This is a genomic window from Cesiribacter sp. SM1, from assembly GCF_020178975.1.
Taxonomy (GTDB): domain Bacteria; phylum Bacteroidota; class Bacteroidia; order Cytophagales; family Cyclobacteriaceae; genus Cesiribacter.
In genome coordinates, this window is record NZ_JAHXBU010000045.1 from 1 (window position 1) to 115,343 (window position 115,343).

Sequence of the window (115,343 nt, forward strand, 5' to 3'; positions counted from 1 at the left end):
CTGCTCTCTATGCTAAAGTTCCGGCTTTGGCTAAACTTTTTCAGATCTTCCTTAGAAGATAGAAGATATCAAAAACTAATATCTCTGCTGCTTCTAAGCTGAATCTGCCAAAACTCTCCTGCCGGTGTTGCTCTTTGCTTCACTCTTTCAATGCTTCAATCTTTTGCCCTTAGCTCTTTTGCCCGGGGCGCTTATCCATAACTGATCCAAGACTTCTGATAGTTCCTGGGAAATAGACATTTTCTTGTCTTTTCCTAAGGCCTTACACTGCTTTAGACTTCTTTCGGCCTGGTGTAGTATAACTATCTGAAGATGCTGTGAGTTCCCGGAGGTGGGAATTTCTTCTTGCTCTCCCGGCTTCCTACCCTCTCCTTTTAAGAGGAACGCAAGAGTCTTAACCATAATGGCTGTACTGCTGGTTCCCCTGTTCAGAGAAATTCTTCAGGATCTTTATAAAGCTTTCAATCTGGTCTTTCCCTCCTGCCTTTCGCTGAAGTGGAGTACAAAGGTAAAGGCTCCCGATCCTGATTTCCTAGTGCTGTTTCAGGTATTTATTTTTTGCCGTTTTGGCCATTCTCTATTGCTAGTTTGCCAAAGAGCTAATCTGCGAATTATTCTTCTGTACAAATTACTACCAACATCCACATTGTTTTATGCTTTTTCTCCTATGAGAGACAAAAGAAACTGAAATATTTTACTGTAACTTCTATTCCAAAGTTATGTAATCAGCCGCAGCTATCTAACTATGCAGCATTGTCGATTCCGTATCCCTGCCCGCTAACAAACAGAGGAGCTACTTTATCCTTCAGGCGTTGGGCTACAAAACCATGCTGCAAATGGGATGGCAGGCCGGATACCAACTCCTGGTACCTTTCCAGCCCTATGGCTTTAGCCACATAAGCTTCGTGTATACCATTGAGATAGCTTACAATGTCCAGCAGAGACTCGTGGAATAACTTGAAATCAATATCAGCCTCCACAAAACGTTCAATCTCCTTATGACTTGATGAGATCCGCAGGCGACCCAGCAGATCAAAGAACGTAGTATAGCCCAGCCGCCAGGTGATTTGCTCCCAATGACTGCTACTCCATTTATTCAGAACCTTACCGGTCTTCGGACTCCGCAATGCGGTTTGGCTGTTAGCTTGTAACTGCCTGCGAACAGCCTGAGCTTTCAGTTTGCGGGTGGTGCGCAGAAACTGGCCAATTTGTGCCTGGGCATCAATATCTTTTTCCGGGGTGTTTAAGCCCGGCTTATAGGTTGCCAGTGGTAAGCGGTGAATTTTAAAACTGTTGTAAGGACCGGCTGCATAATAACTTATTGCTTTCGGGTATGCCTGCCGTAAAACCAAACGGCCAGTCTCCCGGCTGATAACATCCTGGTTATTCGTTCTCACATTCAGGGTATACAGGAAGGCCTGCAAAATGGCAAAAACTGAATAATATGCCTGCGGGAACGTCCAGTGCAGTGCGTACCGCAGGTAATCATCATTACCTAACTCGGCCGTAGCCCTAAGTGCATACTCAGTGCTCCAGCCGCTTAACAGCATTTTACTGATGGCTTCTGTTTCCTGTTCGCTTAGCTCAGCTTTAAGCTCCTGAAAGAAAGAAAGGTTCTGCAAACCTGCATCACTGCTGTTTTTGATATGATAGTTTATAGCAAGGAAGTAATTCAGGAAGACCTGCGCCGGAATGGAATTCCGCCATACTTCATCCTGGAACTTTTGCTCTTCCACCGCCCCCTCATTTAGCTGCTCTTCAATCGCCTTTTTCATACTAAAAGAACAAAAAAACAGGGTGTTTTAGTTGCAGTTACTGATGGTATTCAGCACGTAAAACAACGCATAAATAGCTAAATACCAACAGATTAACAAGCAAGCACAGCTCAACAGCTATGCTTCCTGTACCTGTTAAAATCAAGCACTACATAGTAGGCACGATATAACAGGTAAAGCCCGGAACACTGGTCTTACTCCTAACTTTTAGCTCCAGTTCATCAGGTTTATGGGCTTGAATACCTGATCCCTGAAAATATTCTAAAAGTCAGGCACACAAACAGTAAACACGCTCCTGCCCTATCTGTCAATTATTGGCGGGGCAGGTTAGCAGACACTGCACCCTTTTCAATGCCCAGATGCTGTAGAATAATATCGTGTAATTCCGTGGGCAGTAGCTTTTGGTTTAACTGAATGGATTTATGCTGGCTGACCAGTAAAGGACGATCTGCCGGATCTTCGGCTATCCTACCGTGGGAGCCTTTCACCAGGCTGGCATCGAGCGGAATCACGTCCATGAGGTAGCGGAACCCCAGCTTCTTTTTCAGGAGCTTTAACCCAATCCTGGCTTTCAGCAGGCGGATGTTTGGATCCGCAAACATTTCTACAGGATCGTAGCCTGGCTTACGGTGAATATCAACCGTACGGGCAAAGTCAGGTGCTTTTTTGTCGTCCAGCCAGTAGTAGTAGGTAAACCAGGAGTCTTTATCGGCTACCACCACCAGGTCGCCAGCCCGCTCGTGCTGCAGATGGTATTTTGCTTTGCCTTCCCTATCCAGCACCAGTTCCACGCCTGGCAGCTGTTGCAACAGGGCTTTAATGCGGGGAATTTCGCCTGCTTCGTTTACATAAACATGTGCCAGCTGGTGGTCGGCCACGGCAAAGGCTTTACTGGCACCGGCATCCAGCAGTTCCAGCCCCAGTTCTTCTTTAACAGTAATATACCCCTGCTCCCGCAACATGCGGTTAATATGTACCGGATGCTTCACCGAAGTAATGGCATATTCCGATACCAGAAGCACCTGGGCTCCCTGCCCTTCGTAGTAGGTGATCAGATCCTTACATACTGCATCCACTTCCCGCAGGTCTTTGCCAATCTTGCTGAAGTCCAGCCCCTGGCGCTGCAGGTTATAGTCCAGGTGGGGCAGGTAAATAAGGGTAAGGGTGGGGTTATGCCACTGGTCTACCTTCTTGGATGCTTCGGCGATCCAGCGGGTTGAGTTAATATTAGCATTGGGACCCCAGAATTCAAAGAGCGGAAACTGTCCCAGCTCTTTTTGCAGGCGATCACGCAGGTCCATGGGCTGTGTATAGATGTCGGGTAGCTTGCGCCCGTCGGAAGGGTACATGGGCCTGGGGGTAACAGAATAATCTACAGAAGAGTACATATTATACCACCAGAACATATTGGCGCAGGTAAAGGAGGGATCGTGCTTCCGGGCTTCTTCCCACACCTTTTGGGCCTGCACCAGCTTGTTAGACTGCCGCCAGAATTTTATCTCGCACTCGTCTTTGAAGTACCAGCCATTGCCCACAATGCCATGCTCGGAGGGCCATTTACCGCTAAGGTAGGTTGCCTGTGCCGAACAGGTAACGGCAGGTAAAACAGGCTCAATGGAGGCCATTTTTCCTTTCGAAACCCAGGCTGATAGGAAAGGGGTATGTTCACCAAGGAGGCGTGGCGACAGGGCTACTACATCCAGAACAACAGTTTTTTTCATGTTAGGCCAGTTTTGTTCGGCAGTACTCATTTATTTAACAGGCTTTTGGGGCGCCTGCAGCACCTGCTGCACCCACTCCAGCTCCCGCACAATAGATTCTGTCAGGGGCAAGCGGCTTTCGGGCGGCAGCACTTCCCAGGTATAGGTTTCTACCTCCAGGTGACTGGTTACGGGTTTCTCCTGCTGTATTTCCAGCACCTGCCGGATGTCGTCCTGGGTAGACTGCAGACTGCCGTAGCTGCTCTCAAACACCGGCACATGAAAATGGGTGCGCCATTCCTGCAGGGCAGGATTCTGAATATCCTGCAGGGCCGCAGGCAAATCATTATACTGATGAAGGCTGCCATTGGCCTGGCGGGCTACCACCTGGTGCAGGTAGGTTGATTCGGCAAAGGGTTTGTAGCGTTCTGCCAGCTGCTGGCGCTCCTGCCTGGACTCGGGCAAAAGTGATTTCAGTGCTGCACTGATCTGAATTTTACCAATGCGGATGCCTTCGCTTTCCAGCTGCCTGAATACTTCACCGGGCTCTTCATAAGCCAGTGCAAAGTGGCATACATCGTAACACAACTGCAGGTGATCTTTGATGGCTGCCGTTGCCTGCTGTGGGGATAAGCCCAGCTGCCGCTGCAGATACGGAATGCCCATTGGCAGCAGCCACTCTCTAAAGTAGGTAATTACTTCCCTGGTATTCTCCAGCACGCCATCAGGTTCGGGCTCAATATCCAGGTGCAGCCATTTACCAGTGTTTTGGCGGAGCAGGTGCAGGTGCACCACTACCTGTAGCAGCTGCTCGGTGGCAGTTGTAAACACCCGCTGCTGTTCTGCCCCGGAACTGTGCCACAGCTTATAGGAAAGCGGGGAGGTTGAAATACCGCCCTCCACCCCTGCCGGGAGCAAAACTGCCAGTATATGAAAAAGCCTTAAAGTATAGTGCAGGCGCTCCGGTGTTGTCCAGTCGGGCTGGTGCACCCCATCTTTTACTACCCTGTGATGAAAGCCCCCATAAGGAAAGCCGTTAAGGGTAAAAACATACAGCCCTTCCCGATCAAGCCAGGCTTTGAATTCCTGTAATTTAGCACCTTCCAGCAGCTCAAGGCTTGCCTGGTGCGACAGCCTGAGGCCCAGGCCAAATGCTTTATGGGGAGATACCTGCTTCTTGACTTCAGGCACATACTGTTTAAGGCTTTGTTCAACCTCTGCCCAGCTTTCGCCGGGATGGATGTTGGTGCAGTAGCTTAGGTGGTAGCCCTGCTGCAGTAGGGTATTTTCGCTGGCAGAAGGTTCTGATCCAGGGGTAGCTGATGGCATCTTAATTCTTTTAAATCTTTTTAGGCAGGTTAGGCAGGCATTTGTGTTTCCTGAAATTCTTTAAGCATGCTTGCGGCAGCAGTAACTTTTGCGGCATCCATTTCGTGCACTTCAATGCCTCTGCCAATCTCGTTCAGCAGCATAATGGTAAGGCGCCCGCCCAGGTGCTCCTGAAACTCCCGAAGCCCCTGCAGTACTTCCTGGCTGCTTAATTCCGGCACATACAAATCAAAGCCCAGTCCCCTGATCAGGTTCAGGATGCGCAGGAGGTCTGCCTGCGGGATCATATGCTGCAGGTAGGAGTAAGTAACATCCAGGGCAATGCCAATGGCTACCGCCTCGCCGTGCCGCAAACGGAAGTTAGTTAATTGTTCCAGCTTGTGAGCTGCCCAGTGGCCAAAATCGAGCGGACGGGAAGAGCCCTGCTCGAACGGATCGCCCCCGTGGCCGATGTGCTCCAGGTGCAGCTGGGCACAGCGGTAAATTTGCTCCTCCATAGCTGGCATATGGCGCGCGACCAGCAGTGGAACATCCTTTTCTATCTGCTCGAAAAAAGCTTTATCCTTGATGAGTGCTACTTTAATGGCTTCGGCAATGCCTGCGCGCCAGTCACGCTCGTGCAGGGTAGTAAGAAAGCTGCTGTCGTTGATTACAGCAAAGGGAGGCGCAAAGGTGCCCAGGAAGTTTTTCTTACCGAAAGCATTAATGCTGTTCTTGACCCCTACGCCAGAATCGTTTTGTGCGAGCACCGTTGTTGGCACCCGAACAAAGCGGATGCCTCTGTGCGCCACAGCTGCTGCAAAGCCTGCCATATCCAGCACTGCGCCGCCCCCGATGCATATGATATAGGAATGGCGGTCAATGCCCCAGCGGTTCACTGCATCCAGAATAGCCTGTAAAGGCTTTGAATTATTTTTTACCTCCTCGCCTCCGGGCACCAGTAGTTGTGCTGCATGGAAAGCAAAACTATCAGTGTGATAAGCAGCATAAGCTTCTATCTGCTGCTGCAGATAAGGATGTGCCGCGGCCACACCATCGTCTATAACAAAGAGCACTTTTGCCGGGTTCTGGCCCTTCAGTAACCTGGCCAGCAGGGGATTATCTTCCTTAAAAAGGCCTTCGGTAAACAGCACCTGGTACTGGAAGGGAACGGAAAACGTTTGTTGGAGGACTCGTCTCATAAACTAATATAATAATAACCAGCGGCAGCTCCTAAGCTTCAGGCCTCCGGCAAAAACTTCAGTAAGATCAGGTAACGGCAAAGCTACGGGCCATTAATCGGGAAATGGGCAGCAACAAAAGTATGGCAAGGCCCCACATCCAGCCTGCAAAAGCTGTGGCCAGGGCAGCATTCAGCACAATTAACGAAAGTACACCTGCCTTTACGGCTTTCCCGATAAAGCGGGCATCCTGTTTGCGCAAAGCCTCCAGCAGGGGTGGAAAGATCAGGTAAGCAAACAGTGCCACAAAAGGTATTACCTGCCACCAGGCCGCTCCTGTAAAAAATGCCAGCACCAGAATGGTAACCACCACAGCAGCATACATGAACAGCCCACCCTGCAGGGCCTTTCGGTTACCACCATGCACTTCGCCACGGCTAATCATGGTGATGGCTGCAATATACACCACCGGTATTATCCCAAGATACCAGAGCTGCGGCAAAAGTGCCGGTACTGCACTTACACCCAGCAACAGGTTAAACCCACGGCACAGGCCCATATTCAGGGGGCCAAAGTAAAGCTGGTGTTTGCCCCAGGCATCATACAGCAGGGCCAGCAGTGCAATGGCAATGGCCAGCAAACCGCTAGTCTGCCCAACCTGCCAGGCTGCCACTATCCCCATCAACAGCAATAGCCCTCCTAAAAGGCTGGCGCTGGTAATGCTGGCCTGCCCGCTGGGAATGGCTCGTTCCGGCCGTTCTATTTTATCCAGTTCAGCATCGAACACATCATTGAATACCACGCCACCGCCATAAAGGCCAATAGTAGCCAGGCACAGCCAAAGCAGCAACGGCAGCTGGTCTTGCAATACCAGCCACTCCTGCAGTGCCTCATTATTTGCCAGGGCGATATTGCCCATAGCCATAGCGGCTGCAAAACCTGCTGCTATGTCGGCAAGGGCGGTTACTATATTAGCAGGCCTCATGAGGCGAAGGTGCGCCATGAGCCTGCTTTTGGGAGAATTTTGTAGTACTACTGACATTCTTTAATTAGGCACAATGTTGGAACCCCCATTTTCAACATTCGGTTCCTGGCCGCCCCTAAGCACTGAATTGCCTGAAAATTTGTGACGCTGGTCTACCGGCCCGGCCTGCAGCCAGTCACTTTCTTTCATCTGCCCGCTCTGCCCGTAGGCAGCCAGCGCATTATAGTAGCAGGTTTGCTCCACATGCTCCCGCGGAATGCCATGCTGCAGCATAAGGGCAGCTGTTTTGGGTACCGCCAGCGGATCGCTAACACCCCAATCGGCGGCGCTGTCTACAATAATGCGCTCCGGCCCATACTGCTTTACGATTTCCACCATGCGCTCGCTGCCCATTTTAGTATGTGGGTAAATGGTGAAGGCTGCCCAATAGCCCCTGTCCAGCACCTCTTTTACCGTTTCTTCATTATTATGGTCTACAATTACCATTTTGGGATCCAGGCCATGCTCCTCGCTCACATCCATGCTGCGGGTGGTTCCCTGCTTTTTATTCCGGTGGGGGGTGTGAATGAGCACCGGCAGCGCCACTTCCTTTGCCAGCTCCAGCTGAAGCCGGTAGTATTTATCTTCTGCTTCGGTCTGGTCGTCGTAGCCAATTTCGCCCACTGCCACTACTCCCTCCTTGCCTACAAATAGCGGCAGCAGCTCCATTACCTGCTCTGCCAGTGCTTCGTTATTGGCTTCTTTGGAATTAAGGCCAATGGTGCAGTAATGCTTAATACCAAACTGGCTGGCCCTGAAGCGCTCCCAGCCTACAAGGCTGCTAAAATAATCCTGGAAGCTGCCCACCTTGGTGCGGGGCTGCCCCAGCCAGAAAGCAGGTTCTATGATGGCTACCACACCGGCCTTCCGCATTGCTTCGTAATCGTCGGTAGTGCGGGAGGTAACGTGTATATGCGGATCGATAAACTTCATGTTGAGCTCTTGCATGAGAGTTGAGTTATGGCGTATGTGTTAGATTAAAATGTATTCTTATATCGTTAAACTGGTGGTTACTCCCCGGCATACTGCCGCCCCAGGCTAACCCAGTTAATTTCCCCGCTCCTGATCTGTTGTTCCTCTTCCGGGTACCCGGCCAGCAATTTTTCCGCTTCCGGAAGTTCGCTTCCGGCACAGGCAAGCAGCACTGCTTTTTTTTCAAGCGGAGTGCCCTGTTTGCTAAGCTGCTCAATTTCTCTGATATTTTCTTTCTGGAGATAAGGCCCTACAAAACGCCAGATTTCCGGTGTAACGGTTCTGTGTGCTGCCCAGCGTTCATGGGCAAAATCAAGCAGCATTTGTGCTAAGGCCGGGTTAGCGCGTTTATCAGCACCCCAGATCTGGTATAAGGGGCGGCTCAGAAAAACTGCTTTTAGCAGCATCTGATTCCAGGCTCCTTCTTCCAGGTAATCTGCAGGGTAAGGATTATGGAGGGCAATGGCATCGAAAACGCCGGTGATATTGGTACGGATGCCTTCGGCCGCTCTTTTACGGAGTGCCAGTGGGTAGGGCAAAACCGGCAGGGCACCATAGAGGGCAATTTGTTCTGCTACATCGGCAGTTTCGGCCAGGCGGGTCAGGCTGTGGATAAAGGTTTCTTCCTCCAGTTCGGAAAGCTCCAGGAGCAGGAGGGTTCTGGCCAGCTGCAGCTGTGTCCAGTACTGGGGCATAAAACCAATCCGAAGGGCTTCTGCCTCTGTAACTTGTTCAGGTGCCAGGTGCAGGCTTTCACTATCGAAGAAGCGGGAAGCCAGGCTAAAGGATAAAAACAGCTTGCTGCCATCTTCCTTTATTTTTTTTTGTTGCTGATGAAGCCACTCCATTGCTTTTGGCTGCACCTGCTGGTGTAAAACTTTTTCAAGAAAGGCACATGTTTCGGCCAAATTAAGCTGATAAGGCTGCAAACCTGTTTGATCTGGCTTCATATTTAATAAAAATTAGTCTTAGCAGCGTTGCAAACAATCCTTTGATACTCCAGGTTTTTTCCCCTTCCTATAAAAGAGCAACCTACTCCGGTATACCGGCAAATTTATCAACTGCCACTAAAAAGTAGTCATTTCTTTTGCTCTAATTCGCATAAATATGGCACTCTTAACCAATCTATGCTACCGGCGCATCTGTTTCAGGATCGCATATGGCACTTAATAGTTTAAGCATAATGCCAGCCCGCATACGCAAGGGAAATTTACAAAATTTAATGACTTAGTTAATATACCTGCTAAAGACTAATTTACTTTCATCTGCCTGATTACACCAGATTGAAGCAGGGCAGACCTAAAAAACATTGTTAAACTTAAAGTGCCCGGCCTCCGGTTCTAGCTCTTTAATTTTAGAAGTTTATATAGCGGCACAAGGGTAGCAAAGTTGATCAGCGCGCCTGTAACACAATAGATACATACCTTTTTTTGCACCGTCGCCATGTTGTAAAGGTAGTAAGCGCCTCCGGCAGCCTGCCCAATGGCATTGCCTGCAATCAGGTAATCGAATAGATTGCGCTTTTTCTTCTTTTTGATCGCTCCTGCCACCAGCAACACATTAGCGGCATACATCAGCAGGCTAACTGGCCCATCGGGCAGCCCTGCTATCTGGGCCTCTTTAGAAGCATTTACATAGTCAGAATCGAAGATCCTGCCGGGGAGATCGGGCATGTGGCGGATCACCCCTAGCTGATAAAGTGAAATAGGCACAAAATCCAACAGGCCTACGGCACTTAGTATGCCAATATTTCGCCGGTTTTCGCTTGCGCTGCCGGCTTGTTGTCTTACTTTCTGTACAGCAGATGGTTGAAGTTGATGCATAGGATCAGGAAAAAAATTAAAGAATATGCTGAAGGCTAAACAGTATGCGCCAAGTTTTTTATCCTCTGCCGGAAAACATTAGATCAGTGGTGCTGCTTTTAGCTTTCTTAAGCTTTACAACAAGATTCAGCATCTGCTGTTTGTATGCTAGTACAAACTAAAATCCAGAGCGCAGCATCCTGCTACCCAGGCAGCCTGTTAGCTGTACTCGTTAAACAGAGACATTGTTCAGGCAAACTGTGCAGAAGGATTATTGAAATCCGGTACAACACACAGCATAGGACTTCACCAGCAAAAAGGAATTCCTTAGCAATTATGCATAAAACGTGTAATCAATTGGTTATAAAATATTAAGAAAGCAATAAATTGTGAATTGATTGGAACCAGCATACGGGCAACAAACATTTTTATGGGATATGGCACTCCCTCAAGCTATGTAATTCATGAACAAGCATACATATAACAGCAATCCGGATATGCTCAAAGTGTTTGAGGCACTTCCGGATCTGTACCTGATTCTTTCTCCTGACCTGCACATTCTCACCGCCAGCGACGCTTACCTGGCTGCTACACTAGCCGTTCGTAACGAAATAAGGGGTAAACATGTGTTTGACATATTCCCCGACAATCCGAATATACCCCATGTTAATGCTGTTTCCAACCTTCATGCCTCTCTGCAGAAAGTACTGGCAACGGGTAGGCCTCATAAAATGTCTCTGCAACGCTACGACGTTCCCCGACCACAGCATGCAGGCGGAGGATTTGAAGAAAAATACTGGCAGCCACTTAATACGCCCGTGCTGGATGGTGATGGAAATGTGCTTTATATTATTCATAAGGTGAGTGATGTAAGTGATCAGGTAAGCGACCAGCAACAAATTGAAGCACTAACAAGCCGTGAGCTGCATGCAATACAGCAGGCAGACCTTCAGCAAAAGATGTTGTATGATTTGTTGATGCAGGCACCTGCCCTTATTGCTGTAGTACGTGGTCCGGACCATGTGTATGAACTGGTTAATCCGCTATACCAGAAGCTCTTTCCCGGCAGAATACTCCTAGGCAAGCCTCTGCTGAAAGCAGTGCCTGAAATAGAGGGAGATCCGATTGTTGAAGTACTGGACAGAATATACAAGACCGGGGAAACAGCTACAGGTTTTGAGGTACCCATTCCCTTAGACCACACCGGCAATGGCGAGCTCACCACTGGTTACTATAATTTTACGTACCAGGCCATGCGTGATTTCAGGGGGGAGATAAACGGCATCATTACTTTTGGCTATGAAGTAACGCAAGTGGTAACTAACCGTAAATCGCTTGAGCTGCTTAACCAGGAGCTGGAGTCCCGGGTAGAAACCCGGACCCGGGAATTAAGAAGGGCCCGTACAGAAGCAGAATCAGAACGTAAACGAATAGAGCAGTTGCTGATGCAGGCACCTGCCATGATCACAATTTTTAAAGGGCCGCAGCATGTCTTTCACATGGTAAATCCTCCCTACCAGCAACTGGTTGGTGAGCGTGAACTCCTGGGCAAGCCAATCCGTGAAGCCATGCCTGAACTGGAAGGACAGCCAATTTTTGGGCTGCTGGACAGGGTGTACCACACAGGGGAGCCCTTTTTTGCTAACGAAATGCTCGTACAGCTGGATCATACCAATTCCGGTACACTGGGAGAAAACTACTACAACTTTGTTTACCAGGCTACGCGCGACCTGAACGGAGAAATTGACGGTATCCTGGTGTTTGCCTACGAAGTAACTGCACAGGTGCGGGCACGCCAGCAGGTGGAACAAAGCCGCAGGAAAGTAGAGACATTAAATGAAGAGCTGGCCACAGCAAATAATGAACTTATAGCTTCCAATAAAGAACTGGCAGAGGCAAAAAAAGCTCTTGAGCAGTTAAACAGTGAGTTGGAGGAGCGCGTGGCGGCAAGAACCACCGACCTGAAACTTGCCCAGGAGGAAACCGAACGCCAGCGCCAGCTACTGCATACTATATTTATGGATGCACCCTCGCCCATCGTTATTCTGGATGGAGAAGCGCTGGTTTTTAAATTAGTGAACCCCGCTTACCAGCAAATATTTCCGGGAAGAGAGCTGTTGGGCAAAGCTGTGCTAGAGGCACTTCCGGAGCTGGAAGCCTCCCCCATTCCACATCTTCTGCAAGAGGTTTATAAAACAGGTGAAACCTTTGTTGCCCATGAACTACCTGTGCAACTGGCCCGCCACCAGGGAGCTCCGCTGGAAGAAATCTACTGGACCTTTACCTACCAGGCACACCGTAATCAGCTGGGAGAGATAGATGGGGTGCTGGTATTTGCTTACGAGGTTACAGAGCATGTAAAGGCCCGGCAGAAAATAGAAGAAAGCGAAAGACAGCTACGGTTAGTAACCGATGCGCTGCCGGTGCTGATTGGCTATCTCGACAAGGATGAGAAATATCGTTTTGCCAACCAGGCTTATGAGGCGTGGTTTAATCAAAAATCAACTGAACTGATTGGCCTCCCGGTACGTGAGGTAGTTGGAGAAAAAGCCTACAGTGTTGTAAAGCAGTATATTGATCGGGCTCTGGCAGGAGAACGCCTGAACTTTGAAGCCGAAATGCCTTACAGAAGCGATTTTACAAAGTACATCAGCACCACCTATGTACCCGACGTTCAGGATGGCGCAGTTGCCGGCTTTTTTACACTGGTAAGCGATATAACAGAACAGGTTGAAACCAGGAAAAAAATAGAAGAAAGGGAGCAGGAGGCACAAGCCCTGGCACGCAAATTAGCCGTTACCAATGAGGAGTTAAGAATGGCCAACCAGCAAATATTGGCCAGCAACGAAGAGCTGGCTAAAAGCAACCAGCAGCTTAGCTTCATTAATTCCGATATGGATAACTTTATCTATACGGCCTCCCATGATTTACGGGCACCCATTTCCAACATAGAAGGCCTCATGCATGCCATGCAACGAAGCCTTGCAGATGAGATCAAGGAAAAGCCCATCATAAACAAACTATCAGATCTGATCACCCATTCCATTGAGCGCTTCAAGAAAACACTTGACGAATTAACCCAAATCACGAAAATACAGCGTGAAGGAAGTGGAGAAGATGTTGCCCAGGTAGATCTTACACAGGTAATTAATGAAGTTAAGCTCGACCTGGCACCCCAGATAGAGCAGGCAGATGCACAGATTGTACTTGAATTGCAACAATGCACGCCCATACATTTCTCTGCAAAAAACGCACGTAGCATTGTTTACAATTTGATCTCCAATGCTGTTAAATACCGCTCCCCCCAGCGACAGCCCCTCATCAGGATAAGTTGTAAACAAGAAGATGATTTTCTGATTCTATCTGTGGAAGACAATGGATTGGGAATAGACCTTGCCGAAGAAAGTAAAATTTTTGCCATGTTTAAGCGTATGCACGACCACGTGGAGGGTTCCGGCATTGGCCTGTACATTGTGAAAAAGATAATTGAGAATGCCGGCGGAAAGATCCATGTGGAAAGTAAGCCAGGCCAGGGATCAACCTTTAGCGTTTATTTTAATAAGTCAGGCAGCGCACCAGACCAACAAAAGCATCATAGCAACAATGAAAAAAATAAAATGCATACTGCTGATTGATGATGATGAGACAACCAACATCATCAATGAAATGCTGATCATGGATATGGGCGTTACCAGTGAGTTACTGCAGGCCCGCAATGGTAAAGAGGGCATTGAACTGCTGCAAAAAAAGGCAGATCAAAACAACTTACCCGAACTGATCCTGCTCGACATTAACATGCCCGTAATGGATGGCTTTGCATTCCTGGAAGCCTACCAAAAGATGGATTTACCGGATAAAGATTCAGTCATCATCATTATGCTCACCACCTCCCTCAATCCTTCTGATGTTGAGAGGGCCAGAAGCGCCGGCGTTGCCGATTATATCAGTAAACCCCTGACAGAAAAATCGCTGCAGTCTATCCTGGAAAAGCATGTAAGGAATAACAGCACGCAATAATCCGATGACCGGTAGCCCGGAAGCCGACCTCAGGGAAGCCGGCAGCCAGGCAGGAACAATCCTTTAAGCTTTTGAGCATCCAGAAGTTAACAGTTTTATAAATCCTTAACATTCCACCTTCCATCCTTCACCTTTGTTTGATGTGGCCTTAAACATATAGTAACAAGCCAGCCCTAGTTTTGATGCAGATAAACTTATCAATCTAGCGCAACATGATTTTTAAAAATGTACTGCCACTGGCTCTTGGAGCCTTTTTTATCGTTTCATGTGAACAGCCGGAATCTCTGGACCTGGCACAGGATTCTCCAAGCAGCCCCGGCGCTGCCAACAAACTTCAAAAGAAGGAACTGAAAGCTTACTCCAAAACCCCTTCTTTCCTGGCTTTAACGCCGCAGTTCAAAAATGTAGAGATCTTTCCGCTACTATCATCTGAAGATCAATTGCCAGAATCTCCTGAATTTGTGTACGGTTCCATGGCCGATGGTATGGGCCTGATGAAGAATGGCGACGGCGGCTACACACTCATTAACAACATTGAGGCAGATTATGCCATAGCACGCATCTTCTTTGATGAGAACTTTAAGCCTGTTAAAGGCGAGCACATTCTTAACGCTACAGCCACTGCCAACACTGCCCAGTGCTCTGGCACACTTATTACGCCAGAAGAGCATGGCTTTGGTCCGCTCTACCTCTCTGGCGGCGAGTGGGGTGGTTCTTCCAAAGGTGTATTCCTCACCAACCCATTCAGAGAAGCCGGCAGTGCCGATGTGCCCGAAATGCTGACTGCCATGGGCCAGTGGTCTACTGAAAATGCCGTACCAATTGGCAAAGATGCCTACCCCGGCAAAACAGTTGTTTTTATTGGCGATGACCATTCCGATAACTCAGTGCCTTCCGGACAGCTTGGCATGTATGTTGGCGATGCCGGCGACCTGCACGGGGGCAAGCTGTACGGCCTTAAAGTAACAGCCGCAGGTGTAAATTACGAAATGGACATGCAGGAAGGTGTTGCCTACGATATGGAGTTTGTAGAGCTGAACGAAACCAACATTGACCTGCTGGATGCCGAAGCAAAAGCAAAAGGTGTAATGGGCTTTTCAAGGCTGGAAGATATTGACTGGAGAAGAGGCAATGCCAAAAACAATCGTGAGGTGTACATTGCCGTAACCGGCAGAAAAAACAATGCACTGGCAGGCAAAGGAACCACTTACGGCAGGGTATACAAACTGGAGCTGAACGATTCTGACCCTACAAAGGCCGGTAAAATTACCTGTGTGCTGGATGGTGACCTGCCAAACGGCAAAGCAAAATCTTTCCACAGCCCCGACAACATTGTGGTAACCAAGCACTACGCCTACATCCAGGAAGATCCGAACGGCTACTACGACAATGCTGATAAAGAGCACTTCGCCCGCCTGTACCAGTACAACCTTAACAATGGTGAGCTGAAAGTAGTACTGGAATGCGACCAGGCAACAGCTGCTGCCATGGGCTATGGTACAGAAAACAACGACTGGGAACTTACCGGCATGATCGATGTATCGGATGTACTGGGAGTAGAAGGTACTTTCCTGCTCATTACCCAAAACCATGGCTGGGTTAAAGCCGATGGCACACCTTTTACCGATCCTAAGGCTAACCCAAATGTAGCCGGCAGCGAAAAAGAAGGAAGCCAGTTATACCTGCTTAAGGGACTGAAAAGATAAGTGCGCTGCTTATTATGATGTATAGAAAATTACTAGTTATGTACAAAGAGGCTTATTTGATAATAAGCCTCTTTGTATTGTTTACCTCCTGCAGTGAGCAAAAGACCGCTGGCGATACCGCTGATGCTACCACCCTCGCCTTTCAGGAAATGCAGGCCCTGTACCACAGCGACCTGAACGCCTGCATTGCTGCGCTGGACAGCCTGCAAAAGAGCAAGACTGCAACAGAAATGCAGGAACATTACCACACCGCCAGAATGTATTTTAAGTATGCAGAACCTGTTCTTTCCTTTACCGACCAGGAGAACTTCCGCTACCTGAACCAGCCCAACATTCTAAAGGTAGAGGAGGAAGACTTTACTGATATCAAGATCAAAGAACCCTCCGGCTTTCAAGTACTGGAGGAGCTCATCTGGGCCGACAGCCTTAATGAGCAGGATGTTTTCCGGCATGCAGGGCTGGTAAGCAACAGGCTTAAGCTGATCAGGCAAAACAGCAGCCTTCTATCTTACAAGCCCTACCATTTTCTGTGGATGCTGCGGAACGAGATTAACCGGGTAGCACTCACTGGCATAACCGGTTTCGATTCTCCTGTGCTGGAGAACTCCCTGCAGGAAAATGCATGGGTATACAGCAGGTTAAAAAACTACCTCACATTCTTTAAGCAGGCATTTAGCGACCAGGAACTGTACCGGGCATGGCACGAGCAGCTGGACAAAACGCTGCTGGATTTAACAGGAGAGTTTGCCTCTTTTAACCGCTATGCCTTTATCAAAAACCACACACATGCCCAGCTGGCCTTGTGGGTAAAGACCAGGGAAGACTGGAATGTGATTTTCCCTTTTACGCTTGCCATTAACCATGAGGCTACTTCCTTATTCTCCAATAATACCTTTAACCTGAAATATTTCGATGATCTGCAGAGCGGTGAAACAACGGAAGAGAAAGTGCTGCTGGGCAAAAAGCTATTCAACGATCCCTCCCTCTCTGCCTCGGGAAAAGTAAGCTGTGCAAGCTGCCACCAGGAAGCGCTTGCTTTCACCGATGGAAAAAGGAAATCAGACGGACAGGACCGCAACAGCCCTACCCTCAGCTATGCCGCCTTGCAGCGGGGCTTCTTTTACGATAAGCGTTCTGGCAGCCTGGAGGGGCAGATTGTATCGGTGGTGAACAGCCAGACTGAATTTCACAGCAACCTGGAGGCCATGACAAAGGCCGTAATGCAGCAGCCCGACTACCAGCAGGCCTTTACGGCAATCTATGGTAAAGAAGTAAGCGATGCAGCCATACGCAACGCCATTGCCAGCTACATCAGAAGCCTGGCCCCCTTCAACTCCAAATTCGACCGCAACATAAACGGGCTGGAGCAAAGCCTGACGGATAGCGAAATAAGAGGTTTCAACCTCTTTACCGGAAAAGCTAAATGTGCCACCTGCCATTTTGCACCGGTATTCAATGGTACGGTACCACCGGAATTTTCCGAAACAGAGCTGGAGCTGCTGGGGGTACCCGCAGCAAATGATACCGCCAATGCACAGATAGACCCGGACCCGGGAAGGTATAATCTGTACCAGACAGCTGCGCGTAAGTACTTTTTCAAAACGCCCACAGTACGCAACAGTGCTCTAACAGCACCCTATATGCACAATGGCGTGTACAACAATCTTGAGGAAGTTATGGACTTTTATAACCGCGGCGGGGGTGCCGGCATAGGCATAGCGCTGGAACACCAGACCCTGCCACCCGATGCACTACTACTCAACAAGCAGGAGATTAAGGATATCATTGCTTTCCTGAACACCCTCAACGACCAGCAACCTGCTACCTTAAAATTTGCCTCATTGCAGCAAGATTAAGACAGCAGGAAGATAGATTCAGCCATTGCCCTGGAAGTAAAATTCCAGGGCTTTTTTTTTGCGTCTATACAAGAACTGCTGGCCTGAATATAAACCACCGCCTCTTCAGTATTTAACAGTACTACTACTGTTCCCGACTATAGAAGTGATGTAGAGCTAAAAGAGCCACATTTTTTTCAGAAGGGTTCAAAAGTCCGATTTTTACAATACTATTTTCACCGGAATAACAAACTTTATCCACACGAATTCAGCAATTCTATTGCTTCCATAACACCTAAGCTGCTTCTGTTTATGAAAGCAACACGCTTTTATTATTTCTACCTGGAACAAAGTTACAAAGCGGCAGTAACAGTATGCTCCGCTTCTAAAACAATTGATTTACATAAAACCAGCAATAACAGCTACCCATTTCCTGGTACACAAAAAATGCCGGATTCGGTGTATTGCAGGGGGTACCGGATAGCTTTTAATTTGTATTAAGAAGCATCAGTTCACCCCCCTGAATCTATAACATACAGCACTGGCTGAACTATTTTTTACCAGCTGCTTCAGGATGTGTAAGCTTTACCTACGCATTTAGTGCAGCTGTTAAAAGGGTAACTTTTATAAAACTCAATGGACTCAAACAAAACCCAATACTATGAAAGCGAACCAGATCATAAAACAATGGTGTTTCTTACTCTTGCTAAGCTTTTTCATTGCCTGCGATGATGACGATTCGGAACCTGCTCCGGTCTATACCCTGGAAGCAGTAGCGAGTGCAACTCCAACAGAGGTAGCGGTTGGCGAAACAGTTCAGCTGAATGGTGCATCAAGCAAAGACCCTGGCCAGATTGGTTACACCTCGCTCTGGACGGTGACCGCCAAACCAAATGGCAGCACGGCAAGCATACAAAACGCCAGTGCTGCTAATGCAAGCTTTGTACCTGATATGGCAGGTGCGTATGAGTTAACGCTTACCATCAGTAATGCTGACAAGAATGTTAGCTCCACGGCTAAGGTAAACATTACCGCCACCGCCAGCCTTGTAGTGCTTTCAGAAAACATAACTGCGGATTTGGTACTGGAGAATATTTTTACTGATCCTGATGTACCAGATTACCTGGTTACTGCTTTCATTGAAGTTAGGGCAAAACTTACCATCAGGCCGGGTGTAGTGATCCATTTTGAAAGGAACGCCGGACTACACATTACTGAAACCGGTACGCTGGTTGCCAATGGTACCGAAGCTGAAAAAATCATATTTACCGGTGAAAATGAGGAACAAGGTTACTGGCTTGGCATCAGAACAAGGAGCGAAACAGCAAACAACTCCATATCGCACGCAGAAATTCATTATGCCGGAAGCATGAATGCCGGGACTTTCTTGCAGAAGGCCGCGCTGTCTCCTGAATATACCACCATCAGCCTGGATAATATCCTGATTACCAATAGTGGAGGTTATGGCATTCAAACCAGGGAAGAGGAATCAATTCTTAACCTGAGCAATATTACTTTTGAAGATAATGCCGGCAGCCCCCTGTACATTCATCCGGAGCAAATAGCATTTATTGATGAAGACAGCGACTTTGGGGGTGGCTATGTGGAAGTTTATACTGGATCCACCCGTAACACCGGGGCTGCTATGAACTGGGTAAACCCCAAGAACGGCAAATACCTGATTTCAGCAGATCTTACAGTAAACAGAGCAGTAAGTATTGCACCTGGTACTGTGTTCGAAGCGGCAGATGGTGTGCTGATTACAATTTCTGACCATGCAGAATCAAGAATAGTTGCCAGTGGCACGGCCGACAACCCCATTGTATTTACCAGCAAAACCAAAGAGCAGGGTGCATGGAGAGGTATTTTGGTTAACTCTAGCGCTGACCAGAACCTGATGGAGTACGTTACAATTGAAAACGGGGGAAGCTCCAGGCAGGCTACCTTTGTGGAGCCCGCAAATCTTGGCATAGGCTGGGTAACGAAGTTAACACTCAATAATGTTCACATTGCTAACAGTGCCGGCTATGGTATATATGTGAGAGACAACCCTTCAGATATTGTACTCACCATGAATGGTGTTACCTATGATAGCAATGCCCTGAACGATTTTAAAGTAGAAGAATAGCCACACCTCCCACACCCTTTCTATTGTTAACAGCCCACAGATCCGCCCCCTTACAGGAGCGGATCTGTGCTTTTGGTTGGGGTTGCCATTACGCTTGCCGAATCATACAGGACTGATCAATAGCGCTTTAAAAACATTCACAAAAAAGGCCTGCTAAGCAGCAGACCCTTTTTTATTCTAACACTAATCAAAAAAGTTCTTAATCACCACTGCCCTTGATGCGCTGCTGCTCGTCGGAGGAGGCTCCTCTTTTACGGCCAACCGGCTTGATTTCTTTGTTACCAAAGCGGTAGTTAAAGCTGAGGTTAACACGGCGGGTTTCGCCTCTGCTTTCAATTTTAATCTTGTTTTCACCCACAACAGACTGGCCACTGAACACCTGCGTTCTGAAAATATCGTTGGCACTTAGCTTCAGGCTTGCGTTGCGGTCCCAGAAGCTGTACTGCAGCCCGGCATTTACCCTGTACATGCTGTTGATCTGCATGGTACCCCATACCATAGGTGAGCGGTAAAAGCCAGAGAGCTCTGCAGAAAAATTATGGGGCAGCCTGAATGAGTTCATTATAAAAAAGTTGGTGGAAAGCTGCTCCACATCTAATTGTTGTGCCAGGTAGGTACCTGTGTATTTCTTGTGGTAAGCGCTTAGGTTGTTTTGCATGTTCCACCATTTGGTAATGGTTACAGGCAGAGAAATATTCAGACTCCAGTTTGTTAGCTTGCCCAGGTTCCTGTTGGTCTGGAAAGCATCAAGCCCCTCTGTTTCAATTACCTCTGTCATGGGCCCATCGGTAACACTGTAGGTTAGGTTAGTGACCACTGACTTATTAAAGGTGTGGCTTAGCTGCAGCTGGTGGGTAAACTGTGGCTGCAACAGCGGATTTCCCTTGCTGTAGGTGGTTACATCCAGCAGCGAGAAGAATGGGTTCAGGTCCTGGTAAGAGGGGCGGTCTACCCGGCGGCTGTAGGATAAACCAAGCTGATTCTTTTTGTTGAGCTCCCGTTTCAAAAACAGGCTCGGAAAGAGCGATAGGTATTGGTTCTTTGCCGTGCTATCGTTTTTTACGGACCTTCCCTGGTACCAGGTGTGCTCTGCACGAAGGCCTGCCATTACGTTTATTTTACCAAGGGCTCCACTCCAGTTGGCATAGGCAGCACTTATGTTTTCCTGGTACAGAAAATCGTTCGTAAACTTATCCCACTTCTGCCAAACCCCCTCGCTTTCCTGCCGTTCTATCCGTGCATCGTTATTTGAGTGCACGTTGCTCCACTTTAGCCCGGTTTCCAGTTTGCTCTTTCCTATGGGCACTGTATAATCCAGCTTACTCACCCATATGTTTATACGGGAGGGTGCCTCACTGCGGAGCATAAAAATACTGTCTGTTCTGCTGTCGAAGTAACGGAAGCTGTTATCAAAAAAGCTGTTTTTGCTGCTGCTATAATTCGAGTAGTCTGCATCAAAGCTTAGTTCCTCCCCTTTCCGCTCAAAGGTTCTCTGGTAGTTGAGGTTAAAGGTGGTGTTCCGGTAGCCGCTGTTTATATCTCCAAGCGTGGTAATGATCCGCTCCCTTCCCGCTCCTTCAATAATATGCAGGGCCTCGTTGGTGTTATTAGAGCCCCAGTCACCTATACTGCCGTTCACCATCAGCCCCAGGGTATTATGCTTATTCAGGAAAAAATCAACGCCTGCTTTGTAAGAATGGCCCTGCCAGTTGCGGAGCATAAAATTCCGGTGGTCAAAAAGATTTACCTCCTGGTTGATGAATGCGTTCCGTTCAATGTTCAGGTTCTGATAGCTGCGGCTTAAGCCATAATTGTAACTACCAAAGAGGTTGGTGCTGTTCTGGCGGTGGTTGAGTGTAAGGCCGCCATTCACTTTTTCGAAGCGGCCGTAGCCAGTTCCCAGCGTTAGGCTGCCATTGGTACCCCTGTTCTTATCCTTTTTTGTTTTGATGTTGATGATGCCGGAGTTACCGGCTGCATCGTATTTGGCAGAAGGGTTTGTGATGATCTCTACCTGTTCCAGGGCATCGCTCGTCATGTTCCTAAGCATGCTGGCAACATCTGCACTGGAGAGATAGGTACGCTTACCATCCAGCATGATAATTACCCCCTGTCTTCCGTTCAGGCTAATGTTGCCATCCTGGTCTACCGCCACGCCCGGCGATTTCTCCAGTACCTCCAGGGCAGTATTGCCGGTGGCCAGAATACTTCCCGCCACATTCACCACCATGCGGTCTGCCTGCTGTTCTATCAGGGGCTTCTGCCCTACTACAGTTACGGCTTTGAGCTGCTCAACTGTTTCCTGCAGCTGTAGCTGGGGCAAAAGCTGTGTTTCACTGGCTGTTACTTCTACCGGCCCCAGCCAGCCCTTCTGGTAGCCCATCATGCTGGCAGCAAGCAGGTATTTTCCCGCTGCCACTGCAGGCAGGATGTATGCTCCCTCACCATCGCTGATGGCTCCTTTCACCAGTGCAGAATCGGATGCGTTTAACAAGGTTACCGTTGCAAAGGCCAGGGGCATGCTTTGTTCATTGATAACTTTACCCTTTAAGGTTGATTGGGCCAAAACAGTAAGGCTGAAAGCCGGAAACAGGCAAATGGCCAGCAATAGTTTAAGATTAAAAGTGCGGGCTGCTCCGCTGCCTCTTATTAAGCTGAAGGTTCTCATAAAATTTTGGTTAAAGGTTTTTAAAACCGGGCTTGTTATGAGCTAGTTAGCCAGCATTCGGCACGACTTAAAAAAAATGTGATGAATAGCAGGAAAGATGTGACAGAAGCGGAATCCTCATCTTTATAGAGCGCAGGCAGAAGGCATTGCCCTTAATGCAAAGTTGATACTGCCAGGTAGTGGAGCGCCAGAAAGCATATGCTGGCAGGAAAAAACAAAAAAGCTGTGACTGGCTACTTTCTAAGAGCGGTCAGTCACAGCTTAAAAACTTAATAAATACCCAAGTGGCAGGGGCTGAAGGGCGCTTTTCTGCTCCTGATCAGGAATGCCTGTTGAGGGCCAAAAGGAGATCCTGCCGGTATGCTTCACTTATAGGAACTGTTAGATCGCCAATTGTAACCTGGTGCCTTTCCAGCTTATCTACCCTGTTAACAGAAACAATGTAGGAGCGGTGCACCCGCACAAACCTATCTGCAGGCAGTAAACTTACAACTTCATTAAAAGTACACCTCGACATCACCTTTTTATCTTTCAGCACAAAGGTGACATAATTTCCTGCAGCCTCCAGGTACAGGATGTCATCATACATAACCTTAAGCTGTTCATAGCCGGTTTTGATGAATATATGGTCCTGGACTTCTGCACTGTTTCTGTAGTTGTACAATTCAAAAGCCTTGTTACAGCTCTTAATAAAGCGTGGCAGCGAAAAAGGCTTTAACAGGTAATCCACTGCATCCATTTCAAAGCTGGTTACGGCATGCTCTGTATAGGCAGTGGTAAAAATGAGCAGGGGCTTTTTGCTCAGACTGTTAAAAAAGTCAATGCCTGAAATATCAGGCATTTTTATATCCAGAAAAATAAGATCAATGCTCTCCTTCTGCAAATACTCAAGGGCTTTGAAAGCATCCGTAAATTCAGCTTTCAGCTCCAGAAAAGGCACTTTTGAAGCATGAGCTTTTACTATCTCTAAAGCGATGGGTTCATCATCAATGGCAATTGCTTTCATATCGGGTATGATAGTACAATTTAGGCAGACTATAACAGCTGTATCGTAAGGTGAACGAAGAATTCTTTGCCGGTTTCGCGTATGATCAGCTCATGCCTGCCCGGGTATAAAAGCTGTAAGCGTTGTTTTACATTGACCAGGCCAATGCCGCTCTTATCCTTCTCGGGGTCGTTTTCTTTTTTCTGATGTCTGCTGTTGTACACATCAAAATAAAGGGTGCTATCCCTAAGCTCCAGGCCCACTTTTATATGCGAAGGTTCCCTGAAACTGATGCCATGCTTAAAGGCATTTTCAACAAAGGGAATCAGCAGCATGGGTGCAATCTGCTTCTGGATTAGCGGCTGTTCTATCTCGGCCTGTATCTGAACATTGGGGTTGGGGTCGGTCCGTAATTTCTGCAGGCTGATGTAGTTGTTCAGGTACTCAATTTCCCTGGCCAGCGATATCTTTTCCTGCATGTTCTCCTGGAGCATAAACCGCATCATATCTCCTAAACGCTCTATGCCTTCGCTGGTACGTTCTGCTTTTTCCTGTATTGCGGTACCGTAAATGGTATTAAGTGCATTAAACAGGAAGTGCGGGTTAATCTGTGACCTAAGAAAATCGAAGTTTGCATTGGAACGGCCCAGCTCTTTCTTCAGCACAAAAACTTCTTCTTTCCCCTGCATCTGCCGCTTAAACAGCACCCACGATAGCGGCGCCGTAATAAGTAGCTGGAAGGCAACATTGAACAGGCTGAAACCGAATCCAGCTTCTGCATGGTGCAAGAACAGCAGCACTAAAAAGCTTATGGGTAAAAAGGCAATCAGCATAACCAGGGCTGCTCTTCCCAGGTAATACAGGAAAGGCTTTTTCTTACCCAGTGATTCGGGAATAAGTGTATAGATGGAGTACCAGTACAGCAGGATTCCCGACAGGAACACCATACCCCAGCCAACAATGAATTCACCGTCAGCATCTCCTACCAACAGGAGAAAAACGCTTATCATCCATAACACAATAGCCGCCAGGCCAGCGTGTGTAACAAAACTGTATTTTTGCTGAATGGCTTCTGCATTTGATAAAAGATAGACCCCCAGGTATTTGATAACAGAGTAGAGGCCAAACATCAGCAGGAGCCAAAAGGCATACAGAAAACTGTTCTGAAAAAAGCTGTTGTAGGCTTCCTGCTCTGTGCTGAAATTCTCAAATAAGTAGTTTTTCAGGTAAGTATCTGTAACGCCAAACACAAAGCCGCCTGCCACCAGGGTTGCAATGATCAGGAAAATATTCCTCGCCAGAGACTGACCTTTTAACAGCTGGGGTACGACCATAAAATTAAGCAGCAGAAAAGCCAGGAAAAGAAAAGTATAGCGGATCAGCTGCGGAAAGAAGTAGTGCTGGTAGTAATAAAAAGGAATTCTTGCCTGCTCAAAATACCACCTGTTTGGTGTGCGTATGTTTGAAACATCATCAATGCCCTCCGTTATAAAAAAGAACACGATAAAAACAAAGATTGTGGTGGCTGCCCAAAATTCAATCCTGTTAAAACCTGCAGATTTATTAATTAAATCCTTCATTTTAAACCTGTGATCAGTATCACTGAAATCTTCTTTAACTATTGTACTAAGCATCTCAAAGCTTTATTAAAATCCTGAATAATATTCTGCTATCTATCCTCTTATATTTCTTGCCCTCAAGTCCATAAAAGCTAACCCCAGGAATATCATCGCGCACCCGGCAGAGCTTAGCAGAAGCATGGGCACATCAGACTTGTAGCTTTTAAGCAACACAAGAATGGGATAAGTAAAAGGATAAATTTCTGCATGCTCCCACCTGAACTTAAATATAAGTAATCCTGCAGCTAACACTAAACAAAGGCCAATAGCAACGGGCACTATAAAGCTTTTTGATCTTAAACCAATCCAGAACTGCACAGCACTGATTGCCAGCACAGAAAGGTAAGTCTTGAAGGTAAGCAGCAACAGCTGACTCCATTCAATACTGTTTTCAAGAAAATTCAGAGCCGGATTGATGAAGTTATAAGCAACTGCCATTGATACCATGAATAGCATATAGGCTATCAAAAAAAGCAGAATAAACACCTGAACGGTCAGAAACTTTGCAATTACGATGTTGCCTAAAGATTGTGGCGAGGTCAGAACCTGTTTCCAGGTATTATTTCTATATTCTACCTGTGGCAGTAACGTGCATATCAACACAATGTACATAGGCAAAAACATGAGGTTAAGCCCTTTGGAACCTTCATCGAAATGATGCGCCCAGGGATCTGCGATAAGTTCTTTGGTTGCATTCTCACCGGAATATTGCTCCAGCAACAAAAGTAAAGGGATGCAGGCTGCTGTAAGTACACATAAGTAAAATGAGGCTGTTCCCTTATTTTTTAACAGTTCCGAACGTAGTGACATCAATATATTCATGACTGGCTGGAGGTTAGATCTATAAATAATTGTTCAAGATTATTCTCCTTTGGCTGGAGCAGGTAAACATCGAGTTCATTCCTTAGCAGCTTTCTGTTAATATCTGCCACTTCCCGAATATTACTGAAAGAAACAGACAGGCTTTCGGGTAACTTTTCGGGATGATACTCCTCCAGTATCCTGATTGCTGCGTCGTTATCTGAAGTATTGATCTGTAATTTTGACTGCTTTCGCTGATAATGGTAGAGCTCCTGCAGCGATCCCTGGAACAGCATCTCTCCCTTGAAAATAATCCCGATATGGCTCACCATTTTTTCCACTTCTGCCAGTATGTGACTGGATATTAGCATGGTAACACCCTCTTCTCTGTTCAGCTTTTTTATCAGCTCACGGAGTTCAATAATGCCATTGGGGTCCAGCCCGTTGGTAGGCTCATCCAGTACCAGCAGTTCGGGTTTTGGCAAAAGGGCAAGTGCAATTGCCAGGCGCTGTTTCATGCCCAGGGAAAAATTCTTTACCTTTTTACTGCCTGTATCATCAAGGCCTACCATTTTCAGCACTTCGTTCACCCTTTGCTTTGTGGTACCATTGATGTACCTGTAGATGGCAAGATTTTCCTTTGCAGTCAGGTGCCCATAGAGCGATGGATTTTCAATCAGTGTACCTGTTTTGTTTAATATGTTAACCCTGTTGTTATCCAGCTCCTGCCCAAAAACTTCTATACTGCCTTTCTGTAGCTTTAAGAGCCCAAGCACCAGGCTTAGGGTAGTAGTTTTTCCAGAACCGTTCGGGCCAATAAAGCCGTACAAACTACCCTGCTCCACCTGCATATTGATGTTGACCAGTGTTTTTGCACCTTTTGAATAGCTGTAATAAAGCGAAGTGGTTTTTATTACTGTAGAACTGCTCATAGGTCCTGAATATTTTGGGTTTATTGATTGAATGTAGCTGCATGTTCGCAGCGCAGGGTAACAAAAGAGATGTTCTTCTATATCACGAGCCCGACCCTTCAGGAAAGCAGCAGGCTTATTGGCAATACTATTCCCAGATCTGCCAGTGCTCCAGCTGCTATCAACAGTATACTGCCCTCAAATTGTGTTTTAAGTAGTCTTATCAATATGCCTGCGCTCATAACCATTCTGTTAATTCATGTAGTACCCGCGATTAGTATAGGCTAGTTAGGCAAAATTTAGTGCGGCATAAAATAAATGTGACGAAGGGCAGGAAATACGTGATGGATACTGTGCCGCTTGTAAATGCAGCGCTGCAGAATCGGTAAAGAAAGCCAGGATAACTTTAAAAATCTTTAACCACAGCTACTTCCTGCTGTTGTACTTAGTGTAATAACAGATCTTAGACTAAGCAATAACAATGATGACTACTTCCTGGGGTAAGGATGCCATTTTCTACCATATCTATCCATTGGGCTTATGTGGAGCCCCTTTCCAAAACGATTTTAACAAGCCGGCCGTAGCACGTTTGGATGCCCTGCATAACTGGGTTGACCACATTGGTGCTTTAGGCTGCAACGCACTTTACCTGGGCCCACTTTTTGAGTCTGGCACCCATGGCTACGACACTGCAGATTATTATAAAGTAGACCGCAGGCTTGGCACCAACGAAAGCCTGAAAGATCTTATCAGGAAGTTTCATGATAAAGGTATCCGGGTAGTGCTGGATGGTGTGTTTAACCACGTAGGCAGGGATTTCTGGGCGTTCCGGGATTTGCTACAGCATGGAACTAACTCCTCCTACCGCGACTGGTTTGCAGGTGTGGACTTCAAAAGGAAGAGTCCTTATGGTGATGCCTTTGCCTATGAAGGCTGGAACGGGCACCACAGCCTGGTAAAGCTGAATCTCCATCATCCCGATGTACGGGCCCATCTGTTTGATGCAGTTAAAATGTGGATCCATGAATTTAAGATCGACGGCCTGCGCCTGGATGCCGCAGATGTAATGGACCTGGGCTTTCTGCGTGATCTGGCCACCTTCTGCAGGCAGCACTCCTCCCGTTTCTGGTTAATTGGAGAAGTAATTCACGGAGACTACCGCCGCTGGATAAACGAAGGCGGGCTTGATGCCACCACCAATTACGAATGTTATAAAGGCTTATACTCAAGCCATAACGATAAGAACTACTTTGAGATCGCATATTCCCTGAACCGCCTGTTCGGAGAGCATGGCATTTATAAAGACTTCCCTTTATACTCCTTTGCAGATAACCACGATGTAAACCGCATTGCCAGCACCTTAAACAATCCGGCCCATTTATATCCGCTTTATGCCCTGCTTTATACCATGCCTGGTACGCCATCTGTCTATTATGGAAGCGAATGGGGCATAGAGGGCCGAAAGGAAAATGGGAGTGATGCGGCACTCCGCCCCGCTTTACACTTACCCGAAGCCAGAGAACAGGCTCCCCATCCTGAGCTGGAGAAAGCTATCCGGCAGTTTGCCCATATCCGGATGGAACACCCGGCCCTGCGCCTGGGCAACTACCGCCAGGCGCTGGTTAGCAGTGAACAGTTTGCATTTACCCGCCAAAAGGAGCAGGAAGAGGTTTTAGTGGTGGTAAATGCTGCCACCACTCCCGTGAGCCTGCGCATACCACTTAACAAATCCGATGGTACGCAGCTAACAGATTTACTCCAGCCGCAGCAAAAGCTAAAGGTTCAGCAGGGGCACGTACAGCTGAACCAGCTCCCCGCCTGCGGGGTGAGCATTCTGTTGATTAATCAATAGACCTTCAGGACTTTATAAAAAAAGAAGCCCGGCTATCTGGAAAAAGGATCATACCTGACGCTATAGCCGCTCAGCAAACAAAAGACAGAGTTCACATAATTTTAACACAACTTAATGCAGAAACTTACAACATTCCATAAACCTTCATGGTATATCTATAAGGTCACAATCCTAACTAAATTATTTTCAACTACAAACTTTTAAATCTATGAGAAAACTAAACCTTTTTTTAGCTGCTTTGGCCGTGCCCTGCTTTGCCATGGCACAAAATGAATTAAATATTGAGCAGGCAGGTACCGGCCATGTGATACAGATTGAGCAGGTGGGCAGTAACAATCTATCTGATATAGCGCAGCGGGATGCCGGACAAATGGTGCAGATAATGCAAACAGGCAATGAGAACTGGGCTTATACCGACCAGGAAGGAATGCTAAACTCGGTTATGCTAGAGCAATCTGGTAATGGAAACTACTCCATGTTCTTCCAGGGAGGTGAGAATAACTCAGCAACTGCTGTTATGGCAGGAGAAGAGAACTATGTTTACATTGAGCAGTTCGGAAACGACAACACTGCGGAAGCCACACAGCATGCGGGTACGATGAGCAACTCACTTGAGCAGTTCCAGTGGGGAGATGCAAATTACAGCAGTGCAGAACAGCATAGTGGCATGAGTAATGTAATATGGCAAGGCCAGTATGGCAATAACAACACTGCCATAGCTTTACAGGCCGGCGACAGAGTTTGGGCTGTGCAGTACCAGGAGGGTATGGAAAACTATACTGCAGTTGCACAATATGGTGCAGATCTCTGGGGTGAAACTGAGCAGTATGGTAACGGTAACATTGCTGCTATTGGACAGACCGGCACAAACCATGTAGGCTACATTGGCCAGTGGGGTAATAACAACGCTGCAGCAATCATCCAGACCGGCAACGGTAAAAATGCTGTTATCACCCAGATCGGTAATAACAACGTAATTGGTATTGTGCAGTAAATCTTTTCTTTCTAATCAATCGAAAAAGAATCAAAAGCGTCTGCCTTACTTTAGGGCAGACGCTTTTTTTATGTGGGGTGGCCAGATGTAAACCTACTGCCAGTCCGGCATGGTAGCATTCTGGAAGAGCCTTACACGCTCGCTTCCGTCAGATGCATTCATCATGTAAACATCAGCAGGACCAACGCCATCGTTGGGGGCATTCACAAAAATAATCTTGGCCCCATCAGGTGAGTATCTTGGGTAAAGATCGTTGGTTCCTTCCGGCTTGTTCCGGGAAAGATCTACAACGCCTGTGCCATCAGTTCTTACCCTAAAGATGTGGGCATTCAGCTGCCTGCCCTCCAGGTTTTCAAAACCAGACACATCGCGGGTATAGAGCACATTATTACCATCGATAGAAAAAGAGGGGCTCTCGACACGTCCCGGCAGGTCTTCTACCAGCAGTTCTCTGCCCGACCCATCGGCATTCATGATATAAATTTCAGAGTCGTTGATATCAGAGCCAATGGTTTGTACTACAATTTTATCGCCTCTGTCTGTCCAGTCGGCCATACGGAAATTGCGGTTTGCCGGCGCTGTTGCCACCTGTGTGAGGCCGGAGCCATCACGGGCAATGCGGTAGAGCTTATCGTAATTCGGGTACAGCAAACTGCTCCCATCCGGCGACCACACAAAGCCAATGCCCTGGTTATGATAGCCCGCAACAGGCACAGTGGTTAGCTGCCGTTTGCCGGACCCATCCCTGTTCATGATAAAGATCTGTGGTTCTTCGCCGGCATTGGAGGAGTATGCTATGGCATTACGCAGCGGGCTAAGCCTGGGCCACCACTCACGGCTTAGGCCGGAGGTTAAGCGAAAAGTATTCGCTGTAGTACCATCAGAGCTGTACACATTATAATCGCCTTCGCCAGCGGGGCGGGCAAAAAGATAGCGGGCTTCAGGTAAAGAGAGGGTGGTAAAGCTCCAGATGTCGCCGTTGGTAATACGGCCGTTGTTATCCTGCACAGCTACCCGCCAGAAGTAGGTGGTGTTGTACATCAGGTTACGAACCACCACACTTGTATCAGAAATTGCCTCTGCTACTTTCCGCCCCTGAGTATTGCCAGATTCGTAGAGGTAAACATCGTAGGTTAAGGAATCGCTCTCGCCGGCTTCGGGAGCCTGCCAGCGGAGGGTAAGGTCTATGGGCTGATCTGCGGCATTTTCTCCGGGAGAAGGGCTGCCAGCCAGCCCGGGGCCCGAAACAGCTGCATCAGTTTCCTCCAGCACAAGGGTTACATCACGCTGCTCCCCATTTCTTACCGCCACCGATACAGTTCTGTTCTTGTAGCCAAGCTTTTGTGCGGTTATGGTGTAATCGCCTCTCGACATATTATTGATCATAAATACACCTTCTTCATTTGTAATAACAGCCGAAGTGGGTGGGTTGGTGGTAATACTTACAGCCTGTAAGGGGCTGTTTGTTTCAGCATCAATTACCACTCCTCTTACTGAGCCGTTCCCTGTGGGCTCAATGGTATCTTCATTACAGGCCACTACGCCCCACACCACCAGCACAAAACAAAGCAACCTGAAGACTACAGATATTCTAGACATGTATTTCACTATCAACTTAGAAAAAATTTAACATTTGTGCTCACCTAACAACCTGCCTGCTGCGCTTTGTGGCAGGCTGGCACTACCTTTGGTATTAAACGAAAAAATTCCGGCATTACACCTAAGCAGGCAATATAAGACTGCCATACTCAAGCAAGAAATAAAAATCAAGGCACAGATTATCAATAACTTGAACAGCCAGCACCAGGCTACCTGTTACCCCCAAAATAATAATTGATGCCTAGCTTTCCAACCCAGAAGTAATCATTAAACCGGCCCTGTTCCACATCGTCGAAACGATCGTTGAGCATATATGAGCTGGAGGCATTCAAATCAAGGCCCAGCCGGTCTGTTAATAGGTACTCAAAGCCCAGGCCGGCTTTAACGTAGGGATTAAGGCCTGCAGCTCCGGAATCGCTGAAGATATTATCAGGAACCAGGGTGCCTCCACCAAGCTGCAGGTAGGGTGTGTGCCTTGTTTTAGGAAAAAGATTGTAGTTCAGGTCAAGCTCTGCGTAATTTACGGTTAGGCTAAATATTTCATTTGTGGCCAGTGCCCCCCTGCCAAATTTAACATCAAAAGCCAGGTGATCGCTGGCGCTAAGTTTTAAACCAAGCTCACCCATTGGCCTTACCACCGGGTTTGCATAGTCGCCGCGATACAGGATGCCGCCAGCGGCTACACTTACAGCTGTCTTGCTCCGCCGGTCTGCCAGCAGATGCCCATGTACGTTGGTGTTTTGTACATCTTCTTTTTCCTGCAGGTACTCCCTGATTACAGGAGACTCCATATCTGTGGAATTCTCGAGCTTCCAGTAACCATCCAGAAGCCCTTCGATGATCAGGCTTTGAACTGCTTTGTTGATGGCCTCCTTCACGGCCATTTCAGTAGGTTCGTTATAGGTAAAGCCTGTCTCTACCTCTAAAAGGCGCTTGAACTTTACATAGCGGAAAAGGCCAAAGTCTACAGATTGTGAAAGAATGGTTTTGGAGGTATAAACCGTCTTAAGGATTTCACCTGTGCTGGAAGATACTGCTCTTAAGTAAACCGTAATTTTATCTTCCCGGTACTGTCCGGAGCCCCCGGCAGCAAAATAACGCAGGCCCGCACCTCCAGTCACAATGTTTGCATCATAAGAAATAATGCCGCCCTCCAGGATAACACCTGCAAACAGCAGCGCTGGCAGGGCTGGCTGCTCTTTACCGGTTATGGCTTGCGCCTCTGCTCGGGTAGAGCGTATTATCTTGCGCTCGTTAAGCAGGTTGCCCAGGTTTTCACGCTCAATGGGGGTAAACCAGCCAGATTCATTCAGGGAATTAATCAGGATAGAGGTTGCCCCCTGGGTTACAGCTGTAGACCAGTTGGTACCGGTAACCGAGGGTTTATACTGCCCCGTCTGGTCCCGGAATTTATAAACTGCTGCAACTATTTTCTGCTGTGGAGGCGGCAGGTTAACAATACCTTCGCTGCCGGGAGCCGGAACCCCCAGTGTGGCGGCAGATGTTTTAAGCGGCTGGCTTAAGTAGGGAGCACAGGCAGGCAACAGCAGCAGTAGCAATAAAGAGGCAGTTAAGCCCCTGCTAAAACGTTGGGATATAAAAAAAGGTAACACACGCATAAAAAAGGAGAGAAAAAAGCTTTTGCAGACTTAAGGCAGGCACAGATACAAAAAGTACTGCCTGCATACAGGCATCAAAAATAAGGGATGGTAACGGTGGTCTGGTCACCGGTATTATTATCAACAATCACTATATCAATACCATTGCTTCCTTCTGTTACATCAATCTGGAAGTTGCCCAGGTTGTAACTGCCCGGCTCCAGCGCTTCTTCACCGAACTGTGAGGCCACCAGTTGCCTCGAAAGCTGGTTTAAGATCTGCCGGTTAAGGTTTTCCTCGAAGTTGTCAAGCGGTGTTCTGTTAAGCAGGCTGTTTACCTGCGCATTGGGGTCTGCAATCTTATTTTGAGCCTCTGCAGAGCTTTGCAGCCATTGATAGTTGTAGTAAACACCCCCGAATGCAGGGTTTTTAGGCTCATAGACCAGGTCTTGTGCCTGCAGGCTGGCGGCTCCCAGCATACAGAATGCAAATAGCAGTAAATAATTTTTCATGCCAGTTCTCTATTATCTGTTAGTCAATTGAATTGCTATGTAGAAAATGTTAATATACCTCGTATGCCTTTTTATCTTCTGCCTCCAGCTGTTTGTTAAGCTGATCGTTCATAAGATATTCATATACAACCCCCACCATATAAGTTGCTACCTCTTCTATGGTATCGTACCTGGGCTGCAGGGGCTGTTCAAAAAGTTTATCTTCATTTACAGAAAGGGAAACCACCGAAATGTTGCCCCGACTGGGTAGTTCTTCTATTAAAATGGTAAAGTTTCTGGCACCCGGAGGTGCTTCCCAGCCTCTTTGAAATACTTCGTAAAAATCTCGGCCTATTTTTGTAATGGTTTTGTCAACAATAAGCCCGTCAATTTCCAGATCGGCAGAGCTCCTGATGTACTGCTCGTACTGGCCGGGCCTGTCCGCAGCAGGGGCCTGCTTTGTGCTGTCTGCTTTCAGAGAATGCTGCTTTGCGGTATCTGCCGGTATCAGCTGCTGCATCTGCACTTTTTTTTCCTGTGCATAGGCATGCCCCTCTCCTGCCATAAGCAGAACCAGGCAAACAGACCTTAAATAGTATAGTAATGCGTTGTTCAAACCAGATTCAGAAGAATAAACTGGTAATGTGTAAAATGTTTAAACCAGTATAGGAGGCAGAATGTTCTGCTAGCTGCCGGCAAATATGCCGGCCCCAACATTAAATATGTATTAAATATTCTGTTACAGATATTTACCGAATGAAAAATAAAAGGTTTTCAAAGTTTCAAATTGGTGTAATGGCTGTGTCTGCAGGCGTGTGTGTTGCTAACATCTATTATAACCAGCCCATTTTAAAAGAAATCGCGCTCTCTCTTCATGCATCCGAAGGCGATATAGGCATAACCTCTGTACTGGCGCAGGCAGGTTACGGCTTCGGGCTGTTTTTTCTTACACCCCTGGGCGATAAAACTAACCGCAAAAAGCTAATCCTGGTTTTGCATGCTGCACTGGCAGCTGCTTTACTGGGCATTGTACTGATCAGCGATATTACCGGTATATACATCATAAGTTTTCTGATTGGCCTGCTTGCTGTAGCTGCCCAGGTAATTCTGCCCATGGCTGCCAGCCTGGACCAGGAGAACCGGGGAAAAACAGTAGGCATTATTTTCACCGGTATCCTGATTGGCATATTAGCGGCCAGGGTATACAGTGGCTACATTGCAGAATACCTGGGCTGGCGGTATGTCTATGGCATCTCTGCAGCAATGGTGGCTGTTATGGCCTTCATGATCTACTTTTCACTGCCTGATGTGCCTGCACAGTTCAGGGGCAACTATCCGCAGCTGCTCAAATCTACCTTTGCCCAGGTAAGGCGCTTTGCCTTGTTGCGGCGTACTGCCCTGCTGGGGGCCCTCATTTTCGGTGCTTTCTGTTCTTTCTGGACAAACCTGACCTTTCACCTAAGCGGAGAGCCATTTAATTACAGTGCCGATGCAATTGGCTTCTTTGGTGTACTGGCGGTAGGCGGTGCACTGCTGGCGCCTTATTTTGGTAAAATGGCTGATAAGGGCAATGCCGCCCGCACCCAGCTTATCACTGTTTCTATGATTGTTGCAGGGGTAGTTTGCATCATGCTTTTTCCCTACGATGTATGGTCATTTGTGGTAGCAGTGTTGCTCCTGGATGTAGGCGTGCAGGCTACGCAGGTAACGAATATTGCCCTGATTTACACACTCGATGAAAAAGCCCACAGCCGGATTAACACTATTTTTATGACCACCTATTTTGTAGGAGGTGCCCTGGGTACCCTGGCAGGAGTGCAATGCTGGCGTATTGGCGGTTGGCAGGCCGTAGCCTGGCAGTTACTGATCTGGAGCATACTTGCATTTATAGTGGCCGCCATGGGCTACAAAAAGCAGGCATTTGCTAAATTAGAACCCGCAGAAGAAAGGGTGTAAACACAAAGAGTTTGCCTTTTAACAGCAATCAGCTTTATGTTTTTATAGCATAATTTTTACAAGGATTAAACTTTTAGCTAACAATCTAAAACAATTGAAATGGAATACAGACAATTAGGAGAATCCGGACTGGAGGTGCCGGTGCTAAGTTTTGGAACGGCCACCTTTGGCGGAGGCAATGAATTTTTTAAAGCCTGGGGCAGTACTCAGGTAGCGGAAGCCACCCGCATGGTAGATCTCTGCATGGATGCAGGGGTTAATTTTTTCGATACGGCAGACGTTTACTCCCAGGGACTATCAGAAGAAATACTGGGGCAGGCCATAAAGGGCTACAGCCGTGATAAAATCCTGATCTCAACCAAAGCTACTTTTCCATTCGGAGAGGGGCCCAATAACCAGGGTTCATCCCGCTTTCACCTCACCCGGCAGATAGAAAGCAGTCTTAAAAGACTAAAGACCGATTATATTGATATTTACCACATGCATGGGTTTGATGGTAATACGCCCGTAGAAGAAACCCTGCATACCCTGGATGGACTGGTGCAGAGCGGTAAGATCCGTTACCTGGCTGCCTCCAACTTCTCCGGCTGGCACCTGATGAAATCGTTGGCTGTATCCGAAAAGAGGGGCTGGAGCCGTTATGTGGCCCACCAGGTTTATTACTCACTGGCTAACCGCGAGTACGAATGGGAGCTCATGCCACTTGGCCTTGATCAGAAGGTTGGAGGCATTATCTGGTCGCCGCTGTCGGCTGGCAGGCTGGGCGGCAAATACCGCCGCAACAAGCCCCTGCCGCCAGAAAGCCGTGTGGCCCAGGGTGGCAGCCCCGTACCTGAAGCCGTTATCAACGAAGAAGTGTTTTACAACACCATCGATGCCATGGACGAGGTTGCTGCCGAAACAGGTAAAACACTTGCCCAGGTAGCCATCAACTGGCTGCTGCAAAGGCCAACCGTTTCCAGCATTATTATAGGCGCCCGTAACGAAGAGCAGCTAAAGCAAAACCTGGAGGCAGTTGGCTGGAACCTTACAACCGAGCAGGTGAAAAAGCTCGATGCAGCCAGCGAAATACCAACCATCTATCCCTACTGGCACCAAAGGCAGAATACCAAACTTAATCCGCTGCCACAGTTTTACAAATAGGCATGATCTCTAACTGCCAGAAATAAAAAAGCCCTGTAAACGCTATCGTTACAGGGCTTTTTTTATGACTATCTTTTAACTAACCAGGGCTGCAGCTTTTCTTTTTCCTTCCAGCTGCGCACTGATCAGCTTTTGCCATTTTTCAACCAGCTGAAGTTCCATATCCAGGGCCATAGATTCGTCTTTGCTGTAAAATTCCAGCGTTTTTTCAGGAATCCGCTGGTTGCGGAACGACAGCCCCAGCTCAAGACGATCAATGATCTGATCCTCGTTCTGGGTTCTCTTGGTGTTGATTACCCTGCATTTATCTATGTCTAACAAGCTAAGCAGAACCTGCTCTTCTTTATCTCCGCGCTTCTTAAAGTAAAACAGCTTGTTTGATTCACTGTCGATGCCAATGGCACAGTAGTTACTCCACACTTCATGCTGTGTAACTTTTAACTGCTGCTGTCCGGCCAGTGCCAGGAAGTCATTTAAGAACTTCTTTCTTTTTTTCTTTTGTGCCGCATTGAAATATAAAATGGGCAAAATACACATAGCCACTATTATCAGGCCTATTAAGGCTGTTGTTAAATCCATCATTGTTTCTTGTAAATTAAATTTAGAACATAGTACAGCTCCTCCTGCAGGGCATAGATACATACCTGCAGAACAGAGATAAATCAGCAGGCTGCCGGCATTGTGCTCAGACAGGCCTTATGAAACAGATGGATTTACAGGAAATAGTGGAAGGGAAAAATAATCACACTGACCGTCAGGCTGGGGTAGATCTTCTTTGAGTTCAGGAGATAATCCTGGGCAATTCTGCGAACATGAAACTCAACAGAAAATGAACCATCAAAAAAGACGTTCGGGTGAATTTTTGAAGAAGGTACAGGAAAGCTGTTTACCCCGTTTACAACAATTTCACTTAATTGCTGTAAGCCAAAAACATCGTTCTGCCCTTTTTTGGCAAGGCTTGGAGAAGGGTAATGCTCAGCATCTGCAACCTGAACAAGAGAGGTGAGTATAGCTTCATGGCTATTCTTACCTATGCCGGCACAAGCCAGCATAAGGGCAAACAGAACAGCGGCGAATTTAGAGAAGCTTCTCATAATACAAATTTATTGTATTTATATGATGCTTGTTCTGAAGAACCTATATTTATTTTTTGCACGCTTCAGCTGGCATAAAGCCCGATATCCGGCATAAATCTCCGGATGCCCCATGTTCCCTTTCAGCAAAGTCTTACACAGAAAAGTACTGCACATATTTATTGCAATTGCCCCAGGCTTTACAAAGAATCAACAGCAGAAGCAGCTAATCTGGTTTCAGCATGTTAATATAAATTTTTATAGGTTTACACCTGCTCCTCCTAGCGCTCTTCCGGGGGTGTGGTTAGGCTGGAGGCCGACTGAAGGCCTGTGGCAATTTCGGGTAAAATACCCAGGCGCTGATAGATTGGTGTTACCAGCACCCGAAGCCGCTTCAGGCTTAGGGCAAAGGGAATAATACTGATAGCACAGAGAAATCCACAGGCGGCCAGGGTGTAATTAACGCCAATGTACTCTGCTACCGAACCTGCAAGCATGCTGCCAAATGGGGCCATGCCCATAAAAGCCATGCTGTAGAGGCTCATTACACGTCCCCTTTTGTCATCGTCTACAATTGTTTGCAGCAGGGTGTTGCAGGAGGCCATGGTTACAATCATGCCAAAACCACTAAACAGCATACACAGGAGCGATACCAGCAGTACCTCCGAAAAAGAAAAAGCAATAAGCCCTGCACCAAAAACAACCATGGTAAATATCATGATCCGGCCCAGCCCCACCACCGTTTTGCGCTGGGCCAGAAAGAGCGCTCCCGTAAGTGCCCCAACACCGGAGGCGCCCATCAGGTAACCCAGGGTGTTGGCACCACCATGCAGAATATCCCGTGCAAATACCGGCATCAGCACACTAAACGGCATACCAAACAAACTAAGCAGTGCCACAATCAGAATGAGTGCCCGTATGGGGGCAAAACCAAAGGCGTAGCTAAATCCTTCTCTGAGCGACTGCCACACCCTTCTTTCCTGCTTTTTCCGTTCAAAGGGCTTTAGCCGCATGAGCAGCAACGAAGCCAGTACGGCTATGTAACTGAGTGCATTGATCAGGAAGCACATGCCCTCTCCTACCAACGCTATCAGGATGCCCGCTACAGAGGGGCCCACCAGGCGGGCCATGTTAAACATAGAAGAGTTAAGGGCAATGGCATTGCTCACATCTTCCCTTTTATCTACCATCTCTATTACAAACGCCTGCCGCGTGGCTATGTCGTAGGCATTGATAATGCCAAGCAGTGCGCTTAAAGCCAAAACATGCCATATCTGCACAGCATCTGTAAGCACCAGAGCAGCAAGCGTAGAGGCCTGTAGCATGGACAGCAGCTGGGTAAGCAACAGCACCCTGCGCCGATCGAACCTATCGGCTACCACCCCGGCAAAAGGCCCCAGCAGGAACGAAGGCACCTGGCTGCAAAAAGTAACGGCACCCAAAAGAAATACAGAATCGGTAAGGCGGTACACCAGCCAGCTTAAGGCAATCTGCTGCATCCAGGTGCCAATCAGGGAAATACCCTGCCCTACAAAAAAGAGCCTGTAGTTGCGATAGCGCAAGGCCCTGAACATACCGCTTAATTTACTGCTACTTTGCGCTGATGCCATTTGGTTCATTCCTTTTCTGCAGCTTTAGCTCATTGATTTTCCAACGTAAGCGCAATTTGATGGTTATGGTAATTTTAGCACTCCCTATGATATTTTCGGATTCTTCAGATAAACAACATCAGCCAGGATGTTGCTGTGAGTGATATCTTCTTGAAGCAAGGGAGTATTGCAAAAAAAGCTGGCTCTTGCGAGCCAGCTTAAGATTACATACAGAAATAAATATTTAGCGATTGTTTTGATCATGTTCATTTCCACCAAACCAGGAACGTACACGATCCTGTGCTCTGTCCAGAAAGTCACGATCATCGTCCTGCCCTCTGTAGCGATCGCGGTCCCAGTCTCTATCGCCGCCGGAATTATAATTGCGGCTATCGCCTCCATAGTAGCTGTTGCCAGCACCATAGCTACCCGAGCCCGAATAGTTAGCTGCACCAGCTCCATAGCCACCACTCCTGTTACCGCCGCTCTGCTCACCTGATCCATACTGATCGCTCATGTTGCGGCCAGCATTTCGGTAAAAGTCCCGGCCTCTGTCTTCCTGCCAGCCCTGGCGGGAACCATAAGCCTGCCGTTCAGAACCAGTGTCACCCCCACTTCTGCCCCAGTCATAAGGCCCGTGATTTTGGGCGCCCCCACTCAACTGGGTGCCCCCACCCTGCTGGGCGCTTCCGCCCTGCTGGGCGCTTCCGCCCCATTGGGTGCCTCTGCCTTCGTCGTATCCTCTGCGATAATCACGGTCGCGGTCATAGCCTCCGCCGGGGCTGTTCATATATCCGCCGCGCTCGTAGTTACTACCCCTGTTGCTCCTGGGGCCCCTGTCATAGTCGTTATCACGGTTAAAACCCTCCTGATTGCCAAAGTTGCGGTAAGTAGCAGAACGGTCATAATCATTGCCCTGATCAGACCAGCCACTCCTGTAAGGGTTGCCATAGTTGCGATCCCTGTCTGAGCTGCGGTCTCTGCCATTATCGTAGCCATGGTCGCGGTCGTAACCACCCATTTCGCGGTAACTGTTGTAGCTGCTCGTTCCGGCATTGCGGGTATTGTAGGGCGATCCGCCCCAGTCCTGGTTCAGCTGGCCGGCATAGCTGCCTGCACCCCACTCATGGCTTCCGGAGCCAGCGCCTGGGTTTTCATTCCTTCTCCAGTTCTCTCTTTCATATTGGTTGTAGCCTGTGCCCTGGTCTGTAAAGCGATTGTACTGGGTTGGTGTTGTACCTGTGCGGCTAAAGTCATCATTTTGTCCCTGGTTGCTGCCACCCTGGTTGTAGCCGCCGCCTGCATGATAGACACCGCTATCCTGAAAGTGTTGCTGCATGTTTCGGTTCTGGTTGTTCCAGTCAGACGCCTGGCCCCGGCTGTAGTCTCCCTGCCAGTGCTGGTTCTCCCGGTTACCGCCCTGGTTCAGGGTAGTGTTTTCCATATCTGGGTTATTCCTGTTGCCCTGCATGCCATGGCGCTTCTGGCTGTCGAAGCTCCGCTCCCAATGGCCGCTGTTCTGGTGCAGGCTGGCCTGATCAAAACCCTGGTTCCGGTTAGAAAACTGTCCGTAGTTGTTTCCTCCCTGCATTCCCTGGTTAGCGGAGCCATAGTGCTGATTTCCGGAACTGCCACCTCCTTGCTGGTTAAAGTTGTCCTGCATCTGCCCCCGGTTCTGGTAGGCCTGGCTGTTGTTGCCAGTCTGATTGTAGGCATGCTGGTAGTTATTATCGCCCCATGTGTCGCCCTGGTCCTGCCGGGATTGATTTCCTGGACTATAGTTATTGCCCAGTCCATAAGACTCGCCTCCTACCCAGTTCCTGCTATCCCGGCTGTCCATATCAATCCTGGAGCTATCATGGCCCCGGAACTGGTTTGCATTGCTACCATAACTATTTTCCCTGTTTTGGCCTCCCTGGTTCCAGTTATTGCCCTGGTTGCCCTGCTGGCTTCCCCAGCCCAGGCCACTGCCAGCGTTGTAGTCTCTGCCTGTGTTCGACTGGTCATATTGATTTCCACTGTAACCACTGCTCTTTTGTGCGTCGCCTCCAGCATTGAGTCCCGATCTGCTGTCACCTGTACTAGTGCTGCTGTTGGAGGAATCTCCAGTGCCGGCAGATCCGGTAATTGCGTTAGTACCGGTGCTGCTTCCAGATGATTTAGCGCTATCAGCTGATTTAGCTTTTTTTGATTTGCTCTGTGCTGCTTTATCTGTGGATGCTGTTGTGTCCGTTGTAGACGTTGCACTTACATCACCCGATTTTTTGGTATCTCCTGAAGACTTAGCGCTTGATTTCTTGTTTTTCTCCTTGTTGGATTGTGTTTCGTTTTTGTCTTTTGTAGCCATAAAAATTTAAAGTTTAATGTTGAAAAAACACCTCCACCTATGTTCAATTAAGGAAAGCCATGTAAAGATCTCACCTATGTTATTTGTGGTGCTACCTTTATAACAGGATCGATCCTGCATGGTTTTGAACAGCCATTCACCACGAAAGAAGACTACATACATCCTGGCTGTCAGACAGATAATACATCTACCCGAAAGGATTACTAAAAAAAAGATCCGTAAGGAGCAACAGAATCAGCAGGCCGGTTACCAGCTTATTAAAGCCAGATCGCAGCAGGATGCAAAATGGCTGTTATCCTTTTACTGACATCATACAACTGAGCAGGAGAAAAAAAAGCAGCTTAAACATCTTTATGTGGTGGCTGTTCAGTTTTTACGCTTATAAGCCTTAGCAAAAATTGCGCACTAAAAAGAGATTTCAGATCTTAACAAGGAAAATTCAGCTTCAGTATGGAAATAGGCATTTGCACTTTCGCCGATGTTGGCACACATCCGCTAACGAAAGAAACCATTGCTCCCTATCAGCGCCTGCGTAACCTGATGGAAGAAATTGAGCTGGCCGATCAGCTGGGGCTGGATGTATTTGCCGTAGGCGAACACCATCGTCCGGATTACGCCGTCTCCACACCCGCAACTATTCTGGCTGCAGCAGCTGTGCGTACGAAAAACATCAGGCTATCGAGTGGGGTAACAGTTTTAAGCTCCGATGATCCGGTACGGGTATTTCAGCAGTTTGCTACGGTAGATCTGCTCTCTGGTGGCAGGGCTGAAATTATGGCCGGACGTGGTTCGTTCATAGAATCTTTTCCACTCTTTGGCCAGGACCTGAAAGATTACGATACGCTCTTTTCCGAAAAGCTCAGAATGCTGGTAGAGCTTAACAAAGGGGAAAAGATAAGCTGGCAGGGAGAGCATACTCAGTCTATCAACAACAGGGGAGTGTACCCGCGCCCCCACCAGGAAAAACTACCCATCTGGGTAGCAGTAGGCGGCACACCAGAATCGGTGGTAAGGGCAGCTGAATATGGCCTGCCCATGACCCTTGCCATTATTGGCGGCATGCCTGCACGTTTTGCACCCTTTGCGCAGTTATACCGGGAGGTATACGAGAAAGCCGGGCACGATGGTAGCAAGCTTCAGTTTTGTGTAAACTCACACACATATATTGCAGACACCTCCCAGCAGGCCCACGATGAGTTTTACCCGCCTTATGCAGAAGTAATGGGACGGATAGGCAGGGAAAGAGGCTGGTCGGGCATGAACCGGCAACAATTCGATGCCTCCACCACCAAGCAGGGCGCTCTGCTGGTGGGTAGCCCTCAGCAGGTAATCGATAAGATTCTCTACGAATATGAATTATTTAAGCATACACGCTTTCTGGCGCAAATGAGCATTGGTGCACTGCCACACAAACAGGCCATGCGGACCATTGAACTGCTGGGAACAAAGGTAGCGCCGGAGGTAAAAAAATATACTTCTGGCAAAGGAGCGGAGACAAAGTAATTTGTTGCACCCGAGCCCTGCTTTTATTAATTTGATTCCAGAACAGGCCTCCAGTCCCGCTGCTTCGCAGCAGCACATCTCCAGAATCTGATGAGGGTCATCGATAACATAGAAATAGTCATTCAGCCTACGTCTGAAGAAAAAGCTGCGCTCGAGAAAATGCTTCGCCCAAGGCTGCTGGCGAAAAATGAACTATTTCTGAAAGAGGGAGAAGTCTGCACTACTATTGGTTTTATTGAACAGGGAAGCGCAAGACTTTTTTACATAGTAGATGAGCGGGAGATTTCTAAAGATTTCCTGTTTGAAAATGCAATTATCGGGTCATTTGCCAGCTTTTTCTCGCAGCTACCTTCTTCCCTGAATGTAGCAGCCCTTGAAGAGACCCATATCCTGGAAATGGACTATCGGCAGGTAATGTACCTCTATGACCATTATCCCGCCTGGCAGAAACTGGGAAGAATTATTGCCCAGGATCAGTTTATAAGATCAGAAAGAAGGGAGGCATCCCTCCTTAAAGATTCACCGGAGCTACGCTACCTAAGCCTGATCGAAGAGCACCCCAAAGTATTCAAACGTGTTCCCCTACACTATATCGCCAGTTACTTAGGCATTACCCCGGAAACCTTAAGCCGGTACCGGCAAAAATTTAAACATTAGGCTGCTTCTTGATTTTGATCAAGTAGGTTTAGCGCTGCATGTAGTTGCTTTGCTTAAGAATTAACTAAAGGCACAACATGCAAGCACATACCCCTGCCGGGCAGTTGCATCCTACCGATCAGCTGCTCGTTTTTACAAACCTCTTTACTTTTCATGCTACTCAGGCCAGTACAAACGGAACCTACGCTGTTTTTGAGGAGGGCGTGCCGCCATTGGGAGGGCCTCCCCCACACACCCATCCCGATGAGGAAGTTTTTTATGTTTTAAGCGGCGACTTTGAATTTGTGTTACACGATCTAACCAAGCCTTTTAAAGTAGCGCGGGGTGAGGTAGTACAGATCCCCTCTAATGCACTGCACACGTACAAAAATGTTGGGCAATCTGTGGGGAAACTCCTAACCATTATCTCTCCCGGAAACCTGGAGCAATATTTCAGGGCTATTGGCACTGAAGTAAAGAGCAAAGAAGAAATGCCTGATTTAAACCTGCCGCCAGATCTTGCTAAGCTGGACCTGGCAAAGGCTTTTGCTATCGCAGCTGATCACCAGGTGCATTTTTACCTGCCAGCATTTATCAAAAGCTAAACTTGCCTTTTAGAGGCAGCCTGCCCAGCATGCCTTGCTTATCACGGGATAACAAATTCTTTTTTTCATCATGCGCTCAACAAACAAAACAAATAATTCTTATTTTTATCCTGCTTTTTCAGCTGTAACAGCCGCTAAATCCACAAAACCTGTGATTGTTATTGATAAAATAAAAAATGCCGACAACCAAGTTTATGCGGTGATCAGCTACGAGCCGAACAGAAATTACCTGCTCATGAAGTGGATTGGCTATGCAACTGAAGAACAGGTTAAAATTGCTTCGCTGCGGATGCTCGACTGGCAGCGGCAAAATGGCATCAGGCTGGGTTGTAAGTTTCATGTGCATGACACCAAGGAGCTGGAAAGTGCCTGGGCCGGCCTTGTGGATTGGATCAATAACGACTTCTTTCCCCTGAACCATCAGTATGGCCTGAGGTATAACATCAGCTTGCTGTCACCTGATCTTTTCTCAAAGTTGTCGTCGCTGGCACTTTCTAAAAAGCATAATGTAAAAGTGCCCACTGTTTTGTGCGAAACTCTCTCACAGGCAGAAAAGTGGCTTACAGAAAAATATAATGAACTATAAACTTTTACGATCATGCTGTATGCAGTTCAGTCCCGCATGCTTGAGAAAGGAAGCATCATTGGCCCGGAACATGGTGCCAGTAAAATATTCCGGGAGCGCGAAAGACATAAATCAGGATTTTTTGTAGGTCTGCACTCCCACCAGGGAGATGAATCTTTTGAGGTACTTGAAGGGAAAATCAGGTTTACGGCTGCCGGTGAGCAGAAGGAATGTGGGCCGGGCTATGTAGTGTTTATTCCCGCAGGTGTGGAACATGGATTTTATGTAGTTGAAGATGCTTGTCTGGACGTTTTCTCAGAGCAAAAGATGGGCTTGTTTATTAAGGTGATGGATGGTGACGGAAGCTTCCGTACAGAGGAGGTGTATGTTGAAAATTTTCCATCAAGCAGAAATCCTCCTCCCGGACAAACATACACCAGCAGGGAGCATGTTCGGAAGCTCTATCAGACAACCAGGCATCTGCTGTAGCACCAAACTGTAATAACAGCTGTATAGCTGGGTTAAGAATGGTAACCCTGCCTCCTGCCAAGCCTGAAGCCCTTAAAATCATTTTCCATACCCAAAGGTTGAAGTATCATTTTCTACAACCATATCGCGTATACCTGAACCAGCAGTAATATGAATAACGCTGACTTTTCAAGACAAATGGTTTATGCATTGTCTGCCCTGGCGCTTGCCAGTAAACACTGTAGCAGGAACAGTGCAGACAGGCATAACGGTAATGAAAACGCCAAAACGGTAGTACTCCTGGATAAAAAGGCAAGAGTACAATTAGCCAGCCTTAGAACTGTAAGCAATGATAATTAAGGAACTTACCCTCAATACCAGCAATATAAAGGCTACTATGCACTTCTATGGCAGCTGTCTGCAGCTACCGCTTATCGATCAATCAGTAGATAAAGTTTCTTTTGCCATTGGCGCTTCAATCCTAAGCTTTACCAGAACGGATGAGAAGCCCTTTTACCATTTTGCATTTAACATTCCCTGCAATCTCTTAACCGAAGCCCTGGAGTGGGTAGAAGCCAGAACCACAATCCTGTCTTTTTCTGAAAACAGTAGGCTGGGAGATTTTACTGGCTGGCGTGCCAAGGCCTTCTATTTTCACGACCATGAGGGCAACATTGCAGAATGCATTGCCCGCTTTGATTTACCAGGAAAGGCCGCAGCTACTGGCTTTGATCAAAACTCTTTCCTGAACATTAGTGAAATTGGGCTGGTAGTAGACGATGTAGCAGCTGAGGCTGAAAGCTTCAGCAGTCAATATCAGCTACCCTACTTTTCAAAAGGTCCCAAGTTAGCTGACTTTATGCCCATGGGCGACGATGAAGGTCTCTTTTTACTGACTAAAAGTGGCAGAGGCTGGCTGCCTACAGGCAGGGCTGCCGAAAAGCATGAGGTACAGCTGCGCTTCCGGCAGCATAACAAAGATTTCGAACTAAACCTGAAAAAAGAAGGGGTACTGCCCAGATAAAAAGCAGCACCCCGGCAAAATCATTGCCTTGAAGAATTTTTACACCAGCTTATCCAGGGTTATGGGCAAATCCCTTACCCTTTTTCCTGTAGCATGGTAAATAGCATTGGCAATGGCCGGTGCTACACTTACAATGCCAATTTCCCCCAGTCCTTTGGCACCTATGGGATTTACAATCTCGTCCTTTTCCTCTACAAAGATCACCTCCACATCATGTACATCGGCATTAACCGGCACATGGTATTCGGCCAGGTCGTGATTCATAAAGCGGCCGTACTGGTTGTCCATAACCGAGTATTCTTCCATGGCCATGCCTATGCCCCATACAATTCCGCCCAGGATCTGGCTACGGGCAGTTTTAGGATTCAGGATGCGCCCACCGGCAATAGCACTTACCACCCGGGTCACTTTTACCGTACCCAGGTCTTCGTCTACCTTTACCTCTACAAAAACAGCCGAATGGGAGTAGCGGGAGTAATTTTCCTGCTCATCCGATGGTTCTGAATCAGCCTCTGCCTGCAGACTTTCAGTTTTATTTCGGCTGAGAATTTCAGTAAGGGCAATTGCTGTGGATGAGTTGTTTTTCAGGTGCATCCGCCCGCCTTCAAACACTACCTCCTCTATTTTTACATTTTTGAAGGGAGAACCTTCTATTTCCTGTGCCAGCTCCAGCAACTTTTCTCCAAGCTTGTTGCATACCTTTTTAACGGCCGAACCAACCGACGAGGCCGTCCAGGAGCCCCCTTCCAGTGGCGCTTTGGGAAGTGATGAGTCTCCAAGCTTAAACTCAACTTTATCCAGCGCTAAGCCCAGGCTCTCTGCCGCAATCTGGCTCATGATGGTATAGGTGCCGGTGCCTATATCACCGGTGGCGCTGCTTACGGTTAGCTGCCCGTTAAGGGCCAGCACTGCTTTGGCACTAGCAGGTTTTTGGGTTGCCTCCCAGGCACCATTGGCTACGCCCCAGCCAATAAGCTGATGGCCCTCCCGCATGGAGCGCGGTGCCTGCTTTCGGTTTTTCCAGCCAAACTTTTCAGCCCCCTGCCGGTAACACTCCCGCAGCTCTTTGCTGGAAAATGGCTTATCTTCAATCTGATCCTTTTCAGCGTAGTTCTTCAGCCGGAATTCCATGGGGTCCATGCCTACTTTGTAAGAGAGCTCATCGATGGCGCACTCCAGCGCAAAAATACCGGTGGTACCGCCGGGGGCACGCATATCGAGCGGGGTATACACATCCAGCCCTACCAGTTTGTGGCTTAGCTTTACGTTGTCGCAGTTGTAGAGCACGCCAGGCCATATAATTACATCTTCGGAATAATCTTCAAAGCGGGAGGTTTCAGCATAAGCTTCGTGTATGACTGCCTGCAGTTTACCATCGGCAGAGGCGCCAAGAGACAACCGCTGCACCGTTTTTGGGCGGTGCCCAAAGGAGAACATCTGCGGACGCGTAAGTACTACCCGCACCGAACGTTTTAGCTCCAGTGCAGCCATTACGGCCATAAACAGCTGGTACTGCGGGCGCAGGCCCGAGCCAAATGCGCCTCCCACAAAAGGAGAGAGCACCCGTACCTCTTCTTCCTTGAGCCCGAATATGCCCATCACATACTTCTGGCTGTTAAGTGCTCCCTGAATTTTATCATAAACGGTTATCCGCCCATCTCCTTCCCAATGCACCGTAGAGGCATGCATTTCAATTGGATTATGGTGCTGGCTGGGGTGCGCGTATTCTTCTGTTATTGTATGTGCTGCGTTTTTCAGGGCTTCTTCCGGCGAGCCCCAGGGCTCTGGTGGCGGAGTAGACTTATACTCTTCCGGCTCGTAGGCATACGGGCGTTGCGCTGCAAATTTTGTTTCATGTGGCGCCTGCTCATACTCCACTTTTACCAGGGCTGCTGCATACAGGGCAAGCTCATAGGTTTCAGCAACTACCAGGGCAATGGGCTGCATGTTAAACTGCACCTGGTTGTTGTAGAGCGGCCGGAAAGGAGAACCCGGAGGCGCATCCATATCCTGGTAACTCTTATCGTAATATGCAAGCTTTGTTCTGTTCTCATGTGTAAAGACCTGCAGCACACCCTCCAGCTTAAGTGCCTCACTGGCATCTATGGATTTAATGGTTCCCCTGGCAATGGCGCTGTTAACTACCACACCATAAGTAAGGTCGGGCACACTGAATTCTGCCGCATACCTGGCCTGGCCTGTTACCTTCTTGCGTCCATCGACGCGGTTCTTTGGTTTTCCGATTACCTCTGATGCCATCTTACTCCTCTATTTTAGCGGCCGTCATAAGCGCACGCACAATAGAGCGCCGGGCCAGTTCAATTTTAAATGTGTTGTGTTCAAAGCCCTTAGCGCCCTGCACATAGGCATCGGCTACAGGCTGAAAGTTCTCCCTGCTCGCTTTCTTTCCCCGGAGCATGGCTTCTGCTTCGGGCCTGCGCCAGGGCTTATGTGCCACACCACCCAGGGCAATGCGTGCTTCCCTGATAACACCACCTTCTATCTCAAGTCCGGCAGCAACGGAAACCAGCGCAAAGGCATAGGAGGCACGGTCGCGGTTTTTCAGGTAGGTAAAGTGTTGGGCAAAACCCTGTGGTGGCAGTTCAATGGCGGTAATAATTTCGTTTTCGCCCAGGTTGGTATCTTTCTCCGGTGTGTTGCCCGGCAGCCGGTGTAAATCTGAAATGGGTAACATGCGCTCTCCCTGCGGACCTGTTACCAGAATCCTGGCATCAAGGGCTGCAAGACCAACTGCCATATCTGATGGATGCGTGGCAATACAGTGTTCGCTATGGCCCAAAATGGCGTGGTTGCGGTTGTAGCCGGAAATGGCAGAGCAGCCCGTACCGGGTTCGCGCTTGTTGCAGGCGGTATCGGTATCGTAAAAATAGTAGCAGCGGGTGCGCTGCAGCAGGTTGCCGGCATCGGTAGCCTTGTTCCTAAGCTGTGCTGTTGCGCCCGCCAGTATGGCATGCGATAGCAGCGGGTATCGTTTTTCCACCTGCTCATGGTAAGCTGTATCGGCATTGGTTACCAAGGCTCCTAACCGGAGGCCGCCTTCGTCTGTCTCTTCAATGGTATCCAGGGCCAGGCGGGTAATATCCACCAGGTGCCGGGGCTTCATCACATCAATTTTCATAAGGTCCAGCAGGTTGGTGCCCCCTGCTATAAACCTGGCTTCGCTGTTTGCCCTTATATCAGTTACAGCGGCAGCTACATCTTTTGCCCGGGTGTAGGTAAATGGTCTCACGCCTGCTGACTCCTTTCCAGTGCTTCCTGCACCACTTTTACAATATTGCTGTAGGCACCGCAGCGGCAGATGTTACCACTCATCAGGTCACGTATATCATCCACAGTTTTGGCTTTCCCCTCTTTGATCAGGCCTATGGTGGAACAGATTTGGCCGGGTGTGCAATACCCGCACTGGAAAGCATCATGATCGATAAAAGCCTGCTGCACCGGGTGCAGTTCATCTCCCTGTGCCAGCCCTTCTATGGTGGTAATTTCGGAACCATCGTGCATCACTGCCAGCGACAGGCAGGAGTTAATGCGATTGCCATCGAGCAGAATAGTGCAGGCACCGCACTGGCCCTGATCACAACCTTTTTTGGTTCCGGTTAATTGCAGGTGCTCCCGCAGCAGGTCCAGCAGGGTGGTCCAAACCTCTACCTCCAGTTGCTGTTCCGTTCCATTGATCGTAAGGCTGATCTTTTCTTTAGAAACAGAAGCTGTTGTATTTTTTTCCATAGGAACTTATGAAATTAGATAGCAGATGAACAACTGAAAAGGTGGTCCGGGAACCAGAAAACAGGCCTGGTATCATGGCAGTTATAAAAGAATGATCCCACGGATGAACACGATTAATTCATCTGGATTAAAAGTTTGAACCTGAATACCTGCTGAAGGTTTGTTAATTTTCAGAAAAAGCTTTTTGCTTCTCTTCTACCACAGCCTTTGGGCAAAAAAAACAGGGCTCAAAAGAGCCCTGTACCTGCTGCTGAATATCGAAAATGAGTGTTTGCTCTAATGCGGAAGCTTTTTTCTTATCAATCCATAGGTAAAGGTACCCAGCAAGGCACTGGCCAGTACTACCAGTACTACGCTAAAGCCACCACCAATGAGTGTGTACATAGGCCCCGGGCAGGCGCCCGTCATGGCCCAGCCTAAGCCAAAAATGGTGCCACCAAACAGGTAGCGGGCTATGCTCATGCTTTTGGGTGAAAAGGCAATGGGCATACCCTCAGTAGATTTTATTCCAAACCGCTGGATGAGAGCAACACCGATCACCCCCAGCAACACAGCTGAGCCTATAATGCCGTACATGTGGAAGGCATCAAAACGGAACATCTCATAAATCCTGAACCAGGAAATTACCTGGGCTTTGGTCATGATAATGCCAAAGAATACACCAATTAGCAGAAAACGTATATATCGCACTTTAAGATAGGTTTAAAGTTGCAGAATGAGGGGTAAGAGCAGGTGGGTCATCAGCAGGCCACCGATAAAGAAGCCTACTACTGCAATGAGAGAAGGCAACTGCAGGTTGCTTAAGCCACTAATTGCATGGCCAGAAGTACAGCCCCCGGCCCAACGGGTGCCAAAGCCTATAAAAAAGCCTCCCACAACCAGGAGTATAAAGCCACGCAGGGTAAAGAGGCTTTCCCAGCTAAAGATCTCTGCCGGTAAATATTGCTCGCCGGGATTGCTGATGCCCAGCTCCTGCAATTTCTCTACTGTGCCCTGCGCCAGAGGAATAGGATCGGGCTGCTGCAGCCAGGTGGAGGCAATAAAGCCCCCAATCACCATTCCGCCCACAAAAACAAGGTTCCAGACCTGGCTCTTCCAGTCATAATCGAAGAAATCGCTCAGCTTGCCGGCTCCGCCTATGGCACAGGCGGTGCGAAGCGTAGAGGATACTCCAAAGTTCTTACCAAAGAAGAGCAGTAAAAACATGGTTAAGGCAATCAGTGGCCCCGCTACATACCAGGGCCAGGGTTGACTGATGAATTCTATCATAATAAAGGGACTTGTTGCTGTTGATACAGATGTAAATGTAATAGCAGATGGCTTACATGCTTCAATTCTTTTGCAAAGGTACCCTCCTCCCCCCACTTCTTCAGTGATTTTTATCACACTGCCGGGTGCATAGCAATGCAGAACTGCAGGCAGAACAATTGGCGGAAAAGAAGGTTTGCTTATGCAAAAGACTTTGGCTGCGGTACCGTGCTATTAGAAAACAAGCCTTCTCCTAACCACTCCCGCTCGCTGTGGGTAGCCCTGCTGATCGGGGCCTGCCTGATGGCAGGCATCGATGAAATTGTCTTTCACCAGCTGTTGGCATGGCATCATTTTTACGACCAGTCTACGCCTGCTATTGGTCTTTTGAGCGACGGGCTGCTGCACGCGGCAGAGCTCATAGGCCTGGTTGCAGGCTTCTTTATGTATGCTGATTTGCGCCGCAGCCACAGCCTGGCCCCTCGACGGGCCTGGGCGGGCTTCTTCATGGGCATGGGCGGCTTCCAGATTTTTGATGGCATTGTTGATCATAAGCTGCTGCGGGTACACCAGGTACGCTATGGTGTTGACAACCTTTTCATTTACGATCTGCTGTGGAATCTTGGGGGGCTTATCCTGCTCCTGATTGGGGTATGGCTGCTGGTTAAAGCCAGATCTGCAACTGCTCCACAGCAGGCAAATACTTAAGCCTCCCTGTTGTAATATTTACAAATCTCAAACCAGATGCAGGAACACTATTCAGCCTATAACAGCCCCTCTTTCTGGATTCCCAATGCAATCCTGCTTTTGGTGTTGCTGCTCTACCTGATGGCTGTTGTGCGGCAGTACCAGCAGGGAAAAAGCTGGAGTGGCTGGCGTACTGCAGGCTTTTGCAGTGGCATTGCCCTGTTGATCTTAGCCCTGTGGCCTCCCCTGATGCACTACGGGCATCAGAACCTGGAGGGGCACATGATACAGCACCTGCTTATAGGCATGCTGGCACCGCTTGGCCTTGTGCTGGCTGCTCCTCTTACCCTGGTACTGCGAACACTTAACCCTCCTACCGGGCGCAGGCTCACGGCGGTTTTAGGCAGCAGGCCCTTTCATTATGTAAGCCACCCGCTAACAGCGCTGTTGCTGAACATTGGCGGCATGTACCTCCTTTACCTTACCCCTTTGTATGGAGCCATACAGCACCACCCTTACCTGCACTGGGTACTGCACCTGCACTTTTTACTTGCCGGTTACCTGTTTGTGTGGGCAATAGCAGGCCCAGATCCTGCTCCGCGCCGCCCGGGCCTGCAGCTGCGCTCCATTGTGCTGTTCATTAGCGCTGGTGCTCATGCTTACCTTAGCAAGGCTATGTATGCCTATGAGTTTCCCCGAAACACCCACCACAGCCTGGAGGAGATACAGGCAGCAGCCAAGCTGATGTACTATGGCGGAGATCTTGCAGAGCTGCTTTTAGCAGTAGCATTCTTTTACACCTGGTACAAGGCAAAGGAGCGGCGCTCTAAAACCATTCAAACTGCAGGGGTATCTGTACCACAAATTTTTACAGGGTACACAGCTAAATAACCCAGGCACTGCCTGATGGACTACACCTTTGATTATTTAACAGCAGACAAATAAGAAGGCACCCCTGCAAAAGCTGCCTTCTTGAGCTTTATGCATACTGGTGTTTAAGTTCAGTCACTGCTTCACCCATATCCAGCACCTCTACCGGGAGCAGACTCTCCAGGATGCTGCTGCCTGCTGCAGAACGGTAGCCGCCTGCACAATGCACCACTACCGGCTTATCTGCAGGAATTTCTGCTGCTCTTTCACGTAGTTCAGGCAAAGGAATTGTGATCGCACTATCAAAAAAATTTCCTCCTCTGGTTTCGCCTGCATTGCGGATATCCACAATGGTGTACCCCTCCTGGTTTGCCTGGAAGGCTTCCTTGTTAAAGGTACTGCTTGTACTACCTCCCTGCCTGTCGTAGACAAAAGCACCTTCAATCAGCTGCTCATAGCCTATTTTCGCTGCTTTCTGAATAAGCTCCTCCAGTACAGCTTCAGAGCCCGCTACCAGGTAGTACTTTTCTTCAGGAGAAACAATACTGCCCAGCCAGGTTTCAAACTTACCGCCGTTCTGAATGTTGATGGAGCCCCTGATATGCCCTTTCTTAAACTGCTCCTGCGGGCGTGCATCAATCACCAGGCTACCGGCTGCTGGTTCATGGTTTCTCTCCAGCTTTTTCACTTCCGCCAAGGAAGGCTGAAAAGCAGGCGCTCCATGTTTGTTAAGGGCTACACTATAACCAAAGTATTTTGGAATAAAGGGCTGATCCTCCAGCAGCACCTTTACAAATGCCTCTTCTGATTGGGGCTGCAGGGCATAATTTCCCGTTTTCTCTGCCCCTATGGTGCTGCTCTGCGCATCGCTAAGTGTCTTGCCGCAAAGTGAGCCTGAGCCGTGAGCCGGGTATACCAGCACCTCGTCGGCCAGCTTCATCAGCTTATCCCGGGTGCTGTGGTACATCTGGCGGGCCAGCTCTTCACGCTTTGCTGTTAGGTTTCCGGCCTTTTCCCTTAGGTCCGGACGACCCACATCGCCAATGAACAGGGTATCACCCGTAAATACGGCTATGTCTTTACCCTCTACCTCTGCCACAATGCTGATGCTGTCGGGCGAGTGTCCGGGCGTATGCAGGGCCTTTAACTTTAGCTCCCCAAGCTCAATAATATCGCCTTCATCGTAAGCCTTGTGCGGGTAATCGGCTGCCACCAGGCTGCTGACATAAATGGTTGCCGCTGTACTTTGGTGAATCTCCAGGTGAGCACTTACAAAATCGGCATGCGGGTGCGTTTCGATAACGCCTACAATCTTTGCGCCCTCGGCTTGCGCATACTGGTAATAAGGCTGCGGATTGCGCGCAGGGTCTATCAGCACGATCTCTTTTTTAGCTTCGCTTAAGATAGCATAGCTGAAATGGGCCAGCCCTTTGTCTTCAAATTGCTTTATTTTCATGATCTTATTGTAGTTCCTTTTAAGTACAGCCTAATTTAGTTTAAGTACAGCCTAATTTAGTAGTTAAAAGTAGCGCAGTCAGTGACAGATGTCACACGGCAGCGCTCCTTACCCCTGCTAGAGAAACAGCTCCTTTGAAAGAATGTAAAGCGCCATAAAGAGCACAAACCAGCCAAAGCCTTTTTTAAGGTGGCTGCCATCTATTTTTGTGGAAAGCCAGCTACCAATAAAAATACCCCCCAAAGAAAGCGTTGTAAAAAGGAGCATGAAAGGCCAGTCTATGGGCTGATTACCAATATCGCCAAGAAAGCCGATGAGCGATTTCACGGCAATGATGAGGAGCGATGTGCCCACGGCCATCTTCATGGGGAGTTTAGAAAGCAGCACCAGTGCCGGGATGATCAAAAAGCCACCTCCTGCTCCTACAATACCCGTTAATGCACCTACAATGGCGCCCTCCAACGCAATCAGCGGATAATTGTACTTTACTTTCCCCTCTTTTTCCACTGCTCTGCCATTGTTTCGTATCATCGAAAAAGCTGCCGCAAGCATGATCAGGGCAAAGAAAACCATGATCCCGGTGTTTCTGGTGAGTGTAAAATCTCCTGCCATGAACAGCTTTTCCGGCATGGCAGGCACCAGAAATTTTCGTGTCAGGTAAACAGCAATAAAAGAGGGTGTGGCAAAAACAGCTGCTGTTGTATAATTTACCAATCCTTTTTTCATAAAAGAGAAGGAACCAGCCAGTGAGGTTGCTCCTACTACAAAAAGAGAATATGCTGTAGCCAGTACCGGGCTCACGTTTAACAAATAAACCAGCGCCGGTACTGTCAGGATAGACCCCCCACCCCCGATCAGTCCTAGGCTAATGCCTATGACCACGGCAGACAGCCATCCAAAAATTGTTAGTACTTCCATGTTTGGATCAAATTACGGTACAAAAGTACCGCAGGCCTAAGCCCTGTTCAGTGCTTTTTGTCACACAAGCGCTGCTTGAACCACCCTACTAAGCCCTGCCAGACAGTGCAGCTTGTGTGACTTTTGTCATAGCAGCTCCCTTTTTTCTCTGGCAGTTTTGATATACCCAAAACACAAGACCCATAAGCAGCCAATCACCTGTGCCAGTTGAGCGGCATAATTAGTTCTTTAATTAAACTATTGCAGCATGTAGAGCAGAAAAAAGAATGTGATTACAGGGAGCACTGTGGATGGCACTAACAAAGCCAAAACATTAACGACTACACAAATACCTGAAAATCAACATACAACCAAGCCAACAGAAAGCTACAAACCTAATTCCGTCTGGCCAATGGTTAATATTTTATCAACAGGCACAGACATATATCACCTAAGCGTTGTATTATAGAGATCAAAAAAAACACTCCGCTGCAGTAAGGCACTAATTACAACAGAAGCAAACAACATGAGCAAAGTAAAATTATCTTTCAAAACTATACCCGGCTGGGCAGTAATGCTGATCATCTTTGGGTTGCTGTATGCAACCGGCCTACATACCGAGGCCATTGGCCAGGTGCAGCGCCTGTTGTTGGCAACGGGTATCAGAAAAGCCGAAGTGCCCAGTGCAGAATCCGTAACCAGCCAGGCTGCAGCATCCGAAACAAATGATATTGTTGGCGCGGGTTTTAAGATGGTGGACATGGAAGGTAAAACCCTTGCATTCGAGAGCCTGAAGGGCAAAGTTATTTTCATGAACATCTGGGCTACCTGGTGCCCGCCCTGTGTTGCAGAAATGCCAAACATTCAGAGTCTGTACGATAAAGTAGGTTCAGACAAGATTGCATTTGTAATGCTCTCCGTAGACCAGGGCAGCATGAAAAAAGTAAAGAAGTTTGTTGACCGGAAAGGCTTTACTTTCCCTGTTTATATGCCGGCCAGTCAATTACCGGAAGAGTTTTACACACAGGCCATACCCACTACATTTATTATTTCGCCCGAGGGTAAAATTGTAGCCCGGCAGGAGGGCATGGCCGAGTACGATACAAAAGAGGTGCGTGACTTTCTGGAAGACCTTGCCAATTAACCAAAGAAGGGAAAATAATTATCATTTCAATGCAGAATTAATTACAATAAAGGGGTCCGGGAAAAATTTCCCGGACCCCTTTATTGTAAGGCCTGAAAAACTCCTTATGCTCCTTATGCCTGGGCAATCAGCCATTCCATGGCTTTATCTTTATCATCGAAGTACTGAATCTGGTACGCGCTTGCACCATTTGCAAAATTCTGTGCCGAGGCTTTTACAAAAACATTGGCGGGCAAAACAAAAGCCTGGGCCTTGATGCCATTTTTCACCAGTTGCACCGCTTTTTGGGCTGCATAGTCAGTGTCTTCTTTCTTCACGATTGCCCCGGTAGAAGAATCTGCCAGAATATATGCAGCCTTCTTTTGTATGAAATAATAGACGGTTTTATCAATTGCTTCCCTGAATAGCTCGGAGCTACCAAATCCTTTCCAAACCTGGGTAAGCACCCGTGAATTTTCATCGAAATCGATCCTGATAATTGGTGATTCCCACAATTTCATAAGCTGATGATTTATTTTCCTGATGGTTTGCAGCCTGGGTTGGTTAAGAGATGAGGCTGCTTAAATTCAGCTATAAATATATTACCGATACAGGATACTATTTCAGCTAAAAATACCAATTAATTACGTATCAGCCATGAAGGTGAACAACCCCGACCACACCTGCAACTCATTTAATATCAGCCGCTTATCAAACAACATAAAAAGATGGCATAGGTAGTAACCTATACCAGCAATGGCCATTCATTACCTGCTGTGGCTCCAGCATAAAAAAAATATCTAATGCCAGAAAGAGTTCTTACAGGAAGCAACTCCGCATAACATGTTCTGAAGCGTGATACTATTACTAAAACCAGCAGCTATTGAAAAGCAGTAGATAACAGCTGGCTTAGGTGAGAAACTCCTCCAGCCCATCCCGTACATATACAACATTTCTGCCCAGTTCCACCAGCTTTCTGTTCTCGAGCTGCTTTAATAGCCTTGATATAACCTCACGGGAGGTGCCCAGCTCGCTTGCAATTTCCTGGTGGGTCATGGAAAGCTCATTTGATTTTGACTGCCTGGTTTTTACAGACAGGTATCTGAGCAATCGTTCATCCATTTTCCTGAAGGCAATATCGTCTATGGCCCTAAACATGGCCTGAAATCTTTTCTGATAGGTGAGCGCCACAAAATCCTTCCATTGCCTGAACTCGTCCGTCCATTCCTCATGCTTTCTGGCAGGCACAGCCAGAATGCTGGTGTTTTCTTCTGCCACTGCCTTCACCTCACTGGGGTTCATAACACTACAACAGCTTAAAGAAACCGCACAAGTCTCGCCGCTTTGTATGTAGTAAAGAAACAGTTCATGGCCCTCTTCATCTGTCCGGAGCACCTTAATACTCCCTTCCAGCACCACCGGCACCATCTTAATATACTGCCCGGGGGCTATGATCACCTCTCCGGCTCCGAACTCCATGATCTTTGCATGCTGCTGTATAGCATCCAGCAGCTGAGGGTCTGTTATATGCGGTAGCTTTATATCCATATCAGTAACTGAAGGGCTCTTTGAATAAAAACACACAGTTGCACTTTCTTTCTGCTGCTACACCAAATTAACAGAAAAAGTTAAGCAACAGAACCAACCATAGAGCTGTACCAATGGTCTTACCCTTAAAGCTAAAAACATAAATGAAAAAGGTCTATTACCTGTTTTTCCTTCTTTTGTTCTGCTTTTCATGCGAAAAAGCAGATCCAGATCATAGACTTGTTCTTAGAGTGAAGGACAACAAAGTAAATTGTTCCGGCTATGAAGGTCAGACGGACTGTTACCTTGTTCAGGAAGGAAGCCTGATTGGAACCGACGAATGGAATTACTTCTACGAACAGATAGAAGGTTTTAACTATGAAACAGGCTTTATTTACGAATTGCTGGTAAATAAGCGAAAGGTTAAAAATCCGCCAATGGATGCTCCAAACGTGAAATACACCCTGGTTAAGATTCTCTCAAAAGAAGAGGTGGAATAAGCTCCTTATTATTGTACTTGAGCATACCAGGCCTTTTGTAAACACAAGCCTGTTTCCATGCTACTCTTCTGATCTGAAGATAAGGAAGTAAGAAAGCAGGGTTTAGCTTAGCACAATTTTGCTCCGCTGCCTGCTATCTACATTTTCAACTACCACTTATCGACAACAGCACAATAAAATTTGTAAAGCAATAACCGTGATTTCTGCACAAAAAAATAGCTGATCCAAACAGGGAGTAGAAGCTGCACAAATGAACCTTTTTTTCTATCTTTCTTATGGGTTACATTCTCTACCACATCGCCGGTACACCTACTCCGCTGGCAGAATAGATGTTTTGTTACACCTTGAGGATATTACAAAAATTTTGCCTGGCTTCAGGATAACAAGCAGAGCCCTGATTACCTCCTTAAGACCATGTAAAGGAGGCGCACTCTTTCACCCTTAACAACAATAGTTATGTTTATTGGTCATTTTGCTGTTGGCTTTGGCGCCAAACAGGCACAGCCAACAATATCTTTGGGCACACTCTTTCTGGCAGCACAGTGGCTTGACCTGCTTTGGCCTACCCTGCTGTTACTGGGTGTAGAACAGGTAACGATCAGTCCGGGCATTACGGTAGTGAACCCGCTTGATTTCACCCACTACCCCATTTCTCACAGCTTGCTGATGGTAATGGTATGGAGTATGCTGTTTGGGCTTGGCTATTGGCTGCTGAAAAAGAACAGGATTGGTGCAGTTATTCTGGGCCTGTGCGTGCTTAGCCACTGGCTGCTGGATGTAATTATGCACCGCCCCGATCTGCCGCTATATCCAGGCGACGCACCCATGCTCGGCCTTGGCCTCTGGAACTCTCTCTGGGGCACCATCCTGGTAGAGGGCTTATGCTTTGCTGTTGGCCTGGCCCTATATATCAGAGCCACGCGTGCTAAAAACAAAAAAGGCATTTTTGGGCTGTGGTCTCTGGCCGCTTTCCTGGTGGTTATTCAGTTTGGGAACCTCTTTGGTCCGCCTCCACCTGATGTAGCAGGTATTGCCTGGGCCGGGCATTTACAGTGGCTGTTTGTTTTATGGGCATACTGGATTGACCGAAACAGAGTGCCTCTTACAAAAGACAAGGCAGTAAACAAAGGCGTATTGGCACACAGTGCCTAAGCAACAGATACAGCCAGCTGTTGGGATCAACCCCTCGTTTTTAGATATTCGTCTGGGGTGTACCCCAGACTAATATTATATTAAGCTGCCAGGCTTCTTTCTTTTGCTGCAACTGGTTTTGCCTGCATTGGGGTAACCGCTTTCATACCAAACGGCACCCGCAGTATGTTTATTTTCATGATCACACAGCGTATCAGCAGGTAACATACCAAAAAGGTTAGCACTACCAACAGGCTGAATTTTATAAATACAGGCCAGGGCAGGTCTTTTATGAAGTATCCCAAAACTACTATTACCGTCTGGTGCAGGATGTAAAAAGGATACACCATTTCGTTTGCCATTTTAAGATGGGGCGACGCAACAGCAAGATAGCGGATGGCAAAGCCCAAAATGCTTAAAAGCCACAACCAGCGGTTTGCAGATTTTATCAGGTAGTAGACCTGCAGCTCATATCCTGCCGGATCTGCATCGGGCAGCCAGTAATTTATGTAAAGTACCGCTGTTAGTCCTAAAGCCAGTGAAAGGCTGTATAGCCGGATGTCCCTGATCTTCTCCTGCAGCAGGCTGGAAGAAATAAGAATAAAACCAGCCAGAAAGATGCTCACGTACAAAAAGTGGTTGGCCCAGTCATCAATCAGGGCATTGGTAGCAGGAAAGTGGGGGCGCAGCAGCATCTCTCCCAAGCCCAGCCACAGCGAGGGCAGCAGAACTAACATCCAGCTTTTTACCCCCTCCAGCCGCAGCGGGTGGCGGCACAGATAGCCAAGCAGCGGCAGCAGGAGCAGGCTATAGGTAAATATGTAAGCCAGGTACCACAGATGGTGCCAGCTAAAGTTCCCTTCCGGGTAGGGCTGAAAGCTGAAAATGCTTAGATAAAATGCTCCATACCCAAAGCTTTGCCCCTGCGCCAGCCTTTCTACATATACCTGTGGCGGAACCACCAGCAGCATTCCCGCCAGAAGCGGCAGCAAAATGCGTTTAAAGCGATCTTTGGCAAAGGTGAGGGAATCGCGAAAACCCATGGCCAGGTAAACGCCCACTCCCGAAATGAGGAATATAAGTGACATACGCCACTGGCTTAAAAACAGCATGGGCCATTCCAGGGTCTCGCTAAGCACATTGTTTTTGATATGCCAGTTCCAGCTGACGAAGAACATGCCGGTGTGGTAAAAAATAAGGAGTGAAAAGGCCAGTACCCTTAGCCAGTCAAACTCGTAACGCCTGATTTTTTGTAGTGGTGCCATCTGCTTTTTTTCTTACAAAAGAAGGCACCCAAAGGGGCTGATGTAAACTTTACCGGCCGGCCAGGTGTGCTACCTTATAAAATAGCACTCATAAAACAGTAGTTTTTCTGAATTCCCCGGGGGTGTTGCCGGTGTATTTCTTGAAGGCAGCATTAAAAGCCGATTTCGACAGATAACCGCTCATTTCAGCAATCTCTTCAATTTTAAGATGACTGTTTCGCGGATCCTGGAGCATATGCCTGGCTTCTGCAATGCGCAGCTGCCCTACATATTCAAAAAAGCTCTTGCCCAGGCTTTCGTTGAGCACCTGCGACAGATAATGGGGGGGTAGTAGAAAGCTGACTGGCCAGGCCTGCCAGACTTGCAGAAGGCTGCAGGTAAAACTTAGTCTGTTCTGCTATCTGCAGGCGTTCCAGAACCTGCTGGCGGTTCTCATCAGAGAGGGTAGATTTTTCATACTTCTGCTGCACCACCGGCTGAAAAAAGGCAGAGTTGGTGAGCATTTTATAGCTGATAAAAAAAAGCTGGAGCGTTAGTAAAACGCCCATCAGGTGGTCTCCCAGGTCGCTTTGAAAGCTGAGCCGCACCACCAGGTACAGCAGCACAGACAGACCAAAGAAACCAATAAGAACTTTTACCCACGACAGGAAATAAGGATTTCCACTACTGCTGTTCCGCTGCCTGTTTACCCACCGGAGCGAGACTGCCATGTAGAGGCTGATGTGCAGCAAAATAAAATACTCCAGGTTGCGGCGTATGTAGAGCGGGTCCTGCTGAAATTTTGTAGCTGTTGCTACAGGTGCTACATCCGGATGCCAGGCATCCAGAAAGGCATTGTATTTTACAGCACCACCCTCCAGCAGAAATAAAAGATGATAGGCGGTATAGAACAGGAATGGTAAAAAATGGAGCAGATCAGTACGGCTGAAGAGGCGCCCGCTCATGCTCCTGATCAGCAGATAAGTAAGCGGTCCTATGGCAAAAACCAGTGGCTCCGAGAAGTCGACCAAGGCCAGCGCCTGTGTTATAAGGCCGGTATAGCCCATGAATATTTCCAGTACAAGTAAGGAGAAACTAAGCACCAGCAGGGCCAGCAGCAGGTAATGATAGGGCTGCCTGTGTTTCTTTGGCAGCAGCAGAAAAAACAGGAAGATGCCCTGCACGATACCGGTAAGCATCAGGGCGGCAAAAAGGTCAAATTTCAAAAATTCGGATAGCTGCGGCATATCAATGCATATTGCACAGGCAAGCTATTTACTTGTCTTATTCAAATATAGAAGTTTAGGCTGAGTCTCACGAATACCCTTCGGGCTAAAAAAACGAATTTTACCCCTGGGCAACATTCATCATGTCAGATCCAAAAATATTCATCAGACACAGCCTGGCTAAATTCATACTCCGGCTTTCCAGATCACCTGGTCTTGCTGTTATAGAGCCGCTGCATCAGCAGACGCAGCAGCAGCCCCAAGACCAGCAGCGAAATACCAGAGAGAATTGTTCGAAGTTCCAGGGATACTGCCATAGCAAGGCAGGTGATGAGGCCGGTAACAGGAATAAGATCGGTGTATAACTTATCCTCTTTGCGCATGCGCATGGCCGCCAGGTTGGCAATGCTGTAATAGAGCAGAATGGTGAAGGAGGCAGCTGAAACAATAAATTCCAGCGTACCGAAAATGCTAAGCAGGATTATGATGGCGCCGCTAAGCAGTATGCCCATGTGTGGCACCTTATGCTCCGGATGCACCCTTTCCAGCACCGCCGGCAGGTCTTTTCTTCGGGCCATGGCAAACATCATGCGGCTTATGCCCAGCAGCTGGCTTAACAGCACCCCCAGCATGGCTGTAGTGGCGCCAACCCCAATAATGAGCAGGATGCCCGGAAGCCTGAATGTACTGGCAGCCGCTCCAAGCGGAGACCTGGTGCTGCTCAACACTTCTGCTCCTACACCTCCCACGGCTACCAGTGCAACCGCTGCATAGAGCAGCACAGATGAAAGCAGGGTAATCATTATCGCCCGGGGAATTGTTTTTTTAGGATTACGCACTTCTTCACCCAGTGTGGCAATGCGGGCGTATCCGGTAAAGGCAAAGAACAGCAGCGCCGAAGCCTGAGCAATTCCACCCCAGCCTTCAGGTGCAAATGGCTGCAGTCTGGCTGAATCAAAGGCAGGCAGGCCCGCAATGATAAAATACAGCAGTGAGCAAAGCGTAATACCCACAATCAGCAGGTTGAGCTTCCCGGCTTTTTTAATGCCATAGTAGTTTGCCAGCATTAAAAACACTGCAGCACAAATGGCTGCTATTTTGGGATTTACTCCGGGAATAAGTGCCGCCAGGTAGGTGCCAAAGCCAATGGCCACCACCCCACCGGCAGAAAGCTTGCTGGCCAGAAACATCCAGCCCGCACTAAAGCCCAGCCAGGGATTTAAAACCTGGTAACCATATTCGTAGGTACCGCCCGATTGCGGGTAAGTGGCTGCCAGCTGTGCCGAGCTTAATCCATTGCAGGTAGCGGCAATACCGGCAATAAAAAGCCCGATCAGGAATGCCGGTCCTGCCACCCCGGCAGCCACACCTGTTACCACAAAGATGCCGGCACCAATAACGGCACCCAGGCCTACGCCTACTGCATCTAAAAGACCTAAGTCCCGCTTTAAGTCTCCGGCTGGTATTGATTCTTCCTTCTTCACCTCTTTTGCTCCTTTTGCAAGGCTGCATCTGCCGACCACCTGCCCCCGCCCCTGATCAGAAGAAAAATACTAACCAACAGCATCGACCAGTCTGTTCTGCTGCCATGCATCATAGACCAGAAGCCTTCGCTGGTAAACAGCGCTGCTTTTGTAGTGGCAATGGCCACTATCATGATAGTGATGAGCGGAATGGCTGCCAGCCTTGTGAACAGCCCCAGCAGGATCAGCAACCCGCACAGCAGCTCGAAACTGCCTACAAAATAACCCAGGAACTGTGGATCCGGTAAGCCTATCTTCTCAAAACGGCCTGCACCCCTGGTATCAGGAAAAAGAAACTTCTGGATTCCCTCTGAAAGAAAAACAGCCCCTACCATCAGGCGGATCAGGATGGTGGTAGCCGCATAATCTGTTCTAAGTACTCTACGCATGCTGCAGTTTTATTCGTATGGAAGTTAACCCTGTTTATCTGAACGATTCACCAAATAAGTATAATCCTAAATTTATTCAGCAGTACCTTTTAAAAAATTAGGTTAAATAACTGGTAGCGCCTGCCCTGCTGCCCCGGAAAAGCAGAAGCACTTACGCTATAAACCTCTGGCATTTATCGCTTAAGCATCAATTCAAAAAAGAAATCATGATCTTTTTAATCAGGCCCTGTCTGAAGAAATAGAGCGCTTTTTGATGAGCTGGAGATATGAGGTATTTGCAGGTTGAACGAGCTGCAGGGCCGTGGTACCCAGCAGGGATAAGCACGGATGGGCACCCACACCTGGCCGGCCTTCATACCATCTATACTTTTGCACCGGAAAACCAGGCACAAAGGCTTACAGAGGCTTTAAATAAACAAAACCAGCAATTGCAGGAACAGGAGCTATAGCCCTTTAGCCGGAGTGTGGAAGTAGCTGTAGCCTAAAGGTTACAGATTAAAATCATGCGAAAAAGGCAAACATTTATGCGGCAACCTCTGTAAAATTGATCTGATCATCAGAAGAAACTGATCTATGTCTTCAGCATTCTTGCCCTGCAAAAACTGCTGATCAATAGTACATACAAAAACTTTAAAAATTAGTTGAGGCTGTATACAGCCTATGTTCATTATCCATGCACCATTCAAAAAAGCTTATCCACCAACATTTTTTTCTCCATTTCTTAGCTTGTGCCCTTTTGCTACTACTGATGCCCTCCACACAGGCACAAGCCCAGTTACTGCCTAATGCCACAAGTGAAGAAAGCCAGGAGCAACCTGCACCGGAATGGCCGGAAGACTCCCTGGGAAGACGCACCCCACGGGGTACTGTATATGGTTTTATCAATGCAGTTGCAAAACGGAATTACAGCAGGGCCAGCCGCTACCTGCACCTGGACCCCGGACTACAGAATAGCCAGGAAGGGGCACGGGTGGCACAGGTGCTGCAACGCCTGCTGGATAGGCGCGGAGACATTATGCCTTACGCCTGGATAAGCAACGACACCACCGGCCGGGTAGACGACAACCTGCCCCCTGGCATTGACCGCGTAGGTACAGTTACCGTAGATGGGGAAACCATAACTTTACTGGTAGAAGAAACAAGAGGTCCTGATGGTGGTCCTATCTGGCTATTTGCCTCAGAAACTGTAGATAGGATTGCGGCTATTACCGAAACCGACAATCTTTTACTTGTTGACAGGTTTTTACCCAGCTTTTTAAAAGAACGGCTGTGGGGGGGTGTACCCATTGGCCACTGGCTGGTAATGGTGGTTCTTTTAGTAGCTGCCTACCTGCTTGCCTGGGGTATTACTTCACTCTTCCTCTACCTTATACGCTTATTGTGGCGCAGGGCGGCTACAGAGCCTACTGCAGGGATCATCAAAGCCTTTGCAGTTCCCATCCGGATTTACTTAACCGTATGGCTGTTTGTATTTTCCAGCCAGGAGGTGGGAATTTCCATCATAGTACGGCAGCGCTTCAGTGAAATAACCATCATCATTGGGCTGCTTGCGCTTTTACTGCTGCTATGGCGCCTTACAGAATTTATCAGCGGGTTTACCGAAAGACGCCTGACCCTTCGGAACCATATCTCCGGTGTTTCTGCGGTACTGTTCTTACGCCGTGTTGCTAAAATAGCCATTGTTTTTTTTGGTATCATTGCCATACTGGGCACCTTTGGTGTAGATGTTACCGCTGGCCTGGCTGCCCTGGGTATTGGCGGTATTGCCCTTGCGCTGGGTGCCCAGAAAACAGTAGAGAACTTTGTTGGCAGCGTTACCCTTATTGCCGATCAGCCAATTCGGGTGGGTGACTTCTGCAAAATAGGCGATACTGTTGGTACAGTAGAACAGATTGGCATGCGCTCTACCCGAATCCGTACCCTTGACAGAACCATTGTAACCATCCCGAACGGAGAGCTATCTTCAACAAAAATTGAGAACTATGCCCACCGTGATCGCTTCCGCTTTTTTACAGTTTTCGGGCTGCGGTACGAAACCACTCCCGACCAGATGCGCTACCTGTTGGTTGAGATGCGTGCTATCCTCTATGCGCACCCAAAAGTAGATCCGGATCCGGCACGGATCCGCTTCATAGAGTTAGGGTCAGCCTCCCTGAACTTAGAGGTTTTTGCCTACATCCACGCCAAAGACTTTAACCAGTTTATGGAGATACGCGAAGACTTGCTCCTGCGCATGATGGATGTGGTGGAGGCAAGCGGCACAGGCTTTGCCTTTCCTTCGCAAACGCTCTACCTTGCACGCGACAAAGGCCTGTCTAAAGAAAAAACCAATCATGCAGAAGAAACCGTCAGGAAATGGCGGGAAGAGGGTGAAATGCAAATCCCTAATTTTGATGCATCGCGTATCAATGAGTTGAAAGGCTCCATCCCCTATCCGCCCCAAGGCTCCGCACAACAGGATAATACAAAATAAGTAATGCACATAGCAAAGACTTACAAAGGCACTCAGACATAAAAATATATGAACAAGCAGTCATTGCCAGGTACCAGGGCAATCATTACGGGTGCTACAGGCATGGTGGGAGAAGGTGTGCTGATAGAATGCCTTAAGGATAATGCAGTTACAGAGGTGCTCGCTATCAGCAGGCGCCCCTGCGGCATTACGCACCCTAAGCTAAAAGAAGTTATCCATACCGATTTTTATGATCTGTCGGCTATTGAAGATAGGCTTGGGCATTATGATGCCTGTTTCTTTTGCGCAGGTGTCTCTTCTGTGGGCATGAAGGAAGCAGAGTACTACAAACTTACCTATGCGCTAACTATGCATGTGGCACAAACCCTTGCAAGGCTTAATCCAGACATGACTTTTTGCTATGTATCCGGAGCCGGAACAGACAGCTCGGAAGAGGGAAAAATCATGTGGGCAAGGGTAAAAGGAAAAACTGAGAACAGCCTGATGGAGCTCCCTTTTAAAACGGTTTACAATTTCCGCCCTGGCTTCCTGGAGCCTACCAAAGGCATGAGGCACGTAAAACAGTATTACAAATACATTGGCTGGTTAACGCCACTTATCAATGCAGTTGCACCAAAATACATTTCCACGCTGCGGGAGCTGGGCAGGGCAATGATCAATGCGGCTACCAAAGGCTATGAAAAGCAAATCCTGGAAGTACCGGATATTAAGGCCTTAGCCAAAATATAAGCTTTTTCAGCGCCTACCCCTACCCTGGCATTACCAGGTTTTCCGCTTACTCTGCTCGATCAGCTGCTCCGATGCCTCCCACAGCTTTTGGGCATTGCCAGTGTTTACCTGCTTATTTTTTTTGCCGGGCTTTCGTTTGTAGTAATACTCTCCCTCTTTCCAGTCTTTTCCCGCCTCTGAAGTAATGAGCCAGACCAGGGTATCTGCTCCTTTTTCAGGCGAGATCATAAACAGGTTTTTCAGGGGCGATTCATAGAACCACTTCACAATGCTGCTTCCTTCGCGGGCAAAACCAGTTGTTACAACCCCCGGATGAAAGGATGCTGCGCGCACCCCCTTAAACCGCCTGCTTATTTCCATGGCATGAAGAATGTTCATTAATTTGGCTGTTCCATAAGCCCGCATGGCACTGTAGCGCTGCTCGCTCTCCGGGTCATCAAAATTGAGCTGCCCCATGGTATTGGCAGCACTTGAGGTATTGATAACGATTCCCTCCGAGGCTTCGAGCCGCTCCCGCAGTAACCGGGTGAGCAGAAAGCCGGAGAGGTGATTGACCTGCAGGGTCATCTCATGCCCGTCTTCCGTCATGCGCCTGTTGGATATAATTCCGCCCACATTGTTAACCAGTACATCTATGCGGGGGTATTTATCGAGCAGGGATTGTGCAAATTGCCTGACAGCAGTAAAACTGGTATAGTCAACCAGGTAGTAATCGCAGTTTAGCTCAGCGGCGAGCCTTTTTGTTTCCCCGGAGCGACCGCTGATTACCAGCTGTGCCCCCATTCCTGTAAGAACCCTGGCTGCTGCCGCACCAATGCCCGAGCTCCCGCCAGTAATGACAATAACTTTATCTTTAAGGTCTTTATTCATTTGCATTCAAACTTTCTATAAAGCATTCTGGAGCGTTAAATGTTATTTTTCTGGTATTCCTGCTTATTATTTTCACGAGTATTGCCAGCCTTTGATAAATATCTGTGATATTTATGTATTACAATTGAGGCTAAGATAAATAACCAGTTCTCTAAAGAATAGTTAGTTCTGTTTTATTTGAACTTAAATTTCCTCCTTATCTTTGCCCTCAATCTTTCCGAGAATAGCCATATATAAGAGCAGTACGCCTCTGTTTGTACACTTTGTGTAAAGAGAGGTATTACGCTGCTGTCAATACTTCCACACTACTTATGAAATCCGGATCAGTTGTTATTTCAAAAAGGATAGATAAGTTCTTTCTAAAACTAAATGACATCTACTTATTTGTTCTACGCTTCTTCAAAGAAGCCTTCCTGCCTCCTTACGAGTTCAGGGAAGTTGTTAACCAGTGTTACGAGCTGGGGGTACGCTCACTGCCCCTTATTTCAGTAACCGGTTTTATCATTGGTATTGTTTTCACCAACCAGTCGCGCCCTTCGCTTGCCGAGTTTGGCGCCACCTCCTGGCTGCCTGCGCTCATGGCCGTAGCAATTATACGGGCACTTGCTCCGCTGGTAACGGCACTCATTGCTTCGGGTAGAGTAGCCTCTAAAATTGGGGCTGAAATAGGCTCCATGAAGGTTTCGGAGCAGATCGATGCCATGGAGGTTTCTGCCATTAAGCCATTCCGCTTTCTGGTGGTAACCCGTGTGCTGGCCACTACGCTCATGATTCCGGCTCTCACCATCTACACTGCTTTTGTAAGCCTGCTGGGCTCCTTCATCAACATCAACCAGCGGGAAGAAACCAGCATTATAACCTTTTTTGAGCAGGTATTTGAAGCCATTACCTACCTGGATGTGTTTTCCTCCATCATCAAGGCCTTTTTCTTTGGCTTTACCATTGGCATTGTAGGCTGCTACAAAGGCTATACCTCCAGCAATGGCACCCAGGGTGTAGGCAAAGCTGCCAATACCTCTGTGGTAATTGCCATGTTCCTGATCTTTGTTGAGGAATTGCTGGCCATGCAGATCATCAATGCAATTCGTTTTCAATAAGCAGCAGCTATGAAGGAAATATTTTCAAAGATCAATCATCAGCACCAGGTGATTTCCATCAGGGGCCTGAAAAAATCTTTCGATGATTTTGATGTGCTTAAAGGTGTGGATATGGAGTTGCGGCAGGGCGAAAACCTGGTAGTGCTGGGCCGTTCCGGTACGGGAAAATCAGTACTGATCAAAATTATTGCAGGCCTGCTAAAGGCCGACGAAGGCACTGTGAACGTACTGGGACAGGAGATCACTAAAATCTCCGAAAGAAAGCTTGACAGCATTCGCCTGAAACTGGGATTTTCTTTCCAGAACAGCGCCCTTTACGATAGTATGTCGGTGCGGGAGAACCTGGAGTTTCCCCTGAAGAGGCATGTTAAAAACTTAAGCCGTAAAGAGATCAACAGCAATGTAGAGATGATCCTGGAGGCGGTAGGCCTTTTGCAGGCAATTGACCAGATGCCTGCAGAGCTATCGGGCGGGCAACGCAAACGCATTGGCATTGCCAGAACCCTGATCCTGAAACCGGAGATCATGCTGTACGATGAGCCCACCGCGGGCCTGGACCCCATTACCTGTATTGAAATTAACAAGCTTATTAACGAGGTTCAGGCAAGATTTCATACCTCTTCTATCATTATTACGCACGACCTTACCTGTGCCAAAACCACCGGCGACAGAATTATGATGCTGCTGGACGGGCAGTTCCGTTACAACGGTACCTTTGCAGACATATTTGCCCACACAGAAGATGAGCGGGTAAAGCTTTTCTATGACTACAACTTTGTTGAGTAATAGGCTAACTAATACACTAAAAAAACACCAAATGCCGGCTCTTTAGCGTTTCGTTCATAACCGGCACCCCAATAAAACATAGAAAGATGAATACAGCAGAAAACAAGCGTTCGGTATTTGTAGGGATTTTTGTATTGATCTCCATAGCCATTTTAGTGGCCGGAATATTCACTTTAGGCGGGCAGCAAAACAGGTTTGAAGAAACCATACGCCTGAAGGCCGCTTTCGATGATGTGGAAGGCCTGCGTAAAGGCAACAACGTTTGGTTTTCGGGTATCAAAGTTGGAAATGTACGGGAAATACGCTTTAATGAAGGCTCCCTGAATGGCGGACCACAGCTCGAAGTGGTAATGCACATAGAGCAGGGCGCCCAGAAGTACATTCGCAAAGATGCCCGGGTGAAGCTTAGCTCCGATGGTCTTATTGGTAACAGAATTCTAACCATTACAGGAGGCAGCACGGCTGCACCCGCTGTAGAAGACGGGGATCTGCTGGCTACAGAAACTGGCCTAAGCACCGATGATATGATGGCTACCCTGCAGGAAAACAATGAAAACCTGGTGAGCATTACCAATAACCTGAAGGAACTAACCAGCAGCCTTAACGAGGGCGAAGGTACCGCAGGGGCCCTGCTGAAGGACACCCAGATGGCCGATAACTTTCGTGCAACGATCAACGACCTGCAGCAGGTGGCTAGTAACACGGTGCGGGCTACGGGTGCTCTTACCCAGTTCACCTCCAAACTAAATTCTTCTGAAGGACTGGCCAACCAGCTGCTCACCGATACTGTGGTCTTCAGCCAGTTAAAGACCTCGGCAGAGCAGCTGCAGGAAACACTTTCTGCAGCAGAAATAATGACCAAAAATCTTACAGAAGCAAGCAATAAGGTGCTTACCACCAATAATGGAATAGGAATATTGCTGAACGACGAGCAATTTGGCACGCAATTGAAGAACACCATGCAGAACCTGGAAACCAGCACAGAGAAGCTGGATGAAAACATGGAAGCGCTTCAGCATAACTTTCTGTTCAGAGGCTTTTTCCGCAAAAGAGCAAAAGAAGAAGCCCGCCAACAGCAATAGTAATAGTAATAGCAGGGGAGCAAGCAAACCTACACAATAGCTGTAGTCACATCATTTAATATACAAGCCTGTTGCATTAAGCATGCCTTGTATAACAGGCTTACATATGGAATGAGGTGCATACAAACTGAATGTACCTATACATTCTTTATTGGTGGCACATACTTCTACGGTTTGCCCGCTCCCCCACAGGGCATAAGCTAAAAAGCAGCAGCAAGCATACACGCTAAAATGAAATCTACCTCTTTTGTACTTTTAATATCATGCTTGCTGATGAGCACGATACCAGTTTTTGCACAGCAGGCAAAACACACCATCAGCGGCACTGTAAAGGATAAAAGCACGGGAGAAACGCTTATAGGGGTAACCATAAGGGTGCAGGAGATGCCCTCTACAGGCACCATCACCAATGAGTATGGTTATTACTCCCTCACCCTCCCCGAGGGTGCCTATACCATTCTGTTCAACTACCTTGGGTACCAGACCAAAAGCCACGCCCTCACCCTAAAGGCAGGCACCAAAATAGATGTTGCCCTTGAGGAAGATGCACAGGAGCTGAATGAGGTTGTGGTAACCGCAACCAGGCCCGACGACAATGTTAAAAACCCGCTGCCCGGCGTGCAAAAGCTGGACATGGCAGAAATTAACAAAGTACCGGTGCTGATGGGTGAAAGGGATGTGCTGAAAACCATGCAGCTGATTCCGGGCATAAAATCGGCCGGCGAAGGCAATGCAGGCTTTTATGTACGTGGCGGCGGCGCCGATCAGAACCTGATTCTGCTGGACGATGCCCTGGTGTACAATGCCTCTCACCTGCTGGGCTTTTTCTCTACTTTCAACTCCGATGCCATCAAGGATGTAACCATCTACAAAGGAGGCATGCCTGCAGAATATGGCGGCCGCCTCTCTTCGGTACTGGATATTACCATGAACGAAGGCAACAACCAGGAGTACCACGTAAACGGGGGCATTGGCATTATATCGGCCAAGCTTAATGTAGAAGGTCCTATTCAGAAAGGAAAGTCCTCTTTCCTGCTTAGCGGCCGCAGAACCTATGCCGATGTTTTCCTGAAGCTGAGCAATGACGAAAATATTTCGAACAGCTCGCTGTACTTCTATGACCTGAATGCAAAGGCCAATTATACTTTCTCTGATAAAGACCGGCTGTTTGTATCTGGCTACTTTGGGCGTGACAAGCTTGGCTTCCGGGATATGTTTGCCATAGACTGGGGCAATGCCACTGCCACCCTGCGCTGGAACCACCTGCTGAATGCCAGGCTGTTCTCCAACACCTCGGTTATTTTTAGTGATTACAGCTACCGCATCGATGTAGATTTTAACGACAATGAAATTGGTATTACCTCCAGGATCAGGGACTGGAACCTGAAGCAGGAATTCCAGTACTTTCCCAACCCGCAGAACACCCTGAAGTTTGGTATTCAGTCGACCTACCATACGGTGGTGCCCGGCGAAATTTCCTACAGCGGACCACAGGCCTTTACCCTGCCGCCGCTGCAGGAAAGGTATTCATGGGAAAACGGACTCTACTTCACCAATAACTGGAATGCAAGCGACAGGCTCGAGCTTGTTTACGGGGCCAGGCTTTCCAGCTTTAGTGTACTGGGTGCCGGAGATTTCTATAGCCTTAACGAGCAGCACCGGGTGGTGGATACCACAAGCTATGGTGCTGGTGAATTTGTAAAGACCTATGTAAACCTGGAGCCACGCCTGTCTGCTGCCTGGCAGCTTAATGATAAATCGTCGGTAAAGGCCTCCTATGCCCGTACCACGCAAAACATGCACCTGCTCTCCAACTCCACCACCTCAAACCCTACCGACAAATGGGTGCCTAGCTCCAACACTATAAAACCGCAGATTGGCGACCAGGTATCGGCAGGCTACTTCCGCAACTTTGCCAATAATAAATACGAGTTCAGCACTGAGGCCTACTATAAGTACATGCAGAACCAGATTGATTATAAAGACGGCGCCGATATTACCAACAGCGATGTGGTAGAAACCGAGCTGCTTTTTGGCAAAGGCAGGGCCTATGGCATAGAGTTTTTCCTCAAGAAGAGATACGGCAGGTTTAACGGCTGGATTGGTTATACCCTTTCCAGAACGGAGCGCCTCATAGAGGGTATCAACGAAAGCAGCTGGTACCCTGCCCGGCAGGACAGAACCCATGATCTTTCGCTGGTGGGTATTTACGAGCTTTCTCCAAAATGGACCCTATCGGCCAGCTGGGTGTACAATACCGGCAATGCAGTTACCTTCCCAAGCGGTAAGTACAGGATCAACGAGCAGGTAGTGTTTTACTATACCGAGCGCAACGGCTACCGCCTGCCCGATTACCACCGCCTGGATGTAGGTGCCACCCTGCAGCTAAAGAAAACAGAACGATTCTCCTCGGAGCTGGTGTTCAGCATTTACAATGCCTATGGCCGGGAAAATCCTTTTATCATCAATTTCAGGGAAAACGAGAACAACCCTTCCATGACAGAGGCCTACCAGGTTGCCCTGTTTAAGCTTGTGCCTTCTGTTTCCTATAACTTCAGATTCTAGCAGCTGCACCATGCAATCCATAAAGCACCTTCCACTTACTATTTTACTGGGCATTCTGCTGCTTGCAGGATGCGAAAAGGTAATTGAAGTAGACCTGAATTCAGCCTCACCAAAGTATGTAATTGAAGCTGTGGTAACTGATGGACAGGGTCCACAACAGGTAAGGATTACCCAGACCAAAAACTTCGATGAGAACAACGATTTTGAAGGCGTAGGCACTGCACAGGTAACCATAGCCGACGATGCCGGGAACAGCAGCCTGCTCTCCTACACTGGAGGCGGGCTGTACGAAACAACAGCGCTTGCCGGCGTACCCGGCAGAACCTATTACCTGACAGTTAATGCCGGGGAAGAAACCTTTACTGCAACCTCTGCCATGCCCGAGCCGGTGGCTCTTGACAGTTTATACATAGAGGAGTTTACAACCTTCGGAGACCCTGTTAAAATTCCGTACATCAGCTACAACGACCCCCCTGTTATCCGCAACTATTACAGGTATCTGCTCTATGTGAACAATGTCAGGGCAAAGTCTATCTACATCAACACCGATGACCGCAATAACGGCAGCCCAGTAGAGCGGCCACTGCCTTATTTTGAGGGGGGTGATGAAGACAGGTTAAAAGCCGGCGATATAATAACAGTTGAGATGCAGTCTATAGAGCAGGCTGTTTATGATTATTTCTTCAGCCTGGATCAAACCATAGAACAGGATGCCGCCACGCCTGCCAACCCGGTTTCCAACATTACAGGAGGCGCCCTTGGTTACTTTAGCGCCCACAGCACACAAACAGCAACGCTAGAGGTGGAATAGAACAAGTAGCTACACAATAAACAGGCTTAGCCATAAAGAACCGGGGATATTAGATTAACAGCCCCTTTACACTCAAATAAAACAGGTACAAACAAGTTATTACAGAATGAAAAAGATCCTTATACTGTCAGTAATGCTGCTGATTGGGCAGTGTGCCATGGCACAGATTAATCTTAAAAAACTAAAGTCTGCAGTAAGCAGCAACAGCCTTTCCACCGAAGAAATTGGCAACGGCCTGAAGGAAGCTTTAACCAAGGGAGCTTCAAAAGGTACTGACCTGGTTTCGCAGACAAATGGTTATCTGAATAATCCCGAAATCAAGATTCCTTTTCCCCAGGAGGTAAAACAGGTGGAAGAAAAGCTGCGGCAGATAGGTATGGGCAGTGAGGTGGATAAATTTGTACTTGCCCTCAACAGGGCTGCAGAAGATGCTGCCAAAGAGGCCAAGCCTATATTTGTATCCGCCATTCAGCAAATGACCATCCAGGATGCCTGGGCTATTTTAAAAGGTGAAGATGATGCAGCAACCCAGTACCTGAACCGCACCACCTCATCCCAGCTTCATGACAAGTTCAAGCCTGTTATTCAGAACTCACTGGAGAAGGTTAATGCAACCCAGTACTACAGCAACCTCATCAATGCCTACAATAAAATTCCTTTGGTAAAGAAGGTTAATCCTGATCTTGATGCCTATGCCACAGACAAGGCAATAGAGGGATTATTTGTGATGGTAGCAAAAGAGGAGAAAAACATCCGGGAAAACCCGGGAGCCAGAACCTCCGACTTATTGAAGAAAGTCTTCAACGCACAAAACTAAGCAGCGTATGAAAAAGGATCCTCAACTGACGGGGATCCTTTTCTTTTGGCCAAAGCTGGACAAGTTCTAACACCACAGCTGCCTATGCAAAGCTTTACTTTCCGGCATTTTTGCGTTTACCCGATGCTGGTGCTGCCAGATCAGTACCATAAAATTTCCAGCTGGTCTTGTAGTCCTGCGGCAGTTTTTCATTGAGGAGAATAGCCCTCACCATTTCTACAGGCATGCTGTTTTCCTGCATCACGGCATCATGAAACTGCTTATCCGTCATTTTACCACTCTCCACCAGCTCTTTGTGCAGCGCATAGAACTGCAGACCTCCCATCATATAGGCAATCTGGTAGAGGGGACCATAACGACCCTCAAAGGAACGCCGCACTTCGCCCTCGGCATTGGCCCGCTCATGCCCCACGCGCTCTACCAGGAAATCAATACACTCCTGCGGTGTCCATTTGTTGAGATGGTAGTTAATTGAGAAAATAATACGGGCACAGCGGTGCATACGCCAGAACAGCATGCCAATGCGGTCTTCCGGCGAACGTGGAAAGTTCTTATCCCACAGCAGCATTTCCCAGTACAATGCCCAGCCTTCTATCCAGAAGGGCGTGTAAAAACTTCTGTATGCCTTGTAGCGGTCATTCATAAACATCTGCAGGTGGTGGCCGGCAATCAGCTCGTGGTGCACCGTAGCACGGGAAAAGTGAGGGTTATTGCCACGCATGCTCATCAGCTTCTGTTCATGCGTCATGGTAGAGGTGGGATAAGAGATGATGAAGGTTTCTCCACCCAGGAAGAAAGGATTTACCAGCTGGCGCTCGGGGCTCATCATCTGCATACGCCAGGTTTCCTCTGCCAGGGGCGGTATTGTGATCAGATCATGCTGTTTCAGAAATGCTACTGACTGCTCATACAGCTCCATCATGGCCTGGGGCTGCTCACCAGCCGGCACATAGGTGTTCTTTACTTTTTCAAGTGCCTTATGCCAGTCGTCGCCAAAGCCTAATTCGCGTGAGGCTTTCAGCATTTCGCGGTCACACCAGGCGAACTCCCGCTTAGCCACTTCAATAAGTTCCTCAGGTGTATAGGGGATCATTTCGTACTCCAGCTGGCGCATCAGCTCCTCACGCCCTATTGGGTTGCCCACAATGCCACTTTTATCTACCTGCTGCCCTACAGCCGGCTCCTTGCCTTTTTTATCAGCCAGCTCCGCATAGGCAGTCAGCAACGTGTCTACCCGTTTATACGGCTCGGGTACCCACCAGGTAAAATCAGGATCGTAGTCGTAATAAAATTTGTATGTGCCGGTAAGCGCATCCCGTAAATCACTGATAACCCCATGCAGTCTGTACCCCAGGTCTCTGTCGAGCCGTTCCTCCTGTTCAAGTAAAGCCCGTGCCTTCTCAATTTCTTTTTCAAGGCTGTTCAATTCGGCTGCTACTTGTTTACCATCTGCATTGGCGCCCCTCCTGCGCGGCTTTTCAAGGGCGTATACCTTCTCGGCAAAAGGCACCCAGCGCTTTACCTGTTCATATTCATCTAGCGCCAGCTCCAGCGACTTTAGCTTACTTTCCAGGTCGCGCTGCAGCAGCAGGTAATCGACCCGCGCACCCGTGTTCAGGCTCTGGAAATCCAGGCTGTTTAGCTTTTGCTGATATTCTTTATAAAGTAGCAGAAAGCGCTGCAGGTACTCCGGAGAATTCTGCATATAGTAGAAGCGCTGCAGGCTGCCTTCATCTGCCCTTAGCTGCACCAGGAGTGGATGCACTTCACTGGATTGGCTGTAGAGGATGCTTGCTTCCTGCGCCCTGGCCTGGGGAACAACTACTAATAAAAAGGAGAAGAGTAAAAAGCTTAGCTTAAGAAGTGGAGGGAAAAGCGTATGCACGCCAGAAATATTTACTGTACAGGAAGGGCCAAAATCCGGGCCACACCCCTTAGGATAGTCGTAAAATAATGATTTCTAGTATAAATACTGCTTTTCAGGCGCCTCTTCTGCGTGATTCTATCCAGGCTCCCCAATATCGCAGCCAGCCAGGGTAGTTAGTATATTGAACCGACGCTACTGGAAATTCCTATTCTGAAGAAATGTAGCAGTGCTTAAGCCTCTGTAGAGATTACACCAGCAATTTATAATCACACGCCAAAATTAGGCACGGCACATGCGGATGTACATGGGCAATGCACCTCATTTTCATAGGTGCTCCTACCCAGGAAACAGCAGGCAGTGTAAGGGCTTGTTTTAAAAAGCAGCGGGTGTACCGGATAATCAAAAATTCACCGATTCAATATCAGCTACTGGCTTTGGTTTGTATATAATCCTCAAAGCTTAATTCACCCATGCGTGGCGCAATGGTATCGTGTTGCATAACTTCAACAATAAAAGCGGCCTTGTCATACATGTTCTTATCATACAGCTTCACCAGTGGAAGCATGGTTTTGACCAGCGCTATTGGCATGTGAAGAGCCTTTCTCCCTGGGTTTACTGTCTTTTGAACAATATCATTCAGCTGCTTCCTGGTATAGATAGTTTTACCACCTGCTTCAATTGTAGCATTGTGCTCCCCAATGGCCTCTACACAAATTCTGGCCAGATCGCCTTCGTATATAGGGTTGGTTTTTTTGTCACCTGCACCTATCGTAACCAGTCTTCCCTTTTTTGCCAGTTCTATCACATCTGTAAAAGCACTGAATACAGCTGGTGGTTTGATGATGGAATAATCAATGCCTGATGCTTTCAGCACTTCAGAAAACTCATGATGAACCTTAAAATAGCTTAGGGAGAGATACTTTTCTGAATGAAAGGCCGATAGGTAAACAAACTTTTTTACACCACTATTTTTAGCCTCCCGGAGAATGTTCCGGTTCCCCAAAAAATCAATGTCGTAAAACGTTTGCCTGCTGTTATCATTTGGTGAAACACTTTTACCCAGCGCAGAAACAACAATACTATGTCCATTGCAAATACCTGATAAGGAAGCAGGCTTAGTAACATCCGCAATAACAGTATTTGCGGCAAGGTAGGACAGCTGTTCTGCCTTGCTTCCATTTCTAACCACAACAGTCAGCTGGTACCCCTGCTGTTTAAGTTCTCTGGCAATTTCCTGCCCTACATGACCAGTGGCTCCAAATAGAATTACCTTTTTCATTCCTGCTTCAGACTTTACAGTTAGTATGCTGTTTTGATGTGCTTCCCACTTTAAGTATCACCACAAAAGCACCATGAGCTACAATACACAGCTGCACAAGGTCCTTCTACAATATCTTTTTAAGTTTGGAAGGTTAACACCCAGCAGAGTGGTGTCACAGCAACACCCCTCTGCTGCTTAGTCTGTTTTAGGGCACCAGGCAGCCATTATTAGCGATAAAGTTAACATCTTTAGCCATACCTGCAACAGCTGCCTATACCATAAAAACAGACTCCTGCCCAGTGCTATTCCCGAAGCTGATGTTGCTCCAGTAATAACTGCAGTGTAGTGTGCCGGGAACTGTTGATGGCTTAGCGCTGCTCAATGAGCTACAGCCTCACCCTCGCTGATCATCTCCATGTTGATGCCGGCTCCTGCCATGGTACCTGCAGCCACAGCCATAGAAACCGCACGCATTGGATTTGAATTGTCGCCGGCAGCATAAATACCCGGCACAGTGGTTTTCTGAAGCTGATCGACCACGATCAGTCCATTTTCTGTTAGTGCACAGCCCAGTTGTTCGGGTATGCCGCTCTTCTGCCTGAAGGGTATTCTTGCATATAGCACCGGCACGTCCAGCTGGCTGTCGTCTTCAAAGAAAACCTTCTTCAGCTGCCCCTGGTAGTGCTCAAAATGGCTGATCTTTTTTTCGATGATCTCTATGCCTTTATTTTTTAACAACGCTGCCTGTTCGGGCTTCAGGCTCGAAGGGCCATTGGTGAGGAGCAGGAGCCTTTTTGTCCAGTGATTGACAAGGGTTGCCATGTGAACAGCAACATCTCCGTTTGCCAGTATTGCTGTTTTCTGCCCCCTCACTTCATAGCCATGACAATACGGACAGTGGATAATGCTTTTACCCCAGCATGCTGCAAAGCCTTCGATCTGCGGCATTACATCCTCCAGACCTGTAGCAAAGAGCAGCTTCTTTGCCATAAAAGCGGCCCCGGCTTCTGTCTCAATCCCAAACCCCTCTGGGGTTCTAAACCCCCTGGTAGCAACAGCATCTATAAACTGAATGCCAGGGTAAGCCTGCACCTGTTCTTTTGCCAGTTGGCTAATGGCCTGCGGAGTTTTTCCATCCTGCGTAATGAAGTTATGCGAATGGGGTGTTTGCCTGTTACAGGGTTTGCCGCTGTCAATTATCAACACCTGCCGCACAGATCGTCCTAGTGCCAAGGCAGCAGAAAGCCCTGCATAGCTTCCGCCGATAATTATTACATCAAAGCTACTTTTCATCATAAAAATTGATTTTAAACCTGGAAAAAGTGTAGTCTGGTGCAGCAGAATACCGGTAGCACCCCGTGCATTGTACTAAAAATCTAGCAGAGCTTACCAGCTACTTTCAGCAACCTTTATTTCATGAGGCAATTTAGCACAGCTTTCTTAATTTGCAACAATGTTGCAAATTAAGTTTATAAGCATCTTCCAGAGCTGCCTGCTCTTTTGCATAGCAGGGTAAGCTCCGGTTTTCCAGTATTGCCTGTTTCCCTGATCGTTGCCCAGGCCGCTCTTTTTTGTGCCAAAGCTGCCTCTACCTTAAAGCATAGCACATACGGCATTACGCATTGGCATGAATAGAACAAGCTTTCTGCTCAACAAAGGCTTTTTCACCGAGGCGGCAAAGCAATGCATTAAGAGTGAAAACTAAAGGCAGGCTGAATGCGCTTGCACACAAATAATAAGTCATTAAATTGCTGCAGCACAGCAATGGCTGGGAACGGAAGCCCCCTAAAGGCATCTGTTCTATCGGGTATCAGACTGATATTTTAACCCTTTCATCCCATGTTATCTTATACAATTGCCGATAGTAAAGAGGATCTGTTGGGCATTTCAAGCCTGCAAAAAGTTAACCTTCCTGCATCTTTAACAGAGGAAGAATGCAAAAAGCAGGGGTTTGTAACAGTAAGCCACACCTATGAGCAGCTGAAAGAGCTGAACGACATCGAAAAGCACATCATTGTAAAGGATGGGCAAAAAGTTGTTGCCTATGTGCTTGCCATGACCGAGCAGTCTAAGTACCAATTACCCATCCTGGTACCCATGTTCGAACTGTTTGACAGCATCACATTCGCAGGCAAAACTATATCAGCCTATAAATATATTGTTGTGGGGCAGGTTTGTATTGATAAAGGGTATAGAGGCCAGGGTATTCTTGAGCAATCGTATGCTACCTACAGGAAACATTTTGCCGGTAACTACGATTTTGCCATCACAGAAATTGCAAGCAACAACCTGCGCTCACTGCAGGCACACAAAAGAATCGGTTTTATAGAAATCCACCGCTACATTTCACCCGAGAACATAGAATGGTGTATTGTGCTGTGGAATTGGAGGAACGACAAGCAACTGGCTGTTAAGGCAGAACAGCAGACAGCAGATAATTCCCAGGGTATTCACCCACTGTAATCCTGGTGTATATAACCTGCAGCTACCCCTGCTGCTGCTGTTAGAGAATAGTTGCTGGCTACCCAAAGCCGGTAATGGTAGCAAAAAGCGGTGCAGACAAAAAGCTCCGCCTCACAGTACTGGCAAATTAATACTCCGGAACCAAAACAAGCAGATAAGCTTCTGCATTCTGTATTAGTGTTATATCGTTCACTGCAGATAAAAGCTTGTTTCTGCTTGTTGCTAGGTTCATGAAAAATATAAAGAAGTCAGGAGCAATGCCTGCCTGGCAGGACTTGTTTTTTAACATTTACAAAGGTTCAAATCCTGATTTTGCAGTCAGTATCATCAGCTTTGCAGCAATAATACTCCTGCTGTTAATAACAGTTGCTCCTGCCCACGCCCAGAAAGCAAACCTGTTTACCCGTTACTGGAACAGCCTGGTAAATGATACCACTGAAACTTCCAGACCCAAGTTTCTTATTTACCCTACCCTGGCCTATGCGCCCGAAACCAGCTGGGAAATTGGGTTGAGAAGTCTTTATGTCTATTATGCCAAAAGGGATACAACTAACCGGTTGAGCGAAATAAACGGCTTTACCTTTTACACCATTGAAAATCAATACGGCCTTTGGTTCGACCATGCCTTGTACTCTCACCAGGATAAATGGATTTTCCCCGGACGCCTGCGGTTTCAAAGCTTTCCCCTGCTCTATTTTGGCATAGGGCCTGATTCTCCTTCTGATCATATTGCCCAGGTAGATAACACCCTTATACAAATAAGGGAAAGGGCTCTCAGAAGAATATACCCTAACCTGTACCTGGGGCTTGAACTTGACTTCCAGAGCTTAAGCGCTGTTGATTTTATAGCTGCAGGCAGCGAAAATATTGAGCTGCCGGCTGGCAGTACGGGATCCACCAACCTTGCATTTGGCCTCGGACTCGTCTACGACAAACGCCACAATGTACTGAATGTCAGGGAAGGAATCTTTTCGGAGCTGGCTTTCTTAAGGTACGACAACAGCTGGGGCAGTGATTTTTCCTGGTCCTCTATCCTATCCGACAACCGCTTTTATAAAAGCATTAACGAGAGAGATGTGCTGGCAGCCCAGCTATTGGGTCAGTTTAACAGAGGCACTGTACCCTTTAACCAGCTGGCGCTGATGGGAGGAGAAAGCATTAACAGGGGCTACTACTATGGGCGTTACCGCGATAAAAATCAACTGGCCGCTCAGCTGGAGTATCGTATGCTCCCGTTTTCTTTCGCCAAAAGATGGGGTGCAGCCGTATTTGGCAGCACCGGCACTGTTTTCGATAGTGTTAAAAACCTTACCATCAGTGATTTTGTATGGTCGGGTGGTGGTGGCGTCCGTTTTCTGATTTTCCCTAAGAAAGATATCTTCACCCGGCTGGATGTAGCTTTTACCAGGGAAGGACCCGGTGTATACATATTTATCGGCGAAGCTTTTTAAGCACCAGAGTAAATGCAGCCACAAATACTCCCACTGTTAGTAACAATTGGCAGCAGAGAAAACAGTTCAATAAATACAAAAAGCTGGCTGTGTTTAGGGCATAAAGCCTTTACCACCGCCAGCTCTTCTTTCTGTAATGAGCAACGTGCACAGAGGGTTTAAACCTGGTGGCTGGCAGGTGCTTTACCTGCTTTGCGCCAGACTAATTAACCTCTCTTTTGGGCAACCCAGTCATTTACCATATCTTCCAGAATATTCAGGGGAAGTGCTCCATTGGTGAGCACCACATCATGGAATTCCCGGATATCGAAACGGTCGCCCAGCTCCTGTTTAGCCCCTTCACGAAGTTCCAGAATCTTCATCATACCAATTTTATAGGCTGTTGCCTGCGATGGCATTACTATGTGACGATCTACCATGCTGGTTATTTCTGATTCCGGCGCGGAGGCATGGGCACGGTAATAATCGAGGCCCTGCTGGCGGCTCCATTTTTTGCTATGGATGCCAGTGTCTACCACCAGGCGGCAGGCGCGCCACATTTCCATGTTCAGGCGGCCAAAGTCGGAATAGGGATCCTGGTAGGCACCAATTTCCTTGGGTAGTAGCTCGCAGTACAAGCCCCAGCCCTCGGTATAGGCTGTAAAGCCACCAAAGCGCCTGAACTTAGGAATTCCCTGCAGTTCCTGGGCAATGGCCAGCTGCATATGGTGCCCCGGAATACCCTCGTGGTAGGCCAGGGCCTCCATTTCCCATTTAGGCATAGCTTTTATGTTGTACAGGTTGGCATAGTAAATGCCCGGTCTTGATCCATCCGGGGCCGGCGAAGAATAAAAGGCTTTGCCGGCAGACTTTTCGCGAAAAGGTTCCACTGCTTTTACTATCATATCGGCTTTAGGCTTGGTGAGGAATAGCTCATCCAGGCGCCCCCGCATGTTGTTAATGATTACCGTGGCAGAGTCGAGGTATTGCCTGCGGCCTTCCTGGGTATCGGGATAGAAAAAGCGGGGGTCTTCTTTGGTAAAAGCAAAGAACTCCTGCAGGCTACCACTAAAGCCTACCTGCTGCATGATCTTTTTCATCTCGCCTTCAATGCGGGCCACCTCGCTAAGACCAATTTCATGTATCTGGTCTGCAGTGAGGTTAGTGGTGGTAGTTCCTTTTAAGGCTGCATTATAATAATCGGCCCCTTCCGGAAAACGCCACACCCCTTCTTCCATAGGCGCTCTTTTTTCCTGCTCAGCCAGGAAAGCAATGAGCCGCTCATAGGCTGGTTTTACAGAATTATTCAGCGCCTGCGTTGCTTCCTGTACCAGGCTTTTCTTCTGGCTATCGCTTAGCGCCTGCACCGCATTTACCTTTTTCTGAAAATCTTCCAGCAGCGGGCTGGTGGCTGTGGATTTATCGAAGGGCGCACCGCTGATTACATTGCGGCTGTCGCTAAGCACCAGGGGGAAGAGAAACTTTGGAAGTACGGCCCCCTGCTTTTCATTGATGGTCAGGTTTTCGATCACACCATCCATCAGCCCATTTACTTTTGAAAGGCGGGCAATATAAGCCCGGGCATCTTCTTCGTTGGTGACCTGGTGAAAGTTGATGAGAAAAGCCGGAATGGTAGACTGCCAGCCGAACATCTGGTTTAGAGGATAACTGTAGTGCCTGTACTGGAAAGCTTTGCTTGCCTTTTGGGCCTGTTCTTCCCAGATCTTATAGCTTAGCCTCGTAGATTCATCCAGGGCATTATAATCGATGGAATCGCGCAGGTACCGCAGATCTGCCAGAAGCATTTCCTGCTCCCGGATTGCAAACACATCCGATACGTCATCCCACTGGTCCTGGTTTTCTTTTATTCCCAGCTGCGTTTGCCGCATAGGGCTGCGCTCCAGTGATTCGTTGAAGGTTCGCTCAAAGAAGTTATTGGCTTTCTGTGATTCTGCCGTTATCTGTTCGGTACTATATACTGGGGTGCTTGTTGTGGTGCTTTCAGTTTGTGTGCTTTGCGGTGAGGAACATGCACCTCCTAACAAAAGGAACAGCAATAATGAGTGTATCTTTTTTACTTTCATGCTGATGAATAATTACGATCAATGCCCGTAATATCGGTGCATTTTTTGAAAAGGAGAAATTTCACCTGATACGCCCTATACTCATAAACAGCTAGATACCTGCAGCTAGGGCAGTACCAAAAATGATAATCCAACACCATAATGCCCGCCTATTGTGTTTAAGTTCAGGTACTCCGAAGAGCTTTGATAGCAAATGACTACATAAGGGTGCTGCAGCTTCTTTTTAATCAAGACAGGCAGTTTTTTTTCTGTAGCATTCGCTGAATTATTCATTTGTGCCGGAGACTTTCGGTCGCGGGCTTTCCCCTGCTGCTGTGCTTTTTTTTTTCAACAACCAGGCTATGTGAGGGTTACCTTTTAGTATTCATTGATTTTTTCACCAATAAAAAAACCAAATGCATAAACTTTTATCTGCTTTTTTACTCCTTTTTCTTTTCATGGCAGCAAACCCAGCAGCTGCTCAGAGCATTAAATTTATCGTAACAGATGCCAACGACGACAGCAATGCCCGTGACGCCAACCCAGGCGACGGAGTCTGTGAAGATGGAGCCGGGCGCTGCACGCTCAGGGCAGCCATTGATGAAGCCAATGCCAGTGACGGGCTGGATGTAACCATAGTAATTCCGGGCTTTTTACCGGGTGGCAATTCCGGGAACTATACCCTGTCGCGGGTAGCCCCAAACGATGCCGACAATACCTATGAGAACAACAATAACTACGGCGACCTGGATGTAAACGGCAGCTTTAGCTCTCTGCTCCTGCAGGGTACCGGAACGCCCGGACCTACCATCAGCATTAGCCCCAATGACCGTATCCTGGATCTGGTCTCGGGCAGCCCGGTTACTATTGAGCGCATTCACTTTACCGGAGGTACGGCCCGTGCAGGTAAAAACGGAAATGCCGACAACTCCGGACCCAATGGCATAGACGGTCAGGATGGTGAAGATGGTGGTGCCCTGCGTATCGGGTCGGGCCTTACAGTAGACATGGACCAGGTTACTTTCAGCAGCAACTTTACGCAGAGCGGCGGCAATGGTGCAGCACCTGCCAGCTCTATTGATCTGATAGATGGTGGCAACGGCGGTAGTGGCGGTAATGGTGGTGCTGTTTTCATTGGTCAGGATGCCGATGTAACCATTAACCGGGCAACCATTTCCGGTAACGGCACTGGCGACGGTGGCAGTCCGGCTACTGGCCAGTCTGATGGAGCGCCCGCCGATGGTGGCCGGGGCGGCAATGCCGGCAATGGTGCCGCTATTTATAATGCCGGTACCTTGCGGCTTACCAACTCTACCATTACCGATAACCTGGGTGGCGATCCAACCAGTGGTGCTGCAGGCGTTAACGGCGGCGAGCGCGGCGAAGACGGAGAAGGCGGCTCCGGCGGCGGTATTGCCCACGCCCGCTATATTGATGGCGAAGAAGTAACAGAGGGTTCTTCAACCATCAAAAACAATATCATAGCCGGCAACTCTGCTGGTGATGATACCGAAAACGGCAAGCAGCCAGGCACCGATTTTTACGATAATAAGGGTGGAAAAACCTTTACCTCGGAAGGCTATAACCTGGTGGGCACCAAAAATGCTTCAGGTGCCTTTCGTTTGAAAGAGGGAGATGAAATTGTCAAGGGAGATGTGGGAATCAACCCCAGGCTCAACAGCCTGAACCAGAACGACGACGAAGCTGTACCCACCCGCTCATTGCAGGCAGATAGTCCTGCCCTCAATGCCGGTACCAATACCACAGACAATAATTTTGATGCACGCGGCTTTATCCGTCCGCAGGGTGAGCAGGCTGATAAGGGTGCCTACGAAGCCAACAGTGAACGCATGCAGGCTTCCCTGGAGATTACTGATTTTAACGTTGGCGTTACCGAGGAAAACCTGGTAGATAATGATATAGAATTCGTTGAGATCACCAACACCGGCAATTACCCTGTTCAGATGGACGATCATGTTGTGGTAGGCTTTGGCCCTGATGATATCTCCTGTATTTCCATTAACCTGTACGGAGAGCTGCAGCCTGGTGAAACTTTCAAAATTGGTGATCCTGCCTTAAAGAGCATTGATCATCAGATTCAGCTGGATTATGTTGGTGGCTGTGGTGATGGAAACAACCAGTTTTCTGATCAGGAGGGATCTCTTGCCGTGTACGAAGGCGGAACCAGCAGCATTGGCACCGGTTTTGAAATAGGCAATTATGAGGCAGTTAGAAAAGACCTGCTAAGGTACACCAACAGCCTTGCCGGCAGCCGTACCAAGCCTTTAGCAGACAAGCAGGCCGCCGCCGGTAGCTTTACGGCCTATCCTAACCCGCTGTCGCAGGATGGACTGTGGCTGGAGTTTCCTGCCATGGAACAAAAAGAAGTAGTAAGGGCTTACATTTCTGACCTTAGCGGCAGAATTTTGGCAGCAAAAGCTTTTACTGTAGAAAAATCAGGCAGCAGGCATCACTGGAATATGGAGCATGGCGAGTGGTCTGGCGGCATGTACCTGCTAATCATTAAAGGGGAGCAGACCAACCTGAGATTTAAGCTGATGAAATAGCAATTACACATATAAAACGGCCATAGAGCATATTCTATGGCCGTTTTTCATTTATTTAAATAAGTGTAAGGGGTAGTTACTTACTCAAAAATGAGAATCCCCTCTAAGGCTGAAATCACTGCTACCTACACCAGCAGTCCTGCTCACAAACAAAATACAGCCTTCGTGCTGTATCCGGATATTGCTGCCAAGGGTGCTGCACTAATTTAATCACTTCCCGGCAAGGTGGTGCAGGTGTAATATTGATACTACACCACTTGGGATTCCTTCATGATGTCGGCAAAAAGCCTGTAGGACTTCACCCGGTCCTGGTGATCATAGATGTGCGAAACCACCATCAGCTCGTTTACACTGGTTTCCATCAAAAATTCCTGGGTCTTTTTCTTCACTGTTTCCTTGCTGCCAATAAAGGCGTATTTTAGCATGCGCTGAAAAGCAGGATTCTGCGCCAACTCTCTTATTTCCGGCGTAGGATCAAAGGGCGGCTGTATGTAATCCGGCTTGTTTGTCAGTACACCCAGCATCATTTTGATCAGTGAGGTTGCTAGTTTTTCGGCCTCGGTGTCGGTATCGGCTGCAATTACATTGATGCAGGCAATGGTGTAAGGCTCCTGCAAATACTCCGAAGGCTGAAAATTATTGTAATATATGTTCAGCGCCTCAAACAAATGTGTAGGAGCAAAATGACTGGCAAAAGCATAGGGCAATCCTTTTTTTGCTGCCAGCCAGGCACTGTCGGTGCTCGACCCTAAAATATATATGGGCACTTCTACACCCTCGGCTACCGTGGCTCTTACTTTTGCGCTGCTGTTTTCTGTAGAAAAGTACTGCTGAATCTGGCTTACTTCTTCAGGAAACTGGTAGACTGCCTGCATTCTGTCGGAGCGAATGGCATGAGCCGTTACCTGGTCTGTACCGGGGGCCCTGCCAAGGCCCAGGTCTATGCGGTTGGGAAACAGCGAGCCCAGCGTACCAAATTGTTCGGCAACAATCAGGGGCGAATGGTTAGGCAGCATAATGCCACCCGAACCAACCCTGATTTTACTGGTACCACCGGCTACGTGGGCAATCAGCACCGATGTAGCTGAACTGGCAATGCTGATCATGTTATGATGTTCGGCAAGCCAGAATCTTGTGTAACCAAATTCTTCAGCACGGCGGGCCAGGTCTAAGCTGTTTTCAAAAGCATCGGCTGGTGTAGCACCTGCTGCCACAGTAGCCAGCTCTAATACTGAATAGGGTATGTTCTTTAAGTTTGTAGACATGTAAAATAACTATTTTTTATTTACTGCAGCCATTTCAAAAACTTCCCCGCAATTTAGTGTTGCAACTCCGGAATCACTCCCTTTAACAGCAGCAATTACGATTTTAGCAGCGGGGCTGCCTTTGTCAGCTGATAGTTTTCAAACTCTGGAACAAATTTCTATCCCAATTAGTCAGCTGCCTGAGCTTTTTTTCCTCTTTTCCCTTAAAGGAGGTACGCTAACCAAAAGAGATACTAATGAGCCCATCGCAGGTTCATTAGTATCTCCCAGACTTGAAATAGCAGCGTGAGGTGCCCTGGATTTCATAGCAGGATGCTGCCGCAAAACCCGCAAGCATCTATGCCATAACTGCCTGGTGGCTTTTCTTTCGGTCATAGATTAAGCCCCAGCTGGTCCAGAGTGCTGCCAGCCCGTCGCTAAAGCAAATGATAAAGATGCTGGCAGGTACCAGGTTCTGGAAGTAAAAGAGCGTCATGATAAGAATGCCCCCTACATGCCCAATTACTTTCCAGGTATAGAAGGGAACAAAATTATGCCTGCCCATCTGCACATAGTAAAATCCCAGCACCAGGGCTAGTAAGCCTGCCATGCGTATGCCTGTTTCTGCTCCCGGCGAGAATCCCATCATCTTCAGGGTGCCTTCAGGATCGATCGTCATGCTTAATCCATTCAGGATCACGTAAACGCCCCAGCAAAGGGTACTTAGCGCCGCCTGGCTTTTTGGTTTTAAAAGAGTTGTTTTCATAAAAGTGGTATTAGTGGTTATTAAAAATTTTCCATTGACTATGTATTGCCAGGCTTCAGCAAATGCAGCTGTAGGCATGGAGCTGTATTTGCTGCTGTATGCGCTCAAAAAAAATTGATTTGAGCGAATAATCTTGCCTGACAGTACAAAGTAATCACCAGTAAATGCTATATTTCTTGATATAGATCAAGGAATATTAGCTATTCCCATGGGTGAAGAATTAAAGGCATACCTGGATAAAGTTGTGCCCCACGACGACGATGCGTGGCAGGCAATGCAAAGCTCGCTTAAGCGCAGGCAGCTTGCCCGGCATGAGCATTTTCTTGTGCAGGGAGAAGTATGCCGGCACCTTGGCTTTATTGCTGAGGGCTATGTGCGCCTGTATTACCTGGTGGGCGGAGAAGAGATCACCAAGGATTTCAATTTTGAAAATGAATTTTGCGGCTCTTATGCCAGCTTTATTTCCGGGCAGCCTGCCCTGTTCAATGTTATGGCCATGGAGCCTGTACGGCTGTACACCATCTCCAGGGATAGCCAGCTGATGCTCTTCGAAAACTACTTCTGCTGGCAGAAGCTGGGCAGGTTAAGCATGGAGCGCATGTTCATTAAAAAAGAACAGCGGGAAGCCTCTTTCCTGCTGGACTCACCCGAAGCACGCTACGAAAAACTGCTCAGGGAAACGCCACACTGGGTGCAGCGGGTGCCTCTTAAATACCTTGCTTCCTACCTGGGCATTACCCCGGAAACCTTAAGCAGAATCAGAAATAAACGTTAACTTAGCCTGCGGGGGAGTTCTCATCATCTGTTGGCCCATAGTTTAGAGCAGCACTTCCACATTTATAGATCTGCCCTGCTGAGGCTCCATGCCACAGGCAGAGTTTTTTAAATAGAATGCTAAAAATGAAAGTACTTGTTTTACATGGCTCCCTGGAGAACAGGCCCGAGTCTGCAGAAATGCGTGTGATCAGCCACCTGGTACAGGCTGTGCAGCAAAAAGGATTAACAGCTGTTCGGCTGGAACTGTCAGAAGCGCAAATCCCTCTTTTCAATCCTACCTCCCCAGCTGTACCAGAGGCTGTAATCAGCATGTGCCAGACCCTGAAGGCTGCGGATGTCCATATCTGGTTTACGCCGCTATACCACGGCAGCATGACGGGCGCCCTCAAAAATGCACTCGACTGGGTGGAACTTACCAGCGCAGATCCCAGCCCATACCTTACTGGTAAGATCGTAGCCCTTACCTGCCTTTCAGATGGCCTGCACGCCCTGCAGGGAATTAATGCCATGGATGCAGTGGCCAAATCGCTGCGTGCCTGGGTGCTGCCCTTTTCAGTTCCGGTAATAAAACCAAGCCTGTTTGAAACAGACGGCACTACCATTACCGACTACTACAAAAGTAAATTTGATCAGCTCATTAGTATGCTCGCAGCCTCGGGAAAGCTTCTGCAGGCTTAGGCATTAATAGTATAATGTGCATTAGGCTGGCGGGTATTCAGCCTATTGAATTATACTGTAGATGCTACCAATGCATTCACCAACACAGCTAAGCCGCCTTGTGATAAAGCCAGCTCCGGCTGTTGATCATTAAGCCTTGTGGACGCTTTTTTAAACCGCTGTAGCAAGCTATCGCAGGGCAACCCCGCTATGCTTCCCGGCGATATACTAATTCTTTAATGAGTATACAGATGGAAACAAACCCGCTTATTCTCACCCTTTCCCTGGATGAAGAAGCCTCGGCTTACTTTACAGCTTTACGGGATAAGCACTTCCCGCCGGAGCGTAATTTCCTGAAAGCGCATTTGACCCTGTTCCACAAGCTCACGATGGAAAGAGTAATGCTGCAGGAAACCTTGTCAGAGCTTACCCTTCAGCAAAGCCAGATGCTGCTCCAGGTGGCCGGACCACAAAGCATTGGAAACGGTGTGGCATATAAAATCATCAGCAGCGAGCTGCAACAACTGCACAAGCACCTGCAGCAAAAGTGGCAGCCTTTTCTTTCTCCCCAGGACAAACAAAAGCTAAGGCCCCACATTACCATTCAGAATAAAGTAGCACCGGCCGTTGCCAGGCAGCTACAGGAAAATTTAGCAGAAAGCTTCAGCCCTTTTACAATCAGGGGAACGGGTTTAAGCCTGTGGGAATATCTCGGTGGCCCCTGGAAACACTACAGAGAATTCAGCTTTCAGGCACAGCCATTGTCCTGATCCGGCAACAGCCCTAACACATCCAGATCAAACCTTAAGCCAGTGATTTCATGGAATGGGCCTTTCATATAACATTAAGTCGAAGAACAGAAGGCGGGGCATAAAACAGGAATTTTGTAAACCTTCCCCTTATTTGTATAAAGCACAGCCTGCTGAGCCATGATAACTTTGTATCATCAAATAAACATTACCACAATAACAAAGATCATGGACCAGACTATTAAAACAAGCAATTGCAGCAGTTCAACCTGCTCTTGTGAGATGTGCAACTGTGGAAGCAGCTGTACTGGTAAAGCATGCTCCTGTGGATGCTCCTGCTGCAGTTAGCCCCCATTTGCCCTCACTGCCAACCATTAACTTAATCCCAGAGCTGCTGCAATCCCAAAGTTAGGGAAGCCTACAGCCCACCTATTGAACAGATTAACGCTCCCACCAATGTTATACTACTTTACCAAACAAGATGAATTATCTCCACTCCCCACAGTACAGGGGCTGGAAATACAGGAAGTTGACGATCCCCGGCTGATGTCCGTATTAGGGCAGATATCCCTGGAGGAAGCACGTAAGCGGTTCGCAAACGAACATAAAGCATACGTAGCCTACCTGCACCAGGTACCTGCTGCCTTTGGCTGGATGGCCATGGGAAAAGCCAGGATCGGTGAGCTGAACCACGAGTTTATTCTGCCGCTCAGCCATCGCTATTTATGGAATTTCAGAACGCTGCCAGACTTCCGTGGGCTTGGTATTTACCCGCAACTGCTCCAGTATATCATAGCTTCAGAAAAAGCCCACAGCGACTGCTTCTGGATCATGCATGCACCTGAAAATAACGCATCACAAAGAGGCATTCGTAAGGCTGGCTTTAAGCTTGTTGGCAAGGTATCTGTTGTAGAGGGTAGCGAGGTGATTTTTACTGAAGAGGGAGATGAGGTAGCGCTCCATGATGCATTGGATACTTTTAGTTTCATAAAATCAGAAAAGCAGGCAGCCAGCTGCTGGAATTGCAGCAGCCCCTACCTGGTGAACAGAAAAAAGGAATGTTGCTGCAAGTCTGATAACAGGGAATGTACGCACCATTTATATCAGGTAATCCATACGGTATAAAATTCAGAACCTTCTCCCCTTAACAGCCATGAGCATTACCATAAGAAAAGTTACCGAACAGGATACCGATGCTTTCCTGGAGATGATGAAAGCACTGGCTACCTATCATCACCAGCTGGAATTTGTGAAAATTGACAGGGAAACATTTATTCAGCATACCTTTAGAGAAAACCCCATTATTGGAGCCTGTGTCGCTGAGAAAGACGGAGTACTGATAGGCTATGTATCATACACTAAAAATTTTTCCATCTGGGCAGGCAGCGTGTACCTGAACATCGACGATGTATTTGTAAAGCAGGAGTACAGAAGCACCGGTGTTGGCGAACGCATGATGAATTTTGTAAAGCAAGAAACCCGGGCTGATGGGATAAACATGATCCGGTGGGAATCAGAAAAAGACAATCATAAAGCCATCAGGTTCTATGAGCGGCTTGGTGCCAGCCTGCGGGTGAAAGCCATCTTTATGTGGTCCGTTTAAAGCCTGCAGAATTTTACCAGTACCCGTGAACACCCTAAGCTCAAAGCCAGTGGTATGCTCCTTGCTGAAAGAAGCTTAGGGTTTTGCCAAAAACCAGGGAATGCAGCTTCCCCGGGCAGGCAAAATGGGAAGGGATTAGCACTTATCAGAAAATTATGTAAATCATTGCTAAAAATCTGTAACAGGTTAAGGCTGGTATCTGCCGAATTTTGAAACAGATATTTTTTTTAACAGCAACGGCAATGACGAGTGAAATCTTAATCAAAGGCATGGTTTGCAACAGATGTATTACTGTTCTGAAAGCAGACCTGGAAAAAACAGGATTAACCGTTAAGGAGATCAGCATGGGCCGGGTAGTGTTTGACGGCGAAATAGATGAGCAGATGCATCAGCAGATCAGGAGCCTGCTCCTGGGCCTGGAGTTTGATCTGTTGATCGACCGGCAGACTAAGCTTATTCAACAGATCAAGGAAATCATCAATACAACATTAGACACCGCCGTTCATGGAGCTGAAACCAGGCTAAAGCTCTCCAGGGTGCTGGCAGATAAAATGAACCTTGGATACAGCTCGCTAAGTGAGATCTTTTCCCGCTCAGAAGGCATTACCATAGAGCAGTACGTAATCCGGAGAAGGCTTGCGAAAGTAAAGGAACTACTGAAATTTACTGACAGCACCCTTACAGAAATCGCCTATCTTACAGGCTTCAGCAGCGTGCATCACTTGTCAAAACATTTCAAAGACCTCACTGGGGTTTCACCCTCTCAGTATCGCCTAAAAACAAACACAGCCCCGGAACTTTGTGCTGCCTGATGTTTTCAGGTGCCTGGTGGGCTTACTCATTTGGCTATGCCAGCCACGCAGCGGGTGTATCTTCCTTTTTTCTACATAGTCATACCTGAGCTGCACCTAAAGAAAAAACCAGCCCTCTCTCCTCTTTAGTACCAGCCGCCAATCTTCCCCTTCCACTGAAGGGCTTAGCTTGTTTTGCGGCTGGTGTGTGCTTTTCTCCAACAACTTTCCGGATATAATCATGCACTCCTTACTACCCGAGGGAGTGCATGGCTATGCACACGTTCATCAGCAGAAACACTGCTCCAGAATTGTATAAATCTCTCCGATTATTTTGTAAAGTCTCCGCTCAGGCCTCACCCTAACTTTGTGATATCAAAAGCAAATACTACACCCCAAAACTTCATAGTTCAATACCTATCCCCATGAAAAAGCAATTTTTAATTCTACAAGGGCTACTACTTTTGCTCTGCCTGATGATCGGGCCAGCAGTTGCCCAGGAGAAAGTAACCATCAGCGGTTATGTAAAAGACCATGCCTCAGGTGAGGGCCTTATTGGTGCTGCAGTTACCATACAGGAGCAGCCTGGTGTAGGCGTAATAACAAACGAGTATGGCTTCTACTCATTCACGCTTCCAAAAGGAAACTACACCCTGCTCTACAATTACCTTGGTTACACTACCACCTCCAGGCCGCTTGCTTTAACTACCAGCCTGCAGCTGGATGTTGAACTAAAGGAAAATATCTCTTCACTGAATGAAGTGGTGATTACCTCCCGGAAAGAAGATGAAAACGTGCGCAGTATGGAAATGAGCACGCAAAAAGTAAGAATGGAAGAAATCAAAACCCTGCCTGCTCTTTTTGGTGAGGTTGATGTGGTGAAAGTAGTACAGATGATGCCTGGCGTACAAACTGCCGGCGAAGGCACCTCTGGCTTTTATGTTAGGGGTGGCGGTGCAGATCAGAACCTGATTCTGCTGGATGAGGCCCCTGTATACAATGCTTCGCACCTGATGGGCTTCTTCTCGGTATTTAATGCTGATGCCATTAAGGATGTGCAGCTTTACAAAGGCGCTGTTCCTGCCCAGCATGGCGGGCGCCTTTCGTCGCTGCTCGATATACGCATGAAAGAGGGAAACAACAAAAGACTGGCTGTTTCCGGTGGCATTGGTACCATCTCCAGCCGCCTTACTGTTGAGGCACCCATTGTGCAGGATAAAAGCTCCTTTATGCTATCGGGCCGCCGAACCTATGCAGATCTTTTCTTTAAGCTCAGCAGCGACGAGAACATCAAGAACAACAAGCTCTACTTTTACGACCTGAACGCAAAGCTGAACTATACCCTCAACAAGAACAACAGGTTGTTTATATCGGGCTACTTTGGCCGTGATGTAGCCGGCACAAATGACTTTTTGATGAACTGGGGCAATGCAACCGCTACCCTGCGCTGGAATCACCTTTTCAGCGACAGGCTGTTCTCCAACACTACCTTTATCTTTTCAGACTTTGATTATGCCATTGGCTCCAAAGAAAAAGAATCAGAATTTACCTGGAAATCTAAAATCATTGACTGGGGGCTAAAACATGATTACACCTACTTTCTGAATCCGAAAAACCAGCTACGGTTTGGCCTGCAGGCTACCTACCATAACTTTAAGCCTGCCGAGGTAACGCCCGGTGAGTTTTCCTATGTATCCGAAATTAAGCTGAATAGCACCAATGCATTTGAAGGTGCGCTGTACCTAAGCAACGAACAGCAGCTCACAAACCGCTTAACACTGGACTATGGTCTGCGCCTATCCAGCTTTACAAATGTAGGTCCGGGTAAAGTATATAAGTATGATGAGGCCTTTGAAACACCGATAGATACTGTACAATACAGGCGCTTTGAGAAAATTAAATCATACGGAGGACTGGAACCCCGGATTGCCGCAAAATACGAGCTTAACAGCCTAAGCTCCCTGAAAGCCTCCTACAACCGCAGCCTGCAGTACCTGCACCAGGTATCAAATACAGCATCGGCCATGCCCTTCGATGTGTGGATTCCCAGCAGCACCTATGTAAAGCCACAGCTGGCAGATCAGGTAGCAGCTGGCTATTTCCGCAACTTTAACGACAATATGTTCGAGGCATCTGTGGAGGTGTATTATAAATGGATGGACAACCAGATTGACTACAGGGACTATGCTGAAATTCTGCTGAACGACCAGCTGGAAACAGAATTACTGCATGGCACTGGCAAGGCTTATGGAGCAGAGTTTTACCTGCGTAAACAGAAAGGACTCTTAACAGGCTGGCTTAGCTATACCTTATCCAAAACAGAACGCACGGTGCCTGGCATTAATGGTGGTAACCCCTACCCCTTGCGTTACGACCGCCGCCATTCCGGCAATGTGGTGCTGAGCTACCAGTTAAGCCCTACAATAAACATTGGTGCCAACTGGGTGTATGCCACCGGGGGTGCGGTTACCATGCCTGTAGGACGTTACGAGTACAATGGAAAAACCTACCCCATATATTCTGAAAGAAACGGCTACCGCCTGCCAGACTACCACCGCCTGGACCTCTCTGCCACCTACCAGAAGCGGGGCAGCGAATCTAAGAGGTACAACAGCAGCTGGACGCTCTCTGTCTACAATATGTACTCCCGTAAAAATGCCTTCTCTGTGTACTTCCGTGAAAACGAAGACGACAGAAGCAAAACCGAGGCAGTAAAAATGTACCTGTTCGGCATCATTCCTTCCCTAACCTACAACTTCAACTTTTAACCTCTATCCACAACCAACATGAAAAAGTATATCCTGATAAGCCTGAGCCTGCTTAACTTTATATTCAGCAGCTGCGAAGAAGTAATAGAATATAAACTGGACACCGCCGATGCCAGGCTGGTAGTGGAAGGCCTCATCACCGACCAGCCCGGGCCATACCAGCTGCGCATTTCCAACAGCAGGGGCTACCTGGAAGAAGGCAGCACCGCCGGTGTGAACGGCGCCCTGGTAATTATTTCTGACAGTGAAGGCACCACCGATACACTTACACAGGTAAATGACGGCCTCTACCAGACCACTAAGCTGCAGGGCAAAGCAGGCAACACCTACTATCTAAAAGCACTCGTAAACGGAGAAACTTATACTGCGCAAAGCTATATGCCCGCTGTTGCACCTCTCGACTCCCTAACGTTTGAATACAAAGCAGATGGTCATATGCAGGAGGAAGGTTACTACCCTTACATTCACTTTGGCGACCCTGCCGGTAAAGGCAATTTCTACCGCTGGAATGTATACATTAATGGCGAACTGGCACCCGATGAACTGGCCGTGCTAAACGACGATCTGTATGATGGCAGCTATGGCCATGCCAGCATGCAATTTGCCCTGAAGCCAGGAGATAAGCTAAGGGTAGAGATGTACGGAGTGGATAAACCCGCCTACGAATTCTGGTACGCACTGGTAAACCAGCAGAATTCTACAGGCAGCCCTTTTGAAAGCACACCGGCCAACGCTCCCGGCAATATCAGCAATGGAGCCATGGGCTACTTTGGAGCCTCTGCAGTAACCGTTGCCGAAGGAGTGGCAGAATAATTTAATAATCTGCCAGCCACGCAAAGTCCTGCTTAGCTGTACCTGCGGGCTGTTCAAAATTGAATAGTGATTTAGTAGCTACTACTCTTTTTCCCCTCTCGATATGCTTGCTGTGCTTTAGCGCATTTTGTAGCTTTCCCGAAAGGGCTTCACCTGCCACAACACCTTTTTTACATGCTATGGATAGTTTGAAAACACAGATCGACCAGCAGCTACGGTACAACAGTACAAAAAACCTGTTCTGCATTGAGTCGCAAAGTAGGCTTGGATTTTCTTCAGCAACAGTTTCCTACATAAAAGAGCACTTTGCTGCACTAATCAATTTAAGCAAACAGGAAGAAGAAGTGCTTGTAGACTACCTGGCAGATAAAGCCCTTGAATCACTTTGCCGGGTAAACCAATTTTATTACTTCAGCAGTTCAGACAGGCTTGCACTGAAAGGTATTTATGTAGAGATGCTCGCAGCCATCATGCAGCTGCCTGCCCGGGCTATTGCAAATGGATTAGCGGATATAGCAAAGCAGCACTACCAGGCACTGCAGGCCTGGGTAAAAAGATCTAACCCTTTTGCCAAAACACTTTATGCTTCAACAGAGCCTTACCTTGAGCAGGAAGTTGTTTGCGGAGAATACGCTGCACGCACACAACTACAATTGTTAGCTATAGACATCCACACTTTGCAGGAGCCTGTACTAGACCTGGGTTGCGGGCAGCAGGCTTACCTGGTAAAGCATCTTAAAGCTGCAGGTCTTGAGGCATTTGGAGTTGACAGACTTGCCACAGCAACAAACTATTTACATAAAGCAGACTGGTTTGAGTTTGATTTGTCAGGCAGGAGCTGGGGAACCATCATCAGCAACATTGGATTTTCAAACCACTTCCTGCACCACCACCTCCGCGTAGATGGGGACTACACCAGGTATGCGCTGCGGTATATGGAGATTCTTCGTTCTCTGAAAGTGGGAGGGGCGTTTTATTACGCCCCTGATCTTCCCTTTATTGAGCAGTACCTCGATCCAGCAAAATTCAGGATCTCTAAAACCGCCGTGGCAGGTACTGCGCACTGGGCTACAAAGGTTGTAAAGCTCTAGTTTCAGTAGGGGTTACCTGCATACTTACATTAAATCAAAAAAAACAGAAATGACCAGAGTTGTTATAGCTTTACCCAGAGCAGCACTGCTAACAGCATCCATTATGTTGTTTGTATTACCAGCGCTTGCCCTCCTTCGGCCAGCCACTCCCCTTCTGAACCAACAAGCTCAAGAATTTACTAATCGTACTGCTCTTTATGAAAGTACAGCTGTTTCTTTTAAAAGCGGGCCCTACACCTTAAAAGGAAAGTTACTGGCACCCAGGAACAAAACCAGCAGGGTTCCTGCCATTGTTTTTTGCGTGGGCTCCAGTGGCAGCTCCTCCATGGCTGGCTATGCCAGCTTCCTGGATTCCCTCTTTGAGCAAAACCTGCCAATGGATAGCATCGCCCTTTTATACTTTGATAAAAGAGGCGTGGGCGAATCTGAAGGCAAGTGGTTTAACACCGATTTTGAGGGAAGAGCCGCCGATGCAAAAGCGGCTGCCGATTATCTGCGCACCCTTCCATTTATCGACAGCAGCAGGATTGCAGTAGCAGGCCATAGCCAGGGAGGCTGGATTACGCAAGTGTGCCTGTCGGAATATCCGGAGACATTTGTAGGTGGCATTTCTCTGGCGGGCCCAACTTTTGATGTAAAGGAACAGGTGCGCAACCACTACACCAGCAACCTAATCTGTAAGGAGCAAATGGCAGCGGGAGCAGCCCGGAAAAAAGCACTCCGACAGGTGAAGCTTGATTTTTTCCTCACGTCTCTTTTACCCATTAAGGAAAACTGGAAACAGCTGAAAGTGATCAAGAAGTTTGAACCTGCCAGATATTTAACAAGCATTCACAAACCACTGCTGCTGCTGTTTGGAGAGAACGATGCCCTGGTTTCGCCAGCCTATTGCATGGCAGAGCTTAACCGTCTATTTCCACAGGGTATCCCATCAAATATCCGGACCATAACTATAGCGGGAGCAAACCATTCTTTCAAACTTGCTGACCTCTGCTACAAAGGCCCCTCAGGAGCCCTATCTTATTCTGCGGATTGCAGGAGACAAATAAAGGCCTGGGCAAAAGCCTACCTCTTACATTAAGGAAAAGCGGCTGCTACAGCTTAAGGCTTACATACATAACAGATAGCTTAAAAAATGAAAGTAAAGTACGTTCACACTAATATTGTCACAAGGGATTGGAAAAGGCTTGCTGACTTTTACATAACCGTGTTCAACTGCGTTCCTGTCCCCCCACAACGGGATCTGAGCGGCGACTGGCTTGACAAAGGAACCGGCCTTAAAAATGCACACTTGCAGGGCATGCACTTACGGCTTCCCGGTTATGGAGAGAGTGGACCAACCTTAGAAATATTTCAGTACGCAGAAATAGCTGGTGCTGAAAAAGCTTTGCCAAACAGGCAGGGCTTCGGACACATTGCTTTTCAAACAGAAAACATTTCTGAAATATTAGAACTGGCATTGAAAAACGGCGCATCGAAGGTTGGAGATATCTGCACACATTATGTGGAAAATGTAGGGCAGCTAACCTTCATTTATATTTCAGATCCGGATGGTAATATTATTGAACTTCAAAACTGGGCCTGATCTGCCTTCAGTTAAGTTGTACAGGATTTTAAATTAATATTCCATGACAATCGGGAGCCTTCAACAGCAGCTACAGGAAGCCTACAGCATTAAAAACTTAAACAGTATTTCCTTAACGCTTATCAAATTATACAAGCATAAGCAGTTTTCAGCACTCCAGCATATTGCAAATACAATAAGTGAGTTTGTAGATATCCGGATCACAGCTGAGGGCAAAGGCTTCTCCAGGCTCATTATGTTGTATCATCCGGACAGGGCTAATTATTATTCAACTGAGATCAGCAAGCTGGCAGAGCAGAACAACTTCAGTGCTTTACTGAAGCATTCCCACATATTGAAGCTAGAGCGCATTGAAGAAATTGCACATTCGCTAAACGGGCACGAAGATATTGATTACTCACCAGTGTATGAATGGGATTCCACTACAGTTGGCTATAGCATTATTGATGATAGCCAAAGAGTAAAAAGGGCTAAAAGCAAGCCTAAGCATTACAACTTCTATGATGCCATAAAATTGAGAGAGTATGGTCATACCAACATAGAATTCCCCTCCTACTATCTGGAAGATATTGATGACTTTGAGCTATCATCCTCCCGCATCGACAACCTGGATGGTGTACAGTTCTGTTTACATGCAAAAAAGATTGATTTGTCTGACAACCAGATTACTGATCTTTCCTTACTGGAAGGACTTACGTATGTAGAAGAGTTAAACCTCTCCGATAATCAGGTGAGCATTATCGACGCCTTAGCTAGCCTGCAGAACTTAAGAATGGCCTTTTTAGCAAATAACCAGATTGAAGACATAAGTCCGCTGATGGATCTTGAAAACCTAAGCTATGTGGATTTGTCTGGCAACAGCGTTAGTCAGGATCAAATCAGTAAATTAGAAGCGTTAGGCGTTACAGTAGACTACTGAATGCTGCAGCCCCCCATTAAGAGCAGGGCCCAACGGCAGCATATGAGCTTTTCACCAACCCCTAGCCTGAAAATAATAATACCTGATAAAGATAAAGCAGCCTTAAGCATCAATCACTTTTAGCTGTTTCTTTTAGGCTGTGCCTGATTGAAGTAGTTAGAAGGAAAGCCCGGCTGAATCAGGAAAAGCGCCTTTTTAACTTCCTGACCCGCTTCTTATGCGCGTTCTTTTTCTTTACAGTTTTAGATTTTGGACTGGCTTTAAACCAGGTTTTTTTAGCCTTACTGATGGTTGTATTGCTGGTAGCAGGCCGGTTAACTTTTGATGAGCTGATTTTAGAATTGCCGGAAGCCGCAGTAGCTTCTGTTTCCTTTGGCTGGTTCCGGGGCTTTTTAACTGCTGGCGCCACATCCGCCGGTGCAGGCTGCAGCTCAATTTCCTGTACCTCAAGAGCCTCTTTGTTGATGATGGGAGTTTGAACCACCAGCTTTTCAGTGGCCGGAGCTTTCCTGCTTCTTACCTGGCTTTTTGTGCTCTTTTGCTGCACCGGAACCTTTTTTTGAGAAAGTTCAGTGGCCTGCTTCAGTGGCTGTGTGGCTTTTTCTGCTGGCTTTTCGGCTTGTAGGCTGGTGCTTTTCTCCATTATAGCAGGGCTCTTTTCCTCTATGTCTGTTGAGCCTTCTACTATGGGCGCTGAACTTACATCAATGGGTTTTTCCGACGACTTTCCTGGCTCAAGATCGTAAAGCGTTACACCCGCTATAGCCACAAAAGCCACGGCCGCAGTGGCCAGCGAAGAAACAACTGTCTTGTTCATGTCGAGCAGCTTTCTCTTTTGCTTAGCCATGGGCCACTGCCCTGTTTCCAGGTAGTGCCTGCCTTTTTGGGTAATTTCTGTAGCAGTGGGTCTTTTGCTGCGGTCTGCCGACATGCAGGCTTCCAGAATTTTACTTAAGGCAGGAGAAAAGCCAGCGGGAAGAGTTGGTACACGTGCCCCTTTAAGCAAGCACTGGCCGCCTGCACCTTCCCAGGGCACTTCATTGGTGCACATTTCGTAAAGCGTTACGCCCAGTGAGAATATATCACTGGCAGCATCGGCTGTAGGGCGGTGGTCGAAGCGTTCGGGCGGCGCATAGGCTACGGTGAGTGCCTGTAAATTGGCAGTTGTTTTGGATAAGGTGTTCCTGATCCGGCTGCTGACACCAAAATCTGCCAGCACAAAAGTTTCCGGCTGCAGGAGCAGAATATTATCAGGTTTTATATCCTGATGAATGATAGCAGGATACTGCCTATGAATTTCTTCCAGTGCTGATCCTATCTGGCTCATAACGAGTGCCACCTGCCGTTCGCTGTAAACACCCGATCTTCTTAACCCCTCTCCCAGCGAGCCATGGGGGCAGTAGGTCATGATCAGGTAGGGGGCACCATCGGCCACATCAAAATGGTTCACCTTCAGCAGATGCGGATGGGATAAGTTATGGGTAAGTGAAAACTCGTTTTTAAACTGCCGCAGGCCCCATTCATCCAAACCTCCGTTTGCTGCATAAATCTTGATGGCCACCACTGCATCATCGGCCATCTGGTCCCTGGCCATCCACACTTCCGAGAACCCACCTTCGCCAATCAGCTGGTCTAAAAGGTACCTACCCGCGAATACTTCGTTCTGCTTTAATACTGGCATAAAAAATTCAAATGCTCCTGAAAAAAAGTCTGCTTATGCTATAGGCGCTACCCCCACTGAAACCGATGTTTTTAATCCATTAGTGTGCTATAAAAATTTCACCTCTCCTACTAACGTATATTAAATACTACATTAAGGGCTTATTTATTGTCCAGACCAGCCGGCAGCTTCTTAATTTCAGGATAAATAACTGAAACAGCTGCGTGCTACCCTACTGACGTAACTACTGGGCAGCAGGTTGTAGCGTATTAGGTTTAGAGGCAAAAAGCGCCCATACAAGAAAACGGTATGCAGCAACATTAGAGAGCAGGAAACGATTAATCAGTAACAGGCCGGGTTTGTAGCGCATGCCAGAACAGAGCCTGTTAGCAGAATATAGCACAGTAGCATGATTGATTTAAAAGAACGTGATTTTGAGCGTGAATTCACTTTCCAGACATCCAGAAGTGGTGGAGCCGGCGGGCAAAATGTTAACAAAGTCGAAACGAAGGTTGAGTTGCGTTTTTATGTAGCGGGCTCCGCTCTGCTCTCAGAAGAAGAAAAACTGCTGGTACAGCAAAAACTGGCTAACCGAATCAACAACGAGGGTTATCTGCAGCTGGTGTGCCAGGAATCACGCAGCCAGCAGAAGAACAAAGAGCAATGTATAGAACGGTTCTATGAGCTCTTAAGCCAGGCATTCAGAAAGCAGAAGAAGCGGAAAGCAACCAAACCCAGCAGGGCCTCGATGCTGCGCCGGCTGGCTGGCAAACAAAAACAGGCGCAGAAAAAAGCCAGCCGCAGCCACAAAGGAGATTTGTAAGCGCTTTTTTCTGCACATTTCCGGCTAAACAGCTGAACATCAGCAATTAGCCCGCAGCTACCGTTCAAACTATAGGGCCAGGAACTGAATTGGTTTACAGGTTCTGCTTTTAGCAGAACTAAGGGCGCTAAACAAAGAGTTGTTTACCTGTCGCCCTGGGTGTTGATAGGTTTATAGCATACATCTGCCCCAGGGAATTACAGGCCACTATGCCTTAAACTTTTGGTACACTGACTTGCTGCTTTTTGCCAATCCAGCCAAGGTGGGTGTGCTGAAAGCTGTCTTCGTACTTGAGGCCATAGCCTAATGCCCTATCCATGGCACTATGACCAAATAACACCAGCCCCGCCAGCTGAAGCTCTGGCACAGCCATTACCACCCCTGCTGCAACAAAGGCTAAGGCAAGGCCCTGGTGGTGAAAGATGTTGTAGGTCCAGGCACCAATCTTTGTATTCAGCAGGTAGCCCAGCATACTTAAATCTGGTGCCAACAGCCAGGCAGGGAACACCCACCAGGCATACCCCAGGTAAATACTTGCCCCAAAAGCAATGAGGAGTTTTACGATATCTTCCAGACGTATCAAAGTTTTCATATCAACATTTTAATTATTTGTTCAGGCCAGCAGGCATCGTGCAATTTGAAAAAAAGTCCATTTATGCTGCTTACACCCCAGGCCCGCAAAATATACTTCTTTTGTGCTGAAGTTGCAGCTTCTAATCAGGCCAGGCGTGGCCTATTATACTGGAGTTTAAAAATCAACATTAAGTATCTTTTCCAGCTGCTTTTGCTGTGCTCCTGAAGGCAGGGCACGCATCAGTGTATTCCTGAGCGAGCCTATGAGTTTGTTCTGTACCTGGGCTAAATTTCCAATCAGGCGCGACTGCTTAACTATATATTGTGTTCTTTCCATTCGCCTCTTTTCAAATATTTGAAAAGCATCGGCGATGGTCTTAGATGCCTCAATCACATCAGCCAGGATAACAGCATCCTCTATAGCCTGGCAGGCTCCTTGGCCCATGTTTGGGGTGGTGGCATGAGCAGCATCTCCAATCAGCAGTATGTTTCCAAAAGCGTAGCCTGGCAAAGGAGCAAGATCAGCAATGTCGTTCCATATCAGCGCTTCATTTTTTGTTGCCCGCAGTACTTCAGGGATGGGGTGGTGGTATTCTCTAAACTGATGGAGCAGATCATTTACGGTAAACTTCTTCAGAAGAGCATCATTTTGTTTTGCCTTGATGCAGGCAAACCAGTAAAGCTTATTATTCGCGAGGGGTACAATCCCAAAGCGGCCGTTAGGCCCCCAGGTTTCACTGGCTTCTCTTAAATGGTCAGATGGATAATCGATCACGGCACGCCAGCAGGTATAACCGGCATAGCGGACCTTTGAGTCCGGCAGTAACTTTTCCCGGATCGGGGAATGAATGCCGTCGGCAGCAATCAGGTAATCCGTCCAATCCTGGCTACCATCACTGAAGTGCAGGAGGATTCTATCACCTGTTCTTTCAAAATCTATGCAGCACTTATTGGTTTGTACTTGCTCCGGGTGCAGAAAAGATAGTAACACACTGTGCAGCATTGCACGATGAATGGTAAAATTATCTGCCCCGTATTTCTGGCTAGATGCCTGGGTGTTGGTTTTACTTATTTGCCTTCCCGCCTTATCTTTTATGACTAAAGCATCCAGCAGCCGTCCCTTCTCCATAACGGCCTTCTCTACCCCAATTTTTTTCAGGGCTTTGATGGCATTAGCGGCAAGCCCCAGCCCTGCACCAACTGCTTTTATTTCCGGAGCTGCTTCGTAAACCGAAGCCCTGATTCCAATTCTATTGAGGGCTATGCCCGCTGTAAGGCCTGCTATTCCGGCACCCAGGATCACTGTTTTCATTTTCTTGTGAGCATTAAGTACCTCACAAAGGTCAGCCGAAACAAGCAAAAACAATTTTACATATGTTAAATTTATTGAACTCCAGCCCGGATACGGCTTAGGCTCACCTGGGTAATATTGAGGTAAGAGGCGAGGTACTTTAAAGGGCAGCGGTTGCTGATGCCGGGATACTTCTTTTCCAGCTCTTCGTAACGTTCCTTTGCTGAAAGAAACCGAATGCTTTCGATCCGTTGCTGCCCCTCCAGGAAAGCAAAGATGATTATTTTGCGGGCAGCTGTTTCTATGGCATGATACCTCGAACAGCAGGCTTCGAAATCGGAAGCTGAAAAATAATAAATATGGGAATCTTCTATAAGCTGAATGGCTTTTCTGGAGGGCTGGCTGGTAAATAAGCTTTCAACGCCGCCAATAAATTGCTGATCTATGGCAAAATAGTCCGTTACCTCAATTTCATTCCGGAAGTAATAAACCCGCGCAAGGCCCCTGGCTACAAAATACATGTTATAAGACACCTGCCCTATTTTTAGCAGTTCAGTATGCTTAGGCAGCTGCTTTTGATGAACAATCGTCTCCAACGCCTCCATTTCAATTATTGAAAGAGGACTAACTTTAGCCAAAGCCAGTGTAACAGGCGAAAATTTTTCAGTTCGGGAGAGCATGACAACAAGAATATGTATGTTACATTCTGGCAACATTGCGTACTAAAATTACAGAAAAAGCCTGTCACTTCATGTTCTGTTTCTTTATGTTCCTGATAGCAGGCCGGCAGATCAAGCCGATCCCATTCTTTATCCAGGTCTTTCTACACCTCCACACATTTTGGCCTGCTGCAGCCAGGCGCTTTAGGTTAGCAAATACTTCTAATGCCATTGATCTTCTTAGGCAACCCGGAAGATGCTCCTCTGCTTGATGATACCGGTACATTGGCCTAGCATCCAATCTTTATATTTCCAGCATCTCATCAACCATATATACTGCATCACGTAATCTGGCAATTTTTGACGCTAAACATTATGCTTAACAGTAAAAGCTGCCTGCTTCACTAACAGGCTTTTACCTGAGACTACCTTTGTGCCAGAGAGGCCTGAAATACAGATTTCATTATTTGCAGGCCCTGAAGATTGGCTCTATGAGTGCTCCTTCATCAGTCCAGAGACTACGGTCTGTATAGGGAAAAGCTGTATAGACAATGAGCAACTCCTTTTCCGGGCATACAAACACAAATTGCCCCCCGTGCCCCTTCATCGCATAACCTTTGAAAGCAGGCAGTAGCCAAAAGTAATAGCCATAGGGAGTATTAGAACCAGCCTGTACTTTAACAGCCTCCTCCAAATAAGAGGCACTTATCAGCTGCTGCCCTTCCCATTTACCATTTTGCAGGCACAGCTGCCCTAGTTTTGCCAGATCCCGGGGCTTCAGGTGCAGGGAAAAAGCACCGAAGTTAGTGCCATCCTTTGCTTTTTCCCATTTGTACTCCTGAATACCCAGAGGGTTAAAAAGCTTCTCCTGTGTGAATTGCTCCAGGCTTTTTCCTGCAGCAGTAGCAATGGCAGCTCCTGCCAGGTGTGGCAATCCATCATTATAATGAAAGATGGCACCGGTATCATATACCATTGGCCTGCTCAATATATATTGCAGGCTGTTACCAGGTGTGTGAAACAGTTCTTCGGTATGAATACCATTATCAAAATCCAGCCCTGCCTGCATACTTAAGCAGTTTCTCAGGCTGATAGAAGCCTTTTTGCTGTCACTGGTAAACACCTGGGGATAAAATGAGTAGAGGGACTGGTTAAGACTTGTAATCAGCCCCTCCTGCAGTGCTACCCCCGCCAGCATGGAAGTAACACTTTTGGTGCAAGACTGGATATTATTGAGGCGATGCTGATCCCCTTTATCTTTAGCATAAGCCTCGGCCACTAATTTGCCCTGTCGAAACACCAGCAGGCTTTCTCCCATCGGAAATTTTTCAGCACTATAAAAGTGTATAAAAGCCTGCTCCAAAAGACCCTCATCCATGTTCACGTCAGCCGGGGTACTGATAGCCCAACCGTCATGCAGCGTTTTGGGGGTAAAGCCTTCATAAGGGAGTTTTAATTCCTGCTCTTTGAGACAGGAGGTAAAAAGGCCCAGGGCTATGAGCGTTAGTGCTAGCTGTTTTATCACCTAAAAGAGAAATTTAATACCCAAGCGATGCTGCAATTCCTGATAAGCCCCGGAATAAGAAGCTTTCATGTACACATAGCTTAGCTGGTAGAAATAAGCAGTAGAGAATTTTTCGGAGAACTTTAGCTGGCACCCTGCCTCTACGACAGGATTCAGATGCCGGTTAAGTGTTGCCAGCTGCAAATTCTGATGGTTAAGCTTTACAATGTTGCCTATAGCGGTATCTTCTATTTTATAGTCCCTGTGAGATTGGGGGCGGCTAATAGCTCCCGCTAAAGGCAGCGTAAACTGAACGAAGTAGAGTTTCCTATCACCTACAGTTTTGATGAGCCGGGTTGTAAGTCCCGCTCCTATAAAATTAGACCAATACATATGGCTATCGTCCCAAACCGGATAATAACCCAGCCTGTAATTTGCAGTAAGCAAACTGCCCAGCTGAATTTCCACCCCGCCTACCCCGGCAACTGCTCTGCTGTAGCTATGCTCCAGCGCTAGGTTAAGCCAGGTAGCTGTTGCGCCACTTTCATAGCTGGTTTTGGGGCTGGCATATCCCAGTTGCATTTTTAGCAGATGAGCACCATGCGTAGTATTTCCCTGCCAGGAAGGCGTTAGCATAATGCCAGGGCCACTACTATTTTTTCCGCTAATAAGCTGCTCTACCTGCTGAAGGTGAAGTGGCTGCAGGGAAACAGCAAACTGCTTGAGCCTGGGAGTTTGTGCAAAAGCAACAAAAGGCAGTAAAAGCAGCAGGAGCGCATTAACCCCTGACCTGATATGCAAGTGGATTACTGGTAGCTGGAGCAAAACATTTAGAAAATACGATGCGAAATTACTGAAAAAGCAAAGTAGAATGTGTGCTCAACTAAACATTTTCGATTGCCACCTGCTGAACATAAAACTTCGATTCCTGCCAAATAACACTGCCTTGTTATGCAGGGGCGCAGAAGCATATGATCCGGCAGATCTAAATTTCCATTATCAGCAAATCTTACTGGAGGCTACCATTCTCTTTAGGCACCAAAGTATTTCCACTAGTATCAGGCGTTGGCATGATATATCTAAAATAACAAAGCACAACTCCACTAACTAAGAAGCAGGCTGTTAAGCTTTTTAATGGTCAGGGGCTTTTGCACAACATCATCAACTGCAGGGATTTCCAGTGCTTTTACTTTATCTTTCCAGCTACTGGAAGCGGTAAGGATCACCAGTTTTGTGTTGGGATGGTCGTGTGCATATCTTCGACTGTAGAGGTCTGCAAAATCCATACCCCCTATACCAGGCATATTGATATCCAGAAAAATAGCATCAGGGAAAGGAATTTCCCCATCAATACAAAAGTCCAGGTACTCGCGGGCTTCCTTTACATGTGTTATGCATTTTATCTTTTCCAGGTAAGCTGCGTCTTTTAATGTCTTACTGGTAAGAGATAAAAAATAGGGATCATCGTCTATCAGTAATATCTTTGATTTCTTCATTGTGTTTTAATCCAGAACCCACAAAATCAACCCTTCATTTACGCCAGATAAAAGCCTACAGGTGTGTATAGCTGCATTTTTTAATAATTACCGCTCATTTTGTATTGCATATACTTGAGTACTTGTTTTACTTATTATCTCCAACTTTGGTTGCACCAGACTCATGCTGTTTGTTGATCATTCATCAAAAGCAGGGTTACATACCTTATCCACCACACCAGTTTTAGAGATAAAATGTGTAAACAAATAGGATGGATTTTTACAGTATCAGCCAAAAGTGTTCGCTGCCCGGGGGCCTCAACCGCTGTCTTACCTCTCTCTACCAAAAGTCTCATTTTGCCCAGGCTGTGTCTGATGAATAATTTTAGATCTAAAAATGATGAGTTTTGTCTCTGGACAAAGATTCGTTTTGAGGCATAGCCAATGCTACGGCGACAAAAAGACCTGCAGCCCAGGGGCAACATCCGTTTTTTTAGGTCGAAGGGTATTCGTCAGACACAGCTTAAGGGAACAGGAAGATAGAGAGCAATGCAGAAGTAGCTTTCATAATGGGAAAAACATATCAAAATGATGCGATCACCAATGTTTCCCTCCCGCCCACTGCCAGGCTTTTAGTTGAAAATATACGCTTAGTGAGGTACCGAACTACATTATGGAACTAAATCTTACTTCTGGCACCATATCTGTTATATGCGATTTAGATCCTGATTTATTTTTTAATCTAAATTTTGGCTGATTTTTTAAACTACATCCAAAAAACCCAGGCCCACTTCCAACACATGGCCTGGGCTTTTTCATTCTGTCTCTGCCCTCTCTCCTTTGCCATCTGTCAGCAAATTAAGCCTCTGAATATGCAGAAATCTGCTTACAGGGGCACTAGTACAGCATTTTGCTGACATAGAGAAATTATGGAAATTAAAATTGATACAACACATGAACAACATAGATAATGCAGGGATAAGCACACCCATAGAGGCTCTTTTCGGAATTTCGCAGGAAGCCTTATTTGTCATTGACCTCAGCAACGGCAAGTTATTAACCATGAGCCCGGCTTTTGAACAGCTCGACAACTATTGCACCACTGTAGTTAAATATTGGGCAGACAAGCAGAAAGACTACCTCATTCACCCGGACGACAGGTCGGCACGGGAAGCTTTTATGCAGGAATTGGCAGAAGCCGAAGATGATGAACAAAAAAAACTGGAATTCAGGATATTGAATCCTGCAGGAGGTTGGGACTCTCTTTCAATCTGCTTTAAGATCATCAAGCGCGATTTGTCTGACATTCCCTCACTCGCTTTAGGTCGCATCAACCAGTGGGCAGGGCCTAAGTCAGATGCCAGTTCCAGTACTGACAGTAAGCTCCTGGAAGAAGTTTTTCAGAAGATCAACTGGGGCTTACTTGTCTGGCAGCCAGAGGTAAACGAACAGGGGCAAGTCCAAAACTTTAACCTGCTCTTGCTTAATGCAAAAGCACAGACGCTTTTGAATGGTGCTCCGGACCATTTAGGGGGTAAAAAATTTACAGATCTGTTTACAGGTGACAAAATGCACAAGCTGCTGAGCAGCCTCATTGCCTCATTTGAATCTCACGAGCCCCTGGAAGAAGAAGTAATATATGATGCACCCGATGAGCAGGCTTATTACATGCAGTTTATAAAACTGGAAAATCGCCTGCTGTTGAATGTTGAAAACATAACTGATCAGCGGAAGTCAGAGCAGGATCTGCTTAGCTCCTATTTCTCGCTGCAACAAAAGCAAAAAGAGCTCCAGCAGTACAGCGCAGATCTGGAAAAGAGCCTGTTGGCGCTTAAGCAGACGCTGAGCGAAAAGCAGGAGGAATATGGTAGCCAGTTAGCCGCTTTTGCCGATGTGGTGTGGGAGTTTAACACTATTACCAATGTAAGCAAAGCCACTGTAATCAGTAACCAGCAAGCACTGCCCGAAATTGATCTGGGGGAAAAACTGTGGTTGGATGCAGTACATAAAGATGACTGGGACATGGCCACTACACGCTGGCTCAAAGCAAATGTTGAAAAAACGAAATATGCCTTCCGGGTAAGGATTAAGGTGCCCGGGGATGGCTACAAATGGGTATACTCTAAAGGAGTGCCTGTGTTGAATGAAGAAGGTGAAATCAGGAAATGGATCGGCACCCTTACAGATATTAACAGGCAGGTTTTAGCTGAAGAGGAGCTAGCACAAGCCATCCATCAGTTAAAGGCAGAAAATCCGGACTTGCAGCAACTGAGCCATCTGGAAAACCTTCTCTCCCATATGATTCATGTCCAGCAAAACAGGAACACCGGTATCATGGATAAAAGTGCGGAGGCAGCAGCCAGATCAATCTGAGCCTAAGCTCTAAAACAGAAAAAAGTTAAGCAGCATTAGTGCAACAGGTAAAAACCTCAAACCTCCTCTTCACGTACCAGAGGTACTTTTTAAACTGTTTTCTATATGACTATTCCTCCTTATCTGAAAGCAGGCGATAAAGTGGCCCTGCTGAGCACCAGTAATGTTACCGATGAGCAATACATCGAAAGACTGGAGAAAATTTTAAAAGAGTGGGAACTGCAGCCCGTACGGGGCAAAACCATTGGTGCCCGGCAAGGAAGCTTTGCAGGTTCTGATGAATTACGGCTTCGGGACCTCCAGGACATGCTGGACAATAAAGAAATAAAGGCAGTGATGGAAACTATGGGCGGCTACGGCATCTCCAGGATCATCGATGGGGTCGACTTCAATAAATTCAAGTACCAGCCAAAGTGGCTGGTTGGTTACAGCGATACTACCTTTCTGCACAGCTATCTGCAGGGCATGCTGGGGATTGCTTCCCTGCATGCCACCATGGCTGCCGACCTGGAAGAAGGCTACTATAAAAAATCATGGGAAAGCCTTAGAAAAGCACTGTTTGGCGAACAACTGGCGTATAGCGTGGATGCCCATGCCCTTAACCGGAAGGGCACAGCCGAAGCAGTGCTGGCAGGTGGTAACATCAGCATTATCTGCAGTGCGAAAGGAACCTTTACCGAGCTGAACACCAATGGAAAAATTCTATTCATAGAAGAAGTGGGTGAGAAACACTACCGGCTCGACAGCTTCCTAACCTCTTTAAAGCAGGCTGGCAAGTTTGAGTACATCAAAGGCCTTGTGGTGGGCAAACTCACCGATATAGAGGAAGATGAGCCTCCTTTTGGCAAAACACCTGAAGAAATAGTGCTTGATGCTGTGAAAGATTACGATTTCCCGCTATGCTTTGGCTTTCCGGCCGGACACGGTGGTGTAAATGTAGCGCTTACCCTGGGAGCTCCTGTTCAGTTAGAAGTTAGTGATGAAGGTGCAAAACTGACTTTTTTAGCCCATAAAGATCGTTTTGAAGGCAAAGCCATGGCCAGAATTTTATAGCTGTACAAAAAATTAAGCTTATGAATCAGTCGTACATTCTCAGCTGTGAGCACGCAGGCAACCTGGTACCAGCCCGCTATCATTCCTTGTTTAAAGGTAAAGAAGATGTTTTGTACACCCATAAGGCCATTGATTTTGGTGCACTGCGGCTGGCGCAGCACCTGAAGCAAGAATCTGGGCTCCCCCTTTACTACACACTTCATTCACGCCTGCTGGTAGAAGCAAACCGTTCACCAGATAATGAAGAGCTTTTTTCTGACTACACCAGCGCTCTTGAAGAAACGGAAAAAAAGAGCATCCTGGAGGAATATTACTATCCCCACCGCCGGCAGGTACAGGATAAGATCAGCCAGTTGCTGGCAGATGGCAGAGCGGTAATTCAACTGGCGGCACATACCTTTACTCCTGTACTGGAGGGCAAAACCAGAGAAGCCGACATGGGTATTTTGTTTGATCCGGAGCGTCCCATGGAACAGGCTTTTGCAGATGCTTTAAAGCAGGAACTGCTGGCCCAGAATCCAAGCCGGAAGGTACTCTATAACTCACCCTATCCCGGAACAGACGACAGCTTTCCTGCCTATCTTAGAAAGTGCTTCTCAAAAGAACAGTATGGTGGAATAGAGCTGGAAGTAAACCAGAAGTTCTTTTTAAATGGTGATGCTTCTATCTGGGAAACGCTGCTAGCCGAGATATCAGCGGCTTTCCTGGCGGTGATCAGAAAGTGATCATCCGGCCCTTTCCAAAGCTGACAGCCAGTAGCTTTACCATTTACCACAGGCTGATCAACGTGCGTTAAGGATTTAGGCTGCTGACAATCTACCTGTTATCATCTTCCAGAGTCCAATACAAGCCGTCATTCCCCTGAAGCGGGAGATCTGTTTGCTTTTACAGCTGAAATCAGCTTTCCTGTTTTTAGCTGACAGATCCCCGCCTGCGCGGGGATGACCATTAAGGAGCAATTGAGGCTGATGCTAACCCATAACTCACGTTAATAACCTGATCCAGTCGGCCTCCGATTATTTCAGGCGCTCTGATTGCAGCAGGGCATCCACAATGCTGGCTGCGATGATCTTCTGACCGGCAGCGACCATGTGTACCCCATCGGGTGCATAATAATTGAGCACACCCAGTAAAGGATGATATACATCCACTACCGTGCAGCCTTCTCGTTCAGCTACTGCCTGCAGGCGGGGCACTAAAGACCTCAGACGAGCATTTCCCCCCTGGTATTTATCTTCGATATCTGTCTCACTGATGGGGGGTGGTGTTACAACAATTAACCCTGGCTTATCCTTTTTATACAAGGGGTGCTTTTGAATCCTGCTTAATAGTTTTTCAAAATTAGCAACAACCTCTTCCTGTCTTTCGGCAAACTCCTGTTTAGTATCATTGGTACCCAGGCATAGAATGATGTAATCGTAGCTTCTGTTTCCTATCCTTTCCCGGGCTTCTCTTAAGTAGCCATCAATATTCTTCAGCGCATTCAACGCTGCCCTTCCTCCATTATCAAAGCCAATGGTCCGGCCCGAGCGCGAGATATTGACCAGCGCTGATTCGGGGATCATCTCCTGCAACTGGGTGACCCATCCCTCCTTGTTTGCGGCATTGGAATCTCCAATGCAAAGAATGTTGGCATTGATTGCTGCAGTATTGTTGTAAGGGATCAGGGCAAGCGCCTGGGGAATTTGCTCGTGCCCGCCTTCGAAAATAGTTAACTGGATGTTGCCCCACTCCCGGTACAAATAAATGTTACGCCCGAAAAGTGTCCGTTTCGGGTCGTAGTCCGGGTTGTATCGTTTTGTCAACAGCTCGATCACCTCTTTTTCCGACACCAGATCCGGATCGGAAGCTGCTTTTGGCATAATGTCCTCCAGGTCCGAGAGCCCCCATTTAAGCTCCCCCACCAGGCGATTGTACATGTTGATGGAATGCGTAATGGGAACAGAGCCCTCATACCCATCATGTACCCCTTCATAAATGTACAGTTTAGCATCTTTTCGGTCTGCAGCGGGGTACTTTTGCTTCAGTGGCGACCGCTTTCGGGCTTCTGCCTGTGGAAGTAGGCTGTCGCTGGAGAGGGCTTGCAGAATGTCTTTGGCATATTTTTGCCTACGCCCCACCGATTCCCAATACCAGGCTTCTATATCAGAAATGGGTGCCCAGGCCGAGAAGGATTTCACGGGGTATTTCCCATTCATATACGCCAGTAAGGTGGCATAGCCGCCTCCCGACACGCCAATGATATGAACCTCCTCCGGATCTGCATTAGTATTTGCCAGAGCATATCGAATGGCATCTTCAATATCTGCCAACACCAAAGGACTACCCATTGCCTGAGGGGTATTATTCGGGCCTCTGAAATGGGGATGGATGTAGTTCCAGTCCCGCGCAAGGACTTCTTTGGCAATAGGATCTTTCTGTGTATAGTCCCCACTCCAGGTGTGCAGGCTCACGATAAGGGGCTTGGGCCTTGTACTCCCGGACCTGTACATAAATGCCTTTTGGAGGTGACCATCGGCGGTGGAAGGAATTTCCACCTGCTCGAAAGGAGCCTTCCAGTGGCTGTTTTCGGTATTATCCCATACAGGATCCTGCTGTGCAAGAAGCCCTGAACACAGCAGCAAATGGATCAATATACACCATAAAGCACCGCTCACCCAATAACGCTTACTTGTTTCTCCCATACCTTTTTCAGCCCCTGTCTTTATTCATTTCAAAGTTATTAACATGCTTATGGATGATTGCTATCGCACTGGCAATGGCTATAGTTGTTTTATCCTTATCCCCCTGAATGGCTCCATAATCAGTGATAGGCATCCTCCTGCACTGGCTAAAATCAGGAACATTGATAGCAGGCATAGCAAAGGGTGCCTCCACTTGTATTTCGTTGAGCATAACCTTATTCTTCACCTGCTGAAAGGCGAAAAAAACAAGGGAAAAAAGGAGCATTAAGCAAAGAATAGGGTATTTCATACGTTGTATTTTTCTACCGGCAGCATTTCAGGTCCATATGCATAGGTAATATTGCATCTTTCAGGGGTACATCATTTATCAGAACGGTTACCTGCAGCGTGGCCTGCTGGTTTATTTTGTATTTCCAGTCTGCAGCGCTTGGGGTCAGCACAAAATCTATCAGCTTTATCGGAGCCGGCGCATTCTGCGCAGTTGCTGACTGGACCATCAGCAGGTAAAAACATAGGAATAGTAAAGAGGAGATTTTTCTCATGCTACATTGGCTTATGCTATTCAAATAATAGGGATAAAGGTAATTTCTGCGCTTTAACATCCTCCACAAACAGGGCGGCAACCTGTCTGGCTAGTTACCATCGGGTTTCACTACACTTGCCTGGGGACTCGGGGTCCAGTGAAAGCCTTCAAAAGGATCGGGCTTTTTGGCATCGAAAGCAGGCATATCTACCAGGTAGTCTGCCAAAGGGAGCTTGTTCGCCCTGATGCCTTCAGCCACTATCTTGGCAATCTGATAGGCTCCGTATGGATTAAAATGGGTATTATCCTTCAGGCCTTTCTCCGGATAGATCACAAAAGCGTTCTTTGAGCCCTCCACCCCAAGTGCTTCGTACATGGCTGTGGTGTGGGCCGTGAGGTCAATGAGTGGCACCTGCTCTGCCTGGGCCACCTTCCGGGCAGCATCCGGGTAGTCCCCATGGGAGTTTACCATCTCTCCTCTCTCATTGAAGGATCTGCGGGCTGTAGGCGTGAGGATAACCAGGTGCCCCCCTTTCTTTTTTACCTCTCTGGCAAACAGCTGCAAACGTTCGGTGTAGGATTTATAGGGACCGTCATTGGGGCCTTTTTCCTTTTCGTCGTTATGGCCAAATTCTACA

Annotated in this window: 102 protein-coding genes (1 of these 102 running past the window's edge); 48 read left to right on the forward strand and 54 right to left on the reverse strand. The window is 47.6% G+C overall.

Going from position 1 to position 115,343, the window contains the following annotated elements; all coding sequences use genetic code 11:
• Window positions 1-147: 147 nt before the first annotated feature.
• The 9 genes from KWJ01_RS09230 to KWJ01_RS09270 all read right to left on the reverse strand — a co-directional run bounded on the left by KWJ01_RS09230 (window position 148) and on the right by KWJ01_RS09270 (window position 9,783).
• The gene (locus KWJ01_RS09230) at window positions 148-402 is read right to left on the reverse strand and encodes a hypothetical protein (RefSeq protein WP_224996144.1); all 255 of its coding nucleotides are present in this window, start codon (window positions 400-402) and stop codon (window positions 148-150) included.
• Window positions 403-743: 341 nt separating this feature from the next.
• Window positions 744-1,775 (reverse strand): hypothetical protein, encoded by a 1,032-nt coding sequence (locus KWJ01_RS09235; protein WP_224996145.1) that lies wholly within the window; start codon window positions 1,773-1,775, stop codon window positions 744-746.
• Between the two features lie 311 nt (window positions 1,776-2,086).
• Entirely contained in the window at window positions 2,087-3,496 is a 1,410-nt protein-coding gene (locus tag KWJ01_RS09240; RefSeq protein WP_224996146.1) for an alkaline phosphatase family protein, read from the reverse strand.
• Between the two features lie 30 nt (window positions 3,497-3,526).
• A complete protein-coding gene (gene eboE / locus KWJ01_RS09245; protein ID WP_224996147.1) occupies window positions 3,527-4,804 on the reverse strand; it encodes a metabolite traffic protein EboE in 1,278 nt (425 codons plus the stop codon).
• Window positions 4,805-4,833: 29 nt separating this feature from the next.
• Window positions 4,834-5,985, reverse strand: a complete 1,152-nt coding sequence (locus KWJ01_RS09250) for a 3-dehydroquinate synthase (protein ID WP_224996148.1) — start codon at window positions 5,983-5,985, stop codon at window positions 4,834-4,836.
• 67 nt (window positions 5,986-6,052) lie between these two features.
• Window positions 6,053-7,006, reverse strand: a complete 954-nt coding sequence (eboC, locus tag KWJ01_RS09255; protein WP_224996149.1) for a UbiA-like protein EboC — start codon at window positions 7,004-7,006, stop codon at window positions 6,053-6,055.
• A gap of 3 nt (window positions 7,007-7,009) precedes the next feature.
• Window positions 7,010-7,936, reverse strand: coding sequence for a TatD family hydrolase (locus KWJ01_RS09260; RefSeq protein ID WP_224996150.1), 927 nt, complete (start codon window positions 7,934-7,936; stop codon window positions 7,010-7,012).
• Window positions 7,937-7,998: 62 nt separating this feature from the next.
• Window positions 7,999-8,910, reverse strand: coding sequence for an EboA domain-containing protein (locus KWJ01_RS09265; protein ID WP_224996151.1), 912 nt, complete (start codon window positions 8,908-8,910; stop codon window positions 7,999-8,001).
• Between the two features lie 390 nt (window positions 8,911-9,300).
• Complete coding sequence (locus KWJ01_RS09270; protein ID WP_224996152.1) at window positions 9,301-9,783, reverse strand: vitamin K epoxide reductase family protein; 483 nt, start codon at window positions 9,781-9,783, stop codon at window positions 9,301-9,303.
• 443 nt (window positions 9,784-10,226) lie between these two features.
• Here KWJ01_RS09270 and KWJ01_RS09275 point away from each other — a divergent pair, with 443 nt between their 5' ends.
• The 5 genes from KWJ01_RS09275 to KWJ01_RS09295 all read left to right on the forward strand — a co-directional run bounded on the left by KWJ01_RS09275 (window position 10,227) and on the right by KWJ01_RS09295 (window position 19,448).
• Window positions 10,227-13,397: a PAS domain-containing protein gene (locus KWJ01_RS09275; RefSeq protein ID WP_224996153.1), complete on the forward strand. Its 3,171-nt coding sequence runs from the start codon at window positions 10,227-10,229 to the stop codon at window positions 13,395-13,397.
• The gene (locus KWJ01_RS09280; RefSeq protein ID WP_224996154.1) at window positions 13,366-13,779 is read left to right on the forward strand and encodes a response regulator; all 414 of its coding nucleotides are present in this window, start codon (window positions 13,366-13,368) and stop codon (window positions 13,777-13,779) included. The genes KWJ01_RS09275 and KWJ01_RS09280 overlap by 32 nt, the downstream gene beginning before the upstream one ends.
• Before the next feature lie 212 nt (window positions 13,780-13,991).
• On the forward strand, window positions 13,992-15,485 hold the full coding sequence (locus tag KWJ01_RS09285; RefSeq protein WP_224996155.1) for a PhoX family protein: 1,494 nt from the start codon (window positions 13,992-13,994) through the stop codon (window positions 15,483-15,485).
• Window positions 15,486-15,523: 38 nt separating this feature from the next.
• The gene (locus KWJ01_RS09290; protein ID WP_224996156.1) at window positions 15,524-17,341 is read left to right on the forward strand and encodes a cytochrome c peroxidase; all 1,818 of its coding nucleotides are present in this window, start codon (window positions 15,524-15,526) and stop codon (window positions 17,339-17,341) included.
• Between the two features lie 640 nt (window positions 17,342-17,981).
• Window positions 17,982-19,448: a PKD domain-containing protein gene (locus KWJ01_RS09295; protein ID WP_224996157.1), complete on the forward strand. Its 1,467-nt coding sequence runs from the start codon at window positions 17,982-17,984 to the stop codon at window positions 19,446-19,448.
• Between the two features lie 199 nt (window positions 19,449-19,647).
• Here KWJ01_RS09295 and KWJ01_RS09300 read toward each other — a convergent pair whose 3' ends face one another.
• The 5 genes from KWJ01_RS09300 to KWJ01_RS09320 all read right to left on the reverse strand — a co-directional run bounded on the left by KWJ01_RS09300 (window position 19,648) and on the right by KWJ01_RS09320 (window position 26,453).
• The gene (locus KWJ01_RS09300; RefSeq protein ID WP_224996158.1) at window positions 19,648-22,116 is read right to left on the reverse strand and encodes an outer membrane beta-barrel family protein; all 2,469 of its coding nucleotides are present in this window, start codon (window positions 22,114-22,116) and stop codon (window positions 19,648-19,650) included.
• Between the two features lie 319 nt (window positions 22,117-22,435).
• Entirely contained in the window at window positions 22,436-23,122 is a 687-nt protein-coding gene (locus KWJ01_RS09305; RefSeq protein ID WP_224996159.1) for a LytTR family DNA-binding domain-containing protein, read from the reverse strand.
• 29 nt (window positions 23,123-23,151) lie between these two features.
• Window positions 23,152-24,681, reverse strand: a complete 1,530-nt coding sequence (locus KWJ01_RS09310) for a sensor histidine kinase (RefSeq protein ID WP_224996160.1) — start codon at window positions 24,679-24,681, stop codon at window positions 23,152-23,154.
• Between the two features lie 93 nt (window positions 24,682-24,774).
• Entirely contained in the window at window positions 24,775-25,542 is a 768-nt protein-coding gene (locus KWJ01_RS09315; protein ID WP_224996161.1) for an ABC transporter permease, read from the reverse strand.
• Complete coding sequence (locus KWJ01_RS09320) at window positions 25,539-26,453, reverse strand: ABC transporter ATP-binding protein (protein WP_224996162.1); 915 nt, start codon at window positions 26,451-26,453, stop codon at window positions 25,539-25,541. The genes KWJ01_RS09315 and KWJ01_RS09320 overlap by 4 nt, the downstream gene beginning before the upstream one ends.
• Before the next feature lie 460 nt (window positions 26,454-26,913).
• On the opposite strand from KWJ01_RS09320, the gene KWJ01_RS09325 reads away from it, so the two are divergent.
• Both KWJ01_RS09325 and KWJ01_RS09330 read left to right on the forward strand, forming a co-directional pair.
• Window positions 26,914-28,284 carry an alpha-amylase family glycosyl hydrolase gene (locus KWJ01_RS09325; protein WP_224996163.1) on the forward strand — a complete coding sequence of 457 codons (1,371 nt, stop codon included), beginning with the start codon at window positions 26,914-26,916 and terminating at the stop codon, window positions 28,282-28,284.
• A gap of 208 nt (window positions 28,285-28,492) precedes the next feature.
• Window positions 28,493-29,278 (forward strand): hypothetical protein, encoded by a 786-nt coding sequence (locus tag KWJ01_RS09330; protein WP_224996164.1) that lies wholly within the window; start codon window positions 28,493-28,495, stop codon window positions 29,276-29,278.
• 93 nt (window positions 29,279-29,371) lie between these two features.
• On the opposite strand, the gene KWJ01_RS09335 is transcribed toward KWJ01_RS09330, so the two are convergent.
• The 4 genes from KWJ01_RS09335 to KWJ01_RS09350 all read right to left on the reverse strand — a co-directional run bounded on the left by KWJ01_RS09335 (window position 29,372) and on the right by KWJ01_RS09350 (window position 33,582).
• Window positions 29,372-30,877 carry a carboxypeptidase-like regulatory domain-containing protein gene (locus tag KWJ01_RS09335; protein ID WP_224996165.1) on the reverse strand — a complete coding sequence of 502 codons (1,506 nt, stop codon included), beginning with the start codon at window positions 30,875-30,877 and terminating at the stop codon, window positions 29,372-29,374.
• Window positions 30,878-31,086: 209 nt separating this feature from the next.
• Window positions 31,087-32,496 (reverse strand): CsgG/HfaB family protein, encoded by a 1,410-nt coding sequence (locus KWJ01_RS09340; protein WP_224996166.1) that lies wholly within the window; start codon window positions 32,494-32,496, stop codon window positions 31,087-31,089.
• Window positions 32,497-32,570: 74 nt separating this feature from the next.
• Entirely contained in the window at window positions 32,571-32,987 is a 417-nt protein-coding gene (locus tag KWJ01_RS09345; protein ID WP_224996167.1) for a curli production assembly/transport component CsgF, read from the reverse strand.
• 49 nt (window positions 32,988-33,036) lie between these two features.
• Entirely contained in the window at window positions 33,037-33,582 is a 546-nt protein-coding gene (locus tag KWJ01_RS09350; protein WP_224996168.1) for a curli production assembly/transport protein CsgE, read from the reverse strand.
• Between the two features lie 140 nt (window positions 33,583-33,722).
• Here KWJ01_RS09350 and KWJ01_RS09355 point away from each other — a divergent pair, with 140 nt between their 5' ends.
• Both KWJ01_RS09355 and KWJ01_RS09360 read left to right on the forward strand, forming a co-directional pair.
• Entirely contained in the window at window positions 33,723-34,922 is a 1,200-nt protein-coding gene (locus tag KWJ01_RS09355; RefSeq protein ID WP_224996169.1) for an MFS transporter, read from the forward strand.
• A gap of 99 nt (window positions 34,923-35,021) precedes the next feature.
• Window positions 35,022-36,065: an aldo/keto reductase gene (locus KWJ01_RS09360; protein WP_224996170.1), complete on the forward strand. Its 1,044-nt coding sequence runs from the start codon at window positions 35,022-35,024 to the stop codon at window positions 36,063-36,065.
• Between the two features lie 75 nt (window positions 36,066-36,140).
• On the opposite strand, the gene KWJ01_RS09365 is transcribed toward KWJ01_RS09360, so the two are convergent.
• The 4 genes from KWJ01_RS09365 to KWJ01_RS09380 all read right to left on the reverse strand — a co-directional run bounded on the left by KWJ01_RS09365 (window position 36,141) and on the right by KWJ01_RS09380 (window position 41,074).
• Window positions 36,141-36,647 (reverse strand): hypothetical protein, encoded by a 507-nt coding sequence (locus KWJ01_RS09365; protein ID WP_224996171.1) that lies wholly within the window; start codon window positions 36,645-36,647, stop codon window positions 36,141-36,143.
• 131 nt (window positions 36,648-36,778) lie between these two features.
• Entirely contained in the window at window positions 36,779-37,159 is a 381-nt protein-coding gene (locus tag KWJ01_RS09370) for a hypothetical protein (protein ID WP_224996172.1), read from the reverse strand.
• A 260-nt stretch (window positions 37,160-37,419) separates the two neighbouring features.
• Window positions 37,420-38,748 carry an MFS transporter gene (locus KWJ01_RS09375; protein ID WP_224996173.1) on the reverse strand — a complete coding sequence of 443 codons (1,329 nt, stop codon included), beginning with the start codon at window positions 38,746-38,748 and terminating at the stop codon, window positions 37,420-37,422.
• 223 nt (window positions 38,749-38,971) lie between these two features.
• Window positions 38,972-41,074: a hypothetical protein gene (locus tag KWJ01_RS09380; protein WP_224996174.1), complete on the reverse strand. Its 2,103-nt coding sequence runs from the start codon at window positions 41,072-41,074 to the stop codon at window positions 38,972-38,974.
• Between the two features lie 450 nt (window positions 41,075-41,524).
• On the opposite strand from KWJ01_RS09380, the gene KWJ01_RS09385 reads away from it, so the two are divergent.
• The 7 genes from KWJ01_RS09385 to KWJ01_RS09415 all read left to right on the forward strand — a co-directional run bounded on the left by KWJ01_RS09385 (window position 41,525) and on the right by KWJ01_RS09415 (window position 45,875).
• The gene (locus KWJ01_RS09385; RefSeq protein WP_224996175.1) at window positions 41,525-42,577 is read left to right on the forward strand and encodes an LLM class flavin-dependent oxidoreductase; all 1,053 of its coding nucleotides are present in this window, start codon (window positions 41,525-41,527) and stop codon (window positions 42,575-42,577) included.
• Window positions 42,578-42,667: 90 nt separating this feature from the next.
• Window positions 42,668-43,234: a Crp/Fnr family transcriptional regulator gene (locus tag KWJ01_RS09390; RefSeq protein WP_224996176.1), complete on the forward strand. Its 567-nt coding sequence runs from the start codon at window positions 42,668-42,670 to the stop codon at window positions 43,232-43,234.
• A 77-nt stretch (window positions 43,235-43,311) separates the two neighbouring features.
• On the forward strand, window positions 43,312-43,818 hold the full coding sequence (locus KWJ01_RS09395; protein WP_224996177.1) for a cupin domain-containing protein: 507 nt from the start codon (window positions 43,312-43,314) through the stop codon (window positions 43,816-43,818).
• 70 nt (window positions 43,819-43,888) lie between these two features.
• The gene (locus tag KWJ01_RS09400) at window positions 43,889-44,404 is read left to right on the forward strand and encodes a hypothetical protein (protein WP_224996178.1); all 516 of its coding nucleotides are present in this window, start codon (window positions 43,889-43,891) and stop codon (window positions 44,402-44,404) included.
• 12 nt (window positions 44,405-44,416) lie between these two features.
• A complete protein-coding gene (locus KWJ01_RS09405; RefSeq protein ID WP_224996179.1) occupies window positions 44,417-44,872 on the forward strand; it encodes a cupin domain-containing protein in 456 nt (151 codons plus the stop codon).
• A 150-nt stretch (window positions 44,873-45,022) separates the two neighbouring features.
• Window positions 45,023-45,211, forward strand: coding sequence for a hypothetical protein (locus KWJ01_RS09410; RefSeq protein WP_224996180.1), 189 nt, complete (start codon window positions 45,023-45,025; stop codon window positions 45,209-45,211).
• Window positions 45,201-45,875: a VOC family protein gene (locus KWJ01_RS09415; RefSeq protein WP_224996181.1), complete on the forward strand. Its 675-nt coding sequence runs from the start codon at window positions 45,201-45,203 to the stop codon at window positions 45,873-45,875. The genes KWJ01_RS09410 and KWJ01_RS09415 overlap by 11 nt, the downstream gene beginning before the upstream one ends.
• Before the next feature lie 39 nt (window positions 45,876-45,914).
• Here KWJ01_RS09415 and KWJ01_RS09420 read toward each other — a convergent pair whose 3' ends face one another.
• From KWJ01_RS09420 to KWJ01_RS09440, 5 genes are all read right to left on the reverse strand, one after another.
• Window positions 45,915-48,134 carry a xanthine dehydrogenase family protein molybdopterin-binding subunit gene (locus KWJ01_RS09420; RefSeq protein ID WP_224996182.1) on the reverse strand — a complete coding sequence of 740 codons (2,220 nt, stop codon included), beginning with the start codon at window positions 48,132-48,134 and terminating at the stop codon, window positions 45,915-45,917.
• A gap of 1 nt (window position 48,135) precedes the next feature.
• Window positions 48,136-49,125: a xanthine dehydrogenase family protein subunit M gene (locus tag KWJ01_RS09425; RefSeq protein ID WP_224996183.1), complete on the reverse strand. Its 990-nt coding sequence runs from the start codon at window positions 49,123-49,125 to the stop codon at window positions 48,136-48,138.
• Entirely contained in the window at window positions 49,122-49,622 is a 501-nt protein-coding gene (locus KWJ01_RS09430; RefSeq protein ID WP_224996184.1) for a (2Fe-2S)-binding protein, read from the reverse strand. The genes KWJ01_RS09425 and KWJ01_RS09430 overlap by 4 nt, the downstream gene beginning before the upstream one ends.
• 276 nt (window positions 49,623-49,898) lie before the next feature.
• Window positions 49,899-50,312 (reverse strand): DUF6691 family protein, encoded by a 414-nt coding sequence (locus KWJ01_RS09435; protein ID WP_224996185.1) that lies wholly within the window; start codon window positions 50,310-50,312, stop codon window positions 49,899-49,901.
• Window positions 50,313-50,324: 12 nt separating this feature from the next.
• Entirely contained in the window at window positions 50,325-50,891 is a 567-nt protein-coding gene (locus tag KWJ01_RS09440) for a YeeE/YedE family protein (RefSeq protein ID WP_224996186.1), read from the reverse strand.
• Window positions 50,892-51,026: 135 nt separating this feature from the next.
• On the opposite strand from KWJ01_RS09440, the gene KWJ01_RS09445 reads away from it, so the two are divergent.
• On the forward strand, window positions 51,027-51,578 hold the full coding sequence (locus KWJ01_RS09445) for a DUF2243 domain-containing protein (RefSeq protein ID WP_224996187.1): 552 nt from the start codon (window positions 51,027-51,029) through the stop codon (window positions 51,576-51,578).
• A gap of 36 nt (window positions 51,579-51,614) precedes the next feature.
• Window positions 51,615-52,448, forward strand: a complete 834-nt coding sequence (locus KWJ01_RS09450; RefSeq protein WP_224996188.1) for a cytochrome c oxidase assembly protein — start codon at window positions 51,615-51,617, stop codon at window positions 52,446-52,448.
• 88 nt (window positions 52,449-52,536) lie between these two features.
• Here the strand turns inward: KWJ01_RS09450 and KWJ01_RS09455 are convergent, their stop codons facing one another.
• Window positions 52,537-53,883: a rhodanese-like domain-containing protein gene (locus KWJ01_RS09455; RefSeq protein ID WP_224996189.1), complete on the reverse strand. Its 1,347-nt coding sequence runs from the start codon at window positions 53,881-53,883 to the stop codon at window positions 52,537-52,539.
• 117 nt (window positions 53,884-54,000) lie between these two features.
• Window positions 54,001-54,801, reverse strand: a complete 801-nt coding sequence (locus KWJ01_RS09460; RefSeq protein WP_224996190.1) for a sulfite exporter TauE/SafE family protein — start codon at window positions 54,799-54,801, stop codon at window positions 54,001-54,003.
• Window positions 54,802-55,306: 505 nt separating this feature from the next.
• Here KWJ01_RS09460 and KWJ01_RS09465 point away from each other — a divergent pair.
• Window positions 55,307-55,924 carry a TlpA disulfide reductase family protein gene (locus KWJ01_RS09465; protein WP_224996191.1) on the forward strand — a complete coding sequence of 206 codons (618 nt, stop codon included), beginning with the start codon at window positions 55,307-55,309 and terminating at the stop codon, window positions 55,922-55,924.
• 113 nt (window positions 55,925-56,037) lie between these two features.
• Here KWJ01_RS09465 and KWJ01_RS09470 read toward each other — a convergent pair whose 3' ends face one another.
• A complete protein-coding gene (locus tag KWJ01_RS09470) occupies window positions 56,038-56,424 on the reverse strand; it encodes an STAS/SEC14 domain-containing protein (protein WP_224996192.1) in 387 nt (128 codons plus the stop codon).
• A 388-nt stretch (window positions 56,425-56,812) separates the two neighbouring features.
• Window positions 56,813-57,451: a Crp/Fnr family transcriptional regulator gene (locus KWJ01_RS09475; protein WP_224996193.1), complete on the reverse strand. Its 639-nt coding sequence runs from the start codon at window positions 57,449-57,451 to the stop codon at window positions 56,813-56,815.
• Between the two features lie 230 nt (window positions 57,452-57,681).
• Between KWJ01_RS09475 and KWJ01_RS09480 the strand changes: the two genes are divergently transcribed.
• Both KWJ01_RS09480 and KWJ01_RS09485 read left to right on the forward strand, forming a co-directional pair.
• Window positions 57,682-57,930: a DUF4377 domain-containing protein gene (locus KWJ01_RS09480; RefSeq protein ID WP_224996194.1), complete on the forward strand. Its 249-nt coding sequence runs from the start codon at window positions 57,682-57,684 to the stop codon at window positions 57,928-57,930.
• Between the two features lie 456 nt (window positions 57,931-58,386).
• The gene (locus tag KWJ01_RS09485) at window positions 58,387-59,082 is read left to right on the forward strand and encodes a hypothetical protein (protein WP_224996195.1); all 696 of its coding nucleotides are present in this window, start codon (window positions 58,387-58,389) and stop codon (window positions 59,080-59,082) included.
• An 80-nt stretch (window positions 59,083-59,162) separates the two neighbouring features.
• Here KWJ01_RS09485 and KWJ01_RS09490 read toward each other — a convergent pair whose 3' ends face one another.
• The 5 genes from KWJ01_RS09490 to KWJ01_RS09510 all read right to left on the reverse strand — a co-directional run bounded on the left by KWJ01_RS09490 (window position 59,163) and on the right by KWJ01_RS09510 (window position 63,443).
• Window positions 59,163-60,326 (reverse strand): acyltransferase, encoded by a 1,164-nt coding sequence (locus KWJ01_RS09490; protein ID WP_224996196.1) that lies wholly within the window; start codon window positions 60,324-60,326, stop codon window positions 59,163-59,165.
• 88 nt (window positions 60,327-60,414) lie between these two features.
• Complete coding sequence (locus KWJ01_RS09495) at window positions 60,415-60,633, reverse strand: helix-turn-helix domain-containing protein (protein WP_370634698.1); 219 nt, start codon at window positions 60,631-60,633, stop codon at window positions 60,415-60,417.
• Window positions 60,599-61,552: an AraC family transcriptional regulator gene (locus KWJ01_RS09500; protein WP_224996197.1), complete on the reverse strand. Its 954-nt coding sequence runs from the start codon at window positions 61,550-61,552 to the stop codon at window positions 60,599-60,601. Before KWJ01_RS09500 ends, KWJ01_RS09495 begins: the two co-directional genes overlap by 35 nt.
• 185 nt (window positions 61,553-61,737) lie before the next feature.
• Complete coding sequence (locus tag KWJ01_RS09505) at window positions 61,738-63,015, reverse strand: amino acid permease (RefSeq protein WP_224996198.1); 1,278 nt, start codon at window positions 63,013-63,015, stop codon at window positions 61,738-61,740.
• Window positions 63,012-63,443 carry a DoxX family protein gene (locus tag KWJ01_RS09510; RefSeq protein WP_224996199.1) on the reverse strand — a complete coding sequence of 144 codons (432 nt, stop codon included), beginning with the start codon at window positions 63,441-63,443 and terminating at the stop codon, window positions 63,012-63,014. The genes KWJ01_RS09505 and KWJ01_RS09510 overlap by 4 nt, the downstream gene beginning before the upstream one ends.
• Before the next feature lie 736 nt (window positions 63,444-64,179).
• Here KWJ01_RS09510 and KWJ01_RS09515 point away from each other — a divergent pair.
• Together KWJ01_RS09515 and KWJ01_RS09520 are read left to right on the forward strand one after the other, a co-directional pair.
• Window positions 64,180-65,916 carry a mechanosensitive ion channel family protein gene (locus tag KWJ01_RS09515; protein WP_224996200.1) on the forward strand — a complete coding sequence of 579 codons (1,737 nt, stop codon included), beginning with the start codon at window positions 64,180-64,182 and terminating at the stop codon, window positions 65,914-65,916.
• A 48-nt stretch (window positions 65,917-65,964) separates the two neighbouring features.
• Window positions 65,965-66,645 carry an NAD-dependent epimerase/dehydratase family protein gene (locus KWJ01_RS09520; RefSeq protein ID WP_224996201.1) on the forward strand — a complete coding sequence of 227 codons (681 nt, stop codon included), beginning with the start codon at window positions 65,965-65,967 and terminating at the stop codon, window positions 66,643-66,645.
• Between the two features lie 30 nt (window positions 66,646-66,675).
• Here the strand turns inward: KWJ01_RS09520 and KWJ01_RS09525 are convergent, their stop codons facing one another.
• On the reverse strand, window positions 66,676-67,515 hold the full coding sequence (locus tag KWJ01_RS09525) for an SDR family NAD(P)-dependent oxidoreductase (RefSeq protein ID WP_224996202.1): 840 nt from the start codon (window positions 67,513-67,515) through the stop codon (window positions 66,676-66,678).
• 311 nt (window positions 67,516-67,826) lie between these two features.
• Here KWJ01_RS09525 and KWJ01_RS09530 point away from each other — a divergent pair, with 311 nt between their 5' ends.
• The 6 genes from KWJ01_RS09530 (at window position 67,827) to KWJ01_RS09555 (ending at window position 74,673) form a co-directional block, all read left to right on the forward strand.
• Entirely contained in the window at window positions 67,827-68,612 is a 786-nt protein-coding gene (locus tag KWJ01_RS09530; RefSeq protein ID WP_224996203.1) for an ABC transporter permease, read from the forward strand.
• A 9-nt stretch (window positions 68,613-68,621) separates the two neighbouring features.
• Complete coding sequence (locus tag KWJ01_RS09535) at window positions 68,622-69,398, forward strand: ABC transporter ATP-binding protein (protein ID WP_224996204.1); 777 nt, start codon at window positions 68,622-68,624, stop codon at window positions 69,396-69,398.
• 86 nt (window positions 69,399-69,484) lie between these two features.
• Window positions 69,485-70,480 carry an MlaD family protein gene (locus KWJ01_RS09540; RefSeq protein WP_224996205.1) on the forward strand — a complete coding sequence of 332 codons (996 nt, stop codon included), beginning with the start codon at window positions 69,485-69,487 and terminating at the stop codon, window positions 70,478-70,480.
• 273 nt (window positions 70,481-70,753) lie between these two features.
• Window positions 70,754-73,045: a TonB-dependent receptor gene (locus tag KWJ01_RS09545; protein ID WP_224996206.1), complete on the forward strand. Its 2,292-nt coding sequence runs from the start codon at window positions 70,754-70,756 to the stop codon at window positions 73,043-73,045.
• Window positions 73,046-73,055: 10 nt separating this feature from the next.
• Window positions 73,056-73,856, forward strand: coding sequence for a DUF4249 domain-containing protein (locus KWJ01_RS09550; protein WP_224996207.1), 801 nt, complete (start codon window positions 73,056-73,058; stop codon window positions 73,854-73,856).
• 106 nt (window positions 73,857-73,962) lie between these two features.
• On the forward strand, window positions 73,963-74,673 hold the full coding sequence (locus tag KWJ01_RS09555) for a DUF4197 domain-containing protein (protein WP_224996208.1): 711 nt from the start codon (window positions 73,963-73,965) through the stop codon (window positions 74,671-74,673).
• 94 nt (window positions 74,674-74,767) lie between these two features.
• Here the strand turns inward: KWJ01_RS09555 and KWJ01_RS09560 are convergent, their stop codons facing one another.
• The 3 genes from KWJ01_RS09560 to KWJ01_RS09570 form a co-directional block, all read right to left on the reverse strand.
• Window positions 74,768-76,378, reverse strand: coding sequence for a DUF885 family protein (locus tag KWJ01_RS09560; RefSeq protein ID WP_224996312.1), 1,611 nt, complete (start codon window positions 76,376-76,378; stop codon window positions 74,768-74,770).
• Between the two features lie 583 nt (window positions 76,379-76,961).
• Complete coding sequence (locus KWJ01_RS09565) at window positions 76,962-77,819, reverse strand: SDR family oxidoreductase (RefSeq protein ID WP_224996209.1); 858 nt, start codon at window positions 77,817-77,819, stop codon at window positions 76,962-76,964.
• A gap of 360 nt (window positions 77,820-78,179) precedes the next feature.
• The gene (locus tag KWJ01_RS09570) at window positions 78,180-79,097 is read right to left on the reverse strand and encodes an NAD(P)/FAD-dependent oxidoreductase (RefSeq protein ID WP_224996210.1); all 918 of its coding nucleotides are present in this window, start codon (window positions 79,095-79,097) and stop codon (window positions 78,180-78,182) included.
• A gap of 543 nt (window positions 79,098-79,640) precedes the next feature.
• On the opposite strand from KWJ01_RS09570, the gene KWJ01_RS09575 reads away from it, so the two are divergent.
• Together KWJ01_RS09575 and KWJ01_RS09580 are read left to right on the forward strand one after the other, a co-directional pair.
• Window positions 79,641-80,264 (forward strand): GNAT family N-acetyltransferase, encoded by a 624-nt coding sequence (locus KWJ01_RS09575; protein WP_224996211.1) that lies wholly within the window; start codon window positions 79,641-79,643, stop codon window positions 80,262-80,264.
• 230 nt (window positions 80,265-80,494) lie between these two features.
• Window positions 80,495-81,715: a BamA/TamA family outer membrane protein gene (locus KWJ01_RS09580; RefSeq protein ID WP_224996212.1), complete on the forward strand. Its 1,221-nt coding sequence runs from the start codon at window positions 80,495-80,497 to the stop codon at window positions 81,713-81,715.
• Between the two features lie 206 nt (window positions 81,716-81,921).
• Here KWJ01_RS09580 and KWJ01_RS09585 read toward each other — a convergent pair whose 3' ends face one another.
• A complete protein-coding gene (locus tag KWJ01_RS09585) occupies window positions 81,922-83,778 on the reverse strand; it encodes a DUF885 family protein (protein WP_224996213.1) in 1,857 nt (618 codons plus the stop codon).
• Window positions 83,779-84,215: 437 nt separating this feature from the next.
• Between KWJ01_RS09585 and KWJ01_RS09590 the strand changes: the two genes are divergently transcribed.
• The gene (locus tag KWJ01_RS09590; protein WP_224996214.1) at window positions 84,216-86,324 is read left to right on the forward strand and encodes a T9SS type A sorting domain-containing protein; all 2,109 of its coding nucleotides are present in this window, start codon (window positions 84,216-84,218) and stop codon (window positions 86,322-86,324) included.
• 248 nt (window positions 86,325-86,572) lie between these two features.
• Here KWJ01_RS09590 and KWJ01_RS09595 read toward each other — a convergent pair whose 3' ends face one another.
• Both KWJ01_RS09595 and KWJ01_RS09600 read right to left on the reverse strand, forming a co-directional pair.
• Complete coding sequence (locus KWJ01_RS09595) at window positions 86,573-87,589, reverse strand: LLM class flavin-dependent oxidoreductase (protein ID WP_224996215.1); 1,017 nt, start codon at window positions 87,587-87,589, stop codon at window positions 86,573-86,575.
• 337 nt (window positions 87,590-87,926) lie between these two features.
• A complete protein-coding gene (locus KWJ01_RS09600; protein ID WP_224996216.1) occupies window positions 87,927-88,334 on the reverse strand; it encodes a hypothetical protein in 408 nt (135 codons plus the stop codon).
• A 208-nt stretch (window positions 88,335-88,542) separates the two neighbouring features.
• On the opposite strand from KWJ01_RS09600, the gene KWJ01_RS09605 reads away from it, so the two are divergent.
• From KWJ01_RS09605 to KWJ01_RS09660, 12 genes are all read left to right on the forward strand, one after another.
• A complete protein-coding gene (locus KWJ01_RS09605) occupies window positions 88,543-89,109 on the forward strand; it encodes a Crp/Fnr family transcriptional regulator (protein WP_224996217.1) in 567 nt (188 codons plus the stop codon).
• 125 nt (window positions 89,110-89,234) lie between these two features.
• Entirely contained in the window at window positions 89,235-89,789 is a 555-nt protein-coding gene (locus KWJ01_RS09610; protein WP_224996218.1) for an NADPH-dependent FMN reductase, read from the forward strand.
• A 230-nt stretch (window positions 89,790-90,019) separates the two neighbouring features.
• Window positions 90,020-90,538 carry a 2'-5' RNA ligase family protein gene (locus KWJ01_RS09615; RefSeq protein ID WP_224996219.1) on the forward strand — a complete coding sequence of 173 codons (519 nt, stop codon included), beginning with the start codon at window positions 90,020-90,022 and terminating at the stop codon, window positions 90,536-90,538.
• A gap of 435 nt (window positions 90,539-90,973) precedes the next feature.
• On the forward strand, window positions 90,974-91,642 hold the full coding sequence (locus tag KWJ01_RS09620) for a GNAT family N-acetyltransferase (protein ID WP_224996220.1): 669 nt from the start codon (window positions 90,974-90,976) through the stop codon (window positions 91,640-91,642).
• Between the two features lie 28 nt (window positions 91,643-91,670).
• A complete protein-coding gene (locus KWJ01_RS09625; protein WP_224996221.1) occupies window positions 91,671-92,120 on the forward strand; it encodes a GNAT family N-acetyltransferase in 450 nt (149 codons plus the stop codon).
• 242 nt (window positions 92,121-92,362) lie between these two features.
• A complete protein-coding gene (locus KWJ01_RS09630; RefSeq protein WP_224996222.1) occupies window positions 92,363-92,932 on the forward strand; it encodes an AraC family transcriptional regulator in 570 nt (189 codons plus the stop codon).
• Between the two features lie 404 nt (window positions 92,933-93,336).
• On the forward strand, window positions 93,337-95,679 hold the full coding sequence (locus tag KWJ01_RS09635) for a TonB-dependent receptor (protein WP_224996223.1): 2,343 nt from the start codon (window positions 93,337-93,339) through the stop codon (window positions 95,677-95,679).
• 18 nt (window positions 95,680-95,697) lie between these two features.
• The gene (locus KWJ01_RS09640; protein WP_224996224.1) at window positions 95,698-96,492 is read left to right on the forward strand and encodes a DUF4249 domain-containing protein; all 795 of its coding nucleotides are present in this window, start codon (window positions 95,698-95,700) and stop codon (window positions 96,490-96,492) included.
• Window positions 96,493-96,671: 179 nt separating this feature from the next.
• Window positions 96,672-97,583, forward strand: coding sequence for a class I SAM-dependent methyltransferase (locus KWJ01_RS09645; protein ID WP_224996225.1), 912 nt, complete (start codon window positions 96,672-96,674; stop codon window positions 97,581-97,583).
• A 103-nt stretch (window positions 97,584-97,686) separates the two neighbouring features.
• Window positions 97,687-98,664 carry a S9 family peptidase gene (locus tag KWJ01_RS09650; RefSeq protein WP_224996226.1) on the forward strand — a complete coding sequence of 326 codons (978 nt, stop codon included), beginning with the start codon at window positions 97,687-97,689 and terminating at the stop codon, window positions 98,662-98,664.
• 54 nt (window positions 98,665-98,718) lie between these two features.
• Window positions 98,719-99,168, forward strand: a complete 450-nt coding sequence (locus KWJ01_RS09655) for a VOC family protein (RefSeq protein ID WP_224996227.1) — start codon at window positions 98,719-98,721, stop codon at window positions 99,166-99,168.
• Window positions 99,169-99,211: 43 nt separating this feature from the next.
• Window positions 99,212-100,087, forward strand: a complete 876-nt coding sequence (locus KWJ01_RS09660; RefSeq protein ID WP_224996228.1) for a leucine-rich repeat domain-containing protein — start codon at window positions 99,212-99,214, stop codon at window positions 100,085-100,087.
• Between the two features lie 178 nt (window positions 100,088-100,265).
• On the opposite strand, the gene KWJ01_RS09665 is transcribed toward KWJ01_RS09660, so the two are convergent.
• Window positions 100,266-101,768 (reverse strand): serine/threonine-protein kinase, encoded by a 1,503-nt coding sequence (locus KWJ01_RS09665; RefSeq protein WP_224996229.1) that lies wholly within the window; start codon window positions 101,766-101,768, stop codon window positions 100,266-100,268.
• Window positions 101,769-102,156: 388 nt separating this feature from the next.
• Between KWJ01_RS09665 and arfB the strand changes: the two genes are divergently transcribed.
• Window positions 102,157-102,570 carry an alternative ribosome rescue aminoacyl-tRNA hydrolase ArfB gene (gene arfB, locus KWJ01_RS09670; protein ID WP_224996230.1) on the forward strand — a complete coding sequence of 138 codons (414 nt, stop codon included), beginning with the start codon at window positions 102,157-102,159 and terminating at the stop codon, window positions 102,568-102,570.
• A gap of 214 nt (window positions 102,571-102,784) precedes the next feature.
• On the opposite strand, the gene KWJ01_RS09675 is transcribed toward arfB, so the two are convergent.
• The 6 genes from KWJ01_RS09675 to KWJ01_RS09700 all read right to left on the reverse strand — a co-directional run bounded on the left by KWJ01_RS09675 (window position 102,785) and on the right by KWJ01_RS09700 (window position 108,093).
• Window positions 102,785-103,162, reverse strand: coding sequence for a DUF4260 domain-containing protein (locus KWJ01_RS09675; protein WP_224996231.1), 378 nt, complete (start codon window positions 103,160-103,162; stop codon window positions 102,785-102,787).
• Window positions 103,163-103,318: 156 nt separating this feature from the next.
• The gene (locus KWJ01_RS09680) at window positions 103,319-104,455 is read right to left on the reverse strand and encodes an FAD-dependent monooxygenase (RefSeq protein WP_224996232.1); all 1,137 of its coding nucleotides are present in this window, start codon (window positions 104,453-104,455) and stop codon (window positions 103,319-103,321) included.
• Window positions 104,456-104,526: 71 nt separating this feature from the next.
• A complete protein-coding gene (locus KWJ01_RS09685) occupies window positions 104,527-105,114 on the reverse strand; it encodes a Crp/Fnr family transcriptional regulator (protein ID WP_224996233.1) in 588 nt (195 codons plus the stop codon).
• A gap of 442 nt (window positions 105,115-105,556) precedes the next feature.
• Window positions 105,557-106,618: a serine hydrolase gene (locus tag KWJ01_RS09690; protein WP_224996234.1), complete on the reverse strand. Its 1,062-nt coding sequence runs from the start codon at window positions 106,616-106,618 to the stop codon at window positions 105,557-105,559.
• Window positions 106,619-107,398 carry a hypothetical protein gene (locus KWJ01_RS09695; protein WP_224996235.1) on the reverse strand — a complete coding sequence of 260 codons (780 nt, stop codon included), beginning with the start codon at window positions 107,396-107,398 and terminating at the stop codon, window positions 106,619-106,621. It lies immediately after the preceding gene.
• A 302-nt stretch (window positions 107,399-107,700) separates the two neighbouring features.
• Complete coding sequence (locus KWJ01_RS09700) at window positions 107,701-108,093, reverse strand: response regulator (protein WP_224996236.1); 393 nt, start codon at window positions 108,091-108,093, stop codon at window positions 107,701-107,703.
• A 933-nt stretch (window positions 108,094-109,026) separates the two neighbouring features.
• On the opposite strand from KWJ01_RS09700, the gene KWJ01_RS09705 reads away from it, so the two are divergent.
• The 3 genes from KWJ01_RS09705 (at window position 109,027) to KWJ01_RS09715 (ending at window position 112,223) form a co-directional block, all read left to right on the forward strand.
• Window positions 109,027-110,445: a PAS domain-containing protein gene (locus KWJ01_RS09705; RefSeq protein ID WP_224996237.1), complete on the forward strand. Its 1,419-nt coding sequence runs from the start codon at window positions 109,027-109,029 to the stop codon at window positions 110,443-110,445.
• Between the two features lie 105 nt (window positions 110,446-110,550).
• A complete protein-coding gene (locus KWJ01_RS09710; protein WP_224996238.1) occupies window positions 110,551-111,498 on the forward strand; it encodes an LD-carboxypeptidase in 948 nt (315 codons plus the stop codon).
• Window positions 111,499-111,518: 20 nt separating this feature from the next.
• The gene (locus tag KWJ01_RS09715) at window positions 111,519-112,223 is read left to right on the forward strand and encodes an N-formylglutamate amidohydrolase (protein WP_224996239.1); all 705 of its coding nucleotides are present in this window, start codon (window positions 111,519-111,521) and stop codon (window positions 112,221-112,223) included.
• Window positions 112,224-112,514: 291 nt separating this feature from the next.
• On the opposite strand, the gene KWJ01_RS09720 is transcribed toward KWJ01_RS09715, so the two are convergent.
• From KWJ01_RS09720 to KWJ01_RS09735, 4 genes are all read right to left on the reverse strand, one after another.
• Window positions 112,515-114,182 carry a GDSL-type esterase/lipase family protein gene (locus KWJ01_RS09720; protein ID WP_224996240.1) on the reverse strand — a complete coding sequence of 556 codons (1,668 nt, stop codon included), beginning with the start codon at window positions 114,180-114,182 and terminating at the stop codon, window positions 112,515-112,517.
• A gap of 7 nt (window positions 114,183-114,189) precedes the next feature.
• Window positions 114,190-114,408 carry a hypothetical protein gene (locus KWJ01_RS09725; protein WP_224996241.1) on the reverse strand — a complete coding sequence of 73 codons (219 nt, stop codon included), beginning with the start codon at window positions 114,406-114,408 and terminating at the stop codon, window positions 114,190-114,192.
• A gap of 76 nt (window positions 114,409-114,484) precedes the next feature.
• Window positions 114,485-114,724, reverse strand: a complete 240-nt coding sequence (locus KWJ01_RS09730; RefSeq protein WP_224996242.1) for a hypothetical protein — start codon at window positions 114,722-114,724, stop codon at window positions 114,485-114,487.
• Window positions 114,725-114,814: 90 nt separating this feature from the next.
• On the reverse strand, window positions 114,815-115,343 hold the end of the coding sequence (locus KWJ01_RS09735) for a rhamnogalacturonan acetylesterase (RefSeq protein ID WP_224996243.1). The gene runs 776 nt beyond the window's last position; the window shows 529 of its 1,305 coding nt (coding positions 777-1,305); its start codon lies beyond the right edge, outside the window; it ends in the stop codon at window positions 114,815-114,817.

What these genes read in the sequence shown, in the direction of transcription:
- KWJ01_RS09230 (WP_224996144.1), bottom strand. Translation starts at nt 402, where the DNA reads ATGGTTAAGACTCTTGCGTTCCTCTTAAAAGGAGAGGGTAGGAAGCCG.
- KWJ01_RS09235 (WP_224996145.1), bottom strand. Translation starts at nt 1,775, where the DNA reads ATGAAAAAGGCGATTGAAGAGCAGCTAAATGAGGGGGCGGTGGAAGAG.
- KWJ01_RS09240 (WP_224996146.1), bottom strand. Translation starts at nt 3,496, where the DNA reads ATGAAAAAAACTGTTGTTCTGGATGTAGTAGCCCTGTCGCCACGCCTC.
- eboE (WP_224996147.1), bottom strand. Translation starts at nt 4,804, where the DNA reads ATGCCATCAGCTACCCCTGGATCAGAACCTTCTGCCAGCGAAAATACC.
- KWJ01_RS09250 (WP_224996148.1), bottom strand. Translation starts at nt 5,985, where the DNA reads ATGAGACGAGTCCTCCAACAAACGTTTTCCGTTCCCTTCCAGTACCAG.
- eboC (WP_224996149.1), bottom strand. Translation starts at nt 7,006, where the DNA reads ATGTCAGTAGTACTACAAAATTCTCCCAAAAGCAGGCTCATGGCGCAC.
- KWJ01_RS09260 (WP_224996150.1), bottom strand. Translation starts at nt 7,936, where the DNA reads ATGCAAGAGCTCAACATGAAGTTTATCGATCCGCATATACACGTTACC.
- KWJ01_RS09265 (WP_224996151.1), bottom strand. Translation starts at nt 8,910, where the DNA reads ATGAAGCCAGATCAAACAGGTTTGCAGCCTTATCAGCTTAATTTGGCC.
- KWJ01_RS09270 (WP_224996152.1), bottom strand. Translation starts at nt 9,783, where the DNA reads ATGCATCAACTTCAACCATCTGCTGTACAGAAAGTAAGACAACAAGCC.
- KWJ01_RS09275 (WP_224996153.1), top strand. Translation starts at nt 10,227, where the DNA reads ATGAACAAGCATACATATAACAGCAATCCGGATATGCTCAAAGTGTTT.
- KWJ01_RS09280 (WP_224996154.1), top strand. Translation starts at nt 13,366, where the DNA reads ATGAAAAAAATAAAATGCATACTGCTGATTGATGATGATGAGACAACC.
- KWJ01_RS09285 (WP_224996155.1), top strand. Translation starts at nt 13,992, where the DNA reads ATGATTTTTAAAAATGTACTGCCACTGGCTCTTGGAGCCTTTTTTATC.
- KWJ01_RS09290 (WP_224996156.1), top strand. Translation starts at nt 15,524, where the DNA reads ATGTACAAAGAGGCTTATTTGATAATAAGCCTCTTTGTATTGTTTACC.
- KWJ01_RS09295 (WP_224996157.1), top strand. Translation starts at nt 17,982, where the DNA reads ATGAAAGCGAACCAGATCATAAAACAATGGTGTTTCTTACTCTTGCTA.
- KWJ01_RS09300 (WP_224996158.1), bottom strand. Translation starts at nt 22,116, where the DNA reads ATGAGAACCTTCAGCTTAATAAGAGGCAGCGGAGCAGCCCGCACTTTT.
- KWJ01_RS09305 (WP_224996159.1), bottom strand. Translation starts at nt 23,122, where the DNA reads ATGAAAGCAATTGCCATTGATGATGAACCCATCGCTTTAGAGATAGTA.
- KWJ01_RS09310 (WP_224996160.1), bottom strand. Translation starts at nt 24,681, where the DNA reads ATGAAGGATTTAATTAATAAATCTGCAGGTTTTAACAGGATTGAATTT.
- KWJ01_RS09315 (WP_224996161.1), bottom strand. Translation starts at nt 25,542, where the DNA reads ATGAATATATTGATGTCACTACGTTCGGAACTGTTAAAAAATAAGGGA.
- KWJ01_RS09320 (WP_224996162.1), bottom strand. Translation starts at nt 26,453, where the DNA reads ATGAGCAGTTCTACAGTAATAAAAACCACTTCGCTTTATTACAGCTAT.
- KWJ01_RS09325 (WP_224996163.1), top strand. Translation starts at nt 26,914, where the DNA reads ATGATGACTACTTCCTGGGGTAAGGATGCCATTTTCTACCATATCTAT.
- KWJ01_RS09330 (WP_224996164.1), top strand. Translation starts at nt 28,493, where the DNA reads ATGAGAAAACTAAACCTTTTTTTAGCTGCTTTGGCCGTGCCCTGCTTT.
- KWJ01_RS09335 (WP_224996165.1), bottom strand. Translation starts at nt 30,877, where the DNA reads ATGTCTAGAATATCTGTAGTCTTCAGGTTGCTTTGTTTTGTGCTGGTG.
- KWJ01_RS09340 (WP_224996166.1), bottom strand. Translation starts at nt 32,496, where the DNA reads ATGCGTGTGTTACCTTTTTTTATATCCCAACGTTTTAGCAGGGGCTTA.
- KWJ01_RS09345 (WP_224996167.1), bottom strand. Translation starts at nt 32,987, where the DNA reads ATGAAAAATTATTTACTGCTATTTGCATTCTGTATGCTGGGAGCCGCC.
- KWJ01_RS09355 (WP_224996169.1), top strand. Translation starts at nt 33,723, where the DNA reads ATGAAAAATAAAAGGTTTTCAAAGTTTCAAATTGGTGTAATGGCTGTG.
- KWJ01_RS09360 (WP_224996170.1), top strand. Translation starts at nt 35,022, where the DNA reads ATGGAATACAGACAATTAGGAGAATCCGGACTGGAGGTGCCGGTGCTA.
- KWJ01_RS09365 (WP_224996171.1), bottom strand. Translation starts at nt 36,647, where the DNA reads ATGATGGATTTAACAACAGCCTTAATAGGCCTGATAATAGTGGCTATG.
- KWJ01_RS09370 (WP_224996172.1), bottom strand. Translation starts at nt 37,159, where the DNA reads ATGAGAAGCTTCTCTAAATTCGCCGCTGTTCTGTTTGCCCTTATGCTG.
- KWJ01_RS09375 (WP_224996173.1), bottom strand. Translation starts at nt 38,748, where the DNA reads ATGGCATCAGCGCAAAGTAGCAGTAAATTAAGCGGTATGTTCAGGGCC.
- KWJ01_RS09380 (WP_224996174.1), bottom strand. Translation starts at nt 41,074, where the DNA reads ATGGCTACAAAAGACAAAAACGAAACACAATCCAACAAGGAGAAAAAC.
- KWJ01_RS09385 (WP_224996175.1), top strand. Translation starts at nt 41,525, where the DNA reads ATGGAAATAGGCATTTGCACTTTCGCCGATGTTGGCACACATCCGCTA.
- KWJ01_RS09390 (WP_224996176.1), top strand. Translation starts at nt 42,668, where the DNA reads ATGAGGGTCATCGATAACATAGAAATAGTCATTCAGCCTACGTCTGAA.
- KWJ01_RS09395 (WP_224996177.1), top strand. Translation starts at nt 43,312, where the DNA reads ATGCAAGCACATACCCCTGCCGGGCAGTTGCATCCTACCGATCAGCTG.
- KWJ01_RS09400 (WP_224996178.1), top strand. Translation starts at nt 43,889, where the DNA reads ATGCGCTCAACAAACAAAACAAATAATTCTTATTTTTATCCTGCTTTT.
- KWJ01_RS09405 (WP_224996179.1), top strand. Translation starts at nt 44,417, where the DNA reads ATGCTGTATGCAGTTCAGTCCCGCATGCTTGAGAAAGGAAGCATCATT.
- KWJ01_RS09410 (WP_224996180.1), top strand. Translation starts at nt 45,023, where the DNA reads ATGAATAACGCTGACTTTTCAAGACAAATGGTTTATGCATTGTCTGCC.
- KWJ01_RS09415 (WP_224996181.1), top strand. Translation starts at nt 45,201, where the DNA reads ATGATAATTAAGGAACTTACCCTCAATACCAGCAATATAAAGGCTACT.
- KWJ01_RS09420 (WP_224996182.1), bottom strand. Translation starts at nt 48,134, where the DNA reads ATGGCATCAGAGGTAATCGGAAAACCAAAGAACCGCGTCGATGGACGC.
- KWJ01_RS09430 (WP_224996184.1), bottom strand. Translation starts at nt 49,622, where the DNA reads ATGGAAAAAAATACAACAGCTTCTGTTTCTAAAGAAAAGATCAGCCTT.
- KWJ01_RS09440 (WP_224996186.1), bottom strand. Translation starts at nt 50,891, where the DNA reads ATGATAGAATTCATCAGTCAACCCTGGCCCTGGTATGTAGCGGGGCCA.
- KWJ01_RS09445 (WP_224996187.1), top strand. Translation starts at nt 51,027, where the DNA reads ATGCAGAACTGCAGGCAGAACAATTGGCGGAAAAGAAGGTTTGCTTAT.
- KWJ01_RS09450 (WP_224996188.1), top strand. Translation starts at nt 51,615, where the DNA reads ATGCAGGAACACTATTCAGCCTATAACAGCCCCTCTTTCTGGATTCCC.
- KWJ01_RS09455 (WP_224996189.1), bottom strand. Translation starts at nt 53,883, where the DNA reads ATGAAAATAAAGCAATTTGAAGACAAAGGGCTGGCCCATTTCAGCTAT.
- KWJ01_RS09460 (WP_224996190.1), bottom strand. Translation starts at nt 54,801, where the DNA reads ATGGAAGTACTAACAATTTTTGGATGGCTGTCTGCCGTGGTCATAGGC.
- KWJ01_RS09465 (WP_224996191.1), top strand. Translation starts at nt 55,307, where the DNA reads ATGAGCAAAGTAAAATTATCTTTCAAAACTATACCCGGCTGGGCAGTA.
- KWJ01_RS09470 (WP_224996192.1), bottom strand. Translation starts at nt 56,424, where the DNA reads ATGAAATTGTGGGAATCACCAATTATCAGGATCGATTTCGATGAAAAT.
- KWJ01_RS09475 (WP_224996193.1), bottom strand. Translation starts at nt 57,451, where the DNA reads ATGGATATAAAGCTACCGCATATAACAGACCCTCAGCTGCTGGATGCT.
- KWJ01_RS09485 (WP_224996195.1), top strand. Translation starts at nt 58,387, where the DNA reads ATGTTTATTGGTCATTTTGCTGTTGGCTTTGGCGCCAAACAGGCACAG.
- KWJ01_RS09490 (WP_224996196.1), bottom strand. Translation starts at nt 60,326, where the DNA reads ATGGCACCACTACAAAAAATCAGGCGTTACGAGTTTGACTGGCTAAGG.
- KWJ01_RS09500 (WP_224996197.1), bottom strand. Translation starts at nt 61,552, where the DNA reads ATGCCGCAGCTATCCGAATTTTTGAAATTTGACCTTTTTGCCGCCCTG.
- KWJ01_RS09510 (WP_224996199.1), bottom strand. Translation starts at nt 63,443, where the DNA reads ATGCGTAGAGTACTTAGAACAGATTATGCGGCTACCACCATCCTGATC.
- KWJ01_RS09520 (WP_224996201.1), top strand. Translation starts at nt 65,965, where the DNA reads ATGAACAAGCAGTCATTGCCAGGTACCAGGGCAATCATTACGGGTGCT.
- KWJ01_RS09525 (WP_224996202.1), bottom strand. Translation starts at nt 67,515, where the DNA reads ATGAATAAAGACCTTAAAGATAAAGTTATTGTCATTACTGGCGGGAGC.
- KWJ01_RS09530 (WP_224996203.1), top strand. Translation starts at nt 67,827, where the DNA reads ATGAAATCCGGATCAGTTGTTATTTCAAAAAGGATAGATAAGTTCTTT.
- KWJ01_RS09535 (WP_224996204.1), top strand. Translation starts at nt 68,622, where the DNA reads ATGAAGGAAATATTTTCAAAGATCAATCATCAGCACCAGGTGATTTCC.
- KWJ01_RS09540 (WP_224996205.1), top strand. Translation starts at nt 69,485, where the DNA reads ATGAATACAGCAGAAAACAAGCGTTCGGTATTTGTAGGGATTTTTGTA.
- KWJ01_RS09545 (WP_224996206.1), top strand. Translation starts at nt 70,754, where the DNA reads ATGAGCACGATACCAGTTTTTGCACAGCAGGCAAAACACACCATCAGC.
- KWJ01_RS09550 (WP_224996207.1), top strand. Translation starts at nt 73,056, where the DNA reads ATGCAATCCATAAAGCACCTTCCACTTACTATTTTACTGGGCATTCTG.
- KWJ01_RS09555 (WP_224996208.1), top strand. Translation starts at nt 73,963, where the DNA reads ATGAAAAAGATCCTTATACTGTCAGTAATGCTGCTGATTGGGCAGTGT.
- KWJ01_RS09560 (WP_224996312.1), bottom strand. Translation starts at nt 76,378, where the DNA reads ATGCAGAATTCTCCGGAGTACCTGCAGCGCTTTCTGCTACTTTATAAA.
- KWJ01_RS09565 (WP_224996209.1), bottom strand. Translation starts at nt 77,819, where the DNA reads ATGAAAAAGGTAATTCTATTTGGAGCCACTGGTCATGTAGGGCAGGAA.
- KWJ01_RS09570 (WP_224996210.1), bottom strand. Translation starts at nt 79,097, where the DNA reads ATGATGAAAAGTAGCTTTGATGTAATAATTATCGGCGGAAGCTATGCA.
- KWJ01_RS09575 (WP_224996211.1), top strand. Translation starts at nt 79,641, where the DNA reads ATGTTATCTTATACAATTGCCGATAGTAAAGAGGATCTGTTGGGCATT.
- KWJ01_RS09580 (WP_224996212.1), top strand. Translation starts at nt 80,495, where the DNA reads ATGAAAAATATAAAGAAGTCAGGAGCAATGCCTGCCTGGCAGGACTTG.
- KWJ01_RS09585 (WP_224996213.1), bottom strand. Translation starts at nt 83,778, where the DNA reads ATGAAAGTAAAAAAGATACACTCATTATTGCTGTTCCTTTTGTTAGGA.
- KWJ01_RS09590 (WP_224996214.1), top strand. Translation starts at nt 84,216, where the DNA reads ATGGCAGCAAACCCAGCAGCTGCTCAGAGCATTAAATTTATCGTAACA.
- KWJ01_RS09595 (WP_224996215.1), bottom strand. Translation starts at nt 87,589, where the DNA reads ATGTCTACAAACTTAAAGAACATACCCTATTCAGTATTAGAGCTGGCT.
- KWJ01_RS09600 (WP_224996216.1), bottom strand. Translation starts at nt 88,334, where the DNA reads ATGAAAACAACTCTTTTAAAACCAAAAAGCCAGGCGGCGCTAAGTACC.
- KWJ01_RS09605 (WP_224996217.1), top strand. Translation starts at nt 88,543, where the DNA reads ATGGGTGAAGAATTAAAGGCATACCTGGATAAAGTTGTGCCCCACGAC.
- KWJ01_RS09610 (WP_224996218.1), top strand. Translation starts at nt 89,235, where the DNA reads ATGAAAGTACTTGTTTTACATGGCTCCCTGGAGAACAGGCCCGAGTCT.
- KWJ01_RS09615 (WP_224996219.1), top strand. Translation starts at nt 90,020, where the DNA reads ATGGAAACAAACCCGCTTATTCTCACCCTTTCCCTGGATGAAGAAGCC.
- KWJ01_RS09620 (WP_224996220.1), top strand. Translation starts at nt 90,974, where the DNA reads ATGTTATACTACTTTACCAAACAAGATGAATTATCTCCACTCCCCACA.
- KWJ01_RS09625 (WP_224996221.1), top strand. Translation starts at nt 91,671, where the DNA reads ATGAGCATTACCATAAGAAAAGTTACCGAACAGGATACCGATGCTTTC.
- KWJ01_RS09630 (WP_224996222.1), top strand. Translation starts at nt 92,363, where the DNA reads ATGACGAGTGAAATCTTAATCAAAGGCATGGTTTGCAACAGATGTATT.
- KWJ01_RS09635 (WP_224996223.1), top strand. Translation starts at nt 93,337, where the DNA reads ATGAAAAAGCAATTTTTAATTCTACAAGGGCTACTACTTTTGCTCTGC.
- KWJ01_RS09640 (WP_224996224.1), top strand. Translation starts at nt 95,698, where the DNA reads ATGAAAAAGTATATCCTGATAAGCCTGAGCCTGCTTAACTTTATATTC.
- KWJ01_RS09645 (WP_224996225.1), top strand. Translation starts at nt 96,672, where the DNA reads ATGGATAGTTTGAAAACACAGATCGACCAGCAGCTACGGTACAACAGT.
- KWJ01_RS09650 (WP_224996226.1), top strand. Translation starts at nt 97,687, where the DNA reads ATGTTGTTTGTATTACCAGCGCTTGCCCTCCTTCGGCCAGCCACTCCC.
- KWJ01_RS09655 (WP_224996227.1), top strand. Translation starts at nt 98,719, where the DNA reads ATGAAAGTAAAGTACGTTCACACTAATATTGTCACAAGGGATTGGAAA.
- KWJ01_RS09660 (WP_224996228.1), top strand. Translation starts at nt 99,212, where the DNA reads ATGACAATCGGGAGCCTTCAACAGCAGCTACAGGAAGCCTACAGCATT.
- KWJ01_RS09665 (WP_224996229.1), bottom strand. Translation starts at nt 101,768, where the DNA reads ATGCCAGTATTAAAGCAGAACGAAGTATTCGCGGGTAGGTACCTTTTA.
- arfB (WP_224996230.1), top strand. Translation starts at nt 102,157, where the DNA reads ATGATTGATTTAAAAGAACGTGATTTTGAGCGTGAATTCACTTTCCAG.
- KWJ01_RS09675 (WP_224996231.1), bottom strand. Translation starts at nt 103,162, where the DNA reads ATGAAAACTTTGATACGTCTGGAAGATATCGTAAAACTCCTCATTGCT.
- KWJ01_RS09680 (WP_224996232.1), bottom strand. Translation starts at nt 104,455, where the DNA reads ATGAAAACAGTGATCCTGGGTGCCGGAATAGCAGGCCTTACAGCGGGC.
- KWJ01_RS09685 (WP_224996233.1), bottom strand. Translation starts at nt 105,114, where the DNA reads ATGCTCTCCCGAACTGAAAAATTTTCGCCTGTTACACTGGCTTTGGCT.
- KWJ01_RS09700 (WP_224996236.1), bottom strand. Translation starts at nt 108,093, where the DNA reads ATGAAGAAATCAAAGATATTACTGATAGACGATGATCCCTATTTTTTA.
- KWJ01_RS09705 (WP_224996237.1), top strand. Translation starts at nt 109,027, where the DNA reads ATGAACAACATAGATAATGCAGGGATAAGCACACCCATAGAGGCTCTT.
- KWJ01_RS09710 (WP_224996238.1), top strand. Translation starts at nt 110,551, where the DNA reads ATGACTATTCCTCCTTATCTGAAAGCAGGCGATAAAGTGGCCCTGCTG.
- KWJ01_RS09715 (WP_224996239.1), top strand. Translation starts at nt 111,519, where the DNA reads ATGAATCAGTCGTACATTCTCAGCTGTGAGCACGCAGGCAACCTGGTA.
- KWJ01_RS09720 (WP_224996240.1), bottom strand. Translation starts at nt 114,182, where the DNA reads ATGGGAGAAACAAGTAAGCGTTATTGGGTGAGCGGTGCTTTATGGTGT.
- KWJ01_RS09730 (WP_224996242.1), bottom strand. Translation starts at nt 114,724, where the DNA reads ATGAGAAAAATCTCCTCTTTACTATTCCTATGTTTTTACCTGCTGATG.